The following is a 112470-nucleotide window of genomic DNA, read 5'->3' as shown; positions in this document are numbered from 1 at the left end:
CCACCGGTCACCTATCTTGAACATCTGAGGGGCCGTCATTGGCCGGTATTCCTGATACGCCGCTGCCTTCCTTACGGCGAACGGATGCCCGAACACGAGCCAAGGAAGCCGTAGATGGCAATCACCCAAAACAACCGTCTGGTACAGGTCGACAGTCCTCTCGGTGGCGATGTCCTGTTGTTGCAGAGCATGGATGGCAGCGAAGAGTTGGGGCGGTTGTTTCACTACGAATTGGACCTTACCTCCGAAGACCGGGCGATCAAGTTCGATCAGTTGCTGGGCAAGCCGATGGGTTTGACCCTGGAGTTGTACAACGGCGGCAAACGCTATTTCCACGGCATTATCAGCAGCTGCCGGCAACTGACCGGCCACGGTCAGTTCGCCGGTTACCGCGTCAGTCTACGGCCATGGTTCTGGCTGCTCACGCGGACCTCGGACTGTCGGATTTTCCAGAACAAGACCGTGCCGGACATCATCAAGCAAGTGTTTCGCGACCTCGGTTTTTCTGATTTTGAAGACAGCCTCAGCGCCAGCTACCGTGAGTGGGAATATTGCGTTCAGTACCGCGAAAGCAGCTTCGATTTCGTCAGCCGGCTGATGGAGCAGGAAGGCATCTATTACTACTTCCGCCATGAAAAGGAGCGTCATGTCCTGGTGCTGGCCGACGCCTATGGTGCTCACTCCACGCCAGCGGACTACGACTCGGTGCCCTTCTATCCGCCCGATCGGCAAATGCGCGAGCGCGATCATTTCTATGACTGGCAACTGGCACGGGAAGTCCAGCCGGGTTCGCTGGCGCTGAACGACTATGACTTCCTGCGCCCGCGCGCCAGCCTTGAGGTGCGCTCCAGCGTGGTACGTAACCACAGCAACGGTGACCACCCGCTGTATGACTACCCCGGTGAATACCTGCAGAGCAACGATGGCGATCACTACGCACGCACCCGCATCGAAGCCATTCACAGCCAGTTCGAACGCGTGCAGTTGCGTGGCCGCGCTCGCGGGCTGGGCTCCGGTCATTTGTTCACACTGACGGGTTACGACCGTGCGGACCAGAATCGCGAATACCTGGTGGTGGTCGCGCGCTATCAGATCCGTCAGGAAGTCTATGAAAGCGGACAGTCAGATTTAGCCGAACAATTCGTCAGCGAGCTGGACTGCATGGATGCCGGCCAGGCCTTCCGCCCTCTCCCTCTGACGCCCATGCCCATTGTCCGTGGGCCGCAGACCGCCGTGGTGGTTGGCCCCAGTGGCGAGGAGATCTGGACCGACCAGTATGGCCGGGTCAAGGTGCATTTCCACTGGGATCGCCATGACCAATCCAACGAAAACAGCTCCTGCTGGATTCGCGTGTCCCAAGCCTGGGCTGGCAAAAACTGGGGGGCCGTGCAGATCCCACGGATCGGTCAGGAAGTGATCGTCAGCTTCCTCGAAGGCGACCCTGACCGGCCGATCATCACCGGTCGCGTCTACAACGCCGAACAGACCGTGCCCTACAAGCTGCCAGCCAATGCCACTCAGAGTGGCGTGAAAAGTCGTTCAAGCAAGGACGGCTCACAGGCCAACTTCAATGAGATCCGCATGGAGGACAAGAAAGGCGCCGAGCAACTGTTTATCCACGCCGAGAAGAATCAGGACATCGAGGTCGAGAACGACGAGACCCATTGGGTCGGCCACGACCGCAGCAAGACCATCGACAACGACGAAACCGTGCACGTCAAACACGACCGCACTGAGACCGTGGACAACAACGAAACCATCAAAATCGGCGTCGACCGCAAGGAAACCGTCGGCAACAACGAAACCATCTCCATCGGCGTGAACCGCACCGAAGATGTGGGCAGCGACGAGAAAATCACCATCGGCGCCAACCGCACCGAAAAGGTGGGCAGCAACGAGACCATCACCATAGGCGCGGACCGCACGGAAAAGGTCGGTGCCAACGAAAGCATCACCATCGTCAGCAACCGCACCGAGGACGTGGGCGGTAACGAGACCATCGGCATCACCGGCAACCGCAACGAAACGGTCAAAGGCAACGAAGGTATCGAGATCAATGGCAACCAGAGTACCCAGATCGGCCAGAACGAATCCCGTGACGTCGCCCAGAGCCGCACCACTGACATCAAGCAAAACGACAGCCTGGACGTTGGCAAGCACTTCTCCCTCAACGCCGGCGACTCGATCAGCCTGACGACGGGCGCGGCCAGCATCACCATGAAGAAGGACGGCACCATCGTGATCAGCGGCAAGAACATCACCATCGACGGCTCCGGCGCCATCAACATCAAGGCGAACAAGAACGTTGTCGTCAAAGGCCAGAAGATTCTGCAGAACTAGCCATGGAGTGTGCGCTATGACCGTCGAATACCACCTCGCCCCCTCCTCCACGCCCGTGCGCGTGGAGGGCGTCGTGATTGGTGTGCTGCTGGATGTGCCCCTGGCCGACGCTCCAGTGGTGGCTTTTCCCGGTTGCCCCGATGACGCGGGGCTCGCCGCGCGCACCACCACACCGCTCAGTCGCGAAGACATCGGCGCCCAGGTCGCGCTGATGTTCGAGGCCGGCGACCCGGCCCGGCCGCTGGTGATCGGTCGCATCCAGCGCCTGCCGCAAACCACGCCCCGCGCCGTCGCGAACCTGGACGGCGAGCGTTTGGAGTTCACCGCAGAACGGGAAATCGTCCTGCGTTGCGGCAAGGCCAGCATCACTCTTACCCGTGAAGGCAAGGTACTGATCCGAGGCGCCTACCTCTCGAGCCGATCATCTGGAGTGAACCGGATCAAGGGCGGCTCGGTACAGATCAACTGAGGCAGTGACGCCATGGAATTGATAAACAAGACCCGCCTCGTCGGCGGCTTTACCACCTCAACCGATAAAACCGGCCGTGAATGGCTGGTCGTGGTGGCGAAAGGAACCTACGGCATTGCTGATCATCCTGGACATGAACCTCGCCTGCTGGAACAACAGGCTCCGCTGATCATGGCTGATGAGTTCCCAGGGGAACCGGGCGAATCAGCTGCGTTATACGAAAACGATTTTGCACTGCACAAGCCACGCTGCGATGTCCTGCTCAATGGACACTGCTACGCACCCAATGGAGAGCCGGTAACAGAGCTGAACGTAGCCCTGAAAGTCGGGACGCTGGTAAAAGCATTCAAAGTCGTGGGGGCACGAGTCTATGTGGAGGGCGCCCTCTCACACTCGACAACCAGGCCTGTTCCCTTCACAAGAATGCCTGTTTCCTATGCCCAGGCTTTTGGCGGGGTGGACCGCACGCATGCCGACGCCACTCAACATCAGTGGTACCCCTGGAACCCTGTAGGGGTCGGATTTTACCCAAGTGCAAACACTGCCCGGATAAATGGTCTGCCGCTGCCCAATACCGAAGAACTGGACAGGCCCGTCACCACGCCCGAAGGGAATTACAAACCGATGGCATTCGGCCCGATCGGTCGAGCCTGGCAACAGCGGATCCGATGGGCCGGCACTTATGATCAGGCGTGGCTTGAAAATCAGTTTCCATTTCTGCCGGAAGATTTTGACCTGCGTTATTTCCAGTGCGCACCAGAGGATCAGCAAATTGACTACCCGCAAGGTGGCGAAGAAGTTGCGCTGCTCAATCTCAACGATAAAGGCCGGACGGCATTCAGGCTTCCGACAAACTTGAAACTGCCGGTGCTCCTGGTTTTTCACGATGACAGCACGCGGGAAACGGCAGCCGTTGTCGACACCGTGATTCTGGAGCCGGACGCGAATCGGCTGCTCCTGACATGGCGAGCTTCTGCGCCGCTCGGGCGCAACATCAAGGAAGTGGCCAAGGTCATCGTCGGGCAAAGCGCCGATCAGTTCGAACAGGCCAAGGCCAACGAAGAACGCATGCGAGGAAAGCAACACTTCAAGTCATTGGCTCAACTCATCGCGTGGACTAAGGAAGCTTATCCTCCCGCAGAAGAGGCGTTATGACGCCGGCCCTTTTCATCACCAGCATGGGCATGGCTTGCCCTGTGGGCCTATGCGTCGCCAGTGCCTGTGCTGCCAAGCGCGCCGGACTGTCAGCGCTCCAGGAGCTGCCGTTTTTTGACAACGCTTGCGAACCCATCATCGGCGCGACGGTGTCCAGTCTCGACCTGGCGCTGCCGGCAGCATCGCGTATGTCCGGGCTCATGCTGCATGCACTGGTGGAGTTGATACAGGGTGCGCCGAAGCTGGATTGGACAGAAGTGCCCTTTCTCCTGTGCCTGGCTGAACCGGAGCGCCCCGGAATCGATATCAGGGGAATAGCCCAGACCGTCATACACGACGCATCTTCCAAGTTGGGCATACAGTTCCACCCAACCCACTCCAGGGTCATCCCCTCCGGCCAGGTTGCCGGCATGCATGCCCTTCATGAAGCCAGTCGATTGATGCAAGAAACCCGTGCGCCTGCCTGCGTGGTGGCGGGTGTCGACTCGCTGCTCAGCGCCTTGACGCTGCAATGGCTGGACCAGCATCGCCGGCTGAAAACGGCCACTCACAATGACGGCTTGTTTCCTGGCGAAGGGGCCGCGGCCATCTTGATTCAGGCCTATCGGCAACCTGGCACCTGCTTGGAAATCTCAGGCCTGGGATTCGGGCAAGAAGAGGCACCGCTTTTGTCGAACAAACCCCTGCGAGCAGGCGGGCTGACCGACGCCGCCCGCACGGCGCTCGCACAGGCCAGACTGGGTTTGCATGAAATTGATCTGCGCCTGTCCGATGTCACGGGCGAGCAATACGGCTTCAAGGAACTTCCGCTGATGGAGGCCCGGCTTTTTCGGACCGTCCGAAAAGAGGATCAGCCACTGTGGCATTGGGCAGAGGCCATGGGTGACACCGGGGCCATTGCTGGAATCGTCCAGTTGATACTCGCCGACCAGGCGTTTCGCAAAGGCTATGCACCGGGAACCACCGCGATCTGTCTGAGCAGTGCCCTGGCCGGTGCACGCGCCGCCGCCGTCGTGCGCGACCTCAGTCGACCCCAGGGGCCCCTATGAGCTGCGACGTTTATGCAAATGGCGATGAGATTGCATGCAAAGCGGGTGGCGGCAAGGTCATCGCGGCATTCCCGGATGTCTGCCTGACGCCACCACCGCCTCCCGCAGGACCCATCCCGGTGCCCTATCCGGACACCTCGTTTTCCAAGGACATGAAGAAAGGCAGCAAGACCGTCAAGATCGAAAACAAGGAGATCATGTTAAAAAATCGCTCCTTCTATAAAACCTCCCCACTGGGCGATGAAGCCGCCACAAGAAGCCAGGGTGCCGGTGTCATCACTCACGTCATCACCGGTAAGACCTATTTTGTTTCATGGTCAATGGATGTTCTTTTCGAAGGCCAGAACGTAGACCGACATACCGACCTCACCACATCGAATCATGCCAGTCCCGCAGCGAATGCGGTCGTCCCCATGGTCAACACCGCCAAATACAGTCCGGTGCAACAAGACGCCAAGGTGCCAGGCAAACACAAATGTGAATGTTGTGGCGGCGCGGCGCACTCCAAGGCTCAAGCGAACGGGGAGTACATGACGGAAGACGAATTCTACGGCACCGCACAAAATCCTCAGAACGCCGCCGTCCTCGCCAAAGTCCGGGCAAACCCCAAGTGCAGGCACTTGTTGCCACCTGCCGGAAAGCAACCGAGCGGATGCAATAAGTACTACGTAACGAGCAAACGAGAGAAAGCCAACATTGAAAATGATTGGGCGATTAACAGGCCAGGCTATATGCGTTGGAAAACCGAAGTGGGTCAGGGAGAACCGGTGGCGCATAGAGTCCCCAAGGCGGCCGGAGGTTGTCCGGCCGGGCAAGGGAATCTCGCCCCGACTGGCAAGAAGTGTGAGAAGCTCGAAGGAGAGCTCAGTTCACTTCAAGAGACACGCATCAATAGTTTTCCAAGGCCTGAATGATGAAAACCTCTAATTACAAGCACACTCAAAGACCCGGTTTTCTTCAAGACAGCTTCTATTGGAAGGGGCGTGGCTATCACTACTGCGGCTGCGCTCCGGCAGAAGTAATGTCGCCTGACGGCTGGAAGAAAGACGACCCGTGGATGGCACTTGCTGCGATTCTGGAGCAAGCCAAGCATGGCGATTACAGCCATGTATCCCAACTGCGCAAATGGATAGTGGACCCTGATTGCGATCCAACGCTGGTATCGGCTTGCCTCGGTCTGACCGCTGATGCAGGACTCGACACCGACCTGGATTTCCTTGCCGAGCTCATACTCGAAGGCCCCACCTACCTGCGTATCGAGGCGTGCCTGGCAGCGCAGTGGTCTGGTGTGCTGTGGCTGATACCTTTCATGGTTGAGGCATGGCGCACGTTTGCCCGTCGGGCCGACCGAGCCGCCGTGGAAGCCAATTTAAGCAATCTTCTTGACCCCATCGAAAACGAACCCGAGTTCTTTGACAGTGGCTTGAACGAAATCGAATACAAAGCGGCTGTCGATTCACGACTGAGCGAACTGCAGAACGCTTATGGCAGCGATCGCTGCTCGATCTCCGGTGGCATGCCCGTCGACATGAACAAACAAGTCTGGGTCATGAGAAAGTCCCTGGTTCCTTCAGGCACTGATGAATGGATCGACTGGAGCAACTTTCTCATCTGGAGGCGTAAATTCGAGGTGTATTCCGGCGTCGACTGCTCCAGTTTCTATGGGAAAAATGGCGACTTTCAACCGCTGAATGCGGCCGCTGTCCTGGACCGATACATGGCCTCTCCCCTGCAGTTCGAAGTCGGTAAACGTTACTTCTTCGGAAACCTGGTGCCGTAACAAGACAGAGACGTCATGCTCCCCATCTCCTCAATGATCGAGCAACATGCCGAAGAAGCTTGCTTCCTCATCCTCCTGCACGATCACGCCGTGCGCGCCCCCCACTACGACCTTGATGATCTCAGCAAACTGGACGAGCGCATCGATGCCCATCTCGATGGCCTGCGCATCGCCGGCTCAACGGGCCTGGAAATCCTGCTGGCCCAGCTCGGTCCGCACGCCGTCGGCGAGACGTTCGCCAGTGTGTTGCTGGCCTTCGAGGCGGCCGATGCGAAGATGTTGTCGCGACTCAGCGATCATTTGCGAAGCGCGTCAGAAACGGAGCGCGGTTATCTGATGGCCCTGGGGTGGCTCGACTGGGAGCGTATATCGCCCTGGATCGAGCGCATGTTCGCCTCCCCTGAGCCGTTGTTTCACCGCCTCGGCCTGGCGGCCTGCGGGATGCATCGCCATGATCCCGGCCCTACCCTGCTGGCCGAACTGTCCCACGCCGACCCCAGCGTGCTGGCACGTGCCGCCCGCACGGCGGGCGAGCTGCGCCGGCGTGACCTGCTCCCGGCGATTCGTACCCACCGCCAGCATGAAGATGCCGCCACGCGCTTCTGGGCCAATTGGGCCACCGCACAGATGGGCGACGCGCAAGCCCTGGAGCCATTGCGACAATTCGCCGGGCAACCGGGCCAGTTCCAGTATCGCGCGCTCTGCGTATTGCTGGCCTGGCAGGAACGCGAGCCCAGCATCGCCTGGATACGCCAGTTGGTACAGGATCCCAGGGACCGGCGCATCGGCATCCAGGCCCTTGGGCTGCTGGGCGACCCGGTCTGTGTACCGTGGTTGATCCAGCAAATGAGCGACCTGCCCTATGCCCGGGTCGCCGGTGAAGCCTTCAGCCTGATCACCGGCGCTGACCTGGCGTTGCTTGATCTGGAGTTGCAGGACCTGCCCGATTTCGACGCCGGCCCGAACGATGACCCGCAAGACACCAACGTGGCAATGGACCCCGACGAAAATCTACCCTGGCCCGACCCGCAGCTCATCACCGCTTGGTGGCAGGCCCATGGCGGTGATTTCCAGGCAGGCGTCGGTTATGTGCTGGGACAAATGCAGAGCGAAGCCAGTTTTCGGCAGGCCCTTGCCCACGGCCAGCAACGCCAGCGCATCGCTGCCGCCTGCGGTGTCGCCCGTTTTCGACCAAACGAAGTGCTTTTTCCCACCAGCGCACCGGCCTGGCGGCAACAGCAGTTGTTGGGGAGGACGGGGGTGTTCGGGCGTTGATCAGGGTGGTTATATAGCTCAAACGCAAATCAGGCTGCGACTCCTGATCATTACTTACACCCCTCTGGAGACACCATGCCAAACGCAACCGGACAGAACCCTGTGGCCCTTGTCAGCGGGGTTGGAAGTGAGATTGGGATCGGCATGGCCATCGCGCGCAGACTGGGGACTGCAGGTGCCAGACTGATCGTCACCGCCAGCAGTGCGCGAATCAATGATCGGGTCGCAGAACTGCGTGCCGAAGGATTCGACGTCCAAGGGCGGGCCATCGATCTTACCGATGAGCATCAGGTGCGTGAGTTTATCCCATGGGCAGAGTCCCTCTGGGGGCAGATCGATATTCTGGTCAACAACGCGGGCATGGCCATGCAAGGAAGCCCGGAGTTATTTTCCGACTTGGAAACCATGGATCTGCACACCTGGAACCTTACCCTGGCGCGAAATCTGACCACGGCTTTCCTGCTTACACAGGCCGTTCTGCCCGGCATGCGGGCGCGCCGTTACGGGCGCATCGTAAACATCAGTTCCACTACCGGCACCCGCTGCAGTAACCCCGGTGAAGCGGCTTACAGCGCCGCAAAGGCCGCGATGGTTGGAATGAGCATGAGCCTGGCGCTTGAAGTCGCCCAGCAAGGGATCACTGTAAACAGCGTCGCTCCCGGCTGGATCACCACAGGGTCGACCACTGCCGAGGAAGCCAAGGCGGCAGGTTATACGCCGATGGGCCGGGCCGGACGTCCCGAAGAGGTGGCTGCAGTGGTTGCTTTCCTGGCGTCTTCAGAGGCGAGCTACCTCACTGGCGAAGTCATCGTGGTGGATGGCGGAAACTGTTTGGTCGAGAACAAGGCCCCTTGATCTGAACAGGCTCCTACAGGGTTGGGACATATCCCCGTGAGTCACTTGAACAATTCGCTGCTCATGAAATCAATGAACACCCGCAGTTTTGGCGCCAGATGCTTGCTTGAAGGCCAGAGCATGCGGAAGGTGCTCTGATGCCGATTGAACTCGTCAAGGACGGTAACCAGCTCACCGGCGACGATGGCATCGCGCACGGTGAAATCCGGTACGCAGGCAATCCCCAATGCATCGCGCACGACGTACAGCAACGCCTCGGTGGTGTTGCAGACCAGGGTGGCCGGCAGGTTGAGATCGGACTGCCCTTCCCCGTTCACCGGCCAGACCTGCAGCCTGCCAGTGCTGGGGAATTTGTATAGCAGGCAGGCATGGCGCAGCAGATCCGCCGGCACCTGCGGTGTGCCGTGTTCGGCGAAGTACCGGGGCGAACCGACCACGACGAGCTTGAACGCGCCTAACGGGCGGGACATCAGCCGGGAGTCGTTTGGCTCTCCGGTCCGAATGACGGCATCAAAACCTTCCTCAATGATGTCCACCAGCCTGTCGGAGAAATCCAGGTCCAATTCGATACTGGGGTAGCGGCGCATGAAAGCCATCAGCGTCGGCATGACCAAATCTGCAACCAGAGGCAAGCTCACGCGCAGTTTGCCCCGCGGCGCTTTGCGGGTTTCCGACAGTTCCAGTTCGGCCGCTTCGACTTCGCAGAGAATGCGTCGGCAACGCTCGAGGAAAAGCGTCCCTTCTGCCGTCAGCGTGATACTGCGCGTGCTGCGATGAAACAGCCGCACCCCCAGCCTTTCCTCGAGCCGGGCCACGCTTTTACCCACCGCCGAAGACGAAATGCCAAGCGCCCTGCCCGCCTCTGAAAAGCTGCGGGTTTCGGCCGCGCGAACAAAAAAATCAATCCCGCTCAGTGATTCCACGCCAGGCTCCCATTGCGGACATTTTTTCCGATGTGTTGCGCACTCTAGCATTCTTGTCTCGCCCAAGAGCGGCACTTACCGTAGTCGACACTTATCAATCTGCGATTGACGCCGCCATCCGGCGGGTCAGAAGCGCGCCAAGCAGGTGACACATGACGATTGCCAATACCCATATCGACGCCGATGCCGAGGTCGTTCAAGACGCTGCGCCGCTCCCCATCGGTTCACTGTTCGCCCTCGCGTTGGCGGCGTTCGTGACCATTCTCACCGAAGCCTTGCCCGCCGGCCTTCTCTCACAGATCAGCGAAGGGCTGGCGATTTCCGAAGCCCTCGCCGGCCAGTTGGTCACGGTCTATGCGATAGGTTCCTTGCTGGCGGCCATTCCCTTGACGGCCGCGACCCAAGGCATGCGGCGCCGGTCGCTCTTGCTGCTGGCCATTGCCGGTTTTGCCGTGGCCAATACGGTCACAACGTTTTCGTCCCATTACGGCTTGACGATCGTTGCCCGCTTGCTGGGTGGCGTATCGGCCGGGCTGCTCTGGGCCTTGTTGGCCGGGTATGCCGCCCGCATGGTGCCCGAGAGCCAGAAAGGTCGGGCGATTGCAATTGCCATGGTCGGCGCACCCTTGGCGTTATCCTTGGGCGTACCGGCCGGCACCTTGCTCGGTAATTTGATCGGCTGGCGGATGAGCTTCGCCATCATGAGTTTGTTCGCCGTCGCCTTGATGGTCTGGGTGCGACTCAAAGTGCCTGACTTTCCCGGGCAAACCACCGACAAACGCCTTGCCTTGCGCCAGGTCTTCACCCTGCCAGGCGTTCGCTCGGTGCTGTGTGTGGTGCTGGCATTTGTTCTGGCGCACAACATTCTCTTTACCTATATCGCCCCGTTCCTGATGGCGGCAGGCCTGGGCGAGCGGATCGACCTGGTGCTGCTGGTCTTCGGGGGCGCCTCGTTGCTGGGCATCTGGGTCGTCGGCGCGCTGATCGATCGCCATCTACGGGCATTGACCCTTGCCAGCACGGCACTTTTCGCCATCTCGGCCCTGACACTGGGCGCCATGAGCGACAGCCTTGCTGCGATCTACACCGCCGTGGCGGCCTGGGGAGTCGCTTTTGGCGGGGCCGGGACGTTGTTCCAAACGGCAATCGCAAAGACGGCCGGAGACGCGGCGGATCTCGCCCAGTCGATGCTGGTCACGGCCTGGAACGTCGCCATTGCCGGCGGCGGGATCGTGGGGGGCATCCTGCTCGATCATCTGGGTGTCGTTGCGTTTGCGCCTGTGCTGGTCGCGCTCTTGCTGCTGACGTTGGCGGTGGTGTGGTCCGCCCGGCAGTATGGGTTTGCAGCGGACCCTCAACGATAGGCAGCAGCAACTGACATCAAATCGTCATCACTGCGTCGTCGAAACGCCATACATCCTGAGTACTGTCCTCGCCAATGAGATCGATCTCAAGCGAGTGACAATGACTGATTTGAAAGAAGTTGCACGGCTGGCAGGGGTTTCGCGGGCAACCGCGGCGCGAGCCTTTGCCTCCCCTGAAGTGGTCCGTCCGGCTACCCGTGAACAGGTCTTCGCCGCAGCGCGCCAACTGGGGTTTCGGCCCAACCGTCTTGGTCGCCAACTGCGCCTGCAAGTGACCAAGCTGATCGGTGTCGTGGTGCCCAACCTGCTCAATCCGGTGTTCGCCGAACAGTTTCAGGCGATGGAGCGTGCTGCACGCGTGCATGGTTACAACCTGTTGTTGGCAACCACCGATTACAGCAGCGAGCGCGAAAGCGCGGTCGTCGAGGAGTTGCTGCGACAGCGTGTCGATGGGCTGGTCCTCACGGTAACCGACGCCGAGAGCAACCGGGTGCTGCAAAGCCTGGACAGCGAGGACACGCCTTTTGTGCTGGCTTATCACCAGCCGGGTAATCCGGATTACAGCGCGGTGTCGGTGGACAACCGCGCCGGCATGGCGCTCGCCACCCGTTATCTGCTGGACGCCGGGCACACTCGGATTGGCATGGTCGCCGGCCCTGCCCTGCAATCGGACCGCGCTCGCCTGCGTTATGCCGGTTATTGCGAGGCAATGCATGGAGCCGGTCTCGCCAGCCTGCCGGTGATTGAAATGCCCGCCCATACCCAGGCTGACTTCGCCGCCATCGAGCCGTTATTGCATGGCCCCCAGGCGCTCAGTGCGCTGGTCTGCTCCAACGATTTGCTGGCCATCAGCTTGATCGCCGAACTGCGCCGCAACGGCTGGCAAGTGCCTCGGCAACTCTCGGTCATCGGTTTTGACGGCATCGCCCTCGGCACCCAGATGCATCCGACGCTGTGCAGTGTTGTTCAGCCCATCGAGGCACTGGCCTGCACCGTGATTGATCAATTGTTGGCGCAGATCGCTGGCGCCACCCCGGTTTCCCATTGCCTGCCTTGTCATATCCGGCCGGGCGAAAGTACTCAACCCTACGAGGAGACGCTTGATGTTCCACTTGCGTAAAACCCTGGTGACACTGCTGTTATGCGGCGCGGCCACCTTGGCTCATGCCGGCGAAACGGCGATTTGCTACAACTGTCCACCAGAATGGGCCGACTGGGGCACGCAGCTCAAGGCGATTGCCGATACCACTGGCGTGCAGGTTCCGCTGGACAACAAGAACTCTGGACAGGCATTGGCGCAACTGGTCGCCGAGAAGGCCGCGCCGGTGGCGGACGTGGTGTATTACGGCGTGACGTTCGGTTTGCAGGCGCAAAAAGCCGAGGTGGTCGGCACGTATAAACCCAAGGGTTGGGAGCAGATCCCGGCGGGTTTGAAGGACCCCGAGGGACACTGGTTTGCCATTCACTCCGGCACCCTGGGCATCATGGTCAACGTCGATGCGCTGGGCGGTCTGCCCGTGCCGCAAAGCTGGGCCGACCTGCTCAAGCCTGAGTACAAAGGCATGGTCGGCTACCTTGACCCGTCCAGTGCTTTCGTTGGGTACGTCTCGGCGGTAGCGATCAACCAGGCCATGGGCGGCAATCTGGATAACTTCGCCCCAGCCATCGACTACTTCAAAAAGCTGGCGAAAAACTCACCGATCGTGCCCAAGCAGACGGCTTATGCGCGGGTGCTGTCCGGGGAGTTGCCGATTCTGGTGGACTACGACTTCAACGCCTATCGGGCTCGTTACAAAGACAAGGCCAACGTTGCCTTTGTGATTCCCAAGGAAGGCAGCATCAGCGTGCCTTACGTGATGAGCATCGTCGACAACGCCCCCCATCGGGCCAACGCCGAGAAGGTCCTGGATTTCGTTTTGTCCGAGCAAGGCCAGGCGCTCTGGGCCAAGGCGTACCTGCGACCGGTGCGGGCAATGAAGATGCCTGCCGATGTTGCCGCGCAGTTCCTGCCCGACAGCGATTACGCCCGGGCCGGCGTAGTCAACTACGAGCAGATGGCCGCGGCGCAGGAAGCCTTTTCCGCACGTTATCTGAGCGAGGTCAAGTAAGTGACCGTCTCGGCAGTAAAAGCCCGAGACGTACGGTCGGGCTGGGCCATGGTGCCGCGCTTGCGGCCGACCGCTGCCTGGGCGCTTGCGCCCGCGGCGGCGGTGCTGTTCGCCTTCTGGTTGTTGCCGCTGGCGCACCTGGTCTTGCTCGGTGGGCAAAGTCGCGATGGTAGCGACAGCGGCTATTGGCAGGTGCTGAGCAGTGCGCAATACCTGGGCAGTCTGGCGCAGACCTGCCTGCTGGCACTGGCAACGACCCTCGCGGCGCTGTTGGTGGGCGGCTTCAGTGGGTTCTTTCTCAGTCGCCAACGTTTCCTCGGCCGTTCGGTACTTGTCGCCTTGTTGACCTTCCCGCTGGCATTTCCCGGCGTGGTCGTTGGTTTTCTGGTGATCCTGCTGGCCGGCCGCCAAGGCTTGTTCGCCACCCTGGGTCTCGGCCTGGTGGGTGAGCGCTGGATTTTTGCCTACTCGTTGATGGGGTTGTGCATCGGCTACCTGTACTTCTCGATTCCGCGGGTGATTCTTACGGTGATGGCTGCCTGTGAAAGCCTGGATCGCAGCCTGGAAGAGGCCGCTCGTTCACTGGGGGCCAGTCATTGGCGTGTGCTCTGTGATGTCATTGTTCCTGGCCTGGCGCCGGCATTGGTCTCCTGCGGGGCGATTTGCTTTGCCACCTCCATGGGCGCGTTCGGTACCGCCTTCACCCTGGGTACCCGGCTCAACGTGACGCCGGTGGCGATCTACAACGTGTTTACCAATTACGCCAATTTCGCCGTGGCCGCTGCGCTGTCGGTGGTGTTAGGGCTGGTGACCTGGGCGGTTCTGTTGCTGGCCCGGCGGCTGGCCAAAGATTCGAGGACAGTCTTGTGAAACGCTCAACGCTGTTTGTCGGGCAACTGGTGTTTACCTTGCTGGTGTGCGCTTTCATGTTGGTGCCTGTGGTGATGTCACTGCTGGCCGGGCTGACGCGCAATTACTTCCAAGGGCTGTCCAGCGGCCTGACGTTCGACTGGCTGCTGCAAGTCTGGCAGGCATATTCGCCGACGGTCTGGCTGTCCCTGCAACTGGCCGCCGCCTGTGCGCTGTGTGTCTGTGTGGTGGGTGTGCCGGCGGCTTACGCCCTGGTACGGATGAACAACCGCTTCAGCCGCGCGTTCGAGGAACTGATGGTGTTGCCGGTGGCGATGCCCGGTCTGGCCAGTGCCCTGGCATTGCTGCTCACCTATGGTCAGTTCGGCGGGTTTCGCAGCAGTTGGTTATTCATTCTCGTCGGCCACGTGCTGTTCACCCTGCCCTTTCTGGTGCGCCCGGTGATGGCGGTGATGCAACGCCAGCACTTGCCGATCCTGGAAGAAGCCGCCGCGAGCCTGGGTGCCGGGCCGATCCGGCGCTTCTTCAGCGTGGTGGTGCCCAACTGTCGGGCGGGGATTCTCGCCGGGGTCTTGATGGTCGTCACCCTGTCGTTGGGTGAGTTCAACCTGACCTGGATGCTCCACACGCCGATGACCAAAACCTTGCCGGTGGGCCTGGCCGACAGCTATGCCTCGGCCAGGCTGGAAATCGCCAGCGCCTACACCCTTATATTCCTGTTGATGATTGTGCCGCTGCTTGTTGCATTGCAGGCCATCAGCGCGCGCCTTTCCCGTGGAGCAAATCGATGAGCGGAACCACTATTCGCCTGAAGGGTTGTCGCAAGGCGTTCTCTGACGGCACCGTTGCCGTACATGACCTGGACCTGACCATTGAGGCTGGAGAAACCCTGGCGATCCTCGGCCCGTCCGGTTGCGGTAAAACCACCACCCTGCGCCTGATCGCGGGTCTGGAGCGTCCGGACGTGGGCCAGGTATTTTTTGGCGACAGCGACGTCACCCGCCTCCCCATCGAACGTCGCGACGTGGGCATGGTGTTCCAGAACTATGCGCTGTTTCCCAATCTGGATGTGGCCGGCAACATTGTTTACGGCCTGAAAGTTCGCGGTGTGTCACCCGCCGAGCGTAACAAGCGCTGTTTGGAGTTGCTGGAACTTGTCGGCTTGCAGGATCACGGCAAGCGCAGTATCCACGAGTTGTCCGGCGGTCAGCGCCAACGAGTCGCCCTCGCCCGCGCCCTGGCACCCCGGCCCCGGGTGTTGTTGCTGGACGAACCGTTGGCGGCACTGGATGCGCAATTACGTGAACGCCTGCGTAGCGAATTGGCCCAGTTGCTAGGCGGTTTGGGCATTACCGCCGTGTTCGTCACCCACGATCAGGGTGAAGCCATGGCGCTGGGGGATCGCATCCTGGTCATGGAGCATGGCCGGGTCGCGCAACTGGCTAGCCCGCGGGACATCTATCAGCAACCTGCCAACGCGTTCGTCGCCCGTTTTGTCGGCAATCTCAATGCTTTTTCGGTGATCGAGCACACGCCCCATGGCTTGAAGGTCAGTGGCGGTGAGTTGCCATGGAATGGCGCCGACCTACCCGCCACTGTCTATTGCCGCCCCGAGCATTTGCGGGTGATGGACAGTGAGGGCCATCTGCACGGGCGTCTGGTGGGCCAGTTTTTCCAGGGGGCTCAAAGCCGTCTGCTGGTGGATGTCGGTGCGGCTCAGCCTTTGCTGGTGGACAGCACCGATAGCGCTATCCATGCCCCCGGTGCCCTGATTGCCCTGGCCGTCGAGCCACAAGTGCTGTTCACCCTGTCATCGTGATCTTTGTGTTTGCAGAGGGCTTATTTTGAATCATCCGTTTCTCATCGCGCAGATCAGCGATCTGCACCTTAAAGCCGGACAAAAACTGACTTACGGCGTTGTCGATACCCTCGCTGCATTGCGTCGTGCGGTGGATCATTTGAACACCCAGGTGCCGCGTCCCGACATCGTGGTGGTCAGTGGCGACCTGGTGGACTTCGGTCGCCCTGATGAATATGCCGCGCTGCACCCTGAGCTGGCGCGCCTGCACATGCCTTGCTACCTGGTGCCTGGTAACCATGACAATCGCGAGCATTTGCGGGCGGCATTTGCCGACCACAGCTACCTACCGATACGGGCTGACGCCCCCCTGGACTGGGTGGTGGAGGAGCATCCGCTACGCCTTATTGGCCTGGACACCACCATTCCCGGTGCCCATGGCGGTCAGCTCCTGGACAGCCAGTTGCGCTGGCTCGATGAACAACTGGCCTGTCGTCCCGATGCGCCGACGCTATTGGTGCTGCATCACCCGCCGTTTGTAAGCGGGATTGGCCATATGGACCGTGAACCCTTCATCAACGCGGCGGCACTGGAGCAGGTCATTGCCCGACACCCGCAGGTGGAGCGCTTGCTGTGCGGGCATTTGCATCGGTCGATGCAACGGCGTTTCGGCGGCAGCCTGAGTTGCGTGTGCCCCGGTACCTCACATCAGATCGTCCTGGATCTACAGCCAACCGCTCCCGCGCATTTCAATCTGGAACCGCCGGGGTATCTGCTGCATCACTGGCATGGGCAGGCACTGGTGACCCATAACGGCGTGTTTGGCGAGTATGCCGGACCGTATCCGTTTTATGACGCTCATGGATTGATCGACTGATAACCCAGGGACTTTCATTGATGACCTGCTTTGGAGATTTAATCCCTACCCCACTCTATTCATTGAAGATTTTCTAACGAGTTATTGAACGCATCGGCCAATCATGTGATCGGCCGAGGGCTTCCTGCTGCCTTTTCACTGTGCCCGGAACAGAGGTTCCGCGCTGGAGTTCGTCCTGATGAAAGCTCTTTTCAACGTACTGAGTTTATTAACCGGCGGCGTGTGTATTGTCCTGAGCCCGTTGGCGTCTGCTGATTTTGTCAGCGACAGTAAGGCCAACTTGAACTTGCGCAATTTCTACTTCAACAACGATAACCGTGACGGTACCGCCGCGCCCTCGAAGACTGAGGAATGGGGCCAGGCCTTCATGCTCAATTATCAGTCCGGGTTTACCGACGGCACTGTGGGGTTTGGTCTGGATGCCATCGGCCTGCTGGGTTTGAAACTCGACAGCGGCGCGGGTCGCCATGTTGGCAGCTCGATGTTTCCCAACGACGGTGACAAGGCTGCCGACCAATGGGCTCGTCTCGGCGCAACGGCGAAGATGCGCGTCTCCAAGACCGAACTGCGTTACGGCACCTTGCAACCGAAACTGCCGATCCTGGTGTCCAACGATGGCCGTCTGTTGCCGCAAACTTTCGAAGGTGGCCAAGTCACCAGCAATGAAATCGACAACCTGACGTTCACCGCCGGCCAACTGGAACACGCCACCGGGCGTGCATCGAGTGACCGCGCCGGGCTGGCCGTTGCGGGCGGCAGCCAGGAAAGCAACAAATTCACCTTTGCCGGTGGCGACTACAAACTGACCAAGGACCTGACCGCACAGTATTACTACGCCAATCTCGAAGACTATTACCAACAGCACTTCGCCGGTTTGTTGCATGTATTGCCGCTGGGCGAATACGGCTCGCTGAAAACCGACTTGCGCTACTTCAAGACCACGTCCGATGGCAAGAACAGCAGCGCCGCCGGTCGCGCCAGTGGTTACAAACTGGGCGGCTACACCAAGGACGGCAGCGGGGAAATCGACAACGATACCTGGAGTGCGGCGTTCATTTACTCGCTGGGCGGCCATGCCATTACCGCGGGTTATCAAAGCGTTTCCGAAGACAGCAACTTTGCCCAACTCAACCAGGGTGGCTTGGTGGGTAAAGGCGAAGCCGGCGCCAGCCTTTATCTCTACACCGACCGCACTATTCAGACGTTCATCCAGGCGGGTGAGCGCACGGCGTTCGCCCAGTATGCCTACGACTTCGCCGCGCTTGGCGTGCCGGGATTGAAGGCGTCGGTGATGTACCTCAAGGGCGACAATATCCAGACCGCCAGCGGTCAGGACGCCAGTGAGTGGGAGCGCGATATCTCCCTGGACTATGTGATCCAGAGCGGTACGCTGAAGAACCTGGGTTTTGGCTTGCGCAACGCGATGTCCCGAAGCGAAGTGGCTCGCGACCAGGACCAGAATCGCCTGATCGTGAGTTACAGCATTCCCTTGATGTAAGCATCCAGCGCAATTCAGGGCCAGGGCGTCGAACTCGCGTGAAACGCTCCTGGCTCTTTATCAGCGCTTGCCCAACGTCGGCAGATTCGCACGATTGGGCAATCATCCGCGCGGATTATGCAACCAGCCCCCAGAATTGCTTCCTATAGTTATCCAGAGTCAAACCTTCTGGAGCTGGAATCGCTATGAGCGCCCTCAACATCAATGGCCGTGAGTATACGGTCGACGTAGACCCAGGCACCCCGATTCTCTGGACCCTGCGCGATGCGCTGGGCATGACCGGCACCAAATTTGGTTGTGGTGCAGCCCTGTGTGGCGCCTGCACCGTTCACCTGGATGGTCAGGCCATTCGTTCCTGCGTGACGCCAATCGCCGCCGCCCAAGGCAAGAAGATCACCACCATCGAGGCGGCCACAGATGGCAGTGACCCGGTCGGCACCGCCGTGCATGAGGCTTGGGTCAAACACGACGTGGCGCAGTGCGGTTACTGCCAGAGCGGCCAGATCATGAGCGCGACAGCGTTTCTCAAAGCCCAGCCCAAGGGCAAGCAGCCTACGGCGGCCGAAATCGACTCGGCGATGGCCGGCAACATCTGCCGCTGTGGCACTTACGCGCGCATCCGCGCTGCCGTGGCAGATGCCGCCAAAACCCTTGCCTGACCGGAGTTCGCCATGTTGAACGAGATTTTTCCAGACGAGATTCCCCGCGCTTTACAGCACATGCTTGAGCGCGATCAGGCTGACGGCCCTACCACCCTTCCCCGCCGCAGTTTCCTCAAGATTGTCGGCATCGGCGGTCTGGCCTTGGGCGCTTTTCCTCATCTTGCCTTGGCGCAAGAGGCCAACGGCGACGCCGCAGTACCACTCAAGCCGAATCAGCAACCTTCGGCATTCGTACAGATCGCGCCCAACGGCGAAGTCACCGTGACGATCAACCGGTTGGAATTCGGCCAGGGCGTGCAAACCAGCCTGCCGATGATTCTTGCCGAAGAGCTCGATGCCGACTGGAGTCTGGTGCGAGCCCGCAACGGCAGCGGTGATGCTGCTTATCAGGATCCGATCTTTGGTATACACCTCACTGGCGGCTCCAATTCGATCAAGAACAGCTATACCCAGTACCGCGAACTTGGCGCCCGTGCTCGTGCCATGCTGCTCTCGGCGGCGGCAGCACGCTGGAACGTGGACGTGGCCAGCCTGAGCACCCAAGCCGGCATGGTGCTCGGCCCGGCGGGCCGTAAGGCAAGCTACGGCGAATTGGCCGAGGCCGCTATGGCGCTGCCTGTGCCGGAAAAGGTGAGACTCAAGGACCCCAAGGACTTTCGCATCATTGGCCATGCCACCACGCGCATCGATGCCAAGGCCAAGAGCAGCGGCCAGCAGGACTTCGGCATCGATATGCATCTGCCAGGGCAACTCACTGCCGTGGTCGCGCACCCGCCGGTGTTCGGTGCCAGAATCGCTTCGTTGGATGACAGCGCGGCACGCGCCACCCGGGGCGTGAAAGCGGTATTGCGCGTGCCGTTGGACGGCGGCGCCGAAGGTGTCGCGGTAGTCGCCGATAGCTACTGGCAGGCGAAGCTCGCGCGCGATGCCTTGAAGCTGGAGTGGGACCTGGCGTCGGTCGAAAAGGTGGACAGCGAAAAACAATTGCTCCAGTACCGGGAGCTGGCCGGCCAACCCGGCCCACTGCGCTTCGATGCCGACATGACGCCGCTGGCAACCGCGCCGCATCAACTGGAAGCTGAGTTCGTATTCCCCTACCTCGCCCACGCCCCCATGGAGCCGTTGAACTGTACTGTCCAGCTCGGCGAAGAACGCGCCGAACTGTGGGTCGGCACGCAGTTTCCCGGCGGCGACAGTGCGGCGGCCGCCAAGGTACTGAATCTCAAGCCCGAGCAAATCCAGCTGAACGTGCAGACGGCCGGCGGTGGTTTCGGCCGGCGCGGCGTGCCCACCGGCGACTTTGTCGTGCTGGCTTGCGAAGTGGCCAAAGCCGCCCGCGCTGAGGGGCTGAACGCGCCTGTGCGTACGCTCTGGAGCCGGGAAGACGACATCAAGGGCGGCTACTACCGGCCGATGCACCTGCACCGTGCGCGCATCGGTTTTGACGACGCTGGCAAGGTACTGGCTTGGGATCACGCCCTGGTCGGGCAATCCATTCTTACCGACACCGTGTTTGGGGGCCGGGTGAAGAACGGCATCGACCCCACCGCCACGGAAGGTATGCGTGATCCTTATCCGCTGCCGATGCGCCTGACGGTCCATCACCCGAAAGTCAACGTCCCCATCCTGTGGTGGCGCAGCGTAGGCTCCACCCATACGGCTTTTGTAATGGAAACCTTGATCGATGAGATCGCCCGTACAACCAAGCAGGATCCGGTGGCCTATCGGATGAAGCTGTTCGCCGATCAAAGCCCGCGCCATCGCGCAGCGCTGCAATTGGCGGTGGACAAGAGCGAATACGGCAAACGCCCGCTACCGGCTGGCCATGCCTGGGGCGTGGCGGTGCACGAGTCGTTCAGTTCGGTGGTGGCTTATGTCGTTGAGGCGTCGGTGCAGAGTGGCCGTCCGGTGCTGCACCAAGTGACTGCGGGTGTGCACTGCAACCTGGTGGTCAACCCGCGCAGTGTTGAAGCTCAGGTGCAAGGCGCAGCGCTGATGGGATTGTCGATGTGCCTGCCGGGCGGCGCCATCACCTTGAAAGACGGCGTCGTGCAGCAGAGCAACTTTGCTGACTTCAGCGTTCCACGCATTACCGACATGCCGGAGTTTGCCGTGCACATCGTGCCAAGCGCCGAACCACCCACCGGGATGGGCGAGCCCGGCCTGCCGGCGTTGGCTCCGGCTTTTGCCAATGCCATTGCCAGCCTGACGGGCAAGCCAATGCGTGAGTTGCCGTTCAAGATGACGTGAACGTAAGGGTTCGCTGCCTCAAACCGCCTCACCTTTACGATGAAACGCCTGCCCCAACACCGCCAAGCGTTCCGCCAACGGTGGCAGGCACTGGCTGCTCCGAGTCAGAATGCCGATGTTATCGGCGTTGCGCTCAGCGACGGCCTGGACACTTTGCAAGCGCTCATTGATGCCCTTCGAGGCCTCGGATTGTTCCTGGGTGGTGCTGGCGATCAGGCCGTTGAAGTGGTTGATCGCCGCGATGTCCTCTACCACTGCATGCAGCAGTTGCGAGGCGAGTTGGCTGGCCGATACGCAGCGTTGTACCCCTTCCTGGCTGTCTTGCATGGCGAGGGCTGCCTGACGGCTGCCCTGTTGCAGCTTGGCGATGATCTGCTGGATTTCCGTGGTGGACGTCGAGGTCTTTTGCGACAGGGTCCGGACTTCGTCCGCTACTACCGCAAAACCGCGTCCCTGCTCCCCGGCCCGGGCGGCCTCGATGGCGGCGTTGAGGGCCAACAGGTTGGTTTGTTCGGCGATGCTGTTAATGACGTCCAGCACCTGGCCGATCTGTTGCGCCTGCTCGGCCAGGCCTTGCACGGTTTCGTTGGTCAGGTTGAGGCGACCGGCCAACTCGACAATCTCCTCGCGGCTCTGGTCAACGGTGCTGCGTCCGCGGCTGACCTGTTCACTGGCTTGGCCGGCCCGTTGTACCGTCTGGCCGACATGCCCGGCAATGCTGTCCATGGCCTGGACCAGATGGCCAATCGCGCCGCTCATCTGTGCCACTTCATTGAGCTGATGCCTGGCGCCGTGCTCCAGTGTCTGGCCGACTTGAGAAAGGTCCTGGCCCAAGTCCGAAAGGTTGCGGGTATCGCGCACCACGCCGTCTACCAGGTTGGTGATCTGCTGCAGGAAATGATCGAAACGCTCGGACGAAGAGACTTTGTCCCCCCGGTTGCGCTGGGTCTGGGTGTCACTGCTCAACTGCATGGCGGCGGCCAGCACTTTGTCGAGCACATCCTGGTTTTCCGTGGCATCGGCCAGGCTCTGGTTCGCCAGGTAAATCAGGATCACGCTTTCCACCACCACGTAGAAGGCGTGGATGAAAATCATGGTCCAGCCGCCATGGTTGGCCATGACGAACACCGGATAACCCTGGTGCTGAAGCCAGTGAAAACCGACGTGGTGAATAGCGATAGTGGCGGCGGCCACGATGATCGGCAGCCAGTCACGGTAGAACGTCAGCACCGCCAACAGTACGAAAATCCCGAAGTGGAACTCGATCACGCCACGGGTCTGGTTGATGTGCAAGGCGGCCATGACCATCAGCGCCACGGCGATGACACAGCGCATGGCCCGGGTGCCGCCCAGGCCGCGATAAAGCACGGTGGTCAGCAGACAGGTCGTCGCCCCTATCAGCAGCGCCTGGCTGAAGGTGGAGTGCAGGAAGGCCAGGCACAGGGAGTAGACAAAAGTGAGCCAGAGTAACCCCAGCATGATGCGATCAGCTTTACGGTAGTGATCGTTAAAGCGCACGGGCGATGTCATGGGGGCTGTCCTTTTCGGGGGGCTTGGAGGGTCCGTTACCAATGCTGGCTTCAAGCCTTATCGGCGTGTCGGAATCGAACTGTAGCCGATTCCTCCTGGTTAGTGGCACTACGCCATCTTCCTTTTTTCACTGATCTTTGCTTTATGATGTTCGCCATCTCATTCCCAGACCTGATGGAACCCCCATGACTTTCGATTTCGACACGGTATTGGAGCGCCACGGTACCGGTAGCACCAAGTGGAGTCGCTACCCCGCTGACGTGTTGCCCATGTGGGTGGCTGATATGGACTTCCCTGCTCCGCCGGTGGTCATCGACGCACTGCACAAACGCCTCGAACACCCCATGCTCGGCTACAGCGTGGCCCAGGACTCGCTGCGCGCCGCCATCGTTGCGGACCTCTGGAACAAGTACGCCTGGCGCGTCGAGCCTCAGCAGATCGTCTTCCTGCCGGGTGTCGAACCAGGCTTCAACATGGCGCTGCACGCCTTGGTGGAGCCTGCGCAGAACGTTGTGGTACAGGTGCCCAATTACCCGCCGCTGCGCAATGCCCCTGCTCACTGGCAACTGAACAAGGTTGAACTGCTGTTCAACCCGCTCAACGGCGAATTCCACACGCCCCTGGCCGCGCTGCGTGACGCGTTGCAGGGGGGCGGTGCGTTGTTGCTGAGCAACCCTCACAACCCGCTGGGCAAGGTGTTTGCCCGGGAAGAACTCAAGGCCGTGGCAGATATCTGCCTAGAACAGAATGCCTGGATCATCTCTGACGAAATCCATGCCGAGCTGTGCTTCGACGGTCGTGTGCACATCCCCACCGCCACCCTCAGCCCGGAGATTGCCGAGCGCACCATCACCCTGATGTCGGCCAGCAAGGCCTACAACATTGCCGGGCTGAAAACTTCATTCGCCATCATCCAGAACGCCAAGGTCCGCGAGCGGGTTAACAGTGCCCGGGCCGGCATGGTCGACAGCGTCAACGCCCTGGGCCTTGAAGCGACCCGCGCGGCCTACAGCGAAGCTGGCCCGTGGCTGGAAGAATTGAAGGCTTACCTGCAAGCCAACCGCGACTATCTGGTCGACGCCGTAAAGACCCGCCTGCCGGGCATCACCATGACCGTGCCCCAGGGCACTTACCTGGCCTGGCTGGATTGCTCGGGATTGGGGCTGGACGACCCGCAGGGCTTTTTCCTGAAGCAAGCCAAGGTAGGTCTGAGTGCCGGACTGGATTTCGGTGACGATGCCGGGCAGTTCGTGCGCTTGAACTTCGGCTGCCCACGCAAGCTGCTGGAGGAAGGAATTGCGCGGATGGAGCGGAGCTTGAAGGCCAGGGGCTGATCTCCCTGACGACGAAGATCCTCTGTGGCGAGGGAGCTTGCTCCCGCTGGACTGCGCAGCAGTCCCCTCCGGCCTGCCTGACACACCGGGTTGTCCAGTTGATGGGGCCGCTGCGCGCCCCAGCGGGAGCAAGCTCCCTCGCCACAATGGATCCGCGTTTTACTCATCCATATCCGGCGCATAAACAAAGCACAACTTGTTCCCCTCCGGATCGCGGCAATAGGCCCCGAAATACCCTTCCGAATACTGGGGCCGCGGGCCCGGCGGGCCTTCGTCGGTGCCGCCCAGGGCGATGGCCTGCGCCCAGGCGGCCTGTACGGTGTGCGGCGAATCGGCGGCGAAACTCACTTGCATGCCATTGCCCCAGGTCGCGGGCAAACCATTGAACGGTAATTGCACGAACACCTGAGGCCAACGCTTGCCGGGTTGATGCCAGCCTTCTCCCGGCGGGCCCGAGTCGTTTTCGCTGGGCAGGCGCACCAACCCCAGGCAGCCCAGCACAGCATCATAAAACGCGACCATTGCTGGCAGGTCCCGCGCGCCAATCTGTATGTGACTGAACATCTGTCCGGCTCCTTATCTGCATTCGTCCAACATTAGCCGATGTTGATTCGCGATTGGCAAAAGGGCTCGGACCACGCTCATCGCTCGGCCCCGGAATCCGAGCGAACTCTGCCTGAAGGCCCACAGTCCACCCTCCATCGACTACACATCCAGCATGGAGAATGTCATGACTGACTACCCTACCCCGCCGTTCCCAAAACAAAGCCAACCGGTGCCCGGCACTCAACGCAAGATGGACCCGTATCCAGACTGCGGAGAACAGAGCTACACCGGTTCTGGACGCCTGGAAAGCAAGATCGCCTTGATCACGGGCGCCGACAGCGGCATCGGCCGTGCCGTGGCGATTGCCTTCGCCCGTGAGGGCGCCGACGTGGCCATTTCCTACCTGGACGAGCATGAAGACGCCAGGGAGACTGCCCGTTGGGTAGAACAGGCCGGCCGCCAATGTCTGTTGCTGCCCGGCGATCTGGCGGACAAGGCCCAATGCCGCAAGATCGTCGACGAAACCATCGCGCGTTTCGGGCATATCGACATTCTGGTCAACAACGCCGCGTTCCAGATGACCCACGAAAACCTGGAAGACATCCCCGACGAAGAGTGGGTGCGCACGTTTGATATCAACATCACCTCGATGTTCAGGATCTGCCAGGCCGCCGTCCCGCATATGAAGGCGGGTGGCTCGATCATCAACACCAGTTCGGTCAACTCCGACATGCCCAAGCCGACTCTGCTGGCCTACGCCACCACCAAAGGCGCCATCGCCAACTTCACCGGCGGTCTGGCGCAGATGCTCGGCCCCAAGGGCATCCGGGTGAACAGCGTGGCGCCAGGGCCGATCTGGACACCGCTGATTGTCGCCACCATGCCTGAGGAAGAAGTACAGAACTTCGGCTCCCAGACGCCCCTTGGCCGTCCTGGCCAGCCGGTGGAAGTGGCGCCGATCTATGTACTGCTGGCTTCGGATGAGGCGAGCTACATTTCCGGTTCCCGGTATGGGATTACGGGCGGCAAGCCGATCCTGTGAGTCAAGCAATGGTGGGCAGCTGTTGTGGCGAGGGGATGTAGCCCTCGCCATGAATCATGTGAAGGGCTTCACGGCTCCTTGGCAATCACCGAAATCTTGCCGTTACGTTCGATAATCGCGAACTTGATCTGTTCCAGTGTCTCGATTCCCTGGCTCGACCGTGCCGCTTCCATGATGTCTTCTTCTATCAAGCGGGCATGGCGCAGGCGCGCCTTCAGTATTCGCCCATCCTCCACAATAATGGTCGGGCCGCCGTCAATCAGTTGCGAGACCCATTGGGAGCGTTGCTTGAGCAGCGACAAGCCCACATCGATGGCAATCAGCGTCACGATCACCATCAACGAATTGGTCAACGAGAAATCATCCCCCAGCAACGCCTGCTGGGTGGCCTCGCCGATGATCATCAGCAGGACAAAATCAAACGTGGTGATTTCCGCCAGGGAGCGACGCCCGGCGATCTTGAACAGTACCAGCAACGCCACATAGATCGCGGCAGCCCGCAGCACAGAGTCCATACGTCACCTAGGGAAAAATGAATTGATTGAACCTGACCGTGGCGCCATCGGGCGTGTCGATACGGCTGTGATAGAGCCCCAGCCCATCGCCCAGCAGTGACAGATAAAGGCTGGCCTCTCCCTTGGCATCCGCCTGGACCCACAGCTTCAGGCCCCGCTCCGCACTCGCCGAGCGCACGGGCTGGGGCTGGAGGGTTTGCACCTCGAAACCCTCCAGCCACTGGCCGACCAGTTCCACCTCCAGCACGGCATTGGGCTGCCCCATCAGATGGATGACCATGGGGTTGGTAGAACCGTTGCGGTGGAACATTTCGTACTCGACGCCGAGTCGGCCATCTGCGCTGTGTACATTTCGGGTGCTCAACGGGCCACGAGAGAACAATCCAAGCAGCGTCAGGATCACCAGCAATACCAACACGTACCAACCCACCCGCTCGAAACGCCAGACCTTGAGCTGGTAGGCCATGTCTTCGCGGACCGGGAACTGGCGGCTGCGCAATTCCTCGGGATCAGTGGGGTGGGTCATGGTGATCCCCTATCTGCGCTCACCCGCCAGCGCGCGTTGATGAAAGTGCCGCAACTGCACGAGCGCATGTTCGGCGGCCCACAGTTGGACCTGGTTGCGAGTCCCGAAAAATCTTTCCAGGCGACTGAACAACGCTCGCTCGCCGGCCATATCGAACGCCCAGGCAAAACAGACAGTGCCGGCCGGAATGCCGTCCATGTCATCCGGCCCGAGAATGCCGGTGGTGGCCACGGCGACGTTGGCATTGGCGTCGCGCAGGGCACCGAGGGCCATTTCCTCGGCCACCTCACGGCTGGTGAGATTGAAGGTGTCGATGGTGCATGGGTTGACCCCCAGCAATCGTTGTTTAGCCTCCGGGGAATACACCACGTAACCGCTTTCAATCAGCGAACCACTGCCGGGTACTTCGGCCAGCAAGGTGACGATCTTGCCGGCGGTACAGGACTCGGCCGTCGTCAGGCGCAGCTCGTGTTCACGCAAGTAATCAACCAGGGAGCAAGCAATGGTCATGGCATACAGTCCTTCAGGGATGCTGATGGATTGACCCCGGCCGTATGGATTCATTCCCTCTGATCACGCCCCTCCTCGGGCACTCCAAATAAATGAACCCCCGACCGATCCTGTACCTCAAATCCGTATGGGCCTCACCAGAGGCTGTACTGATCAGGAGGTCGTCATGTCCGCCCCTTTCGTCAAACTGTTCACCCACCCCGAGTTTGCCTGGAAAGACATCCGCGAACAGGAACAAGCTCATCCGCGCCACTATCTGGCTCACCTGTTGTTGCTCGCCCTGATTCCCGTGGTGTGTCTGTTCATTGGAACCACCTGGACCGGTTGGAGCCTGGCTGAGAACGAAACGGTACGACTGAGCACTGCCAGTGCACTTCAACTGAGTGTGCTGCTGTACCTGACCATCGTGGCCGGCGTGATGCTCATGGGGCTGTTCATCCGCTGGATGTCGCGCACCTTCGATGCCCGCCCTACGGTCAACCAGTGCATTGGTTTTGCCGCCTACACCGCCACGCCCTACTTCCTGGCCGGGATTTTCGGGCTCTATCCCAACCGCTGGCTGGCGGTGATCGCGCTGGCAATGGCGTCGGCCTACTCGACCTTTTTGCTGTTTATTGGCCTGCCCAAGTTCATGAATCTCAAGAAGGAACAAGGTCTGTTGTACTCGGCCAGCGTATGGGGCGTAGGACTCTTGGTGCTGGTGACCATTCTGGTGGAAATGATTCTGCTGTGGTTCAACGTCCTGCAGCCGGAATATCTGCGCGTTCCGGTAAGTGGATGAGTCCGGGAGGCATCGAACCCAGCTATTTATCGGTCTTTTTCATACCAATGCGTCGACGCATGTCGGCGGTGATCCTTTGACGGGTCTTCTTCAGGCCCGCCCAAGGCTCGTGACCCACTTGCGCCAAACGCTCATGGACGTTGTGCACGTTCCACAGGTTCGCGCCTTTGAGCTCGGCCACTTCCTCGCGAAAGATCGGCACCGACACCGGCAAGCCTTCACGGGTGCGGGCGGCATAGGCGCAGATGGTGGTGGCGCCCAGGCCGTTACGCAGGTAGTCGATGAAGATCCGCCCTACCCGGTTCTTCGGCCCCGAGACCGCCGAGAAACGATCCGGCAACAGCTTGGCCATGTGGCTGACAATCGCATGGCTGAAGCCCTTGACCTCGTCCCAACCCAACTTGCGGGTCAGGGGCACGACAATGTGGATGCCCTTGCCGCCGCTGGTCTTGAGAAACGCCTTGAGCCCTAGTTCATCGAGTACCGACAAGGTCAGATGCGTCGCCTCCACCATGCTTTTCCAAGGCAGGGCCGGATCCGGGTCAAGGTCGAGAACAAAGCGATCAGGCTTGTCCAGGTTCACCGACGTGGCATTCCAGGTGTGTAACTCCACCGTGCTCATTTGTACCGCGCCGATCAACGCTTCGGGATTGTTGATGATCATTACCGGCTGCCCGGTCAATGATTTGTCCAGGCTGGTGATACCAGGAATCGCCAGGCGCTCGGCGTTTTTCTGGAAAAACAACTCACCGGCAATGCCATCCGGCGCCCTGACCAGTGCCACCGGGCGGTCGGCCAGTTCCGGCAGGATGAACTCGGCGACGCTGGCGTAGTACTCGGCCAGTTGCAGCTTGGTCGTGCCGCTGCTGGGATCGATGACTCGCTCAGGGTGGGTGATGCGCACCTTACCGTCCATGGCTGGCGCCTGAGTGGTTTTGGTTTTGGCTTTGGTTTTTTCCGCAGTCTTTTTCACGGGTTTGGCCAGCTCCTGGGTGATCGCCTTGGCCGGTTTATCGTTGCGCAAACCATGAAACACGGCATGGCGCACCGAGCCTTCCTTGGTCATCTCGGCAAACGCCACTTCAGCCAGTAACGTCGGTTCCAGCCAATGCACTCCTTTGGCCTCGTATCCGGTGGGTGGGTTGACCACCGCAGCCTTTTTTCTTTCCAGGGGCAACAATTGCTGGTGAATGCTTGTGAGTGTTTGCTCGTTGAACCCTGTGCCGACCTTGCCGGCATAGCGCAGTTGCCCGCTGTCGGCATCGTGCAACCCCAGCAACAAGGCGCCGAAGCCGTTGCGGGCGCCCTTGGGTTCGCTGAAACCGACTACGACGAACTCCTGGCGATTCTTGCACTTGAGCTTGATCCAGTCGTTGCTGCGCCGGGAAACGTAGGCACTGCCCATGCGTTTGCCGATCAGTCCTTCCATCTGCATTTGGCAAGCACTGTTGAGCAAGGCTTCAGGGGTTTCTTCGAAGGCATCGGAGAAGCGCAACAGCGGATTCTTGTTGCTCGCAAGCACTGCCGCCAACGCGGCCCGCCGCTCTTGCACGGGCACCTCGCGCAGGTCCATGCCATTGAGGTAAGGCAGGTCGAACAGGTAGTAGGCAATCTTGTTGCTGCTGCCGGCGTCGAAAGCGTTCTGCAGGGCCTGGAAGTCCGGTACGCCTTGCTCGTTGGCCACCACCATCTCACCGTCCAGCCAGGCGGACTCCAGCCCTAATCCGGCCAGCGCTTCGGCCTGCTTGGGCAGCTTGTGGGTCCAGTCATGGCCATTGCGGGTGATCAGCCTGACATCGTCGTTTTCAATGCGGGCCATGACGCGGTAACCGTCGAACTTGATTTCATAGAGCCATTCGCCTTCAGGCGCGCGCTCTACCAACGTGGCCAATTCCGGTTTGAGCGTCTTGGGAATCGCCCCGGCCACCGCGCCGCTGAGGGTCGTGGTCGAGGTTTTTCTGGACGGTTTGGGCGTGGTGGCTTTTTTCGGTTGCTGCACTGCCTTGACCTGGGCGGCAGCCTTGCCACGGCGCTTGGGTACAAGGGTGCGCTCGCTGAGCACGCTGTCCGGCTCGGCCTGGACCACGTCGTACTCGCTTTCGGGACGTGCCGCTGCGTCCTGGTGCTTGATCAGGAACCACTGCTCCTGCTTGCCGGGCATGTGGGTGCGCACCAGGTTCCACAGGCCACTGAGTTTTTCCCCTTGCAGCTCGAACTTGAGCCGGCCTTTTTCATAGGCCTCATGGGCATCGCCCTGGGGAATCCACACGCCTCGATCCCAGACAATGACGTCGCCAGCGCCATAATGGCCTTCGGGAATGCTGCCTTCGAAGGTCGCGTAATCCAGCGGATGGTCTTCGACATGCACCGCCAGGCGCTTGACCTTGGGGTCCAGGGACGGCCCCTTGGGCACCGCCCAGCTCTTGAGCGCACCGTCCAGCTCCAGCCGGAAGTCATAATGCAGCCGCGAAGCGTCGTGCTTCTGAATGCAGAACTGCAAGGCATGGGCGGTTTTCGCCGATTTGCGTGAACGCTTGGCCGCCGGTTCCGGGGTGGCGGCGAAGTCACGCATCCGGTTGTAATCCTCCAGGGTCTTGCTGCTCATGGACCACCTGCCACTTGCAACAGTGACGGGTCGGCCACGGGCATCCCGGCGGTTTCCGCCAACAACTGATCAACCACCCTGCTCAAGGCGTGCTCGGTGGAGTCGCCCAGCAGCAGCCCTTGTTCGTAGAGCACGATTTGCCGATCGGAACTGGTGCCTTCCTGGACGATACGACGTGCCTGCTTGAACACATCCTCAACGCCCAGTGCGGCGGCAGTCTCGCCGAAGGTCTGCTCCGCCAGCGTGATCCACTCACCGATCATCATCGGCTGCTCCTGCCCCTCCAGGATGAACTCGGCCAGGATTCCATGACGCTTGGCCCGCCAGCGATTTTCCTTGAGGATCCAGTGGGAGGTCAGGCTGAAGTGCGCGCCGGGCTTGGGTAGTGCAATGGCATGGGCCACCATCACCCGAAACAGCGAGACCAGGCACAGGACATCCTCAACACGCGGACAGGCATCGCAGATTCGCAGCTCCAGCGTGGGATAACGCGACGAAGGCCGCATCACCCACCAGCAATCGCTGGGCTGGCGAATGGATCCGGTGCGCATGAGCATGTCCACGTAGCCGGCAAACGCCGACTCATCCTCGAAGAACTCCGGCACGCCCATGCGCGGCCATTCATCGCAAGCGACCTGACGGTAGCTGCTGAACCCGCTGTAGGCGCCGTTCCAGAACGGCGACGAAGCACTCAGCGCCAGGAACATCGGCAGCCAGGGCAGCACCTCGTTCATGACCCGGACACGGTCCTTATGGGCCGGCACCTCCACGTGTACATGCAGGCCCGAAAGCACGCTCCGTCTGGCCACCCGCTGGTAATCGTCGAACAGCTGCTGAAAGTGCAGTTCGTCGGTGGGCTGCAGACCCTGGGTCGCCATGGGATGCGAGCCGGCGCTGAGCAGGCCCAGGCCATGGGCGGCCAGGCGCTGGGTCAGGCCTGTGCGGACCTGGGCCAGGTAATCGGCCGCCTCGGGCAAGTTGCGGAAAATAGGCGACGCCATCTCGATCTGACACTGGAACATTTCATGGGCGAAATGCTTGCCCAGTAGCGCCTGGCACGCCGTGACAACCTCTGCTGAGGGTTGATCCGGCATACAACGGGTTTGCAGATCGGTGATGAAATACTCCTCTTCAATGCCGAACTTCAGTCGCCTGTTCATCGATAGTCCCTCCGATACCCGCGCCGATGCGGGTTACAACCAACGCCACCACGGCGATCCTTTCTACGTCCTGGTAACCCGGGGTGAGCAGTTCTTCACCAAACACGTCCGGGTCCAATTCCTTGTAAGTCCAGCCGAAGTTCGGCGAGTCGCGCCAAGGCTCAAGCGCCTCGAGAAACGGATCACGCCCATCGACCATCGCCACGCCGGTGTAGAGCACCAGCGAGCCACCGGGCGTGAGCCGTGGCAGGGCCTGTTCGACAATGCGCAGCGACAGCCCGGCGCCCAGTGCGCCACCGCCATGGCGGTAGGCCCGTTCGCTGGGGTCGGCCATGTACGGCGGATTGGCGACGATCAGGTCGAAGTCGCCCTCCACATCCTGGAGTACATCGCTGCGGGCGATCTCGACGTTGGACACCTCGGCCAGCGCCGCGTTGACCGCGCTCAGGCGCAGGGCCATCGGATTGATATCCACGGCCAGCACCTGTGCCTCGCGCCGGGCGCGGGCAATGACCAGCGCCCCGACACCGGCGCCACAGCCGATGTCCACGGCCCGATGTATTGCCGTGAAGTTCTGTTGCAGATAAGTATGGATCAGTTGGGCGAAACGATAGCTGTCGGGGCCGAAAAACACCGCGTCGTTGGCTTGGGTGGGAAATTGCGAATGAGCGAACAGCAGGCCGTCCAGGCTCGACCAGCGCACGCGGCTATGCAACAGGCCGTCGCGCGCTTGCAGCACCTCGGCTTCCTGCAACTGGCGCTGCTCATCGGCGCTGATCAGCCCCGGGGCAAACGGGCGCGACCAGCCGAACACATCCCTCAGGGTCCTGGAGCGTTCATTGCCAGGTCGTTGGTTGACGCGTTCGTGGGTCAGGGGTGTCGGGGTAATGAAGCGATAGCCGTCGGCTTGCAGGCGTCGGCCCAATTGCAATAGCGCCAGGTCAGTTTCGGATAGGCGTTCTTCCTGATTCATGCGGGCTCCTAGCGCAGCGCGGATTTGAGTTCGATGAAGCGACGAGTCGCCAGCAGTCCGGCCGGATGGCTGTGGCAGCGCGCCGAGAGCCACGGCATCAGGGTCTGCATCTGCGCATCGGGCGTCTGGCCTCGCAGGGTCTGTTGCAGGCTCTGTACATCGGGGTCCTCGATCGGCATCTGCGGCTCGCACGCTGCACCGTGGGCGCGGCGCGGGCTTTTCTTGGCGCCCTCCTGCGTCCAGTCACCGGCGATCCAGTCGTGCAGCAACTGTTTTTCATAGGGGCTGAACACCCCGAACATGGCCGCGCCCGCCCCTTCGATCAGCGTCCAGAACCGGCTGTTCTGCGGATCTTCATGACGTTTGATCCAGCCCTTGTTTTGCAGCGCCGTCAGGAAGCCTTCCAGTTGTCCAGGCGCTGCCAGCCATTGATTGACGGTCTTGCCTTCGAACTTGCAGTAATCGGAATGCATGTGTTGGCCGAACGGACGTTTGCGTTCGAGCATGTCCAGCACTTCGCGATACAGGTCGAATGACTCGATGATGGTCCGGCTGCCTTGGCCCAGATCATTGAGGCGATAACCCAGGGTGACCCGGTGCCAGAACGCTTCGCGATCCGCCTCCATCGGCATCAGTTGCAGCAGCGACTGGATGGCCTTGTGGGCATGACCGGTGCTCGCGTTGTCGATCGTGACGTGGAGGGTGAAGTAGTAAGGGTCGATGTCCAGCTCAGTCAGCTCATAAGCGCTGATCAACAGGTGCAGGGGCAGTTGTTCGTAACCCAGGTTGTAGCCGATCACTTCAGGCAGGTATTCATCGCCGCCATAGCCCAGGGCCAATTGCACAGCACCTTGCAGGTAGCGCTCGTCTTCAATGTCCGGCGCGTCCGACAGGTCGTGTTCGGCGAGCAGCTTGCGGTATATCACCACATGGTTTTGCGAGGGATTGCCGTCGCCCAACTCTTCCAGATAAGTGCTCAGCAGCCCTTCGAAACGGTGGTCGTGCCAATGCTTGAGCACGCCATACAGCCACGCGCCGTCCACCAGTTTGGTGGGCGCCACCGCCTGCAGGAAATACAAGGCGTGGGCCTTGCAAGTGAAAAACTCTCGTGGACCGGCGTTTTTGCGCCGCTCCAGATACTCGGCGTACTGGCGGGCTACACCGGCACTGTGTTGCTCGACCCAGGCTTGCAGAGCCGTGGGGGTGTCGGGCAGCTCCAGGGGCAGTGCCGCGGCCTGCCCCACGCATTGCTGAAGGAAGGCCTGGGCGACGGCTTGCTTGTCAGCATCGTCAGGGCCATGGAGCAGCCGTTCATAGCATTGGCGCACGCTCCCGGCATCCATGAATGAATGCACGGTGGCAGGCCGGGATTGGAGGGGTGTCAGCGCAGTCATAAGGGCCTCTTGGGTTCTCGGCAGGACGCTGAATCAACACGTCTCTACTTTGGCAGAGCGCCGGGAATGACGAAAAATTCCCTTGAGATGAAAGTCCTCCGGATAAACGGAGCCGTATCGCTTTGACGGAACCGGCGCTTGGCTCAGACCCTCGAATGAACGACAGGAGCCGGATACTGGCTTGACGGTGTCTGTTTCACTCGGGGCTGTGCCTGCGAGCTATGCCTACGAGCTATGCCTTCGAGCTATCCAAGGAGCAGCAATGATTTTCACAGTATGGGTAGCGGTGCTCGGCGCCGTATTGCTGACCTTGGCCCTGACGTCCTCCTACCTGCGCTGGATGCCGGTAACCACCTCGGCGATATGCCTGGGTTTGGGCGTTGCCATCGGGCCGGCGGGCCTGGAGTTGTTGAGGCTGGACATTGCCGATTCCTCAGCCTGGATGGAGCACCTCACCGAAGTCGCGGTAGTGTTTTCGCTGTTCGTCAGCGGCCTCAAGTTACGTTTGCCCCTCAAGGACCGTAGTTGGCGCGTGGCCTACACACTGGCCGGCCCGGTGATGATCCTGACCATCGCGGGCCTGACCTTGACCCTGCATTACCTGTTTGGTCTCGGTTGGGGCGTGTCGTTGTTGATTGGCGCAATCCTCGCGCCAACCGATCCGGTGCTCGCGGCGTTGGTGCAGGTCAACGATGCCCGGGATGATGACCAGGTACGGTTTGGCCTGTCGGGGGAAGCCGGCTTGAACGACGGCACGGCCTTCCCCTTTGTGATTCTGGGCTTGTTGTTGCTGCGCGAGGACGACCTTGGCTTTCTCGGTGACTGGATGCTGCAGGATGTGCTGTGGGCAGTGCCGGTCGGTTTGCTCACCGGTTACTGGATGGGCCGCGGTATCGGCTGGTTGACCCTGTCGATGCGCATCAAGAACGCCGACAGCACCCTTTCGCCCAACGATTACCTGGCCCTGGCGCTGATTGCCCTGGCCTACGTCGTGGCCGAAGCCCTCCAGGGTTATGGCTTTCTTTCGGTGTTTGCCGCTGGCCTGGGCCTGCGCCAGGCCGAGGTGCAATCGACGGATGAACACTCACTCCCGGCAGAACACCTGGTGCAACCGGTCGTGGGGCACGAAGCGGTCACCCCCCGGGACGCGGTCCGGGGTGACGCCGAGACTATGGAAGAGGGTCAGGTGGCCGCGGGGGTCATGATGAGTGACATGCTCGCCTTCGGCAGTCTGGTGGAGCGTTCCATGGAAGTGTTTCTGGTGACGCTGTTAGGGGTGGCGCTTGCCACTCATTGGGACTGGCGGGCCTTGGTCATAGGCGGCCTGCTGTTTGCCGTGATTCGCCCGTTGAGCTTGCTGGTGATGCCTTGGGGACGGCTGCTGGACACGCCACAACGGCTGCTGATTGGCTGGTTTGGCATACGCGGCATCGGCAGTCTGTTTTATCTGTTCTATGCGGTGAACCATGATTTACAGCCCGAGATGGTCCAGTTGTGCATCAATATCACGCTGTCGGTGGTGGCCCTGAGCATTTTAGTCCATGGCTTGAGTACCCAACCCATACTGGCCTGGTATGAGCGCCACAAAAAATCGAGCTAAGGCTTCAGCCCCCTGGATCACTCACCTGGATATAAACCGAGTACGCCCCCAGCAAGACCCAGAACGCGGCAAAGATCCATGGCGTACGCACCGAAAACAGCAAGGACTTGCGATAGCCCTTGTGAGTCGATTCCTGCTCGCTGAATAGCGGGGATTCGTCGTAGGCCAGTCCCATCAACGGCTCTGCACGCAGCAACTCGCTTTGTTTGAAATGCCAATGGTCGATGATCTCGTAAGCGGCGCGAATTCCTGGCCAGGCGTTGAGCGAGCTCAGGAAGCCCAGCAGAGCCAGGAACGGCGGGACGATCAATGTGAACAACTTGCCCCACTCCGGGTTCAGGTTGGCCATGCATGAGGCAAAGGCGATCACCAGGAAGGATTGGGCGGCCAGGTACGCATCGGTTCGATTGGCCAGGATGCTGGTTTCGTACTGGATCTCCCGGCGATAAAAATCCAGGCGTTCCTTGGGCGAGCCGAACAGCTTGGCATTGTGTTCCGTCAGTTCTTCATCCGGGGTATGGCTGGTGAGTATTCTGGGCATTGCGCAGGCTGCGCCTCGGGTGTGGGTTTGGGACTTGTTAGAAGAAATGAGGGACAGGCAAGTTCCGGCCACCGGACCAGAGGTGCGACCCGGGCTCAACGAAACGCTCACCGATCGTCACGGTCTCTAGATCACCGAAAGCTGTAGGAGGGCTCTGTGGATTATCTTGGATGGGTGCAATGGCCGGCGATGGTGGTGACGGTGCTGGCCGCCTGGCTGATCGGCTCACGTCAGCCCCGACGGCGGGTGGCCGGGTTCAGTTGTTTTATCGCGAGCAATATCCTGTGGGTCATCTGGGGGCTGCATTCAGACGCCTATGCGTTGATCGTGCTGCAGTTCTGCCTGTGTGCGATGAACTTGCGAGGGTTCAGGAAAAATACTGAATGAACCTGTGGCAGCGCCATGCCTGGAGTTACTTCATCGCCTGCCCAATGACCTGCACCAGGTCAATCTGCTTGAACGGCTTGGTCAGGCGCGGCAGTTGCGTGGCGAACCCTTCCAGGCGTTCGGCGTAGCCGGTGGCCAGGATAATGGGCAAGGTCGGATGACGATCACGCAACAGTTTCGCCAATTGCGCACCGTCCATCTGCGGCATGGCCATGTCGGTGATCACCAGGTCGATGTCCGGATTGAGCTCATACATCTGTAGTGCCTGAGCCGCCGATGGGGCGCAAAGCACGCGGTGGCCCAGGTCTTCGATCAGCAGCCGGGTGCTGGTCAGTACCAGGCTGTCATCGTCCACGACCAACACCCGTAGCTCGTTCACCGAGGGTGTCGTCGTGGCCTGGGCCGGCACTTTGTCTGGCGCGGAGTTGTCGGCTATCGGCAACCACAGCTCAGCGGTAGTGCCCTCGCCTTTGCGGCTCTTGAGTATCAGGCGGCCACCCAATTGCTCGGCCAAGCCATGCACCATGGACAGGCCCAGGCCAGTGCCCTTGCCTACCCCTTTGGTGGTGAAAAACGGGTCCACGGCCGAAGCCAGCGTCGCCTCGTCCATGCCCTCGCCCTCGTCGGTGATGGACAGGCAAATGTATCGCCCTGGTGCCATCGGCGCGTCCTTGCCGGCCTCGGTGTCGGAGCGTTCCTGGGCCGAGATCAGGATCCGCCCCCCCTGCGGCATGGCATCCCGAGCGTTGGTCGCCAGGTTCAGGATGGCCAGTTCCAGTTGGTTGACATCGGCCAACACCGGCGAAAGCGCCTGGGCAAAGTCGGTCTGGATGTGTATCGAAGGGCCGATGGAGCTTTGCAACAAGCCACTGATGCCCTGCACCAGCGCCGACAGCTCGACCGATTCGGAGGACAGTTTCTGTCTGCGGGCGAACGCGAGCATCCGTTGCGTCAGCGAGACACCGCGCAGCGCGCCCTGGGTGGCGTTATCCAGCAGTTGGATGAGTTTCGGATCGCTGGGCATGCGCTTGCGCACAATTTCCAGGTTGCCGAGGATCACCGTCAGCAGGTTATTGAAGTCATGGGCGATGCCACCGGTGAGCTGGCCGATGGCTTGCAGTTTCTGCGACTGGAACAGCGCTTCGCGAGCCTGTTCCAAGGCTTGTTGTGCGCGGGTGGCATCGGTGATGTCGCGGGTGATCTTGGCAAAACCCAGTAGCGCCCCGTGTCGCTGCGAATCGCGTCAATGACCACGTGAGCCATGAAGCGGGTGCCATCCTTGCGTAACCGCCAGCCCCTTTTTTCAAAGCGCCCTTCGCTGGCGGCGATGCTCAAGGCACGCTGAGGCTCACCGGCCTCACGGTCCTCAGGGGTATAGAACATCGAAAAATGCCGGCCGATGGCTTCCGCCGGAAGATAGCCCTTGATCCGTTGCGCGCCCAGGTTCCAGTTGGTCACCTGGCCGTCTGGATCGAGCATGTAGATGGCGTAATCGGTGACGCTTTGCACCAACAGGCGAAACTGCTGTTCGCTTTGCTTGAGGGTTTCCTCGGCCATCTTGCGATCGGTCAGGTCCCGGGTGATCTTGGCAAAGCCAAGCAAGTCGCCGCTCTGGCTATCGATGATCGGGTCAATGACGACATGGGACCAGAACAACGTTCCGTCCTTGCGCACCCGCCAGCCCTCGCCTTCGAAACGCCCCTCGCGCAAGGCCGTGTCCAGCGCCCGTTGCGGAAGACCGTCGGCGCGATCCTGGTCAGTGTAGAAGCGTGAGAAGTGCTGGCCTAGGATCTCGGATTCTTCATAGCCTTTGAAACGCCTGGCACCGGAGTTCCAACTGGTAATGATGCCGGAGGGGTCGGTCATGTAGATGGCATAGTCGACCACGGCGTCGATGAGCAGGCGAAAACGCTGTTCCTGATTGATGAGTGCGGTCTTGGGGGCGTCTTCGAGCATTTTTTTGGCCAAGGCATCCAGAAGGATTTTTTGCGAAGTATGGAGCAAGTGCGGCATCGGAAATAGTGATTAAATCCGTGGGAATCAGCAGCTTGGTCGCGATATGAGATTCACCACAGATCCTTTGTGGGAGCAAGCTCACTCCCACAGCAGTTGTGCTGCTCTTGACTAACTGACCACCAACGCGGCAACAAGTGCTGCACCCTCGCCTCAGCAAATCGATCGTCGATCAACATCACCATCCCACAATCCTGCTGTGTACGAATGACACGCCCCGCAGCCTGCACCACTTTTTGCAGGCCGGGATACAGGTAGGTGTAGTCGTAGCCATCGCCGAAAATAGCCGCCATGCGCAGCTTCATCTGCTCGTTGACCGGGTTGAACTGCGCCAGCCCCAGGGTCGCGATGAACGCCCCGATCAGGCGCGAACCCGGTAAATCGATGCCCTCCCCGAATGCACCGCCCAACACCGCAAACCCAATCCCCTGGCTGTGTTCCATGAATCGTTCAAGGAACGCCTGCCGGGGTGCTTCGCCCATGCCGCGTGATTGCGACCAGGTGGCAATCTGCGGATGGCGCTTGGCAAACAGTCCGGCCACTTGCTGCAAGTAGTCAAAACTGCTGAAGAAGGCCAGGTAATTGCCCGGGCGCTCGCTGAACTGGCGGGCCATCAACGCGACGATAGGTTCCAGGGACGCCTGGCGGTGGGCAAAGCGGGTGGAGATCCGGCTGACAACCTGTACATCAAGCTGTTGCGCCTGGAATGGCGACTCCACGTCGATCCAGACCGTGTCCGTCGGGGTGCCCAACAGGTCAGCATAATAATGCCGCGGGCTCAGGGTGGCGGAAAACAGCACGCTGCAGCGGGCCGCCGTCAGCCTGGGTTGCAGGAAAGCGGCCGGCACGACATTGCGCAGGCACAGGGTCGATGCGCTTCGCTGGCGGCCGTATTCACGCTTGTGTATGTCGAACAGAAAGTGCTCATCAAAGGACTCCGCCACCCGGGCAAACTGCAAGGCATCGAAGTAGAACGCCTGTAAAGCACTGTCCAGGCCCTGGGGATGGTCATTGAGGTAATCGCTGATAGCCGTGGTGCACAGCGACAGGGCCTGGAGCAGTTTCTCCGGTGGTTTTTCATACGCCTGATAGACCGCAACCTGGGGCTCATGCAGCGCGTTCCACTGGCGATTGACCCGCTGCAAGGCCTTCTTCAACGTCTCGGGCGCGGTTTTGCGCACTGCCGCCAAAGCGGATTGATCGAGGGTCGCGCTGTACATCTGCCGCCCTCGCTCCACCAGATTGTGGGCTTCGTCCACCAGGGTCGCGACGGTCCAGCCATTGGCCTGGGCCAGACCAAAGAGCAAGGCGCTGAAGTCAAAGTAATAGTTGTAGTCAGCGACCACCACGTCTGCCCAGCGGGCCATTTCCTGGCTCAGGTAGTACGGGCAGATATCATGGGCCAGAGCAATATCGCGCAACGCCGCCTGATCGAGCAGCGTGATCTGGCTCGCCGCCGCACGGGCGTGCGGCAGCCGATCGTAGAACCCGCGGGCCAATGGGCAGGCTTCGCCATGGCAGGCCTTGTCCGGGTGCTCGCAGGCTTTGTCCCGGGCGATCATCTCCAGCACCCGCAACGGCATCGAGGGCGCGCTTTGGGTAATCACTCGGGCCGCATCCAGCGCCAGTTTGCGCCCTGGGGTCTTGGCCGTGAGGAAGAACACCTTGTCCAGTCGCTGTGGCGCCAGTGCCTTGAGCATCGGAAACAAGGTGCCAACGGTTTTGCCAATGCCGGTGGGCGCCTGGGCCATCAGGCAGCGGCCGGTGCTGATGGCCTTGAACACCGACTCAGCCAGGTGGCGTTGCCCGGTCCTGAAGCCGGCGTGAGGAAATGCCAGCGTCTGAGCGCCGAGGTTGCGCGCCTGTCGGTGAGCCATCTCCTGTTCGGCCCAGGCGAGGAACAGCGCGCACTGTTGGTCAAAGAAAACCTCAAGCTGCGCCGCTTCAAAGCTTTGCGTGAGGCAGGTTTCCTTTTCGCTGACGATGTCGAAGTAGACCAGCGCCACGTTGATCCGCGGCAGTTGCAACTTCTGGCACATCAGCCAGCCGTAGATTTTCGCCTGGGCCCAATGCAACTGGCGATGATTGGCCGGTTGCTTGTCCAGGTCGCCCCGGTAGGTCTTCACTTCTTCGATGCGGTTGCAGGCCGGGTCGTAGCCATCCGCCCGGCCTTTGATTTTGAGCGTCTGGTAGCGGCCCTCCAGGCTCACTTCGGCCTGGTAACCCTCACTACGCCGCGAGGCCACGGTGCGATGGCCGACGATCCCTTCCATGGCCGTGGGTGACGGCGTGAAGCGCAGGTCCAGGTCGCCGGTCTTGGCGGTGAACTCGCACAGTGCCCGAACGGCGATGCTGTAGCCAGGTTCCTGGGTCATGCGCCCTGCTCCACCCACTGCACATAGCAGACGGCGACGGGCATCTGGTGTTCGTGACAGAACTCCAGCCAGCGCAGTTGATTGTCTTGCAGGCGGTCGCCGGGGCCTTTGACTTCGATCATGCGGTAGGTCTTGTGCTGCGGCCAGAACTGGATCAGGTCCGGCATGCCGGCGCGGTTGGCCTTGATATCCAGCAACAGGCGGCTGAACCAGTGCTTGAGGTGTTCGGCAGGCAGGCAGTCGAGGGCCTGATGGAGCAACTCTTCGGACAGCGCGCCCCAGAACACGAAAGGCGACTGCACGCCCCATTTTTCGGTGTAACGACGGACAATGGTGTCCCGGTAGCGGCCATCGTCGAGCTGCGCGAAACAGGCCGCGAACAGCTCGGCGCGCCGGTCGTGAAAGTCTTCGTTGAGCAGGTCCACCGGCCCGCGCTGGAACGGGTGGAAAAACGCCCCCGGCAACGGCGCAAAAATCACCGGCCAGCACAGCAGGCCAAACAGCGAATTGATCAGGCTGTTCTCCACGTAGTGCACCGGCGCGGTTTCATCGTGCAGATGGGCCTGCACGTGATACTCCACCGACAAGGCCGGATCGACACGAGGCAGGTGCAGGTCCAGCCGCTCTACCTTGCGCGCCAGGGGCCGCGGCACCGGGGGGCCGCCCAACTTGCGGCGCAGCCGGGGCAGGATCCTGAGCAGAGCCTGGGTTTCGGCGGCGCTTTGCGGTGATTGTGCGGCCGCTTCACCCCATTCAAGGGCTTGGGCGTACTCGCCGATGCGCTCCAGCACCCGAATCATCCGCAGCCGTGCGCCGGGGTAGTTGCAATCCTGATAAATGCGCAAGGCCAGGGTGAAATCGCCGATGCGCTCAGCGTGCTGGCCGATCTGGAACAGCAGCTTGCCTCGGCGTCGCTCCAGCCACGGATTGTCCAGGCTCAGGGCATGGGCTTGGGCAACGATCTCTTCAAGAGGCTCGCCGGCTTCGAAACGCTGCTGACATTCGTGCAGGAAGAGGCAGGCATCCACATCCTGGCGGCTGCGCAGGCCACGGGATTGGGCACTGAACTCGACGGTTTCATAGGTGAAGATGCCCAGGTCCGCCAGCACGAACTCCGACCAGTCCTGATAGAGATTGCCGAAAAACAGCAACCGCAACCGATCGCAGAGGTTCATGATCGTCAGGCTGAAGAGTCGGTCTTCCAGCAACGGGCACCAGCTGCGAAAAGGCTGTGGTTGATTGAAATGATCCTGCAAGGACTCCAGCCACTGGCCCTTTGTCGCCTTGGGGTGTTCGATCAGGTGACCCAGGCACAGGATGATTTCCTGTTTGAGCAGCACCTCGAACAGCTCGCCAAGGCCAAGAGGCGCTTGATCCTCGACCCAGCCCCGCGCCAGCAACGGCTCGATGGCGCTGCCAATATCACCGATCTCAGGGTAATGCAGCTTGCTCTGGCGAAAATGCAGCCCCTTGCGCATCACCATGCGCACCAGCAATCCCTGGGATGCACGGGGCAAGCTGGCGAACTCGTCGATGAAGCGTTGCTCCTCAGGGCTGAGCACATCGGCATAGCGCGTTGCCAACCAGGCGAGCACCTGCTGAAAGTTGTTCAGGTAGTAGAAAGGGTCGTCGAGGGGGTTATTTGTCACGGAAAGAGGTGCCATGCCTGCTGGAATACTGGTTATGCGTACAGATATCAGCTGCGGCGGGTCCAGGCAACTGCAAAAGATGAGCGGTCGCCCGCATTCAGGAGGGAAATCCTGCAGTCGGCGATGAACTTTCCTACGGCAAGCGAGACCAATGGCGGTTAACTACAGTGATGGCGCGTTCTAATCAACTGAACGGCGTCTTTTTGATTGAGAGGTTACGGATATGAACATCAGGATTCTGGGTCTGCCCCTGGTCGCCGCTGCGTTCCTGGCTCTGGCCGGCTGCTCGTCACCCACGGTGGTGACCCTGCAGAACGGTACCCAGTATTTGACCAAGGATGCCCCTAACACCCGTACCGCCGACGGCTTCTATGAATTCGAAGACATTTCCGGCAAGAAAGTGCGGGTTCGCGCCGATGAAGTGGCGACAGTACGCAAGGAAGACTGAGTTTATTGAGGCCCTCTCCCCCGGAGAGGGCCTGATCTCATGTCATCGGCTCAATCCGATGTCCATCCCGGGTGTCGGACTACCCTCTTGGCAACTGATCAGCCCACCTTTTCGCCGCATCATCTGATCCCTCAATCGCAGGCAGCGGTTGTATTCCTGTTCAATGGCGTGATCGATGCTGATGTTTCCGGTCGTGGCCGGTTTGTTCACTTCCCCGAGACTCACCGATACCCAGGGCTCTTCTGCCTGCACGTCGAAGCGCGGTCGGGGCGACGTCGCCTCGACAGGGGCGCCTGCCTGGGCGGCGGGCAATTGCTCCGAGGTGACGCCGTAGCGGGTCAGAATCGATTGATCCGGCAATTCGGCCAAGGCGCCAGCCGAGGCCAGTCCCCACACCAGGCCGATGATTGAGGCTTGTTTACTGCTCACTGCTTCACTCCCTCTTGTGCCGAGGGGACACACGCATCCCCTCGGCACAACGTACTCAAAACAACCTTGGATCAGGCGAACACAAATTCGCCTCCTACCTGGCCCGGATTGACCCCCACCAGGGTCACGGAACTGTCACCGACCTCAAGCAGCGTGTCACTGCCGACCTGAGACAGGTGCTGGCGGTAGTCGAAACCTTCCCCGGCGCCCTGCACGCCAAGGAACACCAGTGTGTCGCCGGCATCATAACCGCTGATCTGGTCGTGGCCGAACGCGCCATTGAAAACGAACGTGTCAGAGCCGCCGCCCGATTGCAGCCAGTCATTGCCCGAACCGCCGACAAAGGTGTCGTTACCCGTGCCGCCCAACAGCACGTCGTTGCCGTCATGGCCGAACAGCCAGTCCCCCGATGATCGCGCGGTCAAGGTGTCATCTGCCGAGGTGCCTGCGGTCGACGATGCATACGCCGTCAGCTTGCCCCCCGCCACCAAGCCGTTGGCCGTGACACTGTGGCTCACCTCGTCTTTGAGCAGGCCCCAGAACAAACCGGGCTCTTTGCTGACGAGCGTGTCGATGTCTCGGGTCATGCTGATTGCACCCTGGGCATCGCGCATGTACAAGGTCCCGGCGCCGTCCTGGACGAAGCTTGCATCTTTCACCGAGGACTGCAGCTGCAGGGTGTTGCTGCCCTGCCCGCCCAATATCACGTTGTACCCACCCTCGTCGCGAAAGGTGTCGTTGCCGGCGCGCCCCTCCAGATAGTCATTGCCCTGCCCGCCCTGGATCAGGTCATCACGCTCGCTGCCGATGATGAACGTGCTGCCGGTGTGGGTTTCAGCGTTGCGATTGAGGTCCTGGACCCACGTATTGCTGCGTGCGGGATCCGACAGGTTGGCGACGATGATGGTGGAGTCTTTCTCGGTGAAGTCGTAGAACGCCGAATCGAGGATCCGGCCCATGCCATCGCCGTAACCGGTGGGCAGGTGGGATATCCAGGTGGGAATGTTGAGGATGGAAAACGGCAACACGTTCCAGGCCGCCGAGGCATAGTGGTCGTTGAAGCTGACGATGTTGTTGGTGGCTGACTCCTGCTGAGCATCATGCACGCCCACCGACGCGGAGGTGAACGTGGAGCCGTCCAGTGCCCGGAACACCGGGTCGTTTTCATAACCGATGTTCAGCACTTTGTCGGTGCTGCTTTGGGTTGGCGAGGCGTAGGCGATGTAATTGGCGCTGCTGTAGAACCCCGACCATTGGCTGGTGCTCAAGTCCGCCAGGCTGTTGACCGCCAGCCCACCGAGGCTGTGGCCACTGACCAGCACGTCCTGGCCCGTCAGACCGTGGGCCTGGGCGAACGCCGCGACGTCCCCGAGCAAGTTGCCAAAAGCTTGGCCGACGTAGTGTTTCGCGTAATCCTGGGGGCCGAAAGCCGCCATCAGATCGCTGATGACGTCACCAATGGAGTCGCTGATCAGCGTCTCCCGTGGGCCGCTGGTGCCACGAAACGACACCCCGATTTGCGTCAGTTGCCCATCGGCGTCGTACTTGCCGAGAATTTCCACCTGCGCGGTGGTGTAGCCGGCCTTCTCACCAAAAAACGTTCCACGCTCATCCACCTTGCCGGTGTAGCCCAGTTGCGATGCGCTGATCGGGGTCCAGCCGGCCTTCTGCACCGCCTCCAGGGCGAGCTTCTCCGAGTCGGGATTCCACGGCACACCGGGGATCACCCCTTGCGAATCGGTGCTGCCCAGCAGCGCCGTCACCAGCGTGGCGGGCAGCCCCGCGCCGAAGCCGTTCTGCTGGTAGCCGGCGGCAAAGCCGTGGTCCAGATTGTGGTAGGAATACAGCATGATCGCCATTGCATCGCTGACCAGCGCCTTGGACTCGGTGGTGCCGAGGTTTTTATAGTCGTAGATACCCATCGTGATGACCTCTTTTTTGTTGTTGGAAAGGTTGTCGATACAGGCGAAGTTCTTGGGCACTGCCCGTCATTGCGTCAGCGCCGGGGCCACAAATGCCTCATCCACCTGGGCCAGGTCTTGCGCGCCCAAGGTGCCGGCGTAGTAGTGCAACTTTGTCCAGGCCATGAGGTAGTCATAACGGGCCTGGGCCAGGTCGCGTCGGGTGGTGTAGAGCTGTTCTTCGGCATTCAGGGCATCGAGGTTGACCCGTTCGCCACCGAGGATGCTTTGCCGGGTCGACACCACCAGCGCCTCGGCGGCGCTGAGGGCTTTGCGGTATGCCCGCAATTTGTTCACCCCCGACAGGCAGGCGCTGAACTGGCGGCGCAGCTCGATCAGGGTTTCCCGGGTTTTGGCGTCCAGTTCATATTCGGCCCGCTCCATGTTGCGACTGGCCTGACGAGTCGACGCCGAGACCCCGCCACCGGCGTACAACGGCACGCTGATCTCAAGTCCAATGGTGTTGGTGTCGTAGCGCTGGTTGTAGGTGTTGCCGCTTTCCGACTCGTTCTGGCGCATGGTCGCGTAGGCGCTGACCTTGGGCAGGTGTCCGGCACGGTTGCGTTCGACTTCGTAGCGCGCTACGTCCACGGCCTGGCGCTGGGATGCCAGGGTCGGGTTGTTGCTCACGGCCAATTCGTGCCATGTCTGGAAACTGGCCGGTTGCAGGGTGAAGGTCTGGAACGTTTCGCTCAGGGGCGCCAGGTCGCCGATGTTCAGGGTCGGGACGCCAATCAACGAGCCAAGTTCGCGCAAAGATGCGTCCTGCTCGTTGCGGGCCTCGATCTCTTCGGCAATCGCCAACTCATAGCGCGACTCGGCTTCAAGGATGTCGGTGCGCGTACCTTCGCCTTGGGCAAACAGATGCTCGTTCTGATGAAACTGCTGTTCGAAAGCCTTTTTCCTGGCCTGGGCAATGTCGATCTGATCCTGGGCGAACAACGCCTGGGTGTAGGCGCTCAACACCCGCACCAGCAATTCCTGGCTCTTGCCACGAAAGTTTTCGTCGGCAAACAGCGCCTGGGCCACGCCTTTGCGATAGGCGGCGTAGGCCTCGTAGTCCAACAGCGGTTGTTGCAGGGTCAGGCTGGAGCCATAGCTGCTGTAGTTGCGGTCGTCATGCTGGCTGGCGCCGCGGTCGTTGAGGTAGGTAACCTTGGACTGGTTGCGGCCCTTGTTGTAGCTGTAGCCCAGGTGCGGCAGCAGCCCGGCGCGGCCAATGGCGCGGTTCTCCAGGCCGGCATCGCGCTCCTTGATCGCGCCCAGGTAGGCCGGGTCATTGCGCAGGGCTTGTTCATAGAACTCGAATGGGCCCATGGCCCAGGCACTGTTGCAGATAACCGCCGCTAGCGCGGCGAGCCAGTTACGTCCCTTCATACCCCCGAACATCCTCATTCTTCGGTCAACGCGGAGCCGGCTCGGTCGAGCAGCGGTTTGAACAGGTAGTTCATGAGCGAGCGCTCGCCGGTGCGCACGAACATTTGCGCCGGCATTCCGGGCTTGATCACCAGTCCGTTGAGTTTTTCCATCGCCACTTCGCTGACGCTGCTGCGCAGGACGTAATACGGTTCGGCGGTCTTGTCATCGATCATCTGGTCGGCGGAAATCAGGCTGACCTCCCCCGGCACCCTCGGCGTGCGGTTCTGGTTGAATGCGGTGAAGAGGATGTCCACTGGCAAATGGGTGCCCACCTTGTCGATCAGGTTGACCGGCAGGCGCCCTTCCACTTCCAGTCGCGTGCCTTGGGGCACGATTTCCAGCAAGGTATCGCCTTGACGGACCACGGCGCCTTCGGTGTGTACGCCCAGGTTCACGGCGATGCCGTCGGCGGTGGCGAGGATCTCGCTGTGTTGCAGCTCGAACGCGGCAGACTTGAGTTGCTGTTGCAGGGTTTCGCTCTTGAGCTGCGCTTCGGCCAACTGACTGCGCACCTCCTTCTGGTATTCCTCATTGTGTTGCTCAAGCGTGAGGCGGGACTCGACGATGCCCTGCTCCACCCGGCCGCTTTCGCCACTGTTCTGCGCCAGTTCCTGCTGCACTTGCGACAGTTGCCGTTGGTAATCGAGCAGGCGGTTGCGCGGGATGTAGCCGTTGTCTGCCAACGGTTGCAGGTTGCTGAGCTGCTGGCGCAGGGACTGGGCCTGGGCATTGAGGTCATTGCGAGCCCGGCGCATGCCCGCCAGTTGCGCCGTGGCACCTTCGATATTGGCGCGCAACGCGGCCTGCTCCCGGGCCACCGCTTCGCGGCGGCTGCTGAACAACTGTCGCTGGCCTTCGAGCACCAGCGCCAGGCGCGGGTCGGGGTCGTGGCTCAGTTCGGCCGGAAAGCTGACCTGTGGGAGGTTGTCCCGCTCGCTTTGCCAACGTGCCAGGCTAGCCCAGGCCATGCGGTACTGGGCCTGCAGTGCTTGCACATCGGCGGCTGTCTGAGTCTGGTCCAGGCGGAACAGCGGCTGGCCCTGTTTCACTGCCTCGCCTTCACGCACCAGGATCCGGCTGATCACCCCGCTGCTCATCGATTGCACGGCCTTGCGCTTGCCGGACACCACCACGGTGCCTTGCACCGCAATACCTTGGTCCAGCGGCGCCAGGCTGGCCCAGGTGAAAAAACTGCCAGCGCCAATGAGCGCCAGTGCCCACCCCAGGCGGGTGAAGAAACGGGCATCGCGCTCGGGATGTTCGAGGTCTTGAGAGTGTTGCAGATTCATGTCGCGATCCTTGCTCATGCGCCGCTGGGTTTGCTGGCAGCCGAATACTGGCGACTCATGCTTAGTCCGTTGGGGGCTGCCTGGGGTTTGTCGCGTTGCGATGGCGGCTGGCCGGACAATGCCCGCAGCACCTCCTGGCTAGGACCGAACGCCTGTAGGTGGCCTTCATTGAGCACCAGCAGCTTGTCGGCCTGAGCCAGCGCCGAGGAGCGATGGGTCACCAGCACGACCGTGGTGCCCTGGGCTTTCATCTGCGCGATCGCGCCGGCCAGTGCCGCTTCACCGACCGTGTCGAGATTGGAATTGGGTTCATCGAGCACCACCAGGCTCGGTTGGTCATACATTGCCCGGGCCAGGGCGACGCGCTGTTTCTGGCCGCCGGACAAACCGCTGCCATCCTCTCCCAGCACGGTGTCGTAGCCTTGGGGCATGCGCAGGATCAGTTCATGCACGCCGGCCTGTTGCGCGGCGGCGACGACCTTTTGCGGATCGGCCTGGCGGAAACGGGCAATGTTCTCGGCAATGCTGCCGCTGAACAGCTCAATGTCCTGGGGCAGATAACCGATGTGCGGGCCGAGTTGGTCGCGGTTCCAGCGATGGATGTCGGCCCCGTCGAGCCGCACTGTGCCTCCGCACGTAGGCCACACCCCCACCAACACACGTGCCAGAGTCGATTTGCCAGACCCCGACGCCCCCAACACCCCGAGCACTTCCCCGGCGCTCAGGCTGAAACCGAGCTGATGCAGTGTCGCGTTGCGCTGCCCCGGCGGGCCGGCGCTGACCTGTTCGAAGGTCACCTGGCCCTTGGGCGACGGCAATGTCATCGCCTCGTCTTGGGCTGGGTAAGCCTGCAACAGCGCATCGAGACGGCGATAGGCCAGTTTGGCCCCGCTCCATTGCTTCCACACGGCGATCAACTGGTCGATGGGGCTTAGCACCCGGCCCATCAGGATCGAGCCGGCAATCATCATTCCGGCGGTCATGTCGCCCTTGATCACCAGCAGCGCACCCAACCCCAGCACCAGCGATTGCAGACACAGGCGCAGGGTTTTGCTCAGGGAACTGAGCACCGCGCCGGTATCACTGGCCTGGTTTTGCAGGCCGAGAAAGCGCGAATGCACGGCAAACCAGCGCCCGCGCAATGCGCCGAGCATGCCCATGGCCTGAATGGTCTCGGCGTTGTGCAAGTGGCTGGTCGCCAGTTGGCTGGATTGTTGCGAGTAGACACTGGCCTGCCCCAGCGGTTTTTTGGTCATGGCTTCGTTGAGACAGGCCAGGCCGATGAGCAGCAAGGTGCCAACGCTGGCGAACACGCCGAGCCACACGTTGAACAGGTAGATCACCAGCAAATACACGGGAAACCACGGGGCGTCGAAGAATGCGAACAGCGCAGGTCCGGTGACGAACTGGCGGATGTGGGTAAGGTCACCCAGCGACTGCCCGGCGTTGCCCTCGCCCTGGCGCAGGTTGCGCTCGAACGCGGCCTTGTACACCTGAAGGTTCAAGCGCCTTTCCAGTTGGCTGCCGATACGGATGACAATGAAGCTGCGCACCATTTCCAGCAGCCCGATAAATACGAAGAAGCCCACCACCATCAACGACAACATCCACAGCGTGGTTTCGTTTTGTGATGACAGGCCCCGGTCATACACTTGGAGCATATAAATCGAAGGCGCCAACATCAGGACATTAATCAGTGCGGTAAAACAACCGACGCTGATCAGAATATTTTTATAGTCGCCCAGCGCTCTAAACAGCGGCACCGTCGCAGCGCGCCTTGTCATGTTCATGAAGATATCCTTGCTGTTGGCTTTGCCAGGTTATTCAACTTGCCAATCTTTAAATGATTTACATCGGGCCGCGGTGCGCTGCGCGCCTGTTTAAACAGGCGCGCCTGGGGCATTCGCAAACTGTACTAACGTGTTAAGGAATGGTTTGGGGTGGGCTCCGTTCGAGTGTCACTACCTGACCTGATTTCAAGGTGACTTGATAGTGTTGTTCTTGACGCAGTTGCAAGTGAATCCGGCTGTTCTGTTTGCCAATCAGTGACAGACCGTCTGGCTCGGTGAACCAATGGACCGGCTCATCGCCCAGCCACTGTCCCAGGCAGGCGGTTTGCCCGACCAGGGTTTGATCTGCCCTGAGCTCGACAAGGCAGATGCTGGACGGCGGGGTTTGCGCAGGCTCCTGCGGCCCCGACAGAACAGCCTGCCACTGACCGGCCAACTGGGAAGGTTCTGCTAACAACAGGCTGCGTGCCATGGCGGCTTCTCCGGTAAAGATCATCAGCGTAGCGAGTAACCAGGCACTTGCCTGGACGCCTTGGGGTTGGGGATTTCTGCACATCTGTTCAATCCTGAAGGATCCCGCAAGAGCGCTGGCCGCTCCCACGGGATCGGGGACATCAGGCCACGATATCCGAGACAGCCGCCTGGCCGACGGTACTGACCAGGAAGTCAGCCACGCCGTGCCCGGAGAAGTCCACCGACAGCAGGCTGTTGCCACCCGATGTCGACAGCACCGCATCACCCGCCGCACCGGTGAAGGCATTCACGAAGTGCAGGCCCGCGCCCTGGGTGATGCCGGTCAGATCGATCTTGTCCAGGCCGCTGACAAAGTCGAGGATCTGATCGACCGCACCTGGTCGTGAGTCAGAACTGGCGGCGAACACGAAGGTGTCCGAGCCCGAACCGCCCCACAGTTTGTCGGCACCGCCCGCGCCCCAGAGGATGTCGTTGCCGGCGCCGCCTTTGAGTTCGTTGGCCACGGAGTTGCCGATGAGCAAGTCACTGCCCGAGCCGCCAATGGCATTCTCGATGGTCACCCCCTGAGCGATGGAAACGTTACCCACCATGCCGCCAACGTCGGAAAACGAGGCGCCATTGAGGTTGATCTTCTGGTTCTGCGTGAAGCCTGAAAAATCCAGGGTATCGCGGCCACCGGCGTCCCATACCGAGAACACCACTTTGTCCGAAGACGAGGATGCGCTGTAGAAGTCGCGACCGGTGTTGGAGTTGAAGCCGTAGGTCGAGTCGCCGGCCCGGGTGCTGGTGTTGGCACCGTAGAGCTTCTGAATGGCCGCAATGTCATCCATCAGCGGACCCGAGGCATAGGCTTCGACGCCGCCCTTGCTGAAGTCCTGGCTGGTGTTGGTTTCGCTCCAGTAACTCATGAGGCTGTAGCCACGGGTGTCCTGACCGTAGGTGGCGTCATCGTAGGTCGGGCTGCCTTCACCGGCGTTATAGTCGCCAGGATGCGCCAGGCCCAGGCTGTGACCGATTTCATGGGTCAGGGTCTGGCGGCCATAATTGTTCAGTTCCGGATTCTTGTTCTGGGTGTAGCGGCTGTTGATCAGGTACCAGGAGGTTCCGTCATAACCGGCGCCCGTGCCGGGCAGATAGGCAAATGCCGCGGCGCCGTCCTGGCCGCTGCTGTAGTTGCCGAAGGTCATGTGGCCGTCGCCACCGCTGGCCCTTTCAGTGAACGTGACATTGGCCACGTCCGCCCAGGACTGCATGGCCAGGACCGCCTGGCCTTTCTGTTGCGCGCTGAACTGGCTGAAACCGCTGATGCCGTGCTTGTTCATGGTGCTCGAGGAGGCAGAGGTCAGGAACGTGTAGGTCAACTCGATCTTGCCGCTGGCGTCCCGGTCCTGGTAAGCCGCACCGTCGCGCAGCAACTGGGTGGCAGCTTCGTCCACCGAGTACGACGGTTTGCCATTGACGGTCAGGTTGCCACCCCGATCGTATTGGTGGCTGAAACTATTGATCTGATTGAATTCACTGCTGGCCGCCGCCAGTGACTGCGGCGCCCAGAGCATTTGTTCGGCAGAATCAATAGCGCTGGTTTTGACTTTCGACATAAACACACTTCCTTGTTTGCAATGGAACAGTTTTTGTCAGATAGAACAATCTCTGGCGAGAGCGTCCTATCACTCGCCCAATTGAGGACGCAAGAAAACTGACACAATTGGAAATCAAACGTCCAGCGAATTTTTTTGACCCTTTTACACACTCTCACCTTCAACAACGGCAAAAGATACACGGCGCCCCGTTAGTACAGGTATTTCGCCGGCGACATTAAAGATTGTAGGACAAAACTCTATTTAAATATTAAATGAGGTTATCCACCTATTTGCCAATCACGTCGCACTTTTAGCAACTAAGTGCCAGCGAAACGCTACTAATTAATGGCCTCTAAATCTCTACGGTTTTGCCGGAACACACTTCCCGCAGACAACCACGAAACCAGCGGTGCACAGGATCTGCATCCATTCGGGGGTGCCAAAGCATGGAAATCGTGAATGTCGGCACCGCAAACGGCAGCGCAAAGCTGTGCATGCCGGCACGCAGGCGGGTGGTATAGCGCTCAGGCACGCTGGCGATCAGGTCGCTGGACCGGGCAAGGCCCAGCGCAGTGGAGAAGCCCGGGACGGTGATCGCGATCTGCCGTGTCAGGTTCAAGGACCGCAAGGCTTGATCGAGGGCGCTGTGGTCCAGGCCCCGTAAGGAAACGCCGATGTGCTCGCCCGCTGCATAACCGGCGGCACACACCTCGGCCTGGCTCAGCGGATGATCCGCGCGCACCACGCCAATGAGGCGATCAGTGAACAACGCCTGGGTTCGTAGCTCCGGGCTGGTGTCCTTGTCCACGACCGCCGTTTCCAGGTCCACGGTGCCCTCTCGCAACGCCGTACTGTCCTTGTCGGCCTTGTCCAGGAAATGCAGGCGTACACCGGGCGCCTGTTCGCTGATACGGGCAATCAAGTCGATGGCGAAGTTTTCAACAAACCCTTCCCGGGTGCGCAGCGTGAAGGTGCGGCTCAGCCGGCGCAGATCCGGCACCTGGGACGGCCGCAGCGCCGCTTGGGCATCCTGCACCAGTTGGCTGACCTGCTCGCGTAACGCCAAGGCGCGGGGTGTGGGCACCAGGCCGCGCCCAGCCCGAACCAGCAGTGGATCACCCGTGGTTTCGCGCAACCGCGCCAGCGCCCGGCTCATGGCCGAGGGGCTGAGTCGCAGTCGCCGAGCGGCTCGGGCCACGCTGCCTTCCGCCAGCAAGACGTCGAGGGTAATCAGCAGATTGAGGTCGGGTGTGGACATGGCGCAGTCCTGGGTTGGAATAGGTGGCGCTGCATGCAGTTATAAAGTGCAATCCATGCGTCTTCCGCCATGTTATGCCCGGGCGTACCGTTCTGACAGCTCCATTTTCAGAGCGTCAGAGTCAGGGGACATGATGAAACCAGCCAATACCCAATCCAGCCTGTCGAGCGCGACGGGCACCCAGCGGGTCTTTTCACCGCGCTGGGCCTTGGCCAGCCTGTCACTGTCGACCTTGCTGGCCTCCTTGGGCGCCAGCGTGGTGACGGTCGGTTTGCCGACGCTGGCCCATGCGTTCGAGGCCTCCTTCCAGCAGGTTCAGTGGGTCGTTCTCGCCTATTTACTGGCGATTACCACCTTGATTGTCAGCCTCGGAAAATTGGGCGATTTGCTCGGGCGTGGAAGGTTGCTATTGGCCGGGATCGTGCTGTTCACCCTCGCGTCGGCGTTTTGCGGCATGGCGCCCTCGCTTTGGCTGTTGGTCGCTGGTCGGGCGTTACAGGGCTTGGGAGCGGCGATCATGATGACGCTGACTTTGGCCCTGGTGGGTGAAACCGTCAGCAAGGAAAAGACCGGTAGCGCGATGGGGCTGTTGGGCACCCTATCTGCGGTGGGCACCGCCCTTGGCCCCTCTCTGGGTGGTGCACTTATCAGCGGTTTCGGTTGGCAGGCGCTATTTTTGATTAACGTTCCGCTTGGACTGCTGGCGTTCGGACTGGCCAGGCGTTCACTGCCGGCTCGGCAACCGGAGGGATCGGTCGCGCGCCCCCGCTTCGACACCCTGGGTACGCTGTTATTGGCGGCGACGCTTGCTGCCTATGCATTGGCCACGACGTTGGGCCGAGGCGACTTCGGCTGGCCGAACATTGCGCTGTTGCTGATGGCGATCCTGGGCGGCGGTCTGTTTGTCATGGCCCAACGGTGGGTCGCGTCGCCGTTGATTCCCTTGGGGGTGTTTGGGGACCGGTCGCTGGTTGCCGGGCTGGTGACCAGTGCTCTGGTGGCAACGGTCATGATGGCGACGCTGCTGGTGGGGCCTTTTTATCTATCCGTCGCCCTTGGGCTGCCTGCCGCGCTGGTGGGGTTGGTGTTGGCGGCAGGACCGTCGGTCGCTGCCCTGACGGGGGTGCCTGCCGGGCGCCTGGTGGACCGCTTTGGCGTGCGCCCCGTGCGACTCGTTGGGCTGCTGATCATGATTCTCGGCTGCCTGATGCTGTCGTTGATGTCACCGACCCTCGGTGTGGGCGGCTATGTCGCCGCTATCGCGGTAACGACCCTTGGCTATGCGCTGTTCCAGACGGCCAACAACACAACGGTGATGGCGGACGTGCCCGCGGGCAAGCGCGGCGTCATCTCAGGGCTGCTCAATCTGTCGCGTAATATGGGTTTCTTTACCGGAGCATCGGCGCTCGGTGCGGTGTTTGCGCTCTCTGTACCGACGAATGGTATCGCCCAGGCAGCTTCCGAAGCAGTGGTAAATGGCTTGCATCTCACCTTCATCGTTGCCACGTATTTGATGTTGCTGGCTTGGGTCGTTGTCTTGAAATGCCGTGAACCAGAGCCTCTGGATGGGCGTGATGACATCTTCGCCCATAGAAAGTGAGGCCCTGATCAAAACGGCATAAGTCGTGATGCAGATCAAAAAAAGTGAACCAATCGCCAAACGACCTGAAAAAAGCCACATGACATTCATTTTCAGGTGCTATTTTTAGTTCTCACTGGTAGAGCCATGATGGCTCTTCCTTCCTGACTATGAGCAAACGGAAGCGCTTGATGAAGAAGGTGGGCAACAGATGAATAGAGGATCTTTCAGCAAGGTTACGTTTCCCAACGCCTGCCAGTTGATGCGCTGGCATTTTCATCCCATGGGATTCGAGGCCAGCATGGACGCACCGGGCAGTATGGTCGCCCGGCTGTTTGACCGTGCCAGCGGCGAGACTATGATCGCGATTGCGGGCATCCCCTGCGCGACAGTGATGAACGCCCCTGACGTGGAGCGAATAATCGAAGCGGTGGAAGCCGAGCTGGAAGCTTTCGTGCCACCAGTTGGCTTGCGACGATTTGCCTCCTGAAAAATGAAGCCCACAGCAGTGGGCTTCTTTTTGCCTGACAGTTTTGTTCGTGCCCCGAAGTTCTCAACTGCGGGCGCGGCGATGATCGATAAAGAACGGTTTGCCGGTCCCTATCCGATCCGACGCCTTGGGCGCCTTGTTGACCTGGGTGTCCTGCCCATCGACATACCAATAGCAATGCTGCACCGCCCGGGTAATGCCGACATAGGCCAGGCGTAGAATCTCGTCTTTCTGCGCCGTGTCGTACGGCTCGGCATCACCCTCCTGGCCAAGCCCGGCCATTCGGTAGACCTGATTCTTGTAGGGGGAACTGGTGGAGTGCTGGCAGTCACCGAGCAAAAACACCGCGTCGGCCTGAAGCCCCTTGGCGCTATGGTAGGTCATCTGCCGGAGGCGTCTTGCCGGGTACGGCAAGCTAGAATCCACATTAACTGTTGATTGGATATGATTTTCAATCAATAACTTATCGCTGCTTTTTCGATAGAGCATCAAGATTGAATCGCCCTTGCGGTAGTGCTCGTCCAGGCGCTTGGCCAAGCCTTCGTCGTCTCTGTCCAACACATTGACCGGGCTCAAGGTTCGAGGCGTGCCGCTGGCCTTGGCCTTTTTGCCGGGAATCGCCGCAGCCGAACGCACCACGTGTTCGGCGGCGTCAATGATGTGCTGGTGGCTGCGGTAGTTATCGGTGAGCATGACCCGGGTGTTTGCCGGTGAAGGAAACTGTTTGTTGAACGCCATGAAATAACTGGGTGAACTGCCGCGCCAGCCGTAGATCGATTGCCAGTCATCACCCACGCACAGCAAGGAGGAACGCTGGGCGCCTCGGCCGACATGCATGGCAGGGCCGCGGCTGCGCACTTCCCGCAGGCTGGCGCGAAGCCAGGAAACAATCTGCGGCGAGACATCCTGAAACTCGTCGATCATCAAGTGCGACAGAGGACGCAATGTCGCATCGCTCAGCAGCTTGAAGTTCTCTGGGGAGTGCTCACTGAACAACGCGAACATTCGGTTATAGGTCATGACGGGCGGCGACTGGTCAAGCAGGTGGTCTTCAAATGCTCGCCAGTAGCGACTCAGGGCCTCAAAGAAATAACGATCCGGGTCATCCTGGGCAAAACACATCCGGCCCACGGCGTCCGGGACGTCCAGACCCAGGTTCTCGATAAAGCCGGCAGCCGCGACGAAACAATCCAGCAACGGTGCCGAACCCAGTTCGCCTTTTACCTTGTAATCGAACCCAGGGCCTGCGCTGGCATCCCCGGCCAACACGCTCAGTACACGCTTTGACGCCTCATAACTATCTAGCCATATCAATGGCTTAGAGCAGAAAGCTTGAAACAGGGTACGCTTTACCGCCCACTCTGCGCGGATACTCAGCTTGGCGCCGGGCCGGCTGAGCCGGGCATCTTCCCGCGGGTCGAAACCCAGCATCACCCAGGCGTCCAGAGTCGGAACGTAGCCGTGGCAATGAAACGTCGCACCGTTGATCTGGAAGGCCTGACGCTTTGGCTCGATGCCCTTGATCGGCCAGGCACCGGCGCGAAACCACAGGTCTTCGATCGCATCGCACAACTCTTCATCGCGCTGGGCGGCCAGTTCGGTCACGGCCACCCGTTTCTGCACATCGGGATGGTCGCATTCCAGCTCCCTGAGCTGCAAGGCGTGCCGGGACATCGGTTTGATCAGTTCGCGAAAACGCTCATCGCGTTGATAAAGATCGTGATAGCAGGCATTGAGCTGTTGGCGCTGAGCATCGTTGATGCGCAGCTCAAAGGGATTGCCCTGGGCTTCATCATCAGCCGTTTCGTTACGATGGCTCAGGGTTTCAAACGCCTGGAGCCGCTCAAACCCGGGCAGACTGCGCACCATGGGCAAGATGCGTGAATGGAAGGTCCGCACCAGATCGCGAGCTTCCTTGAGGCTGATTGTCCGCCCCCATAGGGCAAAAACTTCAATGAGCTTGTGAATGAAGTCCTTGCGCGATTCCCGCGTGAAGGTCACCACGGTCATCGAATCCAACTCAAAACCCAGGTAGTGGGACAGCAGCACAAGGCGTAGCACCAGGGTCGTGGATTTCCCGGCGCCTGCGCCCGCGACGACCGAGGTAGACGGCGTATCGCTCAGGATCATTTTCCACTGCGCGGCGCTCGGCTGGGCGTGAGCGGGAAGCAATCGGGCAACATCGGCCTTGATGCGCTTCTTGAGTTCGGAGGTCAAGGGCAGGCGCCAGTCATCGAACAACAACTCATCGACTTTCGGTGCCGGGTGCTCGGTGCTTCGGAAATCTCGGATCAGCAGGACCTGCCGGCCCTCTTCCAGTCCATCGGCTTTGCCTTCCTTATAGCCGTAGTCAAAACCGGCGCTATGCCCGCTGCGAAAGCCATCGGCCTGGCCGTGTAGCCAGGAGGCCCGATGCTGGGCTCGAAGTCGCGTCAGGCCATGACCCAGAAAACGCGCGGCCAGGCGCTTGAGCAAAGGCATCTGGGCCAGGGGCAGAAGTTCGGGGGGAAGATCGGGAGTGTGTTGCGACACGCTGGGGGACTCCGGTGTTCAGAACCATGGCGGCTATGGTGTCTGTATTTGCCAGCGGATTCCACTCAAAAGCTTTTAAGTCATGGATTTAGGCGATGAAGTGAAAGTGCTGTCGCACATGGCCATCAGTGTCGCCCGACCCACCTTAAGCAGGCTCGCTCCCACAGAGGCCAGCGTGCACCGTAGCGCCAATGTGGGGCGAGCCTGCTCGCGATGGGTTTTGAATCACTGACTGGAAATGGCTCCATCGACCAATGCCTGCGCCTCGACCACCAATTGCTTGAGGTGCTCATCACCGATGAAGCTTTCGGCGTAGATCTTGTAGATGTCTTCAGTGCCTGATGGCCGCGCGGCGAACCAGCCGTTTTCAGTCATGACCTTCAGGCCGCCAATGGCCTGGTCATTGCCCGGTGCATGGCTGAGGATGTTCTGGATGGTCTCCCCGGCCAACTCAGTGGAGGCAACCTGCTCCGGTGCCAGCTTGCTCAGCAGCGCCTTTTGTTGCGGGCTGGCCTTGGCATCGACGCGCACGGAGAACGGCTCACCCAGTTCATCGGTCAGGGCACGGTAGGCCTGGCTTGGGTCGCGACCGGTGCGCGCGGTCATTTCGGCCGCCAGCAACGCTGGGATCAGACCGTCCTTGTCGGTACTCCACACTCCGCCGTCCTTGCGCAGGAACGAGGCGCCGGCACTTTCTTCGCCACCAAAGCCCAAGGAACCGTCGAACAAGCCGTCGGCAAACCACTTGAAGCCTACCGGCACTTCATACAGACGCCGACCCAGGCGCTGGGCCACGCGATCGATCAGACCACTGCTGACCACCGTCTTGCCCACGGCGGCATCGGCACGCCACTGTGGCCGGTTCTGGAACAGGTAGTCGATGGACACCGCCAAATAGTTGTTCGGCGCCAGCAAGCCGCCGGACGGCGTCACGATGCCGTGGCGATCATGGTCCGGGTCGCAGGCGAAGGCCACATCGAAACGCTCTTTGAGGCCAATCAACCCCTGCATGGCATGGCTGGAGGACGGGTCCATGCGGATCTGTCCGTCCCAGTCGACGGTCATGAAGCGGAAGGTGGAATCCACCTGGGTGTTGACCACGTCCAGGTCCAGGCGGTAATGCTCGGCAATGGCGGGCCAGTAGCGCACCCCCGCTCCGCCCAGCGGGTCCACGCCCAGGCGCAAGCCGGCAGCGCGAATGGCATCGAAGTCGATGACATTGATCAGGTCCGCCACGTAGGTGTTGACGTAGTCGTGACGGTGAGTGGTGTCGGCCTTCAGGGCCTGCTCATAGCTGATGCGCTTAACGCCGGCCAACTGGCTTGCCAGCAGCTCGTTGGCCTTGGCTTCGATCCATTTGGTGATATGGGTATCGGCCGGGCCGCCGTTGGTGGGGTTGTACTTGTAGCCACCACTCTGCGGCGGATTGTGGGACGGGGTGATGACGATGCCGTCTGCCAGGCCGGTGGTGCGCCCACGGTTGTAGCAAAGAATGGCGTGGGAGATCGCCGGCGTGGGCGTGTATTCATCTGCCTCGGCGATCATCACTGTGACCCCGTTGGCAGCGAATACCTCCAGCGCGCTGGCGCCTGCCGGGGTAGACAGCGCATGGGTATCGAGCCCCAGGAACAAGGGGCCGTTGATGCCCTGGGCTTCACGGTACAGGCAGATCGCTTGACTGATAGCCAGCACATGCCATTCGTTGAACCCCAGGTCGAAGGAACTGCCACGGTGACCGGAGGTGCCGAAAGCCACCCGTTGGGTCGAAACCGAGGCGTCGGGCCGGCCGGTGTAATAGGCCGTCACCAGTCGCGGGATATCGATCAACAACTCTGCCGGTGCCGGCTTGCCCGCAAATGGACTGACTGTCATGCAAAACCTCTGAATGGAGTGGCTCGATAAAATGGATGCAGTTTACTGACAGTTCGACCGTGGTGCGATGGGTTCGATCCATCGCCCTCCATTACGATTGCTCAAGTCTCAAGGCATCGGCCAGCGCACAGAGTGCAGTATCCAGATCGTGTGAACCGCTCAAGGCGTGGGTCAGGCGCAGATGTTGTGCGTACAGCCCTTACAAACTGAACAGTTCCCCCGGCGCAATGACGATTCGTTGCGCAAGCAGCCGCTGGAACACCCGTCGCAGATCGACGCGTCGCGAAGATCGGGTCCAGATCGTTGCGCCCCCTTGGGGCTCCAGCCATTGCAGGCTGTCCCCCAGCCGCTCGCGCAGCATTTGCGTTGTCGAGAGCGCACCTTCACGCAACAATCGTCGCAGCACCAGCAAGTGCTGATCGATCCGTCCGTTGCTGTACAAACGGGCAATGGCCTTCTGGCGAATCGGTGACAGACGAAACGCGCGTAGCAGGAAATGTCGCTGCAACTCCAGCGTCAGCTGTCGCGACAACACATAGCCGTAGGGGGCCTCGGGGCCGATGTTTTTTTCGAAAGTGGAATAAACGATCAGCCGGTCCGGGTCGAGCAAGTCTCGAAAAGGCGTCACCCCGGCTTCGAACGCCAGGTCTGTATAGCTGTCGTTCTCCAGCACCCATGTGCCGTGCAGATCCAGCAAGCGCGCGACGGCGCGACGGTTGTTTTCAGGAACGAGCGTGCCCCTGGGCATATTCAGGACCGAGGACAGGATGACCAGGCGGACCGCTTTACTCGTCAGTAATTGTTCCAGTTGCTCGACATTGATCTCCCCATCCGCCAGCAGTGGCAGTTCGATTACGTCGATATCGGCCGCCTGCAGCAAGCGCAGGACGGTCCAGTCGCAGGGTGATTCGATCAGCACCGTGGCGCCCTTGAGCGCCAGCACGGCGATCAGAATCTCCAATACACCGCGCAGATCAGCGCCGATATAAACATCGTCGGCGTTCCAGCACCGGGCCGGCGAAGACGTGTAGCGAGCCGCCAGCGCGGTGCGCAGTTCCAGCTCGCCCCAAGGCTGCGAGGGCATTTGTGAGGAGCGCGGATACTGACGCAGCAGCTCACGCTCCAGTAACAACAGCGGGCTGTCCAGCGGTTGCATCGACGCAGGCTCATCAGCGCTGAGTACCAGCATTCCCGGTCGTCGTGCATTGACATACAGGGTCTCGAGCAAATCATCACCGCCGCCCAGCGTCGCGACGCAGGGTACTGGCAACGCGTAATAACCGGATTTGGCGACCGAATAGACCCGCCCTTCCTTCTCCAGCAACGAATAAGCGTACTGGATGGTAGAGATCGACACGTTCAGGCGCTCGGCCAGTTGCCGTAACGACGGCAAACGCACTCGGGCGTCGGCGCCCAGTTCGTTGATCAGGGTGGTGAGGTAACGATAAACCGCCTGATACGCGAAGTCTGTTTCCCGGCAACCTTTCATGGGTTTGGGCCAGGCGACGTGGCGAATGAATCCGTCAAATCCTGCCCCTCAATGCCGTGCCGCACGTTCGCGCATGGCATCGTCGCCCTGCCCGGCTTCTTCAATGTCAATGTCATCGACAGGTTGCTGCGCATCCATCCCCGATGCCTGCTCCTGCTCCGGCGGCGTGATACTCGCCCGATACAGCTTGCCGAGCATATCGATGGACAGGCCACTGACGTCGACCATCCATTGCGCCACCTGATCGGCAATGGCCGCGCCCTGCATGGCCTTGTGCAGATCGGGCATCGCCACCAGCATGCCGGGATGACAGCAGCGCAGGAAGTGCTCCAGGCCAGCGCCTTGCTCCACGAAGGGCGCGAACAACATGCACACCAGTTGCGTTTCGTTGAGCCCCAGGGTCTTGTGCGCGTCGCTGGCGGCCTGGGCGCGCCGCTCGGGGATGGCCGTGGGTGGGCCGAACAGCATGCGTGCCTGCTCGCAGACGTGCTCGGGCAACTGCTTGCGATGCATGATCATGATCGCTCGTTGTACATAGTCGCCATAACCTGCCTCATAGCTGCGCCCCTGCAGATAACAGGCCCGCAGGCCATGCAGGTGAGCTGACAGCAGTGGGCTCAGGTATTCGTTTTCCGGCGCCGATGCGACGAGTTCATCGGTCCGCACCCGAAGGAATTCACTGAACAGCGGCCAGTTGGTTTCTTGCGAACTGTCGACGATCAGGTCGTCGATACCGATGTGACTCACGCGCCGACACGCCTCGAAATGCCCCTCGGGTTTCCACGCGCCCTCGTGGTCCTGACCATAGAAGCCCAGGTAGGGATTAGCGCCCAAGGTATCGAGTTGCGCGAAGAGACTGTCGAAACCGCTGGACGGGTCAGTCGCCAGGCCGACCTTGCGGGCGGCACGTCGAAGGCCCGACATGAACTGTTTTTGCTCGCGAGGCGTATCACTGCTGACTAACGAGTCCACGCCGCGCTCCCAGCGAGCCATATGCCGATAGAACTCCGCCATCGCCAGGTAGCCGTGATCGCCTACTTCCAAGGGGCTGTCGATCGAGCGAAGGTGGCCCAGAACCAGCGTGTCCATGCGATTGGCCTCATGCCCGGCCGCCGACAATGGCTGCTTGTGATTGAACGGCACCACCTCGCGGTTATCCGCCATCAGCAGTTCCACCCGGGGGTCGTCGTAGACGAACAGCGCGCTGTAACAGCGGTGGATGTTTTCCAGGGTCGCCTGGGTGGTTTCGCTCAGGCGTGGCGTGGCGACACGCAAGTCGAAGGTCACCGGATGCCTGCCGGCGATGCTCAACTGTGCGGCCCGCAAGGCGGTCAGGACATAAAAACTGTCCCGGCTGCCGTTCTGGACCGTCAACACACGATAGTCGCCGATCCGGTCGATGCCGCCAGCGGCGACAATTAAACGCTGGATCAAAAGCTGCAACGCCGTCCGTTCCGCGCGGGAATAAAAACCTGACAGTCGCTGCAATATCTGTTGATACACGTGATTCATTGCCTGCTCATGAATTGAACTCATAGCCATATACCTGGAAATTCAAATATCGGCGTCGCACCGGCATAGCGTGACCGGGCGACGGGTTGATCTGGAAGGTTGTTCTAGTACTGCAAAGAGTATTGCTAATACGCTCAAGCTTTGCTTGTCGTAATTATTTGATACATAAGCTGTGGAGTTCGCCCGCTTCGCCTCGGTACGTGCCTGAAAGCCCCTGAGGCATTGGGTTTCAGCGATTCCGCCCTGCGTCCTAGGAAGATTCCGACAGCATCCTTCAGACAATGAGTACGAAAAACAAAGAACATGCCTAACTTCAATTGTCCCCCTGCCCCAGTCAGTTTTTCCCACAGTCGATTGATGGCGTTAAAACAATTAACGCTTGATGCACATTTGCCCGAAGGATGACGATTCTCTAGAAACTTGTACTGCGCCACGACTTCTTCCTTGAGATGGAAATCAGCGTTCAATTATCAGGACTTAAATAACGATTAGAAGATACAGATTGAGGGCAAAAACCAGTTCAGTTCTCTGGGGATTAAACGCTTTTTGGGTGTTGAGTGAACTGGACCGCCCAGGCGAAGGCGTGGTTGCCGCGCACCAGGGCGTCATTGCCGAACGGAGCGGCAATGGCAGAAGGAAGGAAAGCAGGTTCAGGCCGAAGGCAGCGCAAGAGTCGCCATGCTGACTCTTGCGCGGAGGAGGAATCAGGCGGGGTCGACTACCTGAAGGGCAACGCGTTCACGGCAGGGGCATTCGCCCATGTAACGGTGGGCTTCGACAAACTCGGAGAATGGAAACACCCGGGTCTTGAGCGGCAACAGCACGCGATCGGCGGTCAGTTGATTGATATCACGCAGCGCCCGCTGCAATGCAACCTGATCCTGGATGATGCCCAGTTCCGGCTTGCCGGTAAAATTGCCGATGCAGTGCACAAAGAACTGAATGTTCTTCTGGAACGCCGCACAGGCCGGGAACGGCGTCTGGTTGCCGCCTTGCAAGCCATACAGCACCAGGCTGCCCCGCGGCGCCAGCACATCACCGAGCAGCGACATTTGCGGCCCGCCGAGGCCATCGAACACCACATCGACGCCACGGTTATCAGTGAGCTTGTTGATTTGCATCAGCAAGTCCTGCTCTTCGGTGACGATGACTTTTTCGGCGCCGAGCGACAGCAGGTACTCACGCTCATCAGCGGTCTTGGTGGCCGCGATCACCCGTACACCCAAGGCCTTGCCCAGTTGCACGAAGGATGGTCCGGCGCAATGACTGGCATCAGTAACCAGGGCAAACTGCCCCGGCTTGACCCGTGCCAGGTCCACGTAGGCGAAATAGGCGATCAGCAGTGGCGTGTAGTGCACAGCGGCTTCGATCGGGGTGAGCACGTCGGGATAACGGGTCAGCGCGGTACGCGGCAACACGATGATCTCACCGTACACCGGGTAATCGTTAGGGCTCTCGGCAGGGAAACTGGCCACTTTGTCGCCTACAGCCAGGTCGTCGACACCGTCTCCGACAGCCGTCACCACCCCAGCCATTTCATGACCAAGGCCCGACGGCAGGCGCGCCTGGGACGACGCCAGATTCTGGCGCCATAGGGTGTCATACCAGCTGATGCCGATCGCTTCGACACGGACCTGCACTTCTCCTGGCGCAGGAAGAGCCGCCGCATGCTCTTCGCATTTGAGCACCTCGGCACCACCAAACTTGTGAAAACGGATCGTGCGGGACATCGCAAACCTCGTCAAAGTAACCTCTAATGCCATGAACTCTATCCGGGCTTTGTACCCAAGACCATCAGTGGCTATTAATAGTCGACATGCCTGTCATTGATTCCGCAGCAAGAAAATGAACCCAGTCTTGTAGGGCCTATCCCTAAGAAAAAGCAATTAGCCGGTGCAGAGTACCAGTCTTTCCCCGTAAGATTCATGCCGGTCATTGTTCTCATATGGCCGCTCACGTCAAGCTTGCTGAATCTGCCAGGACCCCAGATGAATCGTAATGACCTGCGTCGTGTCGACCTGAACCTGTTGATCGTGTTCGAAACATTGATGCATGAACGCAGTGTGACCCGAGCCGCCGAGAAGCTGTTCCTCGGCCAACCGGCCATCAGTGCCGCGTTGTCACGCCTGCGCAACCTGTTCGATGACCCGCTGTTCGTGCGCACCGGTCGCAGCATGGAACCGTCGGCCCGGGCGGTCGAAATCTTCGCCCTGCTCTCCCCAGCCCTGGATTCGATCTCCACGGCGGTCAGCCGCGCGGCGGAGTTCGACCCGGCCACCAGCACCTCGGTGTTCCGCATCGGCCTGTCGGACGACGCCGAGTTCGCGCTGTTGCCGATGCTGCTCAAGCGCCTGCGGGCCGAAGCTCCGGGGATTGTCCTGGTCGTGCGCCGGGTCAACTACATTCTGATGCCGGGCTTGCTGGCGTCCGGTGAAATCTCCATCGGCGTCAGCTACACCGAGGATCTGCCGGCCAACGCCAAGCGTAAAGTCTTGCGGCGCAGCATGCCCAAAGTGCTGCGGGCCGACACGGCCCCAGGACGACTGAATCTGGACGAATTCTGCGCACGGCCCCATGCGCTGGTGTCCTTCGCCGGGGACCTGAGCGGTTTCATCGATGAAGAGCTGGAGAAACTGGACCGCAAGCGTCACGTGGTACTGGCGGTGCCGCAGTTCAATGGCCTGAGCACGCTGCTGGCGGGCACTGACATTATCGCCATCGTGCCCGACTACACCGCTGACGCACTGACCGCCGCTGGCGGCGTTCGCGCCGAAGACCCGCCGATTCCGGTGCGCAGCTTCGAACTGCACATGGCCTGGCGCGGCTCCCAGGACAACGACCCGGGTGAGCGCTGGTTGCGTTCGCGGATTCAGATGTTTTTTGGGGATCCCGATAGTCTTTGACTGAAGTCCACTGAATTCCAGAAAACCATTAGAAAACAAGAATTTACAACAAATAACTGTCCGCTGCCGTCCGTCCAGTTCCAGTAGCTTCCAAGAGCTCTGGGGGTATATTTGGGGTACTTTTTCAGTTCAGTGAAAACGGTACCCCCAACAAATGCCCCCCGATAATACGCCCGCTTTCCGGCGCAAACTCAGCGATGCCTTCGTCCGTTCGGTGGACCAATCGGGCAAGTACGCTGACGGCGAAGTCCCCGGCCTGTTCCTCCAGGTGAAGACGTCGCTGAAATCCGCCAAGCCCGCTTCCAAGTACTGGCGGCTTAAGTACCGCCTGCATGGCAAGGAGAATCTGTTTGCCGTGGGCCGCTATCCCGACATCGGCCTCAAGGAAGCCCGCGACATCGCCCGCGCGGCGCGACGCGACGTGGCCAATCACATCGCCCCGCTTAAGGCCAAGACCGCCAAGATCGAGGCGCAACTGCTCAGCGAGGTGCGCACCTTTAGGTACGTGGCCGAACAGTGGCTGAACTTTAAGTCCGCAGAACTGGTGACCAAATCCCTCTCGGGTTTTCGTGGCGCGCTGGACAACCATGTTCTGTCGGCCATCGGCCATAAGCCGGTCAGCGAGATCAAGCTCGAGCACATCACCGCGATCATCACCGAACTACGCCGCAAGCGCACCATGGCCATGGCCACACGCGTGCGCACCATCATCCGCGCGGTGCTGGGTTTTGCCGAGGGGCGTGGCTGGGTGGAGCGCAACGTGGCGCTGAGCAACATCGAGGAACTGAAGATCCGTCACGTGGTGACCAGCAATCCGGCGATCGAACGGCCGGCCGACCTGGGCCGGTTTCTGCTGCGGCTGGACGACTGCTGCGACGGCATCGTCACCACGGCGATGCGCCTGCTGGTCATGCTGCCGGTGCGTCCCGGCGAGCTGGTGAAAATGCGCTGGGAAGACATCGACCTGATCGGCGCCGACTGGCGTTACGTAGTCAGCAAGACCAAACATCTAAACAGGGCCAAGCACATCGTGCCGTTGCCGGAGCAAGCCCTGGTCCTGCTGCGCGAGCTGCGCAAGACCCGGGTGGTGGATGATGAGGGCAACGGCTGGGTATTCGGCTCGCCCGTTCACCCGGGCAATCCGATCGATCCGACTTCCATGCTCAAGTCCTACCAGCGCATCTGGCCAGAATACAAGATCACCGCGCACGGCTTTCGCGCCACCTATCGGACCATTGCCCACGAGCATCTGGGCATCGACCCGATCGTGCTGGAGCTGTCGTTATCCCACCGTATGCCGGGGGCGCTGGGCGCGGTGTATGCACGTGCGCAGTTGCTAGGACAACGTCGGGTGGCTGCTCAGCAATGGGCCGACTATCTAGATCAGTTGCGCATAAATGCCTCGCTCGCCGTCGTGAACTGACCAAATCGGGTGATTTTCTAACCCTTCGCGGCTCTGACCTGTTTGGAGCTCTGTTCATCGACAGCCCCTCTTGCATTACATCAAAGCTTCGCAACGCGTGTAGCGAACTATCTCCCTGTAGAGCTGTCATTAAATTGGATCCAAAATTGATATTGGAAATCTGCTCGCTCGGCAGAGGCCTAGAGCTATAGCCCCTGCCAGCGATTTTAGGACAAAATCAGCAGGAGGCTGTTTGTCATGGTCTCGATCAGAAGCTCTTACCACCCTATCGATGCCGCGATCCTCTGGTGCGACCTCGCCGACCACCAAGGCGAAATTCTGCAGGTAGATCTCTCTCACCCCGGTAGTCTGCTCAAGCATTTCCCGCAATGGCCCTTTCTCCACGCTTACGCCGAACGCATCTACGACGCTATCTTTTGTGGCGAGTTACCCGCAACCTACCTTGGACGTCCAATCACTTCTAACGACAAGGCTGAACGTGTTTATTGGTCCATTCGCCGTTCTGATCTCCGGGTTTGGTTTGCGCGCAACTACCCGGAAGAAAAGCCAGCATTCCTGTTCTCCCAGAATATCGACCATTCCGAATGCGTTAGCCTCAACGCGCACTTAGTGCAGCAAGCAGAGTTAGAGGCTGCCCAGCGCACGATTAAAAAAATGCGACAAACACTTTCAGCAACCGCTAAAGAGCTGGCGACACTCACGGTGGTCAATAAGGAGCTGTCATCACGGCTTGAAGCCTGCGGGATGCCCTCCGAGACGTCTGAAGGTATGCATAACACGCTCGTTGGGGCAGTGCTGGAGGTCACGCTGGGCAAGTCAAAAAGCGGTCAGGTGCAATCAATCTACCCAACCCAGGCGGCTTTGGTCGCGGCCATTACCCTCCGATTTCCCGGGGTGAGCGGCCTAAGCAAACACACCATCGATCGGAGATTTGCGGACGCTCGCCGTCATTTGACCCAGGCCTTACAGGCCTGAGGCCGAATTGCCAGGCAATGACCGCCATTGCCTGGCAATGATTTTCCTTCTTTGTCGGCCTTCACTGACTGTCACATCCCACCACGCGCCATCCGGCGCTAAGGAGTGACACCGTGCAACCTATCAGCCCTGCCCCACTGTTTACTGAACGCCACATCATGCGTCGTGATGAGGTCGAACAAAAAACCGGATTCAAACGCTCACACATCTACAACCTGATGAAAGCCGGGTTGTTCCCGCAATCCCGCCGTATCGGCACGCGTGCCGTCGGTTGGGACTCACTGGAGATTGAGCAGTGGGTTCAGGATCGCTTGTCGACGGGAGTCTAGCGACATGAAAGTACTTTCATTGATCTCGACCAAGGGCGGCGCAGGGAAGACCACCGTCGCCGCCAATCTTGGTGGATTGCTTGCCGATTCAGGCTTGCGAGTGTTGCTGCTGGACCTGGACAGCCAACCGACGCTGTCCAGCTACTACGCCTTGTGCAAACCCCGAGAGGCCGGCAGCTACGAACTCATCGCGCAACGGCTCACGACTCCCGAGCAGGTAATCACCGCCACCGTCATTCAACACCTTGAGTTGATCGTATCCAACGACCGCGCCGGACATATCAGTACCCTGCTGTTGCATGCGGCCGATGGCCGCCTGCGACTGCGCAATCTGCTGCCCGCCTTCCAGGATCGTTACGATGTGCTCATCGTCGATACCCAAGGCGCGCGCAGCGTGGTGGTGGAGATGGCCATTCTCGCCTCTGATTGCGCACTGTGCCCAGTATCGCCAGAAATGCTTGCCGCGCGCGAGCTGCGCCGCGGCACGCTCGGGCTGTTTGAAGAATTGGAGCCGTACCGTTACTTGGGTGTCGCGTTGCCGTCGGTGAAGCTGTTGCTCAATCAGGTCAACGCCAATCGCCGTGATACCCGCTTGATCATGGAGAGCCTCCAAGAATCGTTTAAAACCGATCCTCATGTCAGCCTCTGCGCCACAGTGATTCCCGATCGAGTGGCTTACCTTAATGCGGCCTCACTGGGGCTGCCCGTGCATCGCGTCGAACACGCCCCACCCCCCGGCAGCCATAGCCCTTGCGCTGCTGACGTCATGCGCGCGCTGGCGCTCGAGTTGTTCCCGGAGTGGACCGATCAACTGAGTTCCTCAACGGGGAACATGCCTAGCCAAACGTCAGCAGCCGAAAGCCGGCTTATCCGTCGCGACTAATCGGAGGATGTGATGAAGCCGCCGACCTCCGAAGACATTACGCGTCAACTGCAGCAGGCCCATTTCCCACAGAAACACGGCTGTGAGGTGACGGCCGCGCCAGTGAGCGACACGCCGATGGTCGTCACCCTCGAGCAACTGCGCCCCTACGAGCTCAATCCGCGCGTCATCCGCAACCCGCTGTATGACGAACTCAAAACCTCGATCCGCGAACGCGGCCTGGACCAGCCACCCTCCATCACGCGCCGGGCGAATGAGCAGCACTTCATCATCCGCAGCGGCGGCAACACCCGCTTGAGTATCCTTGGCGAGCTCTGGCAGGAAACCCGTCAGGAACGTTTCTTTCGTATCCATTGCCTGTTCCGTCCCTGGCAATCCGAGTCACATGCCTTGCTCGGGCACTTGGCCGAAAGCGATTTGCATGGCCAGCTCACCTTCATCGAGCGGGCCCTGGCGGTGGCGAAACTCAAGGACATGTTTCAGGAGCCTGGCGAATCCCTAAGCCAACGTGAGCTCTCCACGCGCTTGAGCCAAGGTGGATACCCTGTCTCGCAATCGCATATCAGCCGAATGTTCGATGCGCTGGAGCATTTGCTACCGGCCATTCCTCAGGTGCTGTATGCAGGTCTCGGCAAACCAGCCATTGATCGGCTCATCACGTTGCGGCGCCGAGCGGAGTCGACCTGGAACCAGTACTTCGGTGACGTCCAACAGTTCGCGCTGCTGTGGTTGGAAGTGCTGTCGGTGTTCGACGGTGATCAGCACGAGCTGGATCCGAGTGAGTTGCAAGACGAACTGATTGCCAAAATGGCAGTGATCTTGAAGCAGACACCTCGCCTGCTGGCCCTGGACATGCACCAGGAACAGCGTATCCCGCCTCCCCCATCGGACAACCCTCAACCTCTGCCGCAAGATCTGGCAGGCGAGCCCGCAAGACTGTCGCCCGCAATCGAGGGCGCCTCTGAAACATCAATCGAGTCGCCGAGTCCAGATCAAGGGCGGAGTGGCGTCGACACTTCGTCGGCGCAAGAACCACGCCTACCCCACATACGCCAAGCGCTGAGTGACGAGACGCTCTTTGAGAAGCATCCAGACGGCATTGATATCGGTCAGCCACCAGTGAGCTCGTCTTCACCACGTGCCCCTTCACTGCATGACATCTGCGCCTTGCGTGAGAGCTGCGCCGCACTGGCGGCCGACCTTGCCGCGTATGCCGATGCCGGCGCCTTGGTCAGTCCACACGCGGACGGTCTGGGGTTCACGCTGTCACCGGAGCACGGCGAGCTAATCAGCCCGCGGCACACCGGCATTCAGCTACTGCTCTCGGCCCTGCTGCGCCTACAGGATGATGTGACCTGGAAACAACGCCTGCAGTTGCCAGCCGCGCTATTTGGTCAGTTGCTGATCGGCGCCTATGACCTGCCGTCTGCCGAGCGCCCTGCCCTGACGGTCGGCCTTGAACGACTACCCGACGCCCAGCTGGAGCAGCTGTTCACGCTGATCCGCCACGCCCGGCAGCTGATTGATCTGACGCTGTCATCCACTCGTTAACGTGAGGAGCTGCCTCATGACCACGACCTTCAATCTGTTGAACCATGCCATGTTGAACCAGGTGCTGCATGAGCTCCGCCATGGCCGCCTGCAGCGCTGTAAAGCCCTGGGGTTGGCCGATGAAGACATCGAGGTCCTGCAGTCGCTACCACCCACCACCTTGTCCCACCTAGCGCACTCATCGATCGCCTGGGTGGAGATCAAGGTCGACACGACCGTGCTGCGACGCCTCATCGCCCAGGCCGAACGCGACGAGCAGAACGAGCGGCTGATCAACCGCGCGCTCAAGTTGGGCGCGAGCTCCAGTATCATGTACCGCTGCTTTGGGTTAGACCATTCGGAAACCGCGCTGCGTCGTCGCGTGCTGAAAATCGAGACCCTCCGCGGCCGTCCGGTTCAGCTCAGCGAAGCGCAGGAGCATGCCGTGTGGAACCGCTGGAGCCAACTGCGAGAGGAAGATCCGGATAACGATCCGCTGGACACGATGATGATGCTGGCGGAGGAACAACACATCAGTCTGACCTTGGTCTGGCAACAGGTCGAATTGTACGGAGGTGCGCCATGCTGAGCTTCTACGAGGTCGACTGGCAGGATGTGGTGCGCCAGTGTTATGACGCGCTCCGGCGCCGCTTGGAGTGGCAGGCGGCGCAGGCGCAACTGGCCGCCTCAACTGCGGAAGCACCGCTACGCACCATTTACTACGGCGACAACAATCCATTGCCGCAAGCGTTGCTGCTCGATTGCCGGCTGACACCGCTGGAGCGCAACACCTGGCAGGTATTGCGCTGGCTGATCACCGAGCGCCAAGTGAAAACGCCCCGCTATCAGGACCTGCAGCCCTACCTGGCCACTAGTCCCTGCGGCACCCAAGCGTCGCGCGAAACCATCGCGCGGGCGCTCAACGTCTTACGCACCACTCGCTGGCTCAGCCTGGTAGACCGCTCACGCGATGCCCAAGGTTGCCTACGGGGCTGCATCTACGTGCTGCACGGCGATCCGTTGACCCCTGCCGAGCAGCTTGAGCTGGACGGCGGCTATGCGTTGCTGCTGCAGCAGAACCTCACCCACGCCACTAAAGGTGTGCGAGATGTCACCCAGCATGTGATCCAGGAGATCCAGGCTGACCCGCAGGTCGCGCAGGTCGATAAGGAAAAGCTCACCTCACCGGTACCGCCGGTGCAGCAGCAATCACTGCCTCTGCTGAGCGAGGGTGCAGAAAATCCCGAACCTGGAAACCGCCACCCCGTTCGGAATGTACGCGCCACGACAGTCGATTCCGAACCCTGCGCCAATGCACCGATTTCGGCTGTGGTTCGGAATGCCGACGCCGGCCGTACAGTACCGAAAGACAAAAGCAAAAAAAGTACAGTACTGGCGCAGGTAGAATTCGGCCGAGCCCACTGGCCTGCAGATCTACCCCTAACCCCAACCGAGCGGCGCATGGCCACCCAGGCGATGCGCCAGCTCGAGCCAGAACAGCAACAAGCGGTCATCAATGAAACAGCGGTGCGGTGCGCCCGCGGCGAGATCCGCAAACCGGTCGCCTACCTGATGGGCTTGATCAAGCGCGCATGCCAAGGGGAGTTCACCTTGTGGGCCGCTCGCGCCGAGGCGACTGTACCAGCGACCGCGTCTCCTCGCGCTCCGAAGTCGGAGCAACCCAGCGAGCGGCCACTGCGCAGCGGTCACCGCACCGTCTCCCCACTCGCCCTCGCCTGCTTGGAGAACCTGAAGCGACGCTGTCGCGGCGTCGGTGCGCCCACATAGGACTGGACTCGTGTGGAACCAATGCCAGTGCCATCAAATCCAGGGAGATCCGCTGCCTGAAAATGCGAGCACACCACCTTCGCGTTGATCCGGGATGAACCTCACGGATCAGTTCATCGTCGGTGTCATTCCGACGGCGAGGTACTGGCGATGGTCGATCATTATCAGCTCAACCTGGGCTCTCTGCGCAGCAGCATCACCCTCACCCTGCACACCCATCATGCCGCCCGGCTGTGGCAGGGCCGCATGGCCCGCGAAGGCGTACACCCGATCATGGGCATGGCCGGCTACATCAGCGTGACCAACCTGCTCAAGCACGCGAGCAGTCAGGATGACCCGTATGCCGACTGGTTTATGCTGCAACTGGAGGACAAGCTGCTGCAGGGCAAGGCCGAACTACGCACGCTGACCGAGCAGGTCAGTCGCGTGGAGCGCGATCTGCCCAGCCAGGTCGATGTTGGCGACAACCTCAACATTCACCCCGTTAACTTGCCGCTGTTCATCGGCAGCCAGCTCGGCTTTCTCGCGGTTTACCTGCTGACTGACTATGACACCTTGGTGCGCCGCGTGCTACTGGCCCATCACACCGCCTTGGTCGGCCGCAGCGACATGGAAATCTGGATCGATCGTGGCGCGCATCTGCTGCGCAGCCTGTTCGGTCTGGCACAGCGTTACCGCCTGGCCGGGGTCAGCCGGGATGATATGGCCGCCAACAACGCCCGCGCCCGGGAAGCCATCGACAAGTTCGGCATCCCACCGCAGGACATTCTCGAGGGCCGTCGTCGATCCCAATTCTCCCCACCCATCGCGCGCGGCGCCACGGCGTCGGTAACTGATCAGACGGATGCGCCGGAAGCCGAGGTACAACCCGCGCAGGACGTTCCGTCCGAAGGGGGTGAAGCGTGACCCTGGCCGAAGCGATCGCCCGACGTTTGTCAGCGGATGCCTATCGCGAGCTCGAACAAGGTGCCTCCCTAAAAGGCCTTTTAAAGCCTTTTAAGGGTAAGGGGGAGTTGCAGCAGTTCGCCGAGACGATCCTGCGCCTGCGCACCGAGCTCGCCGGACTGATGGGGGCGATGCTGGCCATCATGGCGCAGCCGCCCTTCTCGCTGCTGGACCTGCGACTGGTTGTCCAGCACAGCGCCACCGGCACCGACTTCTTGCGCTGGCGCAGCCCGGATTTCCAGCGCATGGGGGTACAGGTGTGGCAGCAAGCGATGGGCCATTCGCATCTGACCCCAGTGCTACGGGAGGCGCTGTACCAGTTGGAGGTCAACCGCGTCACCCTGAACCTGCAGATGAGCAGCCTGCAGTCGCTGTATCGCCAGGCCGTGACCGGCGTCAGCAAGATGCAAGCCGCCGAGACCACTTTCCAAACTTCCAGTTCCCCCACCGAGGAGTAGCAAACATGAGCACGTTCTTTGTTGGTGAAGGCAACATCGGCAGCGCCCCGGAGTTTCAGGAGTTCAACAGCACTCCGGAAGAACCGCGGCGCCTGTTGCGGCTGAATGTCTATTTCGACAATCCGGTACCGCGCGAGGGCGGCTACGAGGATCGCGGCGGCTATTGGGCTCCCGTTGAGCTCTGGCACCGCGACGCCGAGCACTGGAGCACCCTGTACCAGAAAGGCATGCGCATCCTGGTCGAAGGCCGGACGGTCAAGGATGAGTGGGAGGACAGCGAGGACAACGCGCGAGTGACGTTCAAGGTGGAGGCCCGGCGCATCGGCATCCTGCCGCACCGGCTGGCCTCGGTATCCATGCGTGAAAAGGCCAATGAAAGCAGCGGCTCCGGACGCAAGGGGGCTAGCAAGAAAACCCCACGCAAGACCGGCTGAACGGGGGGGCCTCGGAGGAATCACGGCCTGCAGCGCGATCCCCCTGAGGGCACGAGGCCCGTTCGGCGCACAACGCTGGATCCTGCTGGTCGATTCAATCCCGCCGGGCGTTCCCGCGCCGGTCACCCTCCAGCAGCTGCGACACCTCCGCCAGGTACTGGTCCAGGGCAAGGAACGCCCGCCAGTGTGCCGGGTTTTCCTGCACCCAGGCGATCAACCTGGCGCGCGCCTTCCGATTGCCGGGCTCCAGGTGCGTAGCCATGAACAACTCGTAGGCCTTGATTGCTAACGCATCTGCCTCACGCTCGTTAGATTCGTCCAAGTCGTAAGCTCCATTTTGACGGGCGGGTTATCACACTCAATTTAGCTGATACGCCTCATAGGGTTGCCAGTCAACCTAGCGAGGCGTTCATATATTCGGGTTGCTGGTCAACCATATGGGTCGAATTGGAGAGCGCCCCCGTTGCCAGCCAAAGAGCCTAGCCCACAACACATCGGTCGCCAGTTGGCGAAATATCGCCGCGCACGTGGTTTGACCCAAGAGCAAGTCGGTGAGCGTCTGGAAATCGGCGCCGAAGCCGTATCGCGCTTTGAACGTGGCGTGGTCGAACTGACCGTCAACAAGCTGCTGCAATTGGCCGATATGTACGGCTGTCCCGCCGATGAGCTGCTGCTGGCCATCAGTCCTCGCCCCCAGGACCAAGGCCAGAGAATTGCCTCCCTGATCAAGGAACTTGGCGAAGCCGATAAAAAGTTTGCCCTGGAGTTTCTGCAAACGCTGGCCGCTCACCTCGCGCAAAAGAAGTAACCTTTTACCTCCACTGACTCGCCGATATGATCTCGGCGCATTCGGGTTTTCACTGGTTCTCCCACGCCACACCGCCACCCTGTCGGTACCCACCGAGAGGGCCCGCGTATGCGCCTGTTTATCTGCGAAAAACCATCTCAAGCCCGCGACATCGCCCGCGTGCTGCAGGCCAGCCGGCGCGGCGACGGCTATTTGCACGGCCAGGTGGTCACCGTCACCTGGTGCGTGGGCCATCTATTGGAAACAGCGCCCCCTGAGACTTATGGTGATTACAAACGCTGGTCGCTGGAGGACCTGCCGATCATCCCCACCCGCTGGCAGTCGGTGGTCAAACCCAAGGTCGCCAGCCAGCTGAAGGTGATCCAGCAACTGCTGCGCACCTGCACCGAGGTGGTCATTGCCACGGACGCCGACCGTGAAGGCGAGATGATCGCCCGGGAAATCCTCGAGCGCTGTCAGTATCAGGGACCGATTCTGCGCTTGTGGCTCTCCGCCCTCGACGATGCCTCGATTCACCGGGCACTGGGCACGTTGCGCCCGGGTGAGCAGACCCTACCGCTGTACCACTGCGCGCTGGCCCGCTCACGGGCGGACTGGCTGGTGGGCATCAACCTGAGCCGGTTGTTTACGCTGCTCGGGCGCCGCGCCGGCTTTGACGGCCTGCTGCCGGTGGGTCGCGTGCAGACGCCGACGCTGCGTCTGGTGGTCCAGCGCGATCGGGCGATAGCGAGCTTTATGCCTCAGCCGTTCTGGACCGTCGATGCTCAGCTTGAGGCCGACGGGACGGTCTTTCTGGCGCGCTGGCAGCCACCGACCGCCGCCTGTGACGAAGCCGGTCGCTGCATTGACGAAGCGCTCGCCCAGAGCGCGGCGCGGCGCCTGAGCCAGGGGGCTGCCCAGGTTCACAGCATCGAGGTCGAGCGCGTGCGCGAAGGCCCTCCGCTGCCGTTCGATCTGGGCACGCTGCAAGAGATCTGCTCGGCCAAACTTGGCCTCGGTGCCCAGGAAACCCTCACGGTGGCCCAAGCCCTGTATGAGACCCACAAGGCAACGACCTACCCCCGCACCGACTGTGGCTACCTGCCGGAAAGCATGCTGGATGAGGTGCCGCGCGTACTCCACGCCCTGGCGGCCGCGGCCCCTTCGCTGGGGCAATGGCTGAAAGAGGTCGATCCCAGCCGACGCTCCCGCGCCTGGAACAGCAGCAAGATCAGCGCCCACCACGGCATCATCCCCACCGCCGTGACGCTTGACCTGGCACAGTTCTCAGAGCGCGAACGAGCGGTCTACGCGCTGATTCGCGCCCGTTACCTTGCACAATTGCTGCCCGACCATGAGTACCTGAAAACCCAGGCGGTGTTGCACAGTGACGAAGAACAGTTGCTGGCGCGCGGCAAGCAAATCCTGGCCCGCGGCTGGAAGGCGGTGATCGACGAGGCCGACGGCAACGAACCCGTCGAGCCAACCCAACGCTTGCCCACCCTGCGCGAGTCGGCTGCGCTGGCATTGACCGACGCCACGGTCAACGCGCAGCGCACGCAGCCCCCCAAGCCCTACACGGAAGGCACACTGGTCAAGGCCATGAAAAACATCGCCAACCAGGTGGATGACCCACGGCTCAAACAGAAACTCAAGGACAGCTGCGGCCTCGGGACCGAGGCCACACGCGCGGCGATCATCCAGGGCCTGATCGATCACGGGTACCTGACCAAGAAAAAACGCAGCCTGGTCGCCTCCGCAGCCGCGCACACCTTGATCGAGGCGGTGCCGCCTGAGGTCGCCGACCCGGTGCTGACCGCACTCTGGGAACAAGCGCTGGATCGTATTGAGACGGGGCAGCTGAGCGTCGACACCTTCCTCGCCAAGCAGGCGCAATGGCTGACCCGGCTGGTACGTGGCCAGGCCTCGCTCACCTTGCCCCCACCGCCGACCAAAGGCCCGCGCTGCCCCGTGTGCCGCAGCGCCATGCGCCAGCGCAAAGGCCGCACCGGCAGTTTCTGGTCGTGTACTCGCTACCCGGAGTGCAAGGGTACCAAGCCGATCGCCAAATCCAAGCGCACCAAGCAGCCAGGTCCTTCGTGAGCGGGTATCCCTGACTTGACGGCGCGCCACAGCGCTGGTGTAGTGAGTTGGCTCTCGCCGCTTGGCGACCCCAGACCGATTCGCTCCGGGCAGCTCGGTCAGACTCGTAGAGTTCGGAGCCGCATTTCACTTTTTCTTCGGATTTCTCCCCAGCGTTCCAGGTCCCCAAGGTGGATGACCCGTGCGGCTTGTGTCAGGTCTCAGGGGTCATCCGCTTCGGCGACGATGCTCAGCACCGGTGCCCGCCGGCGAAACACTGGGCACCTTTTGTGCGCGGATGCGTGCCAGTTGATTCCGGCCCAGGCCACGACAAGGGTCGGTTGATCCAGGTGGATCGACAGCGGAGGTTTTGCGATGGACTCCGGTGTCACCCTACCGGGTCAAGGGTGGTCTAGCTCTTCCTAGCCTGATGACCGTCGGGCTATTTTTTCATCACCCAGAATCCACTGAGTGCCACCCACTTCCGCCCGCCCAAGCCTCCCCCAATCCACTGTTGACGGGCCGTTGGCGCCGTTTTATAGATGAACTGCACACCGCTGTCGCTGACAGCGCCCAGGTAGCCGGAACCTTCAAGGCTACGCCCGTTTCGGGTGGTTCTCCCCCAGTGCGATCAGCGCTCGGCAGCTCGCACGGTCACTGATCTCTCGGTGATGAGCGCCCTTCTACCGATCACGCTTTCTTTGCACCTCCCCCTTGCGGAACTCACCAGCCGCCAGGGCCGGTGGATGTCCGCGTTTCTGCTAAACAGGAGATCCACCATGACGACTGCAAGCAATAATGCTCCCACCACCTACTTCAACCTGCACACCCAAGGCATTGGTTACTTGAACCGCGTTCGCGAGGTCCCTGTACGTCGCGGGCAACCGTTCATGGCCTGTGACATTGCCGCCCTGCACGGTGCTTCGGACGACGTCGAGTACACCCGCTTCGACTGCAAGGTCGCCAGCGGTGAAGCCGAACGGCTGATCCGTGAACACCTGGAAGACGTCCGTGCTGAACGCAAGGTCCTGATCGCGTTTCGCATTGGCGACCTGTGGGTTGACCCCTTCCTGTACGAAAAAGGCGAGCGCAAGGGCCAACCCGGTGCCAGCCTGAAAGGCCGGCTGATCTTCATCGAGTGGATCAAGGTCGATGGTCAGTTCAGCTACCGAGCACCTGCTCGCACCGACTCCACCGCAGCTATTGACGGTGCAGCGGAATCGGACCCAGCAGACACCGTCGCCGAACAACGCCAACCCACCCCTGCCGTCGCGCGTCAATCCTCCGCCGCCCGTCAGCCTGCCTAAGGCACGTTGACCGCCACCAACAGGCGCTCCCACGAGCGCCTGTTGTCCACTCCCGTCGGAGGTGGTTATGGAAAGCTACTGGCTCTGCGAGGACTGCCTGCAAGCAGTCGCGTATGACGATTTCAGCGCGCTTTCGCTGTACTACAGCGAGGCTGAAGTCGAGCAACGCATCGCGCACTTGCGCACCGAACTGCAAGCCCTGATGCCACTGAGCGCCGATTTCGATCCGCAGACCGGCACCGGCATCAGGTCTTTTTCCACCCGACCGTGCGAGGGATGTCAGAGCCCGCTACACGGTGCCCGTCATCGCTTCACGCGTCTGTAAATCATGCACTTCACCCGCCTGGGGCACTCCCCCAGGGGGCGCTCCATGTCCCACGAGGAATTGCCCATGAACACTGCCCTGAACCTGGTCGACGCGCTCGACCCGGCATTGGCCCAACGCGCCCATGAGGATGCGCTGATCACCGAAGCCCTGCAGTTGCTGGATCAGCGTTACTTCCAGCGCGGCGAACTGCTGTTGACCCCCTCCGACGCTGCGGCCTATCTGAAACTGCGGCTCGCTCCTTACCAACATGAAGTGTTCGCGCTGCTTTGCCTGGACTCACGCCATCGCGTGCTGAGCTTTGACGAATTGTTCACCGGCAGCATCGACGGCGCCTCCGTTTATCCACGCGAGGTTGTCATCAAGGCGCTGGAACACAACGCCGCCGCCGTGATTTTCAGTCATAACCACCCTTCCGGTTGCCCGGAGCCAAGCTCCGCCGACCGGGTGCTCACCACACGCCTGACCGAGGCCCTGGCCCTGGTTGAGGTGCGCGTCCTGGACCACATCATCGTCGGTGAAGGCACCCCGCTTTCGCTCGCCGAAAACGGCTGGATCTGACAGCCATCCCTGCCCAGGAGGCCACCGCCAGTTCGGGGTGGCCTCTGCGCCGCTGGAGAGCCATCATGCACCCATCCTTTCGCAATCCCTTCCTTCGCGGCTTCCACGATCTCAGCTACGAACGCGTCGTCCAGATCCGTTATGCCGACGATTGTCCACCCTGCCACCGCCCTCTGCACCCGGCGCAATCAAGCTGCCCAACGAGGCCATCAATTTCCAGCCATGCGTGTTCGATGACGACTGCGCGGTCATCCCCGACGGCCAAACGGTTGCCCACCTGCCAACGACGGAATTCGAGTACCTGCAAGAGCGAGCTTGGCAACATTCACCGACAGGCTTCTTCGAGTGCTTCGAACTCCGCAGCAGCCATGCCGTGGGGTGCAAGCTGTACTCGACACCCTGGAGCATGAAGGCCGAAGGGCACAGCAGCTGCAGCGCCGACGAAGTCAGTGCACGCATGCGCGACGACCATGTCCCACCCGTGTTGTTGCAGCTGTTGCTGCTGGCAGGTTACGCCGACACCCGTTTGCTGATCTTTGACCCCGACGCAGCGCCGCCCCCGGAGCTGCCCCTATTCACTGAAGACTGACCCAAGGCGCCCTACAGGGCGCCTTTTTCATGATCGCTTCACGGTAATCCGGACGGCCAGATTCGGTTTTTCGGTAGGAGCGCGGCTGGCACTTTCGCCAAGGTGTCGGCAACTTCTGTCGAGACCCGGACATGCATACCCCCACACTCTCCAGCCTCGGACTGATGATCGCGCTGGCCGGCTGCAACACGCCGCCACCGGCACCCGCCCCAGCAACTCCAGCAGCGGTGCCGAGCTCATCGCCCAAGCAGCAACCGGTTACACCGGCCTGGGTCCGCCAGGACCGATACACCCTGGCCAGTACGCGGCCGACCCTGGAGCAGCGCCAGCCGCTGTATCAGTTGATCAACGTACAGATTGCCCCTGCCCTGCACGCGAACGTCGGTGAGGCACTGCGTCACGTGCTGCAACGCTCGGGCTACTCACTCTGCCCCAACAGCGCAGCAGTGAATCAGTTGTTTCGCCGCCCCCTGCCCGCGGTGCACCACCAGCTTGGGCCGATCTCGCTGCTGGATGCCTTGACCATCATCGGCGGCCCGACCTGGCAGCTCGACGTCGATCCGGTCGATCGGACCGTCTGCTACTCCCTCCGCTCGCCACAGCCCAAACCGCCCTTCTCGACACTGGAGATCGCGCCATGAAGGTCAACCATTTTCAGGCCCTGGTGATCGGCGCCCTGTGCCTCGGCGCCGCCGTGCTGGCTGGCGAAACGTACAACCAACACCAGCAATTGGCCGAACTCCAGGCCGCCGCCCGCAGTGCCCCCGCCGACCCGGCGCCCGCCTTGCGGCGCGACGTCGATGCGCTCGGCAATATCCTCGCGACACTGCAACCGCAGGTGGCGGCGTTGGGCGACGCGAAACGTCAACATGCCTCGGTGCAGACGACGCTCAGTCAGCAGTTAGATGCGATGGCGGCGTCGCTGAAGGCCGTTCAAGCGGCACCAAGTGGGCCGAGCAGCGCCGATTTCAGCGCACTGGAACAGCGGCTAGGCAAGACAGAAATAACGCTTGAAACCCTGTCGGCACGAGCTGCCGTGCCAGCGACAGAGAACACACGGCCGCCGGTCTCCAGCGGCCAGAAAGCCAAGGCCAAAGCCATCGCCCCGCCGTTGACCCTGCTGGGTATCGAGACCCGGGGCGTGGTGAGGTTCGTTGCAGCCCTGCCCGCCGGTGCCCATTCGCTGTCGACCGTGCACCTACTGCAACCCGGCGACAGCCTCAACGGCTGGCAGCTGCGCGCGATCCGCGGGGACCAGGCCGTGTTCCACGTCCCCGGCCTCGGCGATCGCACACTGCCCCTGCCGTGAAGAGATGTTTATGCTTCGGCTCTCCGCCCTCTCGCTGATCCTGCTCCCCACCTGCCTGCTGGCAGGGCCGGGATGGAGCGCTCCGAACGCAGTAGGGCCCGATCAACGCTACAGCGAGCAGACACTGCTGGATCGGCAGTCTTCGGTCACGATGCAGGCCAAGGCCTGGGGACTGACGGATGACGAATGGGCCAAATTCGAGCGCCTGCAGACCGGGCCCCGCCACTACTGGTCGCCGCAACTCGATCCGCTCACCACCCTGGGTGTAGAGGCCGACTCGGACCAGGAGCGGCAGCGCTACGCCGAACTGCAGGTTCGTCTCGAAGCCAAACGCGCCGAACGCGAGCTGGCTTACCAGAAAGCCTACACCGCCGCCTGGGCGCGACTCTTTCCGGGGATGCTGCCAGTGCAGGGCCTGACCGACGAGTCAGCAACATCGAGCAACGCCCGCTTTGCCCTGTTCGTGGAAGAACGCTGTCCAGCCTGCGTGACCAGTACCAAGGAGTGGCTCCGCGTCGGCGCTCGCCTGGACGTGTACTTGGTGGGCAGCCAGGGTGACGATGCGCGTCTCCGACACTGGGCGCGTGGCGCAGGCATTACGCCCGCCCAGGTCAGCAGCGGCCAGGTCACCCTCAACCACGACCGCGGCCGGTGGTTCGCCCTGGGCGCCACCCGCCCCTTGCCGGCGCGCTTTCAGCAAGAGGACGGGAAATGGCTGCGCATCGACTGATCCTCGCGCTGGCCTTGACCGGCGTAACCGTCGTCCAAGCGGACGTCCTGCCTCCGCCCGCGTACCAGTTGGCCGCCGCGCGGGCCGGGATTCCCGTCTCGGTGCTGTTCGCCATCGCCCTGCAGGAGAGCGGCATCCCGCTGCGCGGTCACCTCATGCCCTGGCCCTGGACCTTGAATGTCGCTGGCACACCACTTCGCTTTGCCAGTCGCGATGAGGCCTGTGCCACGCTCCGAGTGGAACTCACCCGCCATGACCCCAAGCGCATCGATGTCGGACTGGGACAGACCAATCTCGGTTATCACCCTGACCGCTACCCCAGCGCCTGCGACGCACTCGATCCGCGGGCTAATCTGGCCGTCACCGCCGAACTGCTGCGCGAACACTATGTCAACACCGGTGACTGGGTCGTGGCGGCCGGCCGTTATCACCGGCCGGCCGGTGGCGTGCCTGCGGCGCGCTACCGCACACAATTCAGTCGGCACTGGCAGCGCATCCAAGCGATCGCGTCCGTTCGTGGAGGGTCACAGCCATGAGGCTATCGCGCCTGGCGGCGCTGGCCATCTGTCAGTGGCTGACCCTCGCTGCGTTCGATGTCCTCGCCAATTCCCTGCCCGATGCGGCCTTCGAGTCGCCCGCCCCCGACAAGACGCCAGATCCACGCGCGCTGAACTGGGTGCTGCCGGTGCACAGCGCGCGCCTCACGCCAGGCGCCGTGCCGCGTAGAGCGTTGAACCTGTCAGGCATCACGCCGTTGTTCCTGGTCGGGCAGGACGCCGATTCCTTGGAGTGGTTGTCGCGGCATGCGCAGGCCCTCCAGGACCTAGGAGCCAGCGGTCTGGCGGTCGAGGTCGCCGACGCCCAGGCTTTGCGCCGTATTCAGGCGGCAGCCCCCGGGTTGAACATCTGGCCGGTAAGTGGCGACGACATCGCCGAACGGCTGGAGCTGGAGCACTACCCAGTGCTTATCACGCCCACCGGCCTGGAACAGTGAGGGACCTTCATGGTTGACCATGCGATGGAGTCTCTGCTGCGCCCCGCGGTGGAACTGTACACCGTGGGCATCTGCGCCGGTGCCGGCGCCCTGTGCTTGCACTCGCCCTGGGCAGTGGCACTGTCACCTGAGGTGGGTATGGGCATGGCCCTGGCCTACTCGGCATTGGGCATCAAGCGGCTGAACGAGGCCCTGGTCGTCCTGCGCTATCGGCGCAACATTCGCCGCCTGCCGCGCTATTCACTGACCAGCCGACAGATTCCGGTGAGCCGCAAGCGCCTGTTCATGGGCCGTGGCTTTCGTTGGACTCGCCTGCATACCCAGCGTCTGCTCGAAGCTCAAGACCCGGCGCTCGCCCGCTATGTGAACCAATCGGTTGCGTATCAGTGGGCCCGGCGCCTGGAGTGTCTGCTGGAAAAGGCGCCGCCAGGACTCTCGCTGCTGCCCCGAATGACCGCATGGGACAGCCCACTGAATCCGGTGCGTCCGCTGCCACCGGTCGGCGGTTCGCCGCTGCTGCACGGCGTCGAGCCGAAAGAGCAGGAAGCCACCTTGCCGCTGGGCGAACGCGTGGGGCATACCTTGGTGTTGGGGACCACGCGGGTCGGCAAGACGCGCTTGGCCGAGGTCTACATTACTCAGGACATCCACCGGCCGACCCAGGAAGTGGTGATTGTCTTCGACCCCAAGGGCGACGCCGACCTGCTCAAGCGCATGTACGTGGAAGCTCGGCGCGCCTGCCGCGAGCACGAGTTCTACGTGTTCCACCTGGGCTGGCCGGAGATCTCCGCACGCTACAACGCCATCGGCCGCTTCGGCCGCATCTCGGAGGTTGCCACCCGGATCGCCGGGCAGTTGAGCGGCGAAGGCAACTCCGCAGCCTTTCGCGAGTTCGCCTGGCGTTTTGTGAACATCATTGCCCGGGCTCTGATCGAACTGGGCCGGCGTCCGGACTACCTGCAGATCCAGCGCCACGTGGTGAACATCGACGCGCTGTTTATCGAGTACGCTCAACACTTTTTTGCCCACCACGACGCGCAGGCCTGGGAAGCGATCGTGCAGATCGAGGGCCGCCTCAACGAGAAGAACGTACCGCGACACATGATTGGCCGGGAAAAGCGCGTGGTCGCCATCGAGCAGTACCTGACGGCCAAGCGCATCTTCGACCCGGTGATGGACGGTCTGCGCTCGGCCGTGCGTTATGACCGCACCTATTTCGACAAGATCGTGGCCTCGCTGCTACCACTGCTGGAAAAGCTCACCAGTGGCAAGACGGCGCAACTGTTGGCCCCCAACTACGCCGACCTGGACGATCCGCGACCGATCTTCGACTGGCTGCAGGTCATCCGCAAACGCGGCATCGTCTATGTCGGCCTGGATGCACTGTCCGATGCCGAAGTCGCCGCCGCCGTCGGTAACTCGATGTTTGCCGACCTGGTCTCCGTCGCGGGGCATATCTACAAGCACGGCATCGACCACGGCCTGCCAGGCTCCTCCAGCGCGGCAGACAAGGTGCCGATCAACCTGCACGCCGACGAGTTCAACGAGCTCATGGGCGATGAGTTCATCCCGCTGATCAACAAGGGCGGCGGCGCGGGTATCCAGGTCACTGCCTACACCCAGACCTTGAGTGACATCGAGGCGCGCATCGGCAGCCGGGCCAAAGCCGGCCAGGTGATCGGCAACTTCAACACTTTGCAGATGCTGCGGGTTCGGGAAACCGCGACTGCGGAACTGCTGACCAATCAACTGCCCAAGGTCAATGTGCAGACGCGCACCCTGGTCTCCGGCGCAACGGACACCGCAGACCCCGAAGCTCGCACGGACTTCACCTCGTCCTCGCAGGACCGTGTCACCACCACCGCCGTGCCGCTGATCGAACCCGCACACATCATCGCCCTGCCCAAGGGCCAGATGTTCTCGTTTCAGGAGGGCGGGCAGCTGTGGAAAGTGCGTATGCCACTGCCGACGCCGGCGAGCGACGATGCGATGCCAGCGGATCTGCAGACCCTGACCGCAAGCATGCGTGAGTCCTACAACGCCAACGCGGGTAACTGGTGGACCAGCGTCGGAGGTGCGCCAACGGTCAACTTCGATCCCGAGATGCCACCGCCTGAGCGTAGACGCGCATCGTAAGCGCCCCGGTATTAACCGCGTAGTGGAGAGCCCATATGCCCACCACCCCAGCCAGCCCACCTGCTGCACAGAAACGTCCGGGGCTCATCTTCGGTACGGTCGAGCTGAGTTTTCGGCTGCTCGGCCTGCTGTTCGCCTCGCTGGTGTTCTCCATCGTGTTGGAGTTCGTGGGCATGCTGTGGTTCTGGCCAGAACAGGGCTGGCATCACAGCCATGCCATGTGGCTGACTGAGCTGGGCTGGCTCAGTGACCATTTCAAGAGTTCGCTGCTCGTGCAAGAGCCGGCGCAAGCGACCGCCAAAATCCTTGAGCGCCTGAACGACTGGTTTGTGGTCCGCTCCGGATGGGCGCAATCCGACGCCCAGCTGAAGCTGCTCAGTCGCGAGGCGTCGCTGCAGGGGCAGTTTGCCCAAGTCTACGTAGTGGCCAAGGACTACCTGCTGGCAGCACTGTTTACAGTCTTCACTTTCGTGGTTCGCCTGGCCGTCCTCACCCTGGCCACGCCCCTGTTCTTGCTCGCCGTGGTCACTGGTGCCATCGATGGTTTGATGCGGCGCGACCTGCGCAAGTTCGGGGCGGACCGGGAGAGCAGCTTTGTCTACCACCGCGCGAAGCGAACATTGCTGCCGCTGCTGCTGAGCCCGTGGGTGATCTACCTTTCTCTGCCCTGGTCACTCAACCCCAACTGGGTCTTGCTGCCTTGCGCCGCGTTGCTGGGGTGCATGGTGGCGATCACTGCTGCGACGTTCAAAAAGTATCTTTGATTGGCCGCCAATCGACCCTCTATAGACGCTCGCAAATGCTTCACCCGTCGATCGATTTCGGGCTAGATTCCAACGACCCGATTAGGATCGGATTGAACCTGTGCTTGGAGCGCGTCAATGATCGAGCAAGACTCAAAACTTCAATCGACAACACTGATTGTGTGCTTGCTAACACGGCGCGCTGACAGTGCCGAGGAGGTTTTATGAGCGGCGAAAAATCGAGCGAGATGCTGGAGGGACTGTTCAATCTGGTCACGGAGATTCGGCCAGCGCTAACACCCAGCTCCAGGCTGTCGAACTACGAGACGAAAATGCTCCGTGACCAAGGCGTGACAATCACTGATTTCGGGGACTACGCGCTGCTGACCGAAGACCGCCACTATGGCCAGATCGAACACTACATCGAGTGGCTGGCCGAGCAGGTGGAGATCCCCGCCAGAAGCTTGCTGTTCCGGCCGCAGCACCTTGGGGATGACACCTTTGGCTTTATCGGTTTCCAGCTAACGGACGCAGTCGGTCTGCTTATTTACATGGAACACCTCGGAATCATGGTTTCCGCCGAGCTGCTGGTGAATGCGCTTTTGCCAGGGCTCGAGTCGCGCACACTGCTTACTGCATCCAAACATTCAATTTTGACCTACAACCTGTGGGCCGGCAGGCGCTGTATGGTCCTACGCTCAACGGCAAAACCCGAACCGGGTGCAAAGTCGGAGCATACGTTCCGAAGCCCTGCGGGCTACCGCTACAAGCTGGTCAGGCAGGCTGGGCAGGCGCGTTCTTTGGAAGTGAGAGGTCCCAAGCACCGGGAGCTTAAGCAGGAAAATATCGAATGTGGCTACTGCGGATTGTCATACCTGTCCAACACGCCGTCTGAGACCAGGGTGCATCGGCAAGTCCATCGGCGTGCAGCACAACTGTTGGATCCTGTTCCGAACGTCCGACTTGCCAAACGCCTGGCGAAAACGGGCCACCTCATCGCTATCGAGACCCAGGCGCCCATGTGGATGCAAAAGGAGGTGTACCGGCGGGCTGTCAAATTCAAGCGCGAGTTCCGCTATGACTTTGTTCAGTGGGCTGGGGACGATGTGAACCCAGTGAAGAGTGGCTGGCATGGTTACCTGTTACCAGCCGGTCCAGACGGTACCATCGCCGGTGCATGTGCATTTTCGAAGGTACAGCCGGGGCCGCGCGACGAAGAGTGGACGCTTGCATGGGTGTGGGTCGCCCCCAAATTCCGCAGCCAAGGGCTGTTGACTGCACACTGGCCTGGATTCGTTGAGCGGTACGGAGATTTTTTCATCGAACCACCAATGTCGGACGCGATGCAGAAGTTTGTTCGATCACACGGCACTGAACACCAAGTCGCCTACCTAAACGACTATGAAGTAGCGACTCAAACCGATCTTGAGAGGCCGGCCCCAGCCGTTGAGTAGGTTACCCCTTGATCTGTAGTCGCTTAGAGAGGACGCCATGGGCAGTTACGGTCGCACCGGGCCGAATTTTGGACGGCACGACCGCCTGCGTAGAGTTAGTCTCCAAGACCAGTACCGTCCCCTCCAACCCAATCTCAGTACTGCTCTGATTTTCTAAAGCGAAGGCTCGAAGATCCCTTTAATACACACCAAAAGCTGCCCGTTTCATCAAGGTGAATGCCAGATTCCCGGCTGGATTTCACCATGACACTTTTCCCCTACCCGTTACTGCTCGCCTGCATGGTAACGCTCGGTGCCGCTGCTCAAGACGTTCGCGAGCGCTCGGACCTGGGCCTAATGCAGCGGCAGATCACTGCCATCGAACAATTGGCCGACCGCGCGCGCAGCAGCTCTACCGATGCCCATGGGGCCCGCTATCGCTTCGACTATCCGAGGTTTGCAGCGGACCTCGAGCACGTGCGCCAGGGCATCAACAAGTACCTGTCGCCCGCCCGAGCGCAGCCGGCCGACCTGGCCGAGCTAACCGGCAATTATCGCGCCGAGGTGCCTCACCTGAGCCCGTCCGATGGGCATGACTGAAGCCCAACTCAGTGCGTTTTCCGCCGCTGCCGGGTTTACCCCGCAGCTCAGCTCGGTGCTGTGGCGCTCATCGGTGCTGGTGCTGGCGCTGCTCTGGTGCGCCTGGGCGCTGTGGACCGGCTACCGCGGCTGGGCGGCCGGCAACCTCAATTTCGGCGCGCTCGGCGGCAGCACGCTGCGCCTTGCCCTCGCCCTGATCGTACTGATGTTTTTCATGCTGTCGTAACTAGGAGGCCTTTGCCATGAACCGCTCCCATCGTTGCCACCGCCCGCTCACCATGCTGCGGGATACCTGTTCGCAAGCCCTCCTCGGCGGCCTAGTGCTGCTGAGCTCGACGCTCGTCTGGGCCGACCTGCCGACCATGGAAGCGCCGTCCCGCGGCGAAGGTTCGGGACTGATCGACACCATCAAGAACTACGCCTACGACGGCGGCATTCTGCTTGGGCTGTTGATCGCCACCCTAGCCTTCCTCGGCGTGGCCTGGCATTCGCTCACCGTCTACGCCGATGTGCAGAACCAGCGCAAGACCTGGAAGGACCTCGGCGCGGTGGTGGGTGTCGGCGCGCTGCTGGTGGTGGTGATCCTGTGGTTCCTCACCAAAGCCGCGACGATTCTGTGAGGTCAGCATGTCCGACACCCCTGCCACCCTGCCTGACGGCACGCTGATTTTCCTGCCGGAGCGCCTTAATCGTGCCCCGGCTGTGCTCCGCGGACTCACCAACGACGAGATGTGGGTGGCGCTGATCGTCGGCGCCGCGCTGGGCCTGATCCTCGGCGCGCCGTTGGCGGTCGCCACCACCTCCATCGCCACCCTCCCCACCTGCATGTTCCTGAGCATGGCGCTGGTGTTGCTCGGCGGCGGCAAGCTGCTGCGCCGAGCCAAGCGTGCTCGTCCCGAAACCTGGCTATACCGGCGTCTGCAGTGGCACCTGGCAGTGCACTGGGGTGTCGGCACTCATCAGTTGATCCTGCACTCCGGCCCCTGGACCGTCCGGCGTACGCGCCGGCATGTGAGGGGCGCCGCATGAGCCGCTTTCGTAACAAGGTGGATGCGCAGCAATCGCACATCCTCAGCCTACGCCTGGCCGTGGCGATCCTGGCGCTGTTGTGCGGCGCACTCTGGTACGGCTGGCAGTCCTCGCCCTCCGAGCTGACCATTCACGTGCCGCCCGATCTGCGTTCCGGCAGCACGCGCAAATGGTGGGATGTGCCGCCCGAAAACATCTATGCCTTCGCCCTGTACATCTTTGGCCAACTCAACCGTTGGCCCTCCGATGGCGAAGTCGATTACCACCGCGCCATCTTCGCCCTGCAACCCTACCTCACCCCGGCGTGCAAGACCTTCTTCGACGGCGACTTCGAGTACCGCAAAGCGGCGGGCGAGCTACGCGGCCGGGTGCGCGGTGTGTACGAAGTGCTGGGCCGCGGCTACAGCGACGATCCCAATTTGCGGGTGAAGCAGCTGGATTCGCACAGCTGGCTGGTCAAGCTCGACCTCAATGCCGACGAGTACTACGCCGCCGAGCCGGTGAAGCGCGTGGTCGTTCGCTATCCGCTGCGGGTGGTGCGCTTCGATGTCGACCCCGAGCACAACAAGTGGGGCCTGGCCCTGGACTGCTACGAAGGCACACCACAGAAGCTGACGCTGCCCGGAGGTGAGTGATGATGCGTGTCTTGATCCTGATCCTGGTGTCGGTCGCCGGCTGGTGCTCAACCGTAGGTGCCGTCGAGGTCAAATACTGGGACCGCCTGCCGCTGGCCGTCCCGCTTACGGTGGGCCAGGAACGCATCCTGATGCTGGATGAGGATATCCGTGTCGGGCTGCCGAGTGCAATCGCCAGCAAGCTGCGCGTGCAGTCCGTCGGCGGCACGGTGTACCTGCGCGCCGCGGAAGCCCTTCCTCCTACCCGGCTGCAGCTGCAGTCGGTGAAGTCGGGGGACATCATCCTGATCGACATCGAAGCGCTCGACGGCAATGAGTCGCTGGAGCCGGTCAAGATCGTTGCCCAGGCCCAAACGTCGGACGTGGAAACCGCGCAGGGATCAGCACCTGCTGCGACCCCGGTACCGGTGGTGCTCACCCGCTATGCGGCGCAGAACCTGTATGCGCCCCTGCGCACCGTGGCCCCTCTGCCCGGTGTGCGCCGGGTACCGCTCAGCGAATCCACCGCGTTCAATACGCTGCTGCCTACCGAACGGGTGGCGATCAAGGGGCTGGCGGCCTGGCGGCTTGGCGACTACTGGGTGACTGCAGTGAAGATCGTGAATCGTGGACCCGGCAAGGTCTCACTGGACCCGCGTCATCTGCAGGCCACACTGTACGCCGCGACGTTCCAACATGCCTACCTCGGCCACGCCGGCACGCCTGAAGACACCACCGTGGCTTACCTCGTCACCCGCGGCGGCGACCTGCAGCACGCTCTGCTGCTGCCCCCGCCAGCACCCGAGGCTGCCAATCATGAAAGCTAACAGCCTGCTGAAGTGGCTTGTGCCCGGTGTCCTGTTGGGGATCGTACTGATCATCGGCAAATCCTGGGTGGCCGCGCCTGGTGGCCAGCCTGCTCATGATCCCGACAAGGCAACGCTCAGCCCGGAACAGGCAAAGGCTCTGGGCATCGCTGGCGACACCCCGCGCGACACCGTGGCCACACTGATCGGACAGGTCAAGGCGATGCGCAGCGAGATGCTGTCGTTGAAGAAAGGCAACGATACGCTGCAGACCGAGAACACCCGGTTACGCGCACGCGAAGGCAATATCGACACCCGCATCCAGAGCACGTTGAGCAGCGTCACCCAACAGGTCACCGAGCAGCGCCAGCAGGCCAACGACGCCCGGCAGAAGGCCGAGCAACAGCACCGCGAAACCCAAGGGCTGCTGTCCAGGCTCAAAGACCAGCTCACCGGCAAGCCCGCAGCGAAGTCCGACGTGCCAGTGGGTTTTGGCCTCGAGCCAGGTGACGAGCAGCAATTTTCGAGTGTTCCACCACCGGCAGACGCGGTGCAGTGGATCGAACCATCGAATGCGCGCGCCAGCCAAGAGGACGCCACCAAACCCGAAGGACCATTGTCGACACTAACGTCGAAATTCAAGGACCTGCACGGTCTGGATAACAACGCGATCGACCGTGGCCAGGTCCAGCTGCGCGCTGTCGCCAAAGGTGAACGCGATCTAGAGAGCGCCGAGGATCGGACCGTGGGTGCCAAACCCGTCTACACCATCCCCGAAAACTCGACGCTGATGGGCTCCATCGCCATGACCGCCTTAATCGGTCGGGTGCCGGTGGATGGTACGGTGAACGATCCCTATCCGTTCAAGGTGCTGGTGGGACCGGACAACCTTACCGCCAACGGCATCGACCTGCCCGACGTGGTTGGCGCGGTCATGAGCGGCACCGCCGCGGGCGACTGGACCTTGTCCTGCGTACGTGGCCAGGTCGAATCGATTACCTTTGTCTTTAGCGACGGCACCGTTCGCACGGTGCCGCAGCCACAGAAGGTTGTCAGCCGCAATCGCAGCAGCACCCAGACCTCGGACACCGAAAAGATCCACGGCGGCTTGGGCTACCTCTCCGATCCCTACGGCATTCCCTGCATCTCCGGCGAGCGCCGCTCCAACGCCCAGCAGTACTTGGGTAGCCAGAGCCTGATCACCGCGGCCGGCGCCGGCTTCGCCGCGGCTCTGGGCAGTGAGCAGAGCAACACCTCCTTCATCAACTCGGCCGGCGGTAGCCTGGGCCTGACCCAGAACAGCGGCAACAGTGCGCTGAACTCGGTCATCAGCGGTGGCATTGGCGACATCCGTGACTGGATCAACAAGCTCTACGGCGAAGCCTTCGCGGCCATCTACGTCCCGCCCGGGGCCAAGGTGGCCTTGCACCTGGATCACGAAATCAGCATCGACTACGAACCCAAAGGCCGGAGAGTAAATCATGAACGCCCATCCGTTTCGGTACTGGATCTGGATTAGCCTGCTCAGCCTGCACCTGGCCGGTTGCTCCACTAGCAAGGATGAAATGCTGCCCCACGGTGATCAAACCATGCTGGATATCTGGAACGGCAATGGCTCGGTTGGCACGAAGCAACAGCTGCAGGAGGCACGCAGCGAACTGCGCCGACCCGTGCTCGATCCAGAGCGCCTGATCAGCGAGCAGAGCGCCTACACCCGCACGGCCGCTAACGAGATCCACGCTCAGTTCCCGCGCCTGCCCAATCCAGACCTGGTCATGTACGTCTACCCGCACCTGGCCGGCACCCAGCAGACGCCGGTGCCCGGCTACTCGACGGTGTTCCCGCTATACGAGAAGGTCCAGTACGCGCTGCCCGGCGAGCGCCTGGAAGATCTGTGATGGCCGATGACGCGAATCGCGACCCGCCGCGCTGGAAGCCCTGGCGCGCGGCGCAGCGTCGGCGCGCAACCCTTGCCGATGAAGCCGCCCAGTACGCGCATAACCCCAGCTTCGCCGACCACTTGCCCTGGGTCGAATACCTTGAGGATGAGCAGTGTTTTCTGCTCGATGACAACCGTTCAGTGGGCGCCGTGTTTGAGCTGCAGCCGATCGGTACCGAGGGCCGTGAACCCGAGTGGCTGATGGCGGCCCGCGATGCCCTGGAAGATGCGCTGCAGGACAGTTTTGACGAACTCGACCAGGCACCCTGGGTGGTGCAGTTCTTCTGCCAAGACGACTGTGACTTTTCCCCGTACCTGGAGCGGTTGGAGCGCTACATCGCGCCGCGGGCTCGCGGCACGCCGTTCACCGAGGCCTTCCTCGCGTTGATGCAGGGTCACCTCGCCGCCATCGCCAAACCGGGCGGACTGTTCGATGACCATGTCGTGTCTCACCTACCCTGGCGCGGCAGCAATCGGCGGATTCGACTGGTGGTCTATCGCTGGCTGGGGGACCATGCCGACGACGACGGGCAGAACCCGGTTCAGCTGCTGAGCCGGACGTGTGAGCGCCTGGTGGCCTCATTGCAGGCCTGTGGGGTCAATCCTCGGCGGTTGACCGGGCGCGACTTCTACGCCTGGTTGCTGCCCTGGTTCAACCCGGCCCCTGCCCTCACCGGCGAATCACCCGCAGCGTTCTATCGACGCGTACCCTACCCAGAGGAAGATGACGAAGAGGGTCTGCCGCTGCCGTTCGACCACGATTTTGCCGAGCGACTGTTCTTCCAGGAGCCGCGCTCGGATAGCGACCAGGGCCTGTGGTATTTCGATCAGCAACCCCACGCGGTGATGGTGGTCGACAAGCTGCGCAAGCCGCCCCATATCGGTCAGCTGACCGGCGAAACCCGCAAGGGCGAGGCCTTGAACGCCTTGTTCGATCAGTTGCCCGAGCAAGCAGTCATGAGCCTGACCTTGGTGATCACGCCACAGGATGTGCTCGAGGAGCAGCTCAACCGACTGGCGCGAAAAGCCATCGGGGAAAACCTCGCCTCAACCCAGACCCGCCAGGACGTGGAAGAGGCCCGCGCGCTGATTGGGCGCCAGCACAAGTTGTATCGCGGCACCCTGGCGCTGTACCTGCGCGGCGCCGACGAACAGCAATTGCGCCAGCGCTCGATCCAGGCCGCCAATGTGCTGCTTGGCGCGGGCCTGCAACCGGTGCGCGAGGGCGATGAAGTCGCCGCGTGCAACAGCTACCTGCGCTGGTTGCCGATGGTCTATAACCCCGCTCGAGACACGCGCAACTGGTACACCCGGCTGTTGTTCGCTCAGCATGTCGCCAACCTGCTGCCCCTCTGGGGGCGCAGCATCGGTACCGGCAATCCAGGCATCACCTTTTTCAACCGCGGTGGCGCGCCCCTGTCGTTCGATCCGCTGTCACGCTTCGACCGCTCCATGAATGGCCACCTGCTGTTGTTCGGTCCGACCGGTGCCGGCAAGTCGGCCACGCTGGTCTCGATCCTGATGCAGGTCATGGCCGTGTACCGACCGCGGCTGTTCATCGTTGAAGCGGGTAACTCCTTCGGCCTGCAGGGCGACTACTTCGCCACCCTCGGGCTGTCCGTCAACAAGGTCCAGCTCAAGCCCGGCAGTGGTTTGAGCCTGGCTCCCTTCGCCGATGCCCGACGCCTGATCGAGCACCCCGACCAGGTCGCCAGCCTGTCGACCGAGGACCTGGATGAAGCCGCGCCGGACAATGACGAACAACGCGACGTGCTGGGCGAACTGGAGATCACCGCCCGCCTGATGATCACCGGTGGCGAAGCCAAGGAAGAAGCGCGGCTGACTCGGGCGGACCGCAGTCTGATCCGCGAGTGCATCCTCGACGCCGCCAGGCACTGTGCCGCCACCGAGCAGCAGGTCATGACGCGCCACGTTCGCGACGCGCTACGCCAGGTCGCCAGCGATGCCCACCTGCCCGACAAGCGCCGCGAGCGGGCACAGGAAATGGCCGAGTCCATCGACCTGTTCTGCCAAGGTTTCGAGGGCGTTCTCTTCGACCGGCCAGGCACCCCCTGGCCGGAGAGCGATGTCACGATTGTCGATCTCGCCACCTATGCCCGTGAGGGTTATGAGGCACAGATGTCGATCAGCTACATCAGCCTGATGAACACGGTGAACAACCTCGCCGAACGCGACCAGTACCTGGGTCGCCCGATCATCATGGTCACCGACGAAGGCCACATCATCACCAAGAATCCGCTGCTGGCGCCGTTTGTGGTCAAGGGCACCAAGATGTGGCGCAAACTCGGCGCGTGGTTCTGGCTGGCGACGCAGAACCTGGCCGACTTCCCCGACGCGGCGCAAACCATGCTCAACATGATCGAGTGGTGGATCTGCCTGAACATGCCGCCGGCAGAAATCGAAGAGATCGCCCGCTTCAAAAAGCTCACGCCGGCACAAAAGGCCCTGCTGCTTTCCGCGAGCAAGGCCTCGGGCAAATACACCGAAGGCGTGGTTCTGTCGAAGAATCTGGAGACACTGTTTCGCGCGGTGCCGCCGAGCCTGTACCTCGCCCTGGCCATGACCGAGCCCGAGGAAAAAGCCCAGCGCTGGCGACTGATGGAAGAGCACCAACAGTCCGAGTTGGACGCCGCTCTCCAAGTCGCGGCGGAGATCGATCGGTTGCGCGGCATGTCGTGAACACCCGAGCGCCGGCGATCTTCAATGGCCTTTTCAATCAACAAAAATCGGCATCAGTCCATTGATACTTCTGCGGCGACTTTACACAATTCGCGGCCCTCAACCCGGCGACTGACATAACCGATCACGCCGGGCTCGGTTTGTTCGCCGTCCTCTTCGGTCGGATCCGGGATGCTCAAGCTTGGCGCACGGATGCACACCGTTGCCACTTGTCGAGCGCTGCCCATGATCGTGACCGCCACCACCCGATGCAGATCGCCACAGTCTAGAAAGATTGGCCGTGGCCGAGCCTTCACCGCGGCGGTTCTGCTCGTCGCGGCCGAGCAGTGCCTGGCACTGACCACCCCGGTCATCATCGCCTCCGTCACTTCGCTGCAATGCCTGGAGTACCGAGTAGTCGGGATCTGCTACTGGCTGCTCTGTACGCCGTTTGGCTGCACAGTGAAGACCTCGCCCAAGGTCCGCCACTTTATTCCCGAGCTGGTGGTGTCGAGCTATTCCGACACCGGCGGCAATCCCTGGGGCGAGATGTCCACACTGTCGATGCCCACGCCGGCGTCGCAAGGGGGTGGCAACCTGATCACCCCGTCGCCGCAGCGCGATAATCTGCCGCGGTTCAAGAATGTTGACGGTATCGGGCATCCCGGCGGTTCAGCGCTGACGGCTCTGGCGCACAGCTTCGGCTATGCGTGCCCGAGTGGGGCGACTCCCCTTGCGCCGTACTACTTGAGCACACTCGACCCGCTGGCCTGGCGTCAGGCCGTTCCCGAATCCGTCTACCCACAGGCGCTCATTCCGGGCATGCGCGAGATTGGCAGCCAGGCACTCGGGAACCTGTGGGGCAGCGTCTACCCGCGGCACGGTTTTCTGGTGCAGCCTGACGATTTCAAGGCATCCGCCGTCATGGCTCAGCGCGCCAGCGACTTCATCACACGCGCCGGCCAACCGCATGTCTATTTACCGCTGCAGCCAAGGCCATCTCCCGGCTACTGGCCGCCGCAGCCGGTGATGGAGAACAACGTCAACAACCACCGCTGGCAATTGCTTACCCCGGTGATCCAGAGCACCTGCGCCATCTTCCCCAGTTCGACGATCCAGAGCGCTGATGGCGCCTATGCCTGGTCGCTATGGCGTCCCTACCGCTGCTGTCAGCGAATGGGCCAGACCTTCCTGTTCAGCATCGACTTTGATGGAGGCCAATGATGAATACCCTCTCGCTCGGGTTGGTGTGCGCCCTCGTAAGTGCCGTCGGCCATGCCGCCGAAAGCGGCTACCAGCTCAGCGACCAGGCCCAGGTCCTGGATGACCGCGTGATGTACACCATCGGCGGCGGATCGGCGACGGGATCCCCCTCCTCGCTCTACCGCCCGAATGGGCTTGGTGTGGGCATGTCCTGGCGCGCGAACATGATGTGCGGAAACATGAACCTCTCCAACACCCTGCAGAACCAGCTCAATGGCGCCACCCAAGGCTTCCAGCAGATCATGGGCAACGTCATCCAGAATGCCACGCAGGCCGTGATGTCCCTGCCGGCGATGATCATCCAGCGCGCCAACCCCGGCCTGTATGAGCTACTGAGCAACGGCGTGCTGCAAGGGCGTATCGACTTTGACCGTTCAAAGCTCACCTGCCAGGCCATGGCGGGAAAAATGGCCGACAAGGTCGACCAGGCCGGCTGGGGCGCACTGGCGCAGAACCAGGAGATGCAGCACAACCTCGAGCAGTCCGACGGTGATGCTGTGATGGCGGTGAAGGACACCGAAACGAACAACGGCAACAACGGCGTCAGCTGGGTCGGTGGGCAAAAAGCCGGTGGCAACGGTCAGGAACCCATTCGGGTGACCTCGGACGTCGTCAAGGCAGGTTACAACCTGCTGCACAACCGGACCGTCGAGGACACCTCGGCCGTCGGCTCCGGTTGCCAGAATGGCGCCATCTGCCAGGCCTGGTCGAGCCCCGAGGAAGCCTCCGAATGGGCCTCCCGAGTGCTTGGTGAAACCGAGGTGGAAACTTGCGACGACTGCGAGACGCTGCGCGTTACCGCCGGGACAGGCCTGTCGCCGCTGATCCAGGAAACCTACACGGAGCACCTCGAGGGTCTGCAACGAATGTTGTCGGGCGCCGAGCAACCCACGCCGGAGAACCTCAACAAAGTCTCCAGTCCCTTGCTGCAGGTCTCCCGCGGCGTCATCGAGGGTCTGCGCGACGATCCCGACCAGAACCTGCTGGCCCGGCGCCTGGCCAGCGAGACCGCGCTGTCGAGCGTGATCTACAAGGCGATGCTGCTGCAGCGGACACTCCTGGCCGGCAGTCATGAACCTAATGTCGCATCGGCGCAGCCCGCCACCCACGCCCTCAACGGCAATGTCGAAACGCTGGAGCGCGAAATCCGCCTGCTGCAAACGGAGCTGCAGGTGCGCCAGTCGCTGGCCACCAACACCGCCAGCCTGGTCCTCGATCGCCATGCCGGCGGCGCCGATGCCTCCCGCAGCATCGATCAGCGCGATCCGGAGCCGGACCGACTGCACCGCGCCGACCAAGGTAGGAGCACGCCATGATGCAGTTTTCTGTGAAGTCCACGATCGCCCATGTGCTGCTAATCCTCAGCGCCATGGCCTTGATGCTCCTGATTGCCTGGATCGTACTGCAGCTGTCAGGTGCCCAGATTGATTGGTTCGGACAGGCGCACAGGGCTACACCCTACCTCGCCTCCTGGCGCGCCCTACTGTATGCACTGATCATCGCAGGTTGGACCGCGGCTTTGCGCTTGCGGCCGGCGCCTGCGGACCAGCAACGGCTCAAGCGCCTGGGACTGATCGGCTTCAGCTCAATCATCCTGGTCGAACTGTCTCGCGTGTGAGGTGCAATCATGAGCATGAGCACCAACAGCTACCTCGAGTACTACCTGTCGCTGTTGGCCTGGATCATCAACAACGGCATCTGGAATACGCTGGCGGACACCGGGCTGTTCGCCGCGCCCTTCGGCGCGATCATCCTGCAAGAATGGCTGTCCGCTCGCCAACAAGGCTCTGACGAGGGCAACAAGGGCTTGCTGTCGATCCCTCGCGTCGAGAACCGGCTGTGGATGAGTTACGTGGTCATCCTGTTTGGCTGCATGCCGTTCTTCCCCTTAAATCTTTCCTCGGTAACCTTCGACGATGCGGCGAGCCAACGCTGCGGCGTTTCCATGACTAAGCCCGCCGAAACGGCCTGGGGCACAACCTTCAACACCATCGGCGAGAAATCGGCGAATGTGCCGGTGTGGTGGTTTCTTGTGCATGCCCTGAGCAAAGGCATTACGGCCGCCGCGACCGCGTCGATTCCGTGCGCGCCCGACATCCGTGCGATGCGGATGGAGATCGACAGCTCACGGATCAACGACCAGGTGCTGCTGCAGGAAGTCGCCGACTTCACCCGGGACTGCTACGGCTTTTCGCGCTCGCGGCTGTTTACCAATCGCCCTGAACTGGACGAGTCGCAGAGCTACGATGCGTCCTGGATTGGCTCGACGTACTTACTCAACACGCCAGGCTACTACGACACCGATCGTTCGCGAACGCCCAGGGTCGATTGGCCGTACGACGAGACTCGGGATACCTCCCTGCCCCGGCTCGACAACGGCGCTGGCTACCCCTCCTGCAGACAATGGTGGAGCGATGCCACGATCGGACTGCGTGATCGCTTGGTCGCCGAGGTCGATCCGTCGCTGATTTCACGCCTGCGCGGCTGGCTGACCGGACGTACGACCATCGAGATCGAGGACGCCACCTTGCGCGAACTGGTGAGCCCGCGGCAGCAATCGTTGAGCATGGCGCCTGGGCAGGTGTTCCAGGACTATGGCAGCAGCGCCCGGGGCGGCTCACTGACGCAAGGACTCAACAACCTGGCCACGAACACCGGGCTGGCCCTAGGCTCGTTCAGCAATTTCCCGGCGATGAATGCGTTGCGCGCCGCACTACCGATGGTCCAGGCCTTTCTGATCATGGGCACGATCATCAGCCTACCGCTGGTACTGCTGATCAGCACCTATCAACTCAAGGCGCTGATGACCGTCACGTTCGCGCTGTTTACTCTGCACATGCTGACGTTCTGGTGGGAGCTCGCACGCTGGATCGACTCAAGCATGCTGGAGACGCTGTACAACCAGGTATCTGCCACGGACCAGACGCTCTTATCGTTGCCGACAGCTGGTTTCATGGACGGGACAGTGACCGCACAGGTGATCGAGTACGTCATGGGCGCGATGTTTGTGGTACTGCCGATGTTTTTCCTCGGAACGATGAGCTGGGCAGGATACAACGTTGGCAGCAACGTTCAGAGTCTCCTAACTCAAGGTGCAGAGAACGCCAAAGTCCAGGCCGGAAAGGGATCGTCCCAAATCGTTGGAGGTGCCCGTAAGCTCAAGTAACCGGAAATTAACGGAGAGACCCGTGATCGTCGTACATTTCAGGATATTTGAAACGATGCCGAGGGTGACTCACCTCAAACACATCGGGCTCATCATCGGACGCCCTTATGGGCAGCGCCGCAATAGTCCACAGAGCAATCATCCCGATCGCTAGGACGATCGCAACTGATGCAACGGCGAGCACGAGGATCAACTTGAAAGTCTGAAAGCCGATTTGGCGATACGTAAAGGGCACGGCAGCCAACATACGGGAGTGCAAAATTCTCGTTTCGAGTTGATTCACCAGCCGACCCAAACGGACCGCGACATGAATTAAATGCTTGCCGATAGGGGTACGGCTAGAAGTAGAAAAAGCTGGAGCAGTCATTTGAGTGCCTCCCTTCCTTCTCTGCACTTACGGCCAAAAAGTTACCAATAACTTGGATCCAAGCTTTAGCTTACTCCTCTTCCGCCGATTCCCATGACCGTTGATCGCCTAGACTGCGCTGATAATCGCCAGTGGGGCTGCATGGATCGAAGCAGCTCATTCAAACTAAAAACACCATTGACGCTACGTCGATCCGTTTGATAAACCGACTGTGCGACCGCTGGTTTTCCAGCACCCCAGGTAGCCAAAACCTTCAAGGCTACGTCACCTTGGTGATGGTTGTCCCCAAGTGCGACTCGCGTTCGGCAGCTCGCACGGTCACCGTTCCCGCGGTGATGAACGCCATCTAAACCCCAAGCTCCCTGAGCAGTACCTCTTCGATGCAACCCTATTCAATCCATTCCAGTGCTGGGAATTCTCCCGCACGGGTGGCGTTCCTCCGCACCCTCAGGAGGATCTCATCATGCTGCGTTTTACAGGCTCTGAACTCCACGCCGTGTTAGCCGAAGCCGGTATCAATGGCTGCAGAGTGATATTGGTCAAGGACCACGGTGTCTACCTTATGTCCGAGATCGGCGAGAGCAAGCCGGACGGAAGCGGCCGCAAACGCGTGGCCTACGCCACCGGCTGCAACCCTGACGTCGACGATTTCGACACCTGGTGGAATCGCGCGCGCGATGAATTCGGCGGCGATGATTTTGCCGAGTACTTCGACATCGATGATCCCGTCCTCGCCAGCCTTCGCGGGACTGCAGGATCGCTGGTGGTGGAGGCCACCTCCACGCACCTGTACCTAGCCGCCGAGGTTGACCCGACGGGAAAATCTTGAACGCAAATGCGAGTCTCAGCGTTTCCAGAGTGGCTCCGTAACCGGGCCTCTTTGGAGCGCCTCTCGCATCAGCTCACACCCGGATGGAGGCCGCCGTTTATCTGGAACTTGAGCCAGATAGTCTTCCTTGGAACGCCCTGGAATGCCGGGCTTTTCCGGTGTTTGGATTGGAGATTGACCCCACGTCCGAACGCGTTTTAATACACAAACACTCCATGCCTCGCTGAGTGACAAGCCCGCGCAAGAACCTCAGCTGAGGTGTCGCGGGATCAGCTACCCGGAGGTTCCGATGTCCAGAAAGAAGCTCTTCTCAACCGCCGTAGTCCTGAGTCCAGGCGTATGGCGACAAGTCATTGAACCTGCTACAGGCAACGACCCCGTCGGACGTTCAGCCCAGCGCTTGGCAGCCCTACTCAACAGCGCCCTGACTTCAGCGCCTCGCACCTTGCAGTGTCCAATCGAGCTGCAGTTCGATCACCCACCACGAGACGACTCATCAGCAGTCAATCACTCAACGCTGTTACGGCTGGCTCGCATCACACCACGTAGTGGCCCGGCTTTTCTGCTCATCCGTCTGTCAAGTGAGATCACTGTAGACATCGCCGCCATCTGACCCAGCCAGCATACCCCCTGACCACTACCCCACCGGGAACCCTTCCCGGCCGGGCAGCGTTCCCCCTTCACAACCGGAGAACGCCATGTCCGATATCTACCTGGACGTCACCAACAAGATCGTCAGCGCCCTGAATCAAGGCGTCATTCCCTGGATCAAACCCTGGACGACCACAGACTCAGGTGCTGACTGCCCTTTCCCCATCAATGCCATCACCCGGCGCCCCTACGCCGGCATCAACATTCCGCTGCTGTGGGCCGAGGCGTGCCTGCGTGGTTTCAGCCAAGATCGCTGGCTCACGTTCAACCAGGCGCGCAAAGCCGGTGGCCATGTACGCAAGGGTGAGCAATCAACTCTCGCGGTGCTGTACAAACCGATGAGCAAGGAGGCGCACGACGAGGACGGTCAGGTTGTTCGTGATGAACAGGGCAACATCAAAATGGTGCAGTTCGCGCTGTTGCGGACGCATTGCCTGTTCAACATCGAGCAGACCGAAGACTTGCCTGCCGAAGAGCAAAAACACGATGAGCGTGACGACCAGTCGGCCTTTATCGATCATGCCCCAGCCGAGCAACTGCTGGTCGCCAGCGGGGCACGCATCGAGCATCGCTATGGAGATCACGCGTTCTATCAGCCCGTGCGCGATCTCATCCAACTGCCCACCAAGGGTCAATTCGAGGACGTTGGCAGCTACTACGCCACAGCCCTTCATGAGCTGACACATAATGCCGCGAGTCGGATTATGCCGCATGGCCTCCACTGAGGCTTGTTGGCCTTGCATCGGCCATGCGACTGTTCGGCATAATCAGAGCCCTTCCAAGAATGCGAGTAGTTGGTCGTCTGGCCGGAACCGGCTCGACGGGGTGGCGGGGGCCGCGACGCGAGCGAGCGCCTGCTCCTTCAGTCGCATGTCGGCGTGAATGTAGATCTGCGTGGTCTCGATGCTCTCATGACCAAGCCAGAGCGCGATCACAGCTGGATCAACACCGTGATGGAGTAGGTCCATCGCAGTGCTGTGACGAAGCGTATGCGGCGTGACCCGTTTGGTGCCGATGCTCGGGCACAGACGCGATGCCGTGAGGCAGTGCTTGCGGACCAGATGCTCAAGAGCGTCGCGGCTTAACCGATCGCCTCGGATCGAAGGGAACAGCGGCTTGCTCTCACCCTTGTCCTTACCGATCCATGCTGCCAGCAGTTTGGCCGTCTCGCGACGAAGCGGCGTGGCGCGCTCCTTCCGGCCCTTACCCATGCAGCGGATGTGTGCGCCACTTCCGAGCACAACATCGCCTCGCGTGAGGCTCACCAGTTCGGATGCCCGCAGGCCGGTCTGGACCGCGAGGAGCAGCAGCGCATGATCGCGTCGCCCCGCCCATGTCGTACGATCTGGCGCTGCCAGCAGCGCAGCGATCTCGTCGCCGTCGAGGAACGTAACCGCACGCTTCACATAGCGCTTGTTGGGCATCGCAAGGATGCGCTGGCATTGCAGCAGCCAGACCGGCTCACTAATCGCGACGTAGCGGAAGAACGAACGGATCGCGGCGAGCCGGGTATTGCGGCTGCGGGTGCTGTTGCCTCGCGCGGCCTCTGTGTGGACGAGGAAGTCCGCGACCAGATCAGCGTCGATATCTTCGACCGTCAACTTGACCGGTGGTTTGCCATGTCTAGCACTCGCATATCGCAACAGCAGCCGGAACGTGTCGCGATAGCCCGCAACCGTATGGCGGCTCGCTTCCATCTGGATGCACAATCGGTCGGTGAAGAAGCGCTGGATCAGTGCGGGCAGGGTAACAGTGCTCATTGGACTGCCCCCCGATCATTGGCGGTCGCTCGCTCCATCGCCAGATTAAGCAGTTCCGGAACCGCTTCCAGATACCAGTAGGTGTTGGAGGGGTCGCCATGGCCCAGATAGGTCGTCAGCCGGATCATCTCGCGCGCCGGGTCTTTGCCGGTGCGATACCAGCCGATCATCGTCCGCACGGCAAAGGTGTGCCGAAGATCGTGGATGCGCGGCCCCCGGCCATGCTTGCAGAAGGGCTGATGAGTTCTGAGCCCGACCTGCTGACAGGCCCGTGCGAAGTTGTATCGAGCAGTACAGTCAAGGAGGCGCATGCCTCTGTCGGTTACGAACAGCGGCTTGGCAGGATGGCCGATCAGCCGATCGCGTTCGGCAAGATAGCCGATCAACTGCGTGACGACGCTCGGGTCGAGCGGCAGTAACCGCTCTTTGCCGAGTTTGCCTTTTCGGACGCGCAGTACGCCATGATCGACGTCGAGGTCGTCACAATCGAGCATGAGCGCCTCGTTGATCCTCAGGCCGGTAACCGCGATCAGCCCGAACAACGTCGAGCAGGTCAGCCCGCGCAAGCCGTAGATCGATGGTAACTCCTTGGCTGCCACGATGATCGCTCCGATCTCGACATCAGTGTAGATGTGCGGACGCGACCGCTGGACGGAGCCTGGCAGCAGGCCTCGCGGCGGCACTTCATGTGCCCGATCGATGCTGCTCAGCCACTGGGCGAACAGGCGCACGACGCTGAGTCTCGCCGCGCGGGTCGAGCTGCAGGCCTCAGCCAGCGTGGCGTGCCAGCGAAGGAATAGCGCTGTGTCGATGTGAACGGCGCCTTCGCGCTCGGCGAACCGGGTAAAGCGGCGGAGGATGCGCTCACTGGTGCCAAGATCGTAGCCGAGGCGACGCCGGACGCTAAGATAGTGGTCGAGTTGGGAAGTAAGGCTCATAGCGCGCCTCCCGCCACCGGCCAGGGCTGCGCGATTGACCGCAGTCCCTCGAGGTCGAGTCGCGCGTATATCATCGTCGATGATCGGGTGCGGTGTCGCAACACGTGGCCAATCTCGTCGAGCGAAGCGCCAGTGTTCACCAGTTGGGTCGCAAGGCTATGACGTAGCAGATGCGACCCCACATAAGGCGTCACCGGCTTCTGGCCGGTCGCCTTCAAGGCATCCTTAAGGATGGTGTTGACGATCTGTCCGTTCTTGAATGGGTGATTCGGAGCGCGATGGGTGACGAACAGCGTTCGGCAGGTCGCCGGTCCACGCTCCTCTCGAAGGTAGCAGCTCAGCGCGTCGCCGACCTCCACGGTGATTGGCAGGCGGTCGTGGAGTTTGCCCTTGCCGCGCACCAGCAATTCGCCGGCACGCCAGTCGATATCATCGAGCTGGATCGCGATGACCTCGGCCGCACGCAGGCCGAGCCGGGCCATCAGGAGCAGCATCGCGTAGTCCCGCGTACCATGCCGCTGATTGCCACGGACAAACGCGAGCACGGCCTCGATGCCATCAGGCGAAAGGTGGCGCGGCAGTCTCGCGCCCCAACGGTTGGCCATCTTCGGCACGCTCAGCGCCAGATTAGTCGCCGTAGCCCCGCATCCGAAAAGATATTGAAGGAAGATGCGGACATGGTTCGCCACCGTCTTGTCGCGACGGGCGCTGGCCAGAACATGCTCCATGAAGCCGAATGCGTCAGCGGGACGCAGGTGGCCCGGATCAGGCATCGCCTCACCGAAGCGATGGTCGAGGAAGCGACGAGCAAACCCCAACGAGTGGGAGACGCTACGCGGGCTGAGGCCACGTTGTTTGACGAGATACATCTCGAAGTCCGCCAGCAACGCCGCACGCGCAATCTCAGCCTCGGTCAGAGGCACCGGCTGAGCCACGCCGATATCGATCAAATGCTGCGCAAGCCGCCGAGCGAGGGTGTCGAGGCGTATCCTATTTCGCGCTCCCCTAGGCAGGTCTCGCGTCAGTCGTTCAACGCATTCAAAGGTGACAGCCGAGGGCGTAATGCCAGCTTCGTCCAGCAGCTCGCCAAACTTCCGGGTCAGGCACCGGTAAGTTGCGATTGTACGAGCGGTGTAATTCTCAGCAGCATAGCTTTGCTCGAACGAGCGGAGATGCGGCTCAATGCAGGTTTCCAGATTTACGGACATGATCTTCGTGCTCCGTGTTGTCGGAGCGACGAAGATTATGCCGAATGGACGTGGCATGGTCATGCTGCCCACCGCGCCTTATCAGCGACATGCGGCATAATCCGACTCGCGGCATTATGGGTCTTATGCCGATATCGGCATAAGACGCATTGGTCGGGCCACCACTCGCGCCTCAACCGCGACGGCATCACTGGCGGCCACGCGTTTGGTTCCGCGGCGTACGCCTTCGAGGAACTGGTAGCGGAAATGGGCGCAGCGTTTCTCTGTGCGCTGACCGGCACCCAGGGTGAGTTACGTCACGAGGAGTACCTGGCGTCCTGGCTGAAGATACTCAAGGAGGATAAGCGGGCGATCTTCCGCGCCAGTGGCCAGGCACGGGAGGCCTCCGAATACCTACTGGCGCTGCAGTACGATCAGGCCACTGAAACGACTGAACGGTTAACGGCGTGACTTCACTCAAGCAGCATAAAGGCCCCACCTGGGGCCTTTGTTTTGCCGGCAACGCGGATCATCCGCCGCTACAACTGGTCGGCTGATTACTGCAACCAGCTTTCGACGGTGTCGGAGCCGTGCTCCTGCTTCCACTGCTTGAGGACTTTGTGGTTGCCGCCCTTGGTTTCCACGACCTCACCGCTGTGCGGGTTCTTGTAGCGCTTGACCTCACGAGGCTTGCGCTGGACGCTGCTGGAGGCGCCGGCGGTACTGACGCTCCCCCCCTTGGACGGATCAAGAATGGTGATCACCTGCCGCAGGTTCATGCCGTACTCGTCCAGCAAGGCCTTGAGCTTTTGTTCAAACTCGATTTCCTGCTTCAGCCCGGAATCGTTTTTCATCGCATCCAGCTGTTGGAGTTGCGCGGCCAGTTGCGCTTCCAGCGCTTTGAATTCGGCAAGCTTAGACATGGGCTCTTCCTAGGTATAAGACAAGTGTGGGAATAGTATCTGAGATCCACACTTTAGCCGAGGGCTTGATCCTCACTGCGGCTCGTCTGCTGCCCAGCTTTAATCGATCTGTTTGATCTGTTCACTCTGCCAAGTATTGGCACAGGTGGCCCAAAAGTTCCCGAGGCGCAGGACTATTCGCAACTTTAAACAAGAGATCGCGCTGGCTACGCGGCAGCTTTTTCGCGCAGCGCTTAGCGGCTGAGCGAATGGCAACGTCAGTCCCATGTATCCGGTCGACCAGTAGCACGATCAACACTGCATCGGTAAGCGTCATCAGCGCCCCTACTCCGAAAGATGAAGCCGGCCAGTCTAACCCCTGTAAAAGGGACCGGCTATACCGATCAATCGATTAACCTGACGCGCCTGCCTTCGGATTTTCGCGTTCGCGAAAAGGACAAAGGCGGTAAAGGGTAATGGCGCCAATGGAAGGGATTGCAAGGGTAAGAGGCTTATCCGAAAAGGCAAAAGAACCTCCCGGATGCAAAGCAGGTAACGCGATGATGCGCTGGTGGCTCAAACATGAAAAAGGCAACGCCGCCAGGCCCGCGCCAGTGCTTGTCGCGGAAGGTTACTTCTTGCCTGAGTCATCAGAATCGCTCCTTGCCGCCGATCACCGGAAGCGGCTGCTCGAGCGCATCTGGCAATACACAGCCCTTTCCCAAGCTCAGTTCGATCAGCTCTATCTCGATCCAATCCACTGCTACGCCAGGTATGTCCAGCAACTACCGGCCAGCGAAAGCCATCATCACGCCTATCCAGGAGGCATGCTGGACCACGGATTGGAGCTGATGGCCTACAGCCTGAAATTGCGCCAGTCGTACCTGCTACCCAGCGGCGCCGCGCCCGAAGACCAGGCCGCGCAGACCGACGCCTGGAGCGCCGCCATCGCCTATGGAGCCCTGCTCCATGACGTTGGCAAGATTGCCGTCGACCTCCAGGTGGAGTACCAAGATGGGGAGCTCTGGCATCCGTGGCACGGGCCCCTGAACAAGCCCTACCGCTTCCGTTACGTGGCCGGCCGTGACTACCAGCTACATGCTGCGGCCGCTGGGCTGCTCTACACCCAGATATTGACACCGCGCCTCTTCGACTGGCTCAGCGGTTACCCAGCTCTATGGGGCAATCTGCTGTCGTTGCTGGCCAACCACTATGAGCACGCCGGGACGCTGGGGGAGCTGGTGCTGCAAGCTGACCGGGTATCCACCGCGCAGAACATCGGTGCCAATCCAAGCAAGGCTCTACAGGCACCTGTTCGTTCGCTTCAGCATCACCTACTGACTGGCTTACGCCATCTGGTCAAAAACGAGTTCAAGCTCAACCAGCCCGGGGCTGCCGGCTGGCTCACCGAGAAACATCTGTGGCTGGTCAGCAAAACTACCACCGACAAACTTCGCGCCTACCTGCTGGCCCAGGCAGTGGATGGCATCCCCTCCTCCAACATCGCCATGTTCGATGAGCTGCAATCGCACGGGTTGGTAGAGGCAACGCCAGAAGGCAAAGCGGTATGGTGCGCAACCGTGTCAGACGAAGGATGGCAGCATCGCTTTACCTTCTTGCGTCTGTGTCCCGCGCTGATTTGGGCCGATGAAACGCGGCCGCAGTGCTTTGTGGGGACAGTTGAGTTCGTGGCTGACAATACCGTGCCGACCAGTGAAGCCAGCGAGTCAGTCCCGGATCGAACACAAACAGACTCGGACGTGGAAGTGCCCGAGCCCTTGCCTCCGAACCAGGACTTCGATTATCTCGATGACCTTATGGATGTGTTGCAGGAGACGGGCGCGTACGAGGATGAATCGAGCGCACAAGGACTGAAATCCTCAACTGCTCCTCCCAACGATGCGCCGGGACAGGCCTTTATTGAATGGCTGCGCGAGGGAATTCAAAGTCACCGATTACTCGTCAACGACAGCAAGGCCAAGATTCACACAGTCGAGGGCACGTTTTTTTTGGTCACTCCCGGCATTTTCCAGCGCTACGCTGCCGAGCACTCAGAATTCACTGACGGGGATGACAAAACCGATGCTTGGCGGCGTATCCAACGCCATTTTGAGAGACTGGATGTTCACCTGAAAAGGCCCAATGGCCAAAACATCTGGAGATGCATGGTGAAGGGGCCACGCAAAGGCAGCTCACTGAATGGCTACTTACTAAGCGACGCTAAGAGCATTTCAAGTGAGCTACCAACGGACAATCCGTTTCTGACGTTGGACGCATAAAAGCGGCCAAACACAGCGGGGGCTCGGTGTCCATTTCAAATAAGCCATTTCAGGAACTTGCAATAGCCCACGATCAGCATGCGGATCATCAGTTTGGGATTAATCGAAGGACGCCCAATCGGGCTATAGAAATCGGCGAGGTAGTGGCGCAAGTCACTCAGATCGAGACACCGATCAATGCTGCGCAGAAGGTGATTGGCGGGGATGTGATCTTCAAGGTTGAACGAGTAAAACAGCCGTTCCTGCCCACTCGATAACTGTCCCATCATGCTATGTGCTTCCCTGCTGGCCAATGCAGAGATTTTGCCGCAGGCCAGACAGGGAGCTACTTTTTTAACAGAATCGACCCAGGCTGGGTGAAAACGTTTTGGAGCAGGTTTTACTGTCAGGACTGGAACGAAAATCGCGCTCCTACGCAAATTTCCGGTCTACTGATAACCAAATGCTGGCAGATTTTACGTAACAACGCAGACTTCAAAACGGCGCAAGCTTTTTACACAGCCTAGACCCATTGCAGACATAGACATTAACTGCCTGGTGCGGCGGGCTCGTGTTTCTCCCTGCGAAATTGCAATCCACTTGACCACCTGAATGCATCGGTACTGACCGCTCGTTTGCATTGCACTTGATCAAGCGGTTGCATTTGATCTGAGCACCGATTGCATCGGATTTTATCAGCACGCTTCGTAAACATGATCAGCGGAGAGCTGTCCATTGCTACCTGTGGGGACAGGCAGAAATCGGCCAACACCGGCCGCTCAACGGTGGTAATGGTTCCCTTGCATCCCTAACGATTCAACCCTGTGCTATCTCCTAACACCACCGTGCCCATCGCTTGGTGCGCTGCCATTTCAGAGCGAAGCTCACCAATCAAATTTACAATGGCGCGGCTGGACGTGAGTTGGCTGGTCGTGACCGCAGTGACCAGTAGATCAACCCGCCCAGAGGTCGAATCGAACACCTTGATCATCAATGATCCATCTGGATTGGCAGTGCAGGTACAAGAGAGCGGCTGAAATCCACATTCAATGATGTGGCGAAGCTCAAGCGAAGAAATCATGACTCACGTCCTTAGGGTCGGGTTAATGGGATCTCGCCTATTAATAATGGTTACCGATCTTCGATGGGGGGCGAGCCTCGGTTGCCACACGACGAGCGCGCCCAACTCCCCAAGCCAGGGCCCGGGTTATCGACTCGCTAGGGCGGCAGTCAAAAATTTCTTCGAAAAGGGTCTTGCCGCTAGATGCGTAGATGCCGATGAACATTTGAGTGCCGCCCGAACTGGATCGCCTTACTTGTACATCTATGGTCGTCCCATCATCGAGCGTTTCATCATGCGTTTGACAGTGAAGCGCCGGATCTGCCCATGCCCAATATTGTTCGCCCCGTTGTCTCATTTTGCCCTCGACACTTTTATTAGTCGCTTGAATATAGTCGCGACCACGACTTAGCGATCGCTGACGAGCGCCCGTTGATCGCCTCCGTGGCTACCCTCGAAGTTTCGCCACCGGACCAACCCGCGCAACTCGCCATGTCTATAAGGGCGATATCGACGTTTCTGCCAATTCCCTCATACCCCTGTGGTCAACCGGTTGTTGATAACTGCGGAGTGCGGCTAAATGGAAAAGACCGCCGCATCCGAACCTCTCGGTAACAGCGATCACCCGTTGAGCAAGTTTGGCGAGATTGCAGAAACGCGGCTAAAGCCGCTCGTAGACGATGCATTGATCGCCTAGGCAGAGGTCAACGAACTGTGAGCCCGCTTTATATCGCGGGGTGGGGAGTTGCCTGCAGAGTTCACGTCGTGAGTGATTGCACTGGTGCTTGCCCACCTGTCTGCATTCGACCTGACCAGCTATTTGCATCGGACTTGACCAGCACGCGTCGTGACCCTTGACCGGCAGAGAACGACCCAGATCGATCGATCAGCACCGGCAGAAGTCAGCCCAAAAGCGGATTACCACTAGAGAATAGGTAACGAAATACGGAAAACTGTACCCTGCTCCTGTGTCGACTCCGCCTCTATTTTTCCGTCGTGCCCTGCAACAATCTCAGCGGCTATAAACAATCCCAAGCCCAGGCCGACGGTCTCTCCTCGATTGTCGTCCGAGTACCTGGAAAAACGGCCTTCGGGGTTGAAGAGAATAGGCATGGCGTCGGGAGGAATCGGATCGCCGAAATTTACTACATTGAAGAAAACCGAGGTTCCATCCCCTTTCAGAGTGACGTGGATGGGCTGGTGCAAATCGCCATGTCGCACCGCATTGCCGATCAAATTAGAGAAAACTTGGGCTATCCGTGCTGGATCAAACTGCCCAACGATTTTTTCAGTGTCATTGAATACAATCTGCGCTTGAGGATGACCGGCGCGAATTTCGTTGACGATGCCTTGGCATATGGAATGCAGCTGAGTGATCTCTTTCTTGATCGTGAGTCCTGTCCCGAGGTTACAGCGCGCCAGGTCGAGTAAGTCATTCACCATCTGATTGGCACCGCGAACACTGGTGGCAATCTGGGCTGCAATCGTTTTTTCCCGATCGGGCAGTTGTTTCGACTTGCGCAACAGGTCGGCGCCCATCAGGACGGCACTCAACGGCGAGCGTAGGTCATGGCCCAGCACGCCCAAGACCATTTTTCGTGTCGTCTCTACAGCTTCCCAATAGGCTGCGATCGATTCGACCAGCGCTTGATCAATCGCTTCATTGAAGCGAACCATATCCTCAACATGATGGCCGTCCCCGGTATATTCTTGCTCCAGCCATAATCTGAGTACGCTCGACCTGAGGGCGCGATATTCGGAGACCATCTGATCTAAAGTGAAACCAGCCACCAAACGATTGACTGCGTGGCTTTGAGCCGGTGTCTCGTCTTCGCTGACAGGGCCGTGGCCAAAGGATTTGTCAATCTGTTGTTGCTCGGTTTGAAAGGTGCGCATGTCGAGCGCGACAGTTCTCAAGATCAGTTGGGCATGGTTTCTCAGACCTCGGGCGTCGAGATCTGGCATCGGGGTTTCCACAGATCTGGCGAAGTCTTCCCACGCTCGCAGAATAGGCTTCATGTTGACGAAGATGAAATCTGACAGTCGCATGGCGGATCTCATTGAGCATCTTTTTTAGAATCATGATACCAGCCTAGCGGTATGGGGGAAGGCATGTAGCGCGTGCAGGAGACCATTCGTCATGTCGTCCGAAACGCGCCTCAAGTGGGCCTCAGTTCGGGCAGGTAAGTTGGCCAGTTGCTTAGTTCGACCCAAAGCTGACGATGGCCCCCATTTCTCACGATACTTTGACACGTTGACATGATGACCTGACATGAGAACGCCTTAGCGCATCAACAAGTTCAAAAAATGGAAAAAAACACCCGTCTTCCAGGGTGGTTTCTCGCATAGACGATTTGGATGTTGGCGCTGAGGCGAATTTGACCCAGGGGCTGATTTTGACTGCCCCATATGCAGCCTCTTAAATCCCGCGCAAAGCAATCGTTTGCTGAGTATTCGGGTGGGCCAATGAATTCCGGCCCCCTGGGTCAAATTCGCCTCAGCGCCAACACACCGATGAATGCGAGGAGTAATGGTAGATTGCTCATTGACTTTCTATTCGCTAATGGGCAGCCGCACGGCTGCCCGTATGAGTTAAATTTCCAGGTTGCATCAGGGTAATCGCTCGTGGTGGCGCCTCATGTTCTGAACGAAAGGCTGAGCATCGCAGACTTAGCGCCGAGCATTCACTGTGCCCCAGCCACTGAACGAAGACCCCGAGGCGTTCACCTGATTACCGCCCCATCATATAAAACTCATCGTTCGGTCGCATACTGGTTACGTTAGCCATGCGGTTGGACAAGCCAAAGAATGACGCTATGGCAGCGATGTCCCAAGCATCATCCTGGCTGAACCCATGCTGTGCCAGAAGCTCGAAGTCTGCT

The 112470-nt window shown here is 60.8% G+C and carries 103 protein-coding genes and 5 pseudogenes (1 of these 108 only partly in view); 68 read left to right on the top strand and 40 right to left on the bottom strand.

Features of this window, described 5'->3' with window-relative positions:
• Window positions 1-114: 114 nt before the first annotated feature.
• The 8 genes from PSEUDOMOFG3G_RS13865 (at window position 115) to PSEUDOMOFG3G_RS13830 (ending at window position 8923) form a co-directional block, all read left to right on the top strand.
• Window positions 115-2340 carry a type VI secretion system Vgr family protein gene (locus PSEUDOMOFG3G_RS13865; protein ID WP_139050323.1) on the top strand — a complete coding sequence of 742 codons (2226 nt, stop codon included), beginning with the start codon at window positions 115-117 and terminating at the stop codon, window positions 2338-2340.
• A 16-nt stretch (window positions 2341-2356) separates the two neighbouring features.
• Window positions 2357-2809, top strand: a complete 453-nt coding sequence (locus PSEUDOMOFG3G_RS13860; RefSeq protein ID WP_047226482.1) for a DUF6484 domain-containing protein — start codon at window positions 2357-2359, stop codon at window positions 2807-2809.
• Between the two features lie 12 nt (window positions 2810-2821).
• The gene (locus PSEUDOMOFG3G_RS13855; RefSeq protein ID WP_139050322.1) at window positions 2822-3964 is read left to right on the top strand and encodes a DUF2169 domain-containing protein; all 1143 of its coding nucleotides are present in this window, start codon (window positions 2822-2824) and stop codon (window positions 3962-3964) included.
• A complete protein-coding gene (locus tag PSEUDOMOFG3G_RS13850; protein WP_047226480.1) occupies window positions 3961-5013 on the top strand; it encodes a beta-ketoacyl synthase N-terminal-like domain-containing protein in 1053 nt (350 codons plus the stop codon). The genes PSEUDOMOFG3G_RS13855 and PSEUDOMOFG3G_RS13850 overlap by 4 nt, the downstream gene beginning before the upstream one ends.
• Window positions 5010-5927: a DUF4150 domain-containing protein gene (locus PSEUDOMOFG3G_RS28240; RefSeq protein WP_139050321.1), complete on the top strand. Its 918-nt coding sequence runs from the start codon at window positions 5010-5012 to the stop codon at window positions 5925-5927. Before PSEUDOMOFG3G_RS13850 ends, PSEUDOMOFG3G_RS28240 begins: the two co-directional genes overlap by 4 nt.
• On the top strand, window positions 5927-6793 hold the full coding sequence (locus tag PSEUDOMOFG3G_RS13840; protein ID WP_171061378.1) for a hypothetical protein: 867 nt from the start codon (window positions 5927-5929) through the stop codon (window positions 6791-6793). Before PSEUDOMOFG3G_RS28240 ends, PSEUDOMOFG3G_RS13840 begins: the two co-directional genes overlap by 1 nt.
• A gap of 15 nt (window positions 6794-6808) precedes the next feature.
• Complete coding sequence (locus PSEUDOMOFG3G_RS13835) at window positions 6809-8068, top strand: TIGR02270 family protein (protein WP_076384691.1); 1260 nt, start codon at window positions 6809-6811, stop codon at window positions 8066-8068.
• Between the two features lie 75 nt (window positions 8069-8143).
• Window positions 8144-8923 (top strand): SDR family NAD(P)-dependent oxidoreductase, encoded by a 780-nt coding sequence (locus PSEUDOMOFG3G_RS13830; protein ID WP_139050320.1) that lies wholly within the window; start codon window positions 8144-8146, stop codon window positions 8921-8923.
• A gap of 41 nt (window positions 8924-8964) precedes the next feature.
• On the opposite strand, the gene PSEUDOMOFG3G_RS13825 is transcribed toward PSEUDOMOFG3G_RS13830, so the two are convergent.
• Complete coding sequence (locus tag PSEUDOMOFG3G_RS13825; protein WP_047226475.1) at window positions 8965-9846, bottom strand: LysR family transcriptional regulator; 882 nt, start codon at window positions 9844-9846, stop codon at window positions 8965-8967.
• 152 nt (window positions 9847-9998) lie between these two features.
• On the opposite strand from PSEUDOMOFG3G_RS13825, the gene PSEUDOMOFG3G_RS13820 reads away from it, so the two are divergent.
• From PSEUDOMOFG3G_RS13820 to PSEUDOMOFG3G_RS13775, 10 genes are all read left to right on the top strand, one after another.
• Complete coding sequence (locus PSEUDOMOFG3G_RS13820; protein ID WP_139050319.1) at window positions 9999-11210, top strand: MFS transporter; 1212 nt, start codon at window positions 9999-10001, stop codon at window positions 11208-11210.
• A gap of 100 nt (window positions 11211-11310) precedes the next feature.
• A complete protein-coding gene (locus PSEUDOMOFG3G_RS13815; RefSeq protein ID WP_047226473.1) occupies window positions 11311-12330 on the top strand; it encodes a LacI family DNA-binding transcriptional regulator in 1020 nt (339 codons plus the stop codon).
• Window positions 12314-13318 carry an ABC transporter substrate-binding protein gene (locus PSEUDOMOFG3G_RS13810; RefSeq protein WP_139050318.1) on the top strand — a complete coding sequence of 335 codons (1005 nt, stop codon included), beginning with the start codon at window positions 12314-12316 and terminating at the stop codon, window positions 13316-13318. Before PSEUDOMOFG3G_RS13815 ends, PSEUDOMOFG3G_RS13810 begins: the two co-directional genes overlap by 17 nt.
• A 48-nt stretch (window positions 13319-13366) precedes the next feature.
• A complete protein-coding gene (locus PSEUDOMOFG3G_RS13805) occupies window positions 13367-14188 on the top strand; it encodes an iron ABC transporter permease (RefSeq protein ID WP_139050553.1) in 822 nt (273 codons plus the stop codon).
• Window positions 14185-14979 carry an ABC transporter permease gene (locus PSEUDOMOFG3G_RS13800; RefSeq protein ID WP_139050317.1) on the top strand — a complete coding sequence of 265 codons (795 nt, stop codon included), beginning with the start codon at window positions 14185-14187 and terminating at the stop codon, window positions 14977-14979. The genes PSEUDOMOFG3G_RS13805 and PSEUDOMOFG3G_RS13800 overlap by 4 nt, the downstream gene beginning before the upstream one ends.
• A complete protein-coding gene (locus tag PSEUDOMOFG3G_RS13795) occupies window positions 14976-16007 on the top strand; it encodes an ABC transporter ATP-binding protein (RefSeq protein ID WP_139050316.1) in 1032 nt (343 codons plus the stop codon). Before PSEUDOMOFG3G_RS13800 ends, PSEUDOMOFG3G_RS13795 begins: the two co-directional genes overlap by 4 nt.
• Window positions 16008-16032: 25 nt before the next feature.
• Entirely contained in the window at window positions 16033-16863 is an 831-nt protein-coding gene (locus PSEUDOMOFG3G_RS13790) for a phosphodiesterase (protein ID WP_139050315.1), read from the top strand.
• A gap of 178 nt (window positions 16864-17041) precedes the next feature.
• Window positions 17042-18361, top strand: coding sequence for an OprD family porin (locus PSEUDOMOFG3G_RS13785; protein ID WP_139050314.1), 1320 nt, complete (start codon window positions 17042-17044; stop codon window positions 18359-18361).
• 185 nt (window positions 18362-18546) lie between these two features.
• Window positions 18547-19020 carry a (2Fe-2S)-binding protein gene (locus tag PSEUDOMOFG3G_RS13780; RefSeq protein WP_047226466.1) on the top strand — a complete coding sequence of 158 codons (474 nt, stop codon included), beginning with the start codon at window positions 18547-18549 and terminating at the stop codon, window positions 19018-19020.
• Between the two features lie 12 nt (window positions 19021-19032).
• Window positions 19033-21273 (top strand): xanthine dehydrogenase family protein molybdopterin-binding subunit, encoded by a 2241-nt coding sequence (locus PSEUDOMOFG3G_RS13775; RefSeq protein ID WP_139050313.1) that lies wholly within the window; start codon window positions 19033-19035, stop codon window positions 21271-21273.
• Between the two features lie 18 nt (window positions 21274-21291).
• Here the strand turns inward: PSEUDOMOFG3G_RS13775 and PSEUDOMOFG3G_RS13770 are convergent, their stop codons facing one another.
• On the bottom strand, window positions 21292-22803 hold the full coding sequence (locus PSEUDOMOFG3G_RS13770) for a methyl-accepting chemotaxis protein (RefSeq protein ID WP_139050312.1): 1512 nt from the start codon (window positions 22801-22803) through the stop codon (window positions 21292-21294).
• A 185-nt stretch (window positions 22804-22988) separates the two neighbouring features.
• Between PSEUDOMOFG3G_RS13770 and PSEUDOMOFG3G_RS13765 the strand changes: the two genes are divergently transcribed.
• The gene (locus tag PSEUDOMOFG3G_RS13765) at window positions 22989-24137 is read left to right on the top strand and encodes a MalY/PatB family protein (protein WP_139050311.1); all 1149 of its coding nucleotides are present in this window, start codon (window positions 22989-22991) and stop codon (window positions 24135-24137) included.
• A gap of 159 nt (window positions 24138-24296) precedes the next feature.
• Here the strand turns inward: PSEUDOMOFG3G_RS13765 and PSEUDOMOFG3G_RS13760 are convergent, their stop codons facing one another.
• The gene (locus tag PSEUDOMOFG3G_RS13760) at window positions 24297-24701 is read right to left on the bottom strand and encodes a VOC family protein (RefSeq protein WP_139050310.1); all 405 of its coding nucleotides are present in this window, start codon (window positions 24699-24701) and stop codon (window positions 24297-24299) included.
• Between the two features lie 166 nt (window positions 24702-24867).
• Here PSEUDOMOFG3G_RS13760 and PSEUDOMOFG3G_RS13755 point away from each other — a divergent pair, with 166 nt between their 5' ends.
• Entirely contained in the window at window positions 24868-25725 is an 858-nt protein-coding gene (locus PSEUDOMOFG3G_RS13755; RefSeq protein ID WP_139050309.1) for an SDR family oxidoreductase, read from the top strand.
• Window positions 25726-25793: 68 nt separating this feature from the next.
• Here the strand turns inward: PSEUDOMOFG3G_RS13755 and PSEUDOMOFG3G_RS13750 are convergent, their stop codons facing one another.
• From PSEUDOMOFG3G_RS13750 to PSEUDOMOFG3G_RS13740, 3 genes are read right to left on the bottom strand one after another with little or no spacing between them, the layout of a single operon-like run.
• Entirely contained in the window at window positions 25794-26240 is a 447-nt protein-coding gene (locus tag PSEUDOMOFG3G_RS13750; RefSeq protein ID WP_047226459.1) for a DUF421 domain-containing protein, read from the bottom strand.
• Between the two features lie 7 nt (window positions 26241-26247).
• Window positions 26248-26766 carry a hypothetical protein gene (locus PSEUDOMOFG3G_RS13745; protein WP_047226458.1) on the bottom strand — a complete coding sequence of 173 codons (519 nt, stop codon included), beginning with the start codon at window positions 26764-26766 and terminating at the stop codon, window positions 26248-26250.
• Window positions 26767-26775: 9 nt separating this feature from the next.
• Window positions 26776-27276 (bottom strand): CinA family protein, encoded by a 501-nt coding sequence (locus PSEUDOMOFG3G_RS13740; RefSeq protein WP_047226632.1) that lies wholly within the window; start codon window positions 27274-27276, stop codon window positions 26776-26778.
• A 166-nt stretch (window positions 27277-27442) separates the two neighbouring features.
• Here PSEUDOMOFG3G_RS13740 and PSEUDOMOFG3G_RS13735 point away from each other — a divergent pair, with 166 nt between their 5' ends.
• Window positions 27443-28057: a Yip1 family protein gene (locus PSEUDOMOFG3G_RS13735; protein ID WP_139050308.1), complete on the top strand. Its 615-nt coding sequence runs from the start codon at window positions 27443-27445 to the stop codon at window positions 28055-28057.
• Between the two features lie 22 nt (window positions 28058-28079).
• On the opposite strand, the gene ligD is transcribed toward PSEUDOMOFG3G_RS13735, so the two are convergent.
• Genes ligD through PSEUDOMOFG3G_RS13715 form a run of 4 tightly spaced genes read right to left on the bottom strand, consistent with a single transcriptional unit; the run spans window position 28080 to window position 34189 of the window.
• On the bottom strand, window positions 28080-30662 hold the full coding sequence (gene ligD, locus PSEUDOMOFG3G_RS13730) for a DNA ligase D (RefSeq protein WP_139050307.1): 2583 nt from the start codon (window positions 30660-30662) through the stop codon (window positions 28080-28082).
• Complete coding sequence (locus PSEUDOMOFG3G_RS13725) at window positions 30659-31822, bottom strand: carboxylate-amine ligase (protein WP_107322477.1); 1164 nt, start codon at window positions 31820-31822, stop codon at window positions 30659-30661. Before PSEUDOMOFG3G_RS13725 ends, ligD begins: the two co-directional genes overlap by 4 nt.
• Window positions 31794-32795 (bottom strand): class I SAM-dependent methyltransferase, encoded by a 1002-nt coding sequence (locus PSEUDOMOFG3G_RS13720; protein WP_139050306.1) that lies wholly within the window; start codon window positions 32793-32795, stop codon window positions 31794-31796. Before PSEUDOMOFG3G_RS13720 ends, PSEUDOMOFG3G_RS13725 begins: the two co-directional genes overlap by 29 nt.
• A gap of 8 nt (window positions 32796-32803) precedes the next feature.
• On the bottom strand, window positions 32804-34189 hold the full coding sequence (locus PSEUDOMOFG3G_RS13715; protein WP_139050305.1) for an iron-containing redox enzyme family protein: 1386 nt from the start codon (window positions 34187-34189) through the stop codon (window positions 32804-32806).
• 262 nt (window positions 34190-34451) lie between these two features.
• Here PSEUDOMOFG3G_RS13715 and PSEUDOMOFG3G_RS13710 point away from each other — a divergent pair, with 262 nt between their 5' ends.
• Window positions 34452-35789: a sodium:proton antiporter gene (locus PSEUDOMOFG3G_RS13710; RefSeq protein ID WP_047226452.1), complete on the top strand. Its 1338-nt coding sequence runs from the start codon at window positions 34452-34454 to the stop codon at window positions 35787-35789.
• Window positions 35790-35793: 4 nt separating this feature from the next.
• On the opposite strand, the gene PSEUDOMOFG3G_RS13705 is transcribed toward PSEUDOMOFG3G_RS13710, so the two are convergent.
• The gene (locus PSEUDOMOFG3G_RS13705; RefSeq protein WP_076384659.1) at window positions 35794-36330 is read right to left on the bottom strand and encodes a hypothetical protein; all 537 of its coding nucleotides are present in this window, start codon (window positions 36328-36330) and stop codon (window positions 35794-35796) included.
• Between the two features lie 156 nt (window positions 36331-36486).
• Between PSEUDOMOFG3G_RS13705 and PSEUDOMOFG3G_RS13700 the strand changes: the two genes are divergently transcribed.
• A complete protein-coding gene (locus PSEUDOMOFG3G_RS13700) occupies window positions 36487-36717 on the top strand; it encodes a hypothetical protein (protein WP_047226450.1) in 231 nt (76 codons plus the stop codon).
• Window positions 36718-36742: 25 nt separating this feature from the next.
• Here PSEUDOMOFG3G_RS13700 and PSEUDOMOFG3G_RS13695 read toward each other — a convergent pair.
• From PSEUDOMOFG3G_RS13695 to PSEUDOMOFG3G_RS13685, 3 genes and pseudogenes are all read right to left on the bottom strand, one after another.
• Window positions 36743-38673 (bottom strand): annotated as a pseudogene (locus tag PSEUDOMOFG3G_RS13695) (PAS domain S-box protein).
• A gap of 110 nt (window positions 38674-38783) precedes the next feature.
• On the bottom strand, window positions 38784-41105 hold the full coding sequence (locus PSEUDOMOFG3G_RS13690) for an ATP-dependent DNA helicase (RefSeq protein ID WP_139050304.1): 2322 nt from the start codon (window positions 41103-41105) through the stop codon (window positions 38784-38786).
• Window positions 41102-42769 (bottom strand): VRR-NUC domain-containing protein, encoded by a 1668-nt coding sequence (locus PSEUDOMOFG3G_RS13685; RefSeq protein ID WP_139050303.1) that lies wholly within the window; start codon window positions 42767-42769, stop codon window positions 41102-41104. Before PSEUDOMOFG3G_RS13685 ends, PSEUDOMOFG3G_RS13690 begins: the two co-directional genes overlap by 4 nt.
• Window positions 42770-42977: 208 nt before the next feature.
• On the opposite strand from PSEUDOMOFG3G_RS13685, the gene PSEUDOMOFG3G_RS13680 reads away from it, so the two are divergent.
• Window positions 42978-43202 carry a YgdI/YgdR family lipoprotein gene (locus PSEUDOMOFG3G_RS13680; protein ID WP_047226447.1) on the top strand — a complete coding sequence of 75 codons (225 nt, stop codon included), beginning with the start codon at window positions 42978-42980 and terminating at the stop codon, window positions 43200-43202.
• Between the two features lie 42 nt (window positions 43203-43244).
• Here PSEUDOMOFG3G_RS13680 and PSEUDOMOFG3G_RS13675 read toward each other — a convergent pair whose 3' ends face one another.
• The 8 genes from PSEUDOMOFG3G_RS13675 to PSEUDOMOFG3G_RS13640 all read right to left on the bottom strand — a co-directional run bounded on the left by PSEUDOMOFG3G_RS13675 (window position 43245) and on the right by PSEUDOMOFG3G_RS13640 (window position 53402).
• Window positions 43245-43631: a hypothetical protein gene (locus PSEUDOMOFG3G_RS13675; RefSeq protein WP_139050302.1), complete on the bottom strand. Its 387-nt coding sequence runs from the start codon at window positions 43629-43631 to the stop codon at window positions 43245-43247.
• A 71-nt stretch (window positions 43632-43702) separates the two neighbouring features.
• Window positions 43703-45553, bottom strand: coding sequence for a polyurethanase (locus PSEUDOMOFG3G_RS13670; protein ID WP_139050552.1), 1851 nt, complete (start codon window positions 45551-45553; stop codon window positions 43703-43705).
• A 66-nt stretch (window positions 45554-45619) separates the two neighbouring features.
• Window positions 45620-46969, bottom strand: coding sequence for a TolC family outer membrane protein (locus PSEUDOMOFG3G_RS13665; RefSeq protein ID WP_139050301.1), 1350 nt, complete (start codon window positions 46967-46969; stop codon window positions 45620-45622).
• A gap of 14 nt (window positions 46970-46983) precedes the next feature.
• Window positions 46984-48318, bottom strand: coding sequence for an HlyD family type I secretion periplasmic adaptor subunit (locus PSEUDOMOFG3G_RS13660; RefSeq protein ID WP_139050300.1), 1335 nt, complete (start codon window positions 48316-48318; stop codon window positions 46984-46986).
• Window positions 48315-50090 carry a type I secretion system permease/ATPase gene (locus PSEUDOMOFG3G_RS13655; RefSeq protein ID WP_139050299.1) on the bottom strand — a complete coding sequence of 592 codons (1776 nt, stop codon included), beginning with the start codon at window positions 50088-50090 and terminating at the stop codon, window positions 48315-48317. Before PSEUDOMOFG3G_RS13655 ends, PSEUDOMOFG3G_RS13660 begins: the two co-directional genes overlap by 4 nt.
• Window positions 50091-50223: 133 nt before the next feature.
• Window positions 50224-50646, bottom strand: a complete 423-nt coding sequence (locus PSEUDOMOFG3G_RS13650) for an AprI/Inh family metalloprotease inhibitor (protein WP_139050298.1) — start codon at window positions 50644-50646, stop codon at window positions 50224-50226.
• Window positions 50647-50704: 58 nt separating this feature from the next.
• A complete protein-coding gene (locus PSEUDOMOFG3G_RS13645) occupies window positions 50705-52162 on the bottom strand; it encodes a serralysin family metalloprotease (protein WP_139050297.1) in 1458 nt (485 codons plus the stop codon).
• A gap of 334 nt (window positions 52163-52496) precedes the next feature.
• Window positions 52497-53402 carry a LysR family transcriptional regulator gene (locus PSEUDOMOFG3G_RS13640; RefSeq protein WP_139050296.1) on the bottom strand — a complete coding sequence of 302 codons (906 nt, stop codon included), beginning with the start codon at window positions 53400-53402 and terminating at the stop codon, window positions 52497-52499.
• 133 nt (window positions 53403-53535) lie between these two features.
• Between PSEUDOMOFG3G_RS13640 and PSEUDOMOFG3G_RS13635 the strand changes: the two genes are divergently transcribed.
• A complete protein-coding gene (locus PSEUDOMOFG3G_RS13635; RefSeq protein ID WP_139050295.1) occupies window positions 53536-55002 on the top strand; it encodes an MFS transporter in 1467 nt (488 codons plus the stop codon).
• Window positions 55003-55192: 190 nt separating this feature from the next.
• Window positions 55193-55471, top strand: a complete 279-nt coding sequence (locus PSEUDOMOFG3G_RS13630) for a DUF1652 domain-containing protein (RefSeq protein ID WP_047226440.1) — start codon at window positions 55193-55195, stop codon at window positions 55469-55471.
• A gap of 63 nt (window positions 55472-55534) precedes the next feature.
• On the opposite strand, the gene PSEUDOMOFG3G_RS13625 is transcribed toward PSEUDOMOFG3G_RS13630, so the two are convergent.
• From PSEUDOMOFG3G_RS13625 to PSEUDOMOFG3G_RS13605, 5 genes and pseudogenes are all read right to left on the bottom strand, one after another.
• Entirely contained in the window at window positions 55535-58003 is a 2469-nt protein-coding gene (locus tag PSEUDOMOFG3G_RS13625; RefSeq protein ID WP_139050294.1) for a UvrD-helicase domain-containing protein, read from the bottom strand.
• A gap of 225 nt (window positions 58004-58228) precedes the next feature.
• Window positions 58229-59875, bottom strand: a complete 1647-nt coding sequence (gene pgm, locus PSEUDOMOFG3G_RS13620; protein ID WP_139050293.1) for a phosphoglucomutase (alpha-D-glucose-1,6-bisphosphate-dependent) — start codon at window positions 59873-59875, stop codon at window positions 58229-58231.
• 91 nt (window positions 59876-59966) lie between these two features.
• Window positions 59967-61364: pseudogene (locus tag PSEUDOMOFG3G_RS13615) on the bottom strand (PLP-dependent aminotransferase family protein).
• 48 nt (window positions 61365-61412) lie between these two features.
• Window positions 61413-62900: a hypothetical protein gene (locus PSEUDOMOFG3G_RS13610; protein WP_139050292.1), complete on the bottom strand. Its 1488-nt coding sequence runs from the start codon at window positions 62898-62900 to the stop codon at window positions 61413-61415.
• 680 nt (window positions 62901-63580) lie between these two features.
• Window positions 63581-64606: a zinc-dependent alcohol dehydrogenase family protein gene (locus tag PSEUDOMOFG3G_RS13605; protein ID WP_047226435.1), complete on the bottom strand. Its 1026-nt coding sequence runs from the start codon at window positions 64604-64606 to the stop codon at window positions 63581-63583.
• 258 nt (window positions 64607-64864) lie between these two features.
• Between PSEUDOMOFG3G_RS13605 and PSEUDOMOFG3G_RS13600 the strand changes: the two genes are divergently transcribed.
• From PSEUDOMOFG3G_RS13600 to PSEUDOMOFG3G_RS13550, 11 genes are all read left to right on the top strand, one after another.
• Window positions 64865-65779, top strand: coding sequence for a LysR family transcriptional regulator (locus PSEUDOMOFG3G_RS13600; protein ID WP_139050291.1), 915 nt, complete (start codon window positions 64865-64867; stop codon window positions 65777-65779).
• A 154-nt stretch (window positions 65780-65933) separates the two neighbouring features.
• Window positions 65934-67202 (top strand): site-specific integrase, encoded by a 1269-nt coding sequence (locus PSEUDOMOFG3G_RS13595; protein ID WP_139050290.1) that lies wholly within the window; start codon window positions 65934-65936, stop codon window positions 67200-67202.
• Window positions 67203-67439: 237 nt separating this feature from the next.
• Window positions 67440-68177: a hypothetical protein gene (locus PSEUDOMOFG3G_RS13590; RefSeq protein WP_139050289.1), complete on the top strand. Its 738-nt coding sequence runs from the start codon at window positions 67440-67442 to the stop codon at window positions 68175-68177.
• A gap of 113 nt (window positions 68178-68290) precedes the next feature.
• On the top strand, window positions 68291-68506 hold the full coding sequence (locus PSEUDOMOFG3G_RS13585; protein ID WP_139050288.1) for an AlpA family transcriptional regulator: 216 nt from the start codon (window positions 68291-68293) through the stop codon (window positions 68504-68506).
• A 4-nt stretch (window positions 68507-68510) separates the two neighbouring features.
• Complete coding sequence (locus tag PSEUDOMOFG3G_RS13580; RefSeq protein ID WP_139050287.1) at window positions 68511-69389, top strand: ParA family protein; 879 nt, start codon at window positions 68511-68513, stop codon at window positions 69387-69389.
• Window positions 69390-69401: 12 nt separating this feature from the next.
• Window positions 69402-70940 (top strand): ParB family protein, encoded by a 1539-nt coding sequence (locus PSEUDOMOFG3G_RS13575; protein WP_139050286.1) that lies wholly within the window; start codon window positions 69402-69404, stop codon window positions 70938-70940.
• A 16-nt stretch (window positions 70941-70956) separates the two neighbouring features.
• Window positions 70957-71508: a DUF2857 domain-containing protein gene (locus PSEUDOMOFG3G_RS13570; RefSeq protein ID WP_139050285.1), complete on the top strand. Its 552-nt coding sequence runs from the start codon at window positions 70957-70959 to the stop codon at window positions 71506-71508.
• Entirely contained in the window at window positions 71502-72707 is a 1206-nt protein-coding gene (locus PSEUDOMOFG3G_RS13565) for an STY4528 family pathogenicity island replication protein (protein ID WP_139050284.1), read from the top strand. The genes PSEUDOMOFG3G_RS13570 and PSEUDOMOFG3G_RS13565 overlap by 7 nt, the downstream gene beginning before the upstream one ends.
• A gap of 150 nt (window positions 72708-72857) precedes the next feature.
• Complete coding sequence (locus tag PSEUDOMOFG3G_RS13560) at window positions 72858-73613, top strand: PFL_4669 family integrating conjugative element protein (RefSeq protein WP_139050283.1); 756 nt, start codon at window positions 72858-72860, stop codon at window positions 73611-73613.
• Window positions 73610-74110 carry a DUF3158 family protein gene (locus PSEUDOMOFG3G_RS13555; protein WP_139050282.1) on the top strand — a complete coding sequence of 167 codons (501 nt, stop codon included), beginning with the start codon at window positions 73610-73612 and terminating at the stop codon, window positions 74108-74110. The genes PSEUDOMOFG3G_RS13560 and PSEUDOMOFG3G_RS13555 overlap by 4 nt, the downstream gene beginning before the upstream one ends.
• 5 nt (window positions 74111-74115) lie before the next feature.
• Complete coding sequence (locus tag PSEUDOMOFG3G_RS13550; RefSeq protein ID WP_139050281.1) at window positions 74116-74544, top strand: single-stranded DNA-binding protein; 429 nt, start codon at window positions 74116-74118, stop codon at window positions 74542-74544.
• Window positions 74545-74638: 94 nt separating this feature from the next.
• On the opposite strand, the gene PSEUDOMOFG3G_RS13545 is transcribed toward PSEUDOMOFG3G_RS13550, so the two are convergent.
• Window positions 74639-74866, bottom strand: coding sequence for a hypothetical protein (locus tag PSEUDOMOFG3G_RS13545; RefSeq protein ID WP_139050280.1), 228 nt, complete (start codon window positions 74864-74866; stop codon window positions 74639-74641).
• Between the two features lie 141 nt (window positions 74867-75007).
• Between PSEUDOMOFG3G_RS13545 and PSEUDOMOFG3G_RS13540 the strand changes: the two genes are divergently transcribed.
• From PSEUDOMOFG3G_RS13540 to PSEUDOMOFG3G_RS13430, 23 genes are all read left to right on the top strand, one after another.
• Entirely contained in the window at window positions 75008-75352 is a 345-nt protein-coding gene (locus PSEUDOMOFG3G_RS13540) for a helix-turn-helix domain-containing protein (RefSeq protein WP_139050279.1), read from the top strand.
• Between the two features lie 108 nt (window positions 75353-75460).
• Window positions 75461-77434, top strand: a complete 1974-nt coding sequence (locus PSEUDOMOFG3G_RS13535; RefSeq protein WP_139050278.1) for a DNA topoisomerase III — start codon at window positions 75461-75463, stop codon at window positions 77432-77434.
• A 758-nt stretch (window positions 77435-78192) separates the two neighbouring features.
• Window positions 78193-78720 (top strand): STY4534 family ICE replication protein, encoded by a 528-nt coding sequence (locus tag PSEUDOMOFG3G_RS13530; protein WP_139050277.1) that lies wholly within the window; start codon window positions 78193-78195, stop codon window positions 78718-78720.
• A gap of 67 nt (window positions 78721-78787) precedes the next feature.
• Window positions 78788-79045: a hypothetical protein gene (locus tag PSEUDOMOFG3G_RS13525; RefSeq protein ID WP_139050276.1), complete on the top strand. Its 258-nt coding sequence runs from the start codon at window positions 78788-78790 to the stop codon at window positions 79043-79045.
• A 66-nt stretch (window positions 79046-79111) separates the two neighbouring features.
• The gene (locus PSEUDOMOFG3G_RS13520; protein WP_139050275.1) at window positions 79112-79606 is read left to right on the top strand and encodes a JAB domain-containing protein; all 495 of its coding nucleotides are present in this window, start codon (window positions 79112-79114) and stop codon (window positions 79604-79606) included.
• A gap of 151 nt (window positions 79607-79757) precedes the next feature.
• On the top strand, window positions 79758-80195 hold the full coding sequence (locus PSEUDOMOFG3G_RS13515; protein ID WP_257220767.1) for a hypothetical protein: 438 nt from the start codon (window positions 79758-79760) through the stop codon (window positions 80193-80195).
• 131 nt (window positions 80196-80326) lie between these two features.
• Window positions 80327-80836, top strand: a complete 510-nt coding sequence (locus PSEUDOMOFG3G_RS13510; protein ID WP_171061377.1) for a PilL N-terminal domain-containing protein — start codon at window positions 80327-80329, stop codon at window positions 80834-80836.
• Window positions 80833-81504, top strand: coding sequence for a hypothetical protein (locus PSEUDOMOFG3G_RS13505; protein ID WP_139050274.1), 672 nt, complete (start codon window positions 80833-80835; stop codon window positions 81502-81504). The genes PSEUDOMOFG3G_RS13510 and PSEUDOMOFG3G_RS13505 overlap by 4 nt, the downstream gene beginning before the upstream one ends.
• A gap of 10 nt (window positions 81505-81514) precedes the next feature.
• Window positions 81515-82234 carry a TIGR03759 family integrating conjugative element protein gene (locus tag PSEUDOMOFG3G_RS13500; protein WP_139050273.1) on the top strand — a complete coding sequence of 240 codons (720 nt, stop codon included), beginning with the start codon at window positions 81515-81517 and terminating at the stop codon, window positions 82232-82234.
• Entirely contained in the window at window positions 82216-82770 is a 555-nt protein-coding gene (locus PSEUDOMOFG3G_RS13495; protein WP_139050272.1) for a lytic transglycosylase domain-containing protein, read from the top strand. Before PSEUDOMOFG3G_RS13500 ends, PSEUDOMOFG3G_RS13495 begins: the two co-directional genes overlap by 19 nt.
• Window positions 82767-83228, top strand: a complete 462-nt coding sequence (locus PSEUDOMOFG3G_RS13490; protein ID WP_257220765.1) for an integrating conjugative element protein — start codon at window positions 82767-82769, stop codon at window positions 83226-83228. Before PSEUDOMOFG3G_RS13495 ends, PSEUDOMOFG3G_RS13490 begins: the two co-directional genes overlap by 4 nt.
• Window positions 83229-83237: 9 nt before the next feature.
• Window positions 83238-85364 (top strand): type IV conjugative transfer system coupling protein TraD, encoded by a 2127-nt coding sequence (gene traD, locus PSEUDOMOFG3G_RS13485; RefSeq protein WP_139050271.1) that lies wholly within the window; start codon window positions 83238-83240, stop codon window positions 85362-85364.
• A gap of 35 nt (window positions 85365-85399) precedes the next feature.
• Entirely contained in the window at window positions 85400-86128 is a 729-nt protein-coding gene (locus tag PSEUDOMOFG3G_RS13480; protein WP_139050270.1) for a TIGR03747 family integrating conjugative element membrane protein, read from the top strand.
• Window positions 86129-86331: 203 nt separating this feature from the next.
• Window positions 86332-87561, top strand: a complete 1230-nt coding sequence (locus PSEUDOMOFG3G_RS13475) for a hypothetical protein (protein WP_139050269.1) — start codon at window positions 86332-86334, stop codon at window positions 87559-87561.
• A 243-nt stretch (window positions 87562-87804) separates the two neighbouring features.
• Entirely contained in the window at window positions 87805-88140 is a 336-nt protein-coding gene (locus PSEUDOMOFG3G_RS13470) for an RAQPRD family integrative conjugative element protein (protein WP_139050268.1), read from the top strand.
• Window positions 88127-88366 carry a TIGR03758 family integrating conjugative element protein gene (locus PSEUDOMOFG3G_RS13465; RefSeq protein ID WP_139050267.1) on the top strand — a complete coding sequence of 80 codons (240 nt, stop codon included), beginning with the start codon at window positions 88127-88129 and terminating at the stop codon, window positions 88364-88366. Before PSEUDOMOFG3G_RS13470 ends, PSEUDOMOFG3G_RS13465 begins: the two co-directional genes overlap by 14 nt.
• 16 nt (window positions 88367-88382) lie before the next feature.
• Window positions 88383-88760, top strand: a complete 378-nt coding sequence (locus PSEUDOMOFG3G_RS13460) for a TIGR03745 family integrating conjugative element membrane protein (protein WP_139050266.1) — start codon at window positions 88383-88385, stop codon at window positions 88758-88760.
• A 7-nt stretch (window positions 88761-88767) separates the two neighbouring features.
• Window positions 88768-89169: a TIGR03750 family conjugal transfer protein gene (locus PSEUDOMOFG3G_RS13455; RefSeq protein WP_139050265.1), complete on the top strand. Its 402-nt coding sequence runs from the start codon at window positions 88768-88770 to the stop codon at window positions 89167-89169.
• Complete coding sequence (locus PSEUDOMOFG3G_RS13450; RefSeq protein ID WP_139050264.1) at window positions 89166-89804, top strand: PFL_4703 family integrating conjugative element protein; 639 nt, start codon at window positions 89166-89168, stop codon at window positions 89802-89804. Before PSEUDOMOFG3G_RS13455 ends, PSEUDOMOFG3G_RS13450 begins: the two co-directional genes overlap by 4 nt.
• Window positions 89804-90610: a TIGR03749 family integrating conjugative element protein gene (locus PSEUDOMOFG3G_RS13445; RefSeq protein ID WP_139050263.1), complete on the top strand. Its 807-nt coding sequence runs from the start codon at window positions 89804-89806 to the stop codon at window positions 90608-90610. The genes PSEUDOMOFG3G_RS13450 and PSEUDOMOFG3G_RS13445 overlap by 1 nt, the downstream gene beginning before the upstream one ends.
• Complete coding sequence (locus PSEUDOMOFG3G_RS13440; protein ID WP_139050262.1) at window positions 90600-92108, top strand: TIGR03752 family integrating conjugative element protein; 1509 nt, start codon at window positions 90600-90602, stop codon at window positions 92106-92108. Before PSEUDOMOFG3G_RS13445 ends, PSEUDOMOFG3G_RS13440 begins: the two co-directional genes overlap by 11 nt.
• The gene (locus PSEUDOMOFG3G_RS13435; RefSeq protein WP_139050261.1) at window positions 92071-92487 is read left to right on the top strand and encodes a TIGR03751 family conjugal transfer lipoprotein; all 417 of its coding nucleotides are present in this window, start codon (window positions 92071-92073) and stop codon (window positions 92485-92487) included. The genes PSEUDOMOFG3G_RS13440 and PSEUDOMOFG3G_RS13435 overlap by 38 nt, the downstream gene beginning before the upstream one ends.
• Entirely contained in the window at window positions 92487-95228 is a 2742-nt protein-coding gene (locus PSEUDOMOFG3G_RS13430) for a conjugative transfer ATPase (protein ID WP_139050260.1), read from the top strand. The genes PSEUDOMOFG3G_RS13435 and PSEUDOMOFG3G_RS13430 overlap by 1 nt, the downstream gene beginning before the upstream one ends.
• 53 nt (window positions 95229-95281) lie before the next feature.
• Here PSEUDOMOFG3G_RS13430 and PSEUDOMOFG3G_RS13425 read toward each other — a convergent pair whose 3' ends face one another.
• Window positions 95282-95455, bottom strand: coding sequence for a hypothetical protein (locus PSEUDOMOFG3G_RS13425; protein WP_171061376.1), 174 nt, complete (start codon window positions 95453-95455; stop codon window positions 95282-95284).
• Between PSEUDOMOFG3G_RS13425 and PSEUDOMOFG3G_RS13420 the strand changes: the two genes are divergently transcribed.
• From PSEUDOMOFG3G_RS13420 to PSEUDOMOFG3G_RS13405, 4 genes are read left to right on the top strand one after another with little or no spacing between them, the layout of a single operon-like run.
• On the top strand, window positions 95454-96431 hold the full coding sequence (locus PSEUDOMOFG3G_RS13420; RefSeq protein ID WP_139050259.1) for a TIGR03756 family integrating conjugative element protein: 978 nt from the start codon (window positions 95454-95456) through the stop codon (window positions 96429-96431). The genes PSEUDOMOFG3G_RS13425 and PSEUDOMOFG3G_RS13420 overlap by 2 nt on opposite strands.
• Window positions 96431-97786, top strand: a complete 1356-nt coding sequence (locus PSEUDOMOFG3G_RS13415) for an integrating conjugative element protein (RefSeq protein ID WP_139050258.1) — start codon at window positions 96431-96433, stop codon at window positions 97784-97786. The genes PSEUDOMOFG3G_RS13420 and PSEUDOMOFG3G_RS13415 overlap by 1 nt, the downstream gene beginning before the upstream one ends.
• Window positions 97783-98088: a hypothetical protein gene (locus PSEUDOMOFG3G_RS13410; protein ID WP_139050257.1), complete on the top strand. Its 306-nt coding sequence runs from the start codon at window positions 97783-97785 to the stop codon at window positions 98086-98088. Before PSEUDOMOFG3G_RS13415 ends, PSEUDOMOFG3G_RS13410 begins: the two co-directional genes overlap by 4 nt.
• 9 nt (window positions 98089-98097) lie before the next feature.
• Complete coding sequence (locus PSEUDOMOFG3G_RS13405; RefSeq protein WP_139050256.1) at window positions 98098-99636, top strand: conjugal transfer protein TraG N-terminal domain-containing protein; 1539 nt, start codon at window positions 98098-98100, stop codon at window positions 99634-99636.
• A 7-nt stretch (window positions 99637-99643) separates the two neighbouring features.
• On the opposite strand, the gene PSEUDOMOFG3G_RS13400 is transcribed toward PSEUDOMOFG3G_RS13405, so the two are convergent.
• Window positions 99644-100003 (bottom strand): hypothetical protein, encoded by a 360-nt coding sequence (locus PSEUDOMOFG3G_RS13400; RefSeq protein WP_139050255.1) that lies wholly within the window; start codon window positions 100001-100003, stop codon window positions 99644-99646.
• Window positions 100004-100466: 463 nt separating this feature from the next.
• On the opposite strand from PSEUDOMOFG3G_RS13400, the gene PSEUDOMOFG3G_RS13395 reads away from it, so the two are divergent.
• On the top strand, window positions 100467-100832 hold the full coding sequence (locus tag PSEUDOMOFG3G_RS13395) for a DUF3085 domain-containing protein (protein ID WP_139050254.1): 366 nt from the start codon (window positions 100467-100469) through the stop codon (window positions 100830-100832).
• Between the two features lie 698 nt (window positions 100833-101530).
• A pseudogene (locus PSEUDOMOFG3G_RS13390) lies at window positions 101531-102169 on the top strand (ArdC family protein); the annotation flags it as partial.
• A gap of 81 nt (window positions 102170-102250) precedes the next feature.
• On the opposite strand, the gene PSEUDOMOFG3G_RS13385 reads toward PSEUDOMOFG3G_RS13390, so the two are convergent.
• The 3 genes from PSEUDOMOFG3G_RS13385 to PSEUDOMOFG3G_RS13375 are packed head-to-tail and all read right to left on the bottom strand — an operon-like array spanning window position 102251 to window position 105389.
• Window positions 102251-103243: a tyrosine-type recombinase/integrase gene (locus PSEUDOMOFG3G_RS13385; protein ID WP_139050252.1), complete on the bottom strand. Its 993-nt coding sequence runs from the start codon at window positions 103241-103243 to the stop codon at window positions 102251-102253.
• A complete protein-coding gene (locus tag PSEUDOMOFG3G_RS13380) occupies window positions 103240-104181 on the bottom strand; it encodes a tyrosine-type recombinase/integrase (protein ID WP_139050251.1) in 942 nt (313 codons plus the stop codon). The genes PSEUDOMOFG3G_RS13385 and PSEUDOMOFG3G_RS13380 overlap by 4 nt, the downstream gene beginning before the upstream one ends.
• Window positions 104178-105389 carry a tyrosine-type recombinase/integrase gene (locus PSEUDOMOFG3G_RS13375; RefSeq protein ID WP_139050250.1) on the bottom strand — a complete coding sequence of 404 codons (1212 nt, stop codon included), beginning with the start codon at window positions 105387-105389 and terminating at the stop codon, window positions 104178-104180. The genes PSEUDOMOFG3G_RS13380 and PSEUDOMOFG3G_RS13375 overlap by 4 nt, the downstream gene beginning before the upstream one ends.
• A gap of 144 nt (window positions 105390-105533) precedes the next feature.
• Between PSEUDOMOFG3G_RS13375 and PSEUDOMOFG3G_RS13370 the strand changes: the two are divergent.
• Window positions 105534-105839 (top strand): annotated as a pseudogene (locus PSEUDOMOFG3G_RS13370) (zincin-like metallopeptidase domain-containing protein); the annotation flags it as partial.
• Between the two features lie 86 nt (window positions 105840-105925).
• Here the strand turns inward: PSEUDOMOFG3G_RS13370 and PSEUDOMOFG3G_RS13365 are convergent.
• Both PSEUDOMOFG3G_RS13365 and PSEUDOMOFG3G_RS28085 read right to left on the bottom strand, forming a co-directional pair.
• Window positions 105926-106291, bottom strand: coding sequence for a histone-like nucleoid-structuring protein, MvaT/MvaU family (locus tag PSEUDOMOFG3G_RS13365; protein WP_139050249.1), 366 nt, complete (start codon window positions 106289-106291; stop codon window positions 105926-105928).
• Between the two features lie 121 nt (window positions 106292-106412).
• Complete coding sequence (locus PSEUDOMOFG3G_RS28085; RefSeq protein WP_139050248.1) at window positions 106413-106607, bottom strand: hypothetical protein; 195 nt, start codon at window positions 106605-106607, stop codon at window positions 106413-106415.
• Between the two features lie 223 nt (window positions 106608-106830).
• Between PSEUDOMOFG3G_RS28085 and mobH the strand changes: the two genes are divergently transcribed.
• Entirely contained in the window at window positions 106831-108549 is a 1719-nt protein-coding gene (gene mobH / locus PSEUDOMOFG3G_RS13360; protein WP_139050247.1) for a MobH family relaxase, read from the top strand.
• 59 nt (window positions 108550-108608) lie between these two features.
• Here mobH and PSEUDOMOFG3G_RS13355 read toward each other — a convergent pair.
• From PSEUDOMOFG3G_RS13355 to PSEUDOMOFG3G_RS13340, 5 genes and pseudogenes are all read right to left on the bottom strand, one after another.
• Window positions 108609-108818 (bottom strand): annotated as a pseudogene (locus PSEUDOMOFG3G_RS13355) (IS5/IS1182 family transposase); the annotation flags it as partial.
• A 518-nt stretch (window positions 108819-109336) separates the two neighbouring features.
• Window positions 109337-109609 carry a DUF1652 domain-containing protein gene (locus tag PSEUDOMOFG3G_RS13350; RefSeq protein WP_139050246.1) on the bottom strand — a complete coding sequence of 91 codons (273 nt, stop codon included), beginning with the start codon at window positions 109607-109609 and terminating at the stop codon, window positions 109337-109339.
• 40 nt (window positions 109610-109649) lie between these two features.
• Window positions 109650-109946: a hypothetical protein gene (locus PSEUDOMOFG3G_RS28080; protein ID WP_139050245.1), complete on the bottom strand. Its 297-nt coding sequence runs from the start codon at window positions 109944-109946 to the stop codon at window positions 109650-109652.
• A 566-nt stretch (window positions 109947-110512) separates the two neighbouring features.
• Window positions 110513-111637, bottom strand: a complete 1125-nt coding sequence (locus tag PSEUDOMOFG3G_RS13345; RefSeq protein ID WP_139050244.1) for a sensor histidine kinase KdpD — start codon at window positions 111635-111637, stop codon at window positions 110513-110515.
• Window positions 111638-112319: 682 nt separating this feature from the next.
• Window positions 112320-112470, bottom strand: the end of a protein-coding gene (locus PSEUDOMOFG3G_RS13340; RefSeq protein WP_139050243.1) for a peroxidase-related enzyme. It continues 422 nt past the right edge of the window; the window shows 151 of its 573 coding nt (coding positions 423-573); its start codon lies off the right edge, out of view — the gene reads right to left on this strand; it ends in the stop codon at window positions 112320-112322.

Source organism: Pseudomonas sp. FG-3G, assembly GCF_901007645.1.
GTDB lineage: Bacteria > Pseudomonadota > Gammaproteobacteria > Pseudomonadales > Pseudomonadaceae > Aquipseudomonas > Aquipseudomonas rhizophila.
The sequence above is the reverse complement of the archived record's forward strand: the minus strand, read 5'-3'. Positions and strand labels throughout refer to the sequence as shown.

Excerpts from the sequence above, each read along its gene's own strand:
- PSEUDOMOFG3G_RS13865 (WP_139050323.1), top strand. The coding sequence starts at position 115 with ATGGCAATCACCCAAAACAACCGTCTGGTACAGGTCGACAGTCCTCTC.
- PSEUDOMOFG3G_RS13860 (WP_047226482.1), top strand. The coding sequence starts at position 2,357 with ATGACCGTCGAATACCACCTCGCCCCCTCCTCCACGCCCGTGCGCGTG.
- PSEUDOMOFG3G_RS13855 (WP_139050322.1), top strand. The coding sequence starts at position 2,822 with ATGGAATTGATAAACAAGACCCGCCTCGTCGGCGGCTTTACCACCTCA.
- PSEUDOMOFG3G_RS13850 (WP_047226480.1), top strand. The coding sequence starts at position 3,961 with ATGACGCCGGCCCTTTTCATCACCAGCATGGGCATGGCTTGCCCTGTG.
- PSEUDOMOFG3G_RS28240 (WP_139050321.1), top strand. The coding sequence starts at position 5,010 with ATGAGCTGCGACGTTTATGCAAATGGCGATGAGATTGCATGCAAAGCG.
- PSEUDOMOFG3G_RS13840 (WP_171061378.1), top strand. The coding sequence starts at position 5,927 with ATGAAAACCTCTAATTACAAGCACACTCAAAGACCCGGTTTTCTTCAA.
- PSEUDOMOFG3G_RS13835 (WP_076384691.1), top strand. The coding sequence starts at position 6,809 with ATGCTCCCCATCTCCTCAATGATCGAGCAACATGCCGAAGAAGCTTGC.
- PSEUDOMOFG3G_RS13830 (WP_139050320.1), top strand. The coding sequence starts at position 8,144 with ATGCCAAACGCAACCGGACAGAACCCTGTGGCCCTTGTCAGCGGGGTT.
- PSEUDOMOFG3G_RS13820 (WP_139050319.1), top strand. The coding sequence starts at position 9,999 with ATGACGATTGCCAATACCCATATCGACGCCGATGCCGAGGTCGTTCAA.
- PSEUDOMOFG3G_RS13815 (WP_047226473.1), top strand. The coding sequence starts at position 11,311 with ATGACTGATTTGAAAGAAGTTGCACGGCTGGCAGGGGTTTCGCGGGCA.
- PSEUDOMOFG3G_RS13810 (WP_139050318.1), top strand. The coding sequence starts at position 12,314 with ATGTTCCACTTGCGTAAAACCCTGGTGACACTGCTGTTATGCGGCGCG.
- PSEUDOMOFG3G_RS13805 (WP_139050553.1), top strand. The coding sequence starts at position 13,367 with ATGGTGCCGCGCTTGCGGCCGACCGCTGCCTGGGCGCTTGCGCCCGCG.
- PSEUDOMOFG3G_RS13795 (WP_139050316.1), top strand. The coding sequence starts at position 14,976 with ATGAGCGGAACCACTATTCGCCTGAAGGGTTGTCGCAAGGCGTTCTCT.
- PSEUDOMOFG3G_RS13785 (WP_139050314.1), top strand. The coding sequence starts at position 17,042 with ATGAAAGCTCTTTTCAACGTACTGAGTTTATTAACCGGCGGCGTGTGT.
- PSEUDOMOFG3G_RS13780 (WP_047226466.1), top strand. The coding sequence starts at position 18,547 with ATGAGCGCCCTCAACATCAATGGCCGTGAGTATACGGTCGACGTAGAC.
- PSEUDOMOFG3G_RS13775 (WP_139050313.1), top strand. The coding sequence starts at position 19,033 with ATGTTGAACGAGATTTTTCCAGACGAGATTCCCCGCGCTTTACAGCAC.
- PSEUDOMOFG3G_RS13770 (WP_139050312.1), bottom strand. The coding sequence starts at position 22,803 with ATGACATCGCCCGTGCGCTTTAACGATCACTACCGTAAAGCTGATCGC.
- PSEUDOMOFG3G_RS13765 (WP_139050311.1), top strand. The coding sequence starts at position 22,989 with ATGACTTTCGATTTCGACACGGTATTGGAGCGCCACGGTACCGGTAGC.
- PSEUDOMOFG3G_RS13760 (WP_139050310.1), bottom strand. The coding sequence starts at position 24,701 with ATGTTCAGTCACATACAGATTGGCGCGCGGGACCTGCCAGCAATGGTC.
- PSEUDOMOFG3G_RS13755 (WP_139050309.1), top strand. The coding sequence starts at position 24,868 with ATGACTGACTACCCTACCCCGCCGTTCCCAAAACAAAGCCAACCGGTG.
- PSEUDOMOFG3G_RS13750 (WP_047226459.1), bottom strand. The coding sequence starts at position 26,240 with ATGGACTCTGTGCTGCGGGCTGCCGCGATCTATGTGGCGTTGCTGGTA.
- PSEUDOMOFG3G_RS13745 (WP_047226458.1), bottom strand. The coding sequence starts at position 26,766 with ATGACCCACCCCACTGATCCCGAGGAATTGCGCAGCCGCCAGTTCCCG.
- PSEUDOMOFG3G_RS13740 (WP_047226632.1), bottom strand. The coding sequence starts at position 27,276 with ATGACCATTGCTTGCTCCCTGGTTGATTACTTGCGTGAACACGAGCTG.
- PSEUDOMOFG3G_RS13735 (WP_139050308.1), top strand. The coding sequence starts at position 27,443 with ATGTCCGCCCCTTTCGTCAAACTGTTCACCCACCCCGAGTTTGCCTGG.
- ligD (WP_139050307.1), bottom strand. The coding sequence starts at position 30,662 with ATGAGCAGCAAGACCCTGGAGGATTACAACCGGATGCGTGACTTCGCC.
- PSEUDOMOFG3G_RS13725 (WP_107322477.1), bottom strand. The coding sequence starts at position 31,822 with ATGAACAGGCGACTGAAGTTCGGCATTGAAGAGGAGTATTTCATCACC.
- PSEUDOMOFG3G_RS13720 (WP_139050306.1), bottom strand. The coding sequence starts at position 32,795 with ATGAATCAGGAAGAACGCCTATCCGAAACTGACCTGGCGCTATTGCAA.
- PSEUDOMOFG3G_RS13715 (WP_139050305.1), bottom strand. The coding sequence starts at position 34,189 with ATGACTGCGCTGACACCCCTCCAATCCCGGCCTGCCACCGTGCATTCA.
- PSEUDOMOFG3G_RS13710 (WP_047226452.1), top strand. The coding sequence starts at position 34,452 with ATGATTTTCACAGTATGGGTAGCGGTGCTCGGCGCCGTATTGCTGACC.
- PSEUDOMOFG3G_RS13705 (WP_076384659.1), bottom strand. The coding sequence starts at position 36,330 with ATGCCCAGAATACTCACCAGCCATACCCCGGATGAAGAACTGACGGAA.
- PSEUDOMOFG3G_RS13690 (WP_139050304.1), bottom strand. The coding sequence starts at position 41,105 with ATGACCCAGGAACCTGGCTACAGCATCGCCGTTCGGGCACTGTGCGAG.
- PSEUDOMOFG3G_RS13685 (WP_139050303.1), bottom strand. The coding sequence starts at position 42,769 with ATGGCACCTCTTTCCGTGACAAATAACCCCCTCGACGACCCTTTCTAC.
- PSEUDOMOFG3G_RS13680 (WP_047226447.1), top strand. The coding sequence starts at position 42,978 with ATGAACATCAGGATTCTGGGTCTGCCCCTGGTCGCCGCTGCGTTCCTG.
- PSEUDOMOFG3G_RS13670 (WP_139050552.1), bottom strand. The coding sequence starts at position 45,553 with ATGGGTATCTACGACTATAAAAACCTCGGCACCACCGAGTCCAAGGCG.
- PSEUDOMOFG3G_RS13665 (WP_139050301.1), bottom strand. The coding sequence starts at position 46,969 with ATGAAGGGACGTAACTGGCTCGCCGCGCTAGCGGCGGTTATCTGCAAC.
- PSEUDOMOFG3G_RS13660 (WP_139050300.1), bottom strand. The coding sequence starts at position 48,318 with ATGAGCAAGGATCGCGACATGAATCTGCAACACTCTCAAGACCTCGAA.
- PSEUDOMOFG3G_RS13655 (WP_139050299.1), bottom strand. The coding sequence starts at position 50,090 with ATGAACATGACAAGGCGCGCTGCGACGGTGCCGCTGTTTAGAGCGCTG.
- PSEUDOMOFG3G_RS13650 (WP_139050298.1), bottom strand. The coding sequence starts at position 50,646 with ATGTGCAGAAATCCCCAACCCCAAGGCGTCCAGGCAAGTGCCTGGTTA.
- PSEUDOMOFG3G_RS13645 (WP_139050297.1), bottom strand. The coding sequence starts at position 52,162 with ATGTCGAAAGTCAAAACCAGCGCTATTGATTCTGCCGAACAAATGCTC.
- PSEUDOMOFG3G_RS13640 (WP_139050296.1), bottom strand. The coding sequence starts at position 53,402 with ATGTCCACACCCGACCTCAATCTGCTGATTACCCTCGACGTCTTGCTG.
- PSEUDOMOFG3G_RS13635 (WP_139050295.1), top strand. The coding sequence starts at position 53,536 with ATGAAACCAGCCAATACCCAATCCAGCCTGTCGAGCGCGACGGGCACC.
- PSEUDOMOFG3G_RS13630 (WP_047226440.1), top strand. The coding sequence starts at position 55,193 with ATGAATAGAGGATCTTTCAGCAAGGTTACGTTTCCCAACGCCTGCCAG.
- pgm (WP_139050293.1), bottom strand. The coding sequence starts at position 59,875 with ATGACAGTCAGTCCATTTGCGGGCAAGCCGGCACCGGCAGAGTTGTTG.
- PSEUDOMOFG3G_RS13610 (WP_139050292.1), bottom strand. The coding sequence starts at position 62,900 with ATGAGTTCAATTCATGAGCAGGCAATGAATCACGTGTATCAACAGATA.
- PSEUDOMOFG3G_RS13605 (WP_047226435.1), bottom strand. The coding sequence starts at position 64,606 with ATGTCCCGCACGATCCGTTTTCACAAGTTTGGTGGTGCCGAGGTGCTC.
- PSEUDOMOFG3G_RS13600 (WP_139050291.1), top strand. The coding sequence starts at position 64,865 with ATGAATCGTAATGACCTGCGTCGTGTCGACCTGAACCTGTTGATCGTG.
- PSEUDOMOFG3G_RS13595 (WP_139050290.1), top strand. The coding sequence starts at position 65,934 with ATGCCCCCCGATAATACGCCCGCTTTCCGGCGCAAACTCAGCGATGCC.
- PSEUDOMOFG3G_RS13590 (WP_139050289.1), top strand. The coding sequence starts at position 67,440 with ATGGTCTCGATCAGAAGCTCTTACCACCCTATCGATGCCGCGATCCTC.
- PSEUDOMOFG3G_RS13580 (WP_139050287.1), top strand. The coding sequence starts at position 68,511 with ATGAAAGTACTTTCATTGATCTCGACCAAGGGCGGCGCAGGGAAGACC.
- PSEUDOMOFG3G_RS13575 (WP_139050286.1), top strand. The coding sequence starts at position 69,402 with ATGAAGCCGCCGACCTCCGAAGACATTACGCGTCAACTGCAGCAGGCC.
- PSEUDOMOFG3G_RS13570 (WP_139050285.1), top strand. The coding sequence starts at position 70,957 with ATGACCACGACCTTCAATCTGTTGAACCATGCCATGTTGAACCAGGTG.
- PSEUDOMOFG3G_RS13565 (WP_139050284.1), top strand. The coding sequence starts at position 71,502 with ATGCTGAGCTTCTACGAGGTCGACTGGCAGGATGTGGTGCGCCAGTGT.
- PSEUDOMOFG3G_RS13560 (WP_139050283.1), top strand. The coding sequence starts at position 72,858 with ATGGTCGATCATTATCAGCTCAACCTGGGCTCTCTGCGCAGCAGCATC.
- PSEUDOMOFG3G_RS13550 (WP_139050281.1), top strand. The coding sequence starts at position 74,116 with ATGAGCACGTTCTTTGTTGGTGAAGGCAACATCGGCAGCGCCCCGGAG.
- PSEUDOMOFG3G_RS13535 (WP_139050278.1), top strand. The coding sequence starts at position 75,461 with ATGCGCCTGTTTATCTGCGAAAAACCATCTCAAGCCCGCGACATCGCC.
- PSEUDOMOFG3G_RS13530 (WP_139050277.1), top strand. The coding sequence starts at position 78,193 with ATGACGACTGCAAGCAATAATGCTCCCACCACCTACTTCAACCTGCAC.
- PSEUDOMOFG3G_RS13525 (WP_139050276.1), top strand. The coding sequence starts at position 78,788 with ATGGAAAGCTACTGGCTCTGCGAGGACTGCCTGCAAGCAGTCGCGTAT.
- PSEUDOMOFG3G_RS13520 (WP_139050275.1), top strand. The coding sequence starts at position 79,112 with ATGAACACTGCCCTGAACCTGGTCGACGCGCTCGACCCGGCATTGGCC.
- PSEUDOMOFG3G_RS13510 (WP_171061377.1), top strand. The coding sequence starts at position 80,327 with ATGCATACCCCCACACTCTCCAGCCTCGGACTGATGATCGCGCTGGCC.
- PSEUDOMOFG3G_RS13505 (WP_139050274.1), top strand. The coding sequence starts at position 80,833 with ATGAAGGTCAACCATTTTCAGGCCCTGGTGATCGGCGCCCTGTGCCTC.
- PSEUDOMOFG3G_RS13500 (WP_139050273.1), top strand. The coding sequence starts at position 81,515 with ATGCTTCGGCTCTCCGCCCTCTCGCTGATCCTGCTCCCCACCTGCCTG.
- PSEUDOMOFG3G_RS13495 (WP_139050272.1), top strand. The coding sequence starts at position 82,216 with ATGGCTGCGCATCGACTGATCCTCGCGCTGGCCTTGACCGGCGTAACC.
- PSEUDOMOFG3G_RS13490 (WP_257220765.1), top strand. The coding sequence starts at position 82,767 with ATGAGGCTATCGCGCCTGGCGGCGCTGGCCATCTGTCAGTGGCTGACC.
- traD (WP_139050271.1), top strand. The coding sequence starts at position 83,238 with ATGGTTGACCATGCGATGGAGTCTCTGCTGCGCCCCGCGGTGGAACTG.
- PSEUDOMOFG3G_RS13480 (WP_139050270.1), top strand. The coding sequence starts at position 85,400 with ATGCCCACCACCCCAGCCAGCCCACCTGCTGCACAGAAACGTCCGGGG.
- PSEUDOMOFG3G_RS13475 (WP_139050269.1), top strand. The coding sequence starts at position 86,332 with ATGAGCGGCGAAAAATCGAGCGAGATGCTGGAGGGACTGTTCAATCTG.
- PSEUDOMOFG3G_RS13470 (WP_139050268.1), top strand. The coding sequence starts at position 87,805 with ATGACACTTTTCCCCTACCCGTTACTGCTCGCCTGCATGGTAACGCTC.
- PSEUDOMOFG3G_RS13465 (WP_139050267.1), top strand. The coding sequence starts at position 88,127 with ATGGGCATGACTGAAGCCCAACTCAGTGCGTTTTCCGCCGCTGCCGGG.
- PSEUDOMOFG3G_RS13460 (WP_139050266.1), top strand. The coding sequence starts at position 88,383 with ATGAACCGCTCCCATCGTTGCCACCGCCCGCTCACCATGCTGCGGGAT.
- PSEUDOMOFG3G_RS13455 (WP_139050265.1), top strand. The coding sequence starts at position 88,768 with ATGTCCGACACCCCTGCCACCCTGCCTGACGGCACGCTGATTTTCCTG.
- PSEUDOMOFG3G_RS13450 (WP_139050264.1), top strand. The coding sequence starts at position 89,166 with ATGAGCCGCTTTCGTAACAAGGTGGATGCGCAGCAATCGCACATCCTC.
- PSEUDOMOFG3G_RS13445 (WP_139050263.1), top strand. The coding sequence starts at position 89,804 with ATGATGCGTGTCTTGATCCTGATCCTGGTGTCGGTCGCCGGCTGGTGC.
- PSEUDOMOFG3G_RS13440 (WP_139050262.1), top strand. The coding sequence starts at position 90,600 with ATGAAAGCTAACAGCCTGCTGAAGTGGCTTGTGCCCGGTGTCCTGTTG.
- PSEUDOMOFG3G_RS13435 (WP_139050261.1), top strand. The coding sequence starts at position 92,071 with ATGAACGCCCATCCGTTTCGGTACTGGATCTGGATTAGCCTGCTCAGC.
- PSEUDOMOFG3G_RS13430 (WP_139050260.1), top strand. The coding sequence starts at position 92,487 with ATGGCCGATGACGCGAATCGCGACCCGCCGCGCTGGAAGCCCTGGCGC.
- PSEUDOMOFG3G_RS13420 (WP_139050259.1), top strand. The coding sequence starts at position 95,454 with ATGATCGTGACCGCCACCACCCGATGCAGATCGCCACAGTCTAGAAAG.
- PSEUDOMOFG3G_RS13425 (WP_171061376.1), bottom strand. The coding sequence starts at position 95,455 with ATGGGCAGCGCTCGACAAGTGGCAACGGTGTGCATCCGTGCGCCAAGC.
- PSEUDOMOFG3G_RS13415 (WP_139050258.1), top strand. The coding sequence starts at position 96,431 with ATGAATACCCTCTCGCTCGGGTTGGTGTGCGCCCTCGTAAGTGCCGTC.
- PSEUDOMOFG3G_RS13410 (WP_139050257.1), top strand. The coding sequence starts at position 97,783 with ATGATGCAGTTTTCTGTGAAGTCCACGATCGCCCATGTGCTGCTAATC.
- PSEUDOMOFG3G_RS13405 (WP_139050256.1), top strand. The coding sequence starts at position 98,098 with ATGAGCATGAGCACCAACAGCTACCTCGAGTACTACCTGTCGCTGTTG.
- PSEUDOMOFG3G_RS13400 (WP_139050255.1), bottom strand. The coding sequence starts at position 100,003 with ATGACTGCTCCAGCTTTTTCTACTTCTAGCCGTACCCCTATCGGCAAG.
- PSEUDOMOFG3G_RS13395 (WP_139050254.1), top strand. The coding sequence starts at position 100,467 with ATGCTGCGTTTTACAGGCTCTGAACTCCACGCCGTGTTAGCCGAAGCC.
- PSEUDOMOFG3G_RS13385 (WP_139050252.1), bottom strand. The coding sequence starts at position 103,243 with ATGAGCACTGTTACCCTGCCCGCACTGATCCAGCGCTTCTTCACCGAC.
- PSEUDOMOFG3G_RS13380 (WP_139050251.1), bottom strand. The coding sequence starts at position 104,181 with ATGAGCCTTACTTCCCAACTCGACCACTATCTTAGCGTCCGGCGTCGC.
- PSEUDOMOFG3G_RS13375 (WP_139050250.1), bottom strand. The coding sequence starts at position 105,389 with ATGTCCGTAAATCTGGAAACCTGCATTGAGCCGCATCTCCGCTCGTTC.
- PSEUDOMOFG3G_RS13365 (WP_139050249.1), bottom strand. The coding sequence starts at position 106,291 with ATGTCTAAGCTTGCCGAATTCAAAGCGCTGGAAGCGCAACTGGCCGCG.
- PSEUDOMOFG3G_RS28085 (WP_139050248.1), bottom strand. The coding sequence starts at position 106,607 with ATGACGCTTACCGATGCAGTGTTGATCGTGCTACTGGTCGACCGGATA.
- mobH (WP_139050247.1), top strand. The coding sequence starts at position 106,831 with ATGATGCGCTGGTGGCTCAAACATGAAAAAGGCAACGCCGCCAGGCCC.
- PSEUDOMOFG3G_RS13350 (WP_139050246.1), bottom strand. The coding sequence starts at position 109,609 with ATGATTTCTTCGCTTGAGCTTCGCCACATCATTGAATGTGGATTTCAG.
- PSEUDOMOFG3G_RS28080 (WP_139050245.1), bottom strand. The coding sequence starts at position 109,946 with ATGAGACAACGGGGCGAACAATATTGGGCATGGGCAGATCCGGCGCTT.
- PSEUDOMOFG3G_RS13345 (WP_139050244.1), bottom strand. The coding sequence starts at position 111,637 with ATGCGACTGTCAGATTTCATCTTCGTCAACATGAAGCCTATTCTGCGA.